The following is a 112,006-nucleotide window of genomic DNA, read 5'->3' as shown; positions in this document are numbered from 1 at the left end:
CTCGGTCTCGGTCTCGGTCTCGGTCTCGGTCTCGGTCTCGGTCTCGGTCTCGGTCTCGGTCTCGGTCTCGGTCTCGGTCTCGGAAAGAGGAACTTCGGTTTCAGCAAAGTCGTCAAGCTCTTCCGTGGCAAGACGCTCCTCGATCTCTTCTGCGCCAACGTCGGGAGTTACGGTGTCCTGATGAACGTCAGCCCGTGACGTTTCTGGATCCGGTTTCACCGTGTCGCCGGATTTCTTGTCTTCAGCCACAGTGGCCTCCCCCCGATTCCCCAAACATGCTCAATACGATACGCACCGACCCTATTCCTTGGGTGCGTCTCTCTCAACCCAAAGCACCGACTGTGCGACATCGCGCAGCAAATCCGCCATTGCTTCAGCCGTAGGTGCTTTACTTACTTTTAGCGCAACACTTTGCAAGCGCGGCATGGCCTGCGCCACAGCGTCACTCATCGCAATCAGTGTTAAATGCGCGGTTTTCGGACATAAGCTTGCAAAATGTGCGGCGTTACGTGGTGAGAAAAGCGGTACGATCAGGGGGATTTGCGCCCCCAGTGCCTGTTCTGCCTCGGCGCTGAGAGGTTGCAGATCCTGACGATAGATCACCTGTCCCCTGCAAGGGAGCCCCCCCTCTACCAAACGGTCCACCACGGCCCCACGGGTGTATTCTCCGTGCAGATGCAACAGCGTTCCTGACGGCCGGGCTGCAAACAAATTCGCGACCAGTGCATCCGCGGTTTCTCCGCTAAAACGCGCATCCCAACCAGCTGATAACGCAGCTTCTGTCGTGCGCTGACCCACACAATAGGCAACTTGACGCTCGGCCATGCGCTCTGACGCCACGCGCACGCCCGCACCGGAGGTGAAAACAACCGCTGTCGTATCGTCAAGTTTCAGCGTCGACGGCAACGCGGTGATTTCCATCAGTGGGGAATGTATAACGCGCAGATCCGACAGCAGATCCGCAGGCAGAAGATCAAGAAACCGCTGAGCCGCGTCGCGCGGTCGCGTCATCAACAGGGCCGGCCCGTTTGTCTTCACCTGCGCGCTCCCGGGATTGTTTGCATCACCTCTTGGTGGTAGCCCCGCAGCACAGAGGATGCAACGGTAGGCCCATGACCCAAACGCTGACGCTACTTGGATTGGAAAGCAGCTGCGATGACACTGCGGCGGCTATTGTGCGCCAAAAGACAGATGCGCGCGCAGAGATCCTGTCATCGGTGGTCTTTGGCCAAACCGCACTGCACAGCGCCTTTGGCGGCGTGGTGCCGGAGATCGCTGCCCGCGCCCATGCGGAAAAGCTCGACAGCTGCGTGCGTGATGCGCTGACAAACGCTCAATTGACGCTGGACGACCTCGACGCAATCGCCGTGACCGCCGGACCGGGCTTGATCGGTGGTGTAATGTCGGGCGTGATGTGCGCCAAGGGGATTGCCGCTTCAAAGGGCCTGCCACTGGTCGGGGTCAATCACCTTGCGGGCCATGCGCTGACGCCGCGCCTGACGGATAATATCGCCTATCCTTATCTGATGCTGCTGGTCTCCGGTGGCCATTGCCAATACCTGATCGTCCGCGGGCCAGAGGCGTTTTCGCGGCTCGGCGGAACCATTGACGATGCCCCGGGTGAAGCCTTTGACAAGACCGCACGTCTGCTCGGCTTGCCGCAACCCGGTGGCCCCTCGGTACAGGCCGAGGCGGAACACGGAGATCCCAAACGGTTCCGCTTTCCCCGCCCGCTGCTGGACCGCCCGGATTGCAACCTATCCTTTTCCGGGCTGAAGACTGCATTGATGCGGATGCGGGATCAGATCGTGGCCGAGAAAGGCGGGCTGACCCGACAGGACCGCGCCGACCTCTGCGCCGGATTTCAGGACGCCATTGTCGACACGCTGGTGAAGAAAACCCGTCGCGCGCTGGATCTCTACCTTGCCGAAAATCCTTCTGCTCCGACTTTGGCCGTGGCCGGAGGCGTTGCTGCCAACACTGCGATCCGAGGGGGACTAATGACGCTTTGTGCCGAGTTAGAGACTGATTTCATGGCGCCCCCCTTGGCGCTCTGCACCGACAATGCCGCGATGATCGCCTATGCGGGGCTGGAGCGCTTTCGCAACGGGGCACGCGATGGCATGGACCTGATGGCCCGTCCCCGCTGGCCGCTGGATCAGACCAGCCCGGCCCTCATCGGCAGTGGCAAGAAAGGGGCAAAGGCATGAGCGTCGCGGTTCTTGGAGCCGGGGCATTTGGCACCGCCCTGGCTATCTCTCTGGCCCGCAAGGCCCCGGCAACGCTCTGGTGCCGAGACGCCGATCACGCGACTGAGATGCAGGCCGCACGCGAAAACAGCCGCCGTTTGCCCGGCGCTCCCCTGCCCGATGGGCTGACCGTGACCTCGGATGACAGCAGCTTTGAGGCGCATGACACGCTGCTCCTTGCCGTACCGATGCAAAAGATGCGCGCGTTTCTGATGCAACATCGCGCAGTGCTGGCCAACAAGACTCTGGTGGCCTGCTGCAAGGGGATCGAACTGGACAGCGGGCTTGGTCCGGTCTCCGTCCTGCGCGAAGCGGTGCCAGAGGCCACGGCAGCATTGCTGACCGGCCCCAGCTTTGCCGCCGACATCGCCCAGGGCCTACCCACCGCGCTGACCGTGGCCTGCGCGCCGGACGGCATGGGTGAAACCCTGCAAACCACGCTGTCGACCAGTAACCTGCGCCTCTACCGCACCACCGATCTGGTGGGGGCAGAGATTGGTGGTGCACTGAAGAACGTCATCGCCATCGCATGCGGTGCCGTCATCGGCGCTCAGCTGGGCGACAGCGCCCGTGCCGCGCTGATGACCCGCGGCTATGCCGAAATGCAGCGATTGGCGCTGGAACGCGGGGCAAAACCCGCAACGCTTGCGGGCCTGTCGGGGTTCGGCGACCTCACGCTCACCTGCAGCTCCGAGCAGTCGCGCAATTTCCGCCTTGGGCTCAGCCTTGGGCGGGGCGAAGAATTTGATCCCGCAATCACCGTTGAAGGTGCAGCCACCGCCCGGGCCACCGCGCAAGCTGCCCAGAAGATGGGGCTGGAGATGCCGATCACGCAAACGGTAACCAATTTGCTGGATCAAAGGTTGACGATTGCCGAGGCTGTGGATCAATTACTTAAAAGACCACTCAAAGAGGAATAAAATGCTCATTGCATTGATTGCCCGCGACAAACCGGATCACCTGCAAACTCGTCTCGACAACCGCACGGCGCATCTCGCCTATATCGAGGAGACCGGCGTGGTGGCGCAAGCGGGCCCTCTACTCGATCAAGCTGGCGAGATGGTCGGCTCCCTCATTATCCTTGACGTAGATGACATGGCCGCAGGTGAGGCCTGGGCCGCGAACGATCCCTACAACAAGGCCGGATTGTTCGAGGCCGTCGAGCTGATCACATGGAAGAAGGTCATCGGCTGATGGCGTATTGGCTGTTCAAATCCGAACCGAACACCTGGGGCTGGGACGATCAGCTTGCCAAGGGGGACGCGGGCGAGGAATGGGACGGCGTACGCAACTATCAGGCCCGGAACTTCATGCGCGAGATGAAACTGGGGGATCGCGGCTTCTTCTATCACTCGCTGAAGGAAAAATCTGTCGTCGGTATCGTCGAGGTCTGCACCGAGATCCACCCCGACAGCTCCACCGAGGACCCGCGCTGGGAATGCGTAGACATCAAGGCGGTGCGGGCCTTCACCCAGCCGGTCACGCTGGAGCAGATCAAGGCTAATTCGGCGCTGGTAGACATGGTATTGGTGAAAAACTCCCGCCTTTCCGTGCAGCCAGTTACAGATGCAGAATGGCAGGAGATCTGTAAGATGGGGAAAACAAAGGCAGATTAACAGGACTGGTTATTCTGTCACTCCCGCCTCTAGCCTAGCCTCACGGGTAGGGTGCAAGATCATGAACCTTCTCTACGCATTCACAGTCGCCTGAGCGGGTTTGGGCTGCGGTCTTTCTTTATCATGGCTTGGATTGCGTCCATCTACATTTGCGGCATACGCTCAAGGATGCCGACACACATTGAAGATGGCTATGCATTTATCGCCGATACGATTATCGGATCTGCACTGACGCACCCAAGCCGCAATGACAAAAGGCCGCTGACTGATGCCGCGGCCTTCTGCACACTCGACGCCCACTCCCACCGCGCACGTCCAAAGATATTCTCGCGCAAGTTGCGCTTACCTTCTTCTTACCTCGGTAGAGCTGTGCACGGCAATTGGCGCGACATTGCAAAGTCATTAAAACCCGACTGAACTGGTAGGCGCTCGTGGCGAATTGCCTGAACAAAGTTAGCCGTAGACAGCCTCTTTGCCGAAATGTTTGGTCAGCATGTAGTAGACGACAGCGCGATATTTATTGCGCTCGGATTTTCCGTAGGTTTCGACCACCTTGTTGATTGCATCCAAGAGCTCTGGGCCATCCGGCAACCCCAGTTTCTTGATCAGGAAGTTCGCCTTGACCGTTTCCAGCTCCTCGGGTTGGCTGGACGCCACAGTGGATGCATCCGCATTGTAAATCGCGGGCCCACACCCAATTGTCACCTTGGAAAGAAGGTCCATATCCGGGTCCATACCGCATTTGGTTTTCAGATCGTCCGCATATTGCGCAATCAGGTCTTCACGCTTTCCCATCGTCACATTCTCCTGTCTTTGGCCTTCTGCATCTTTGGCAGAGTTATAGTGACCTGACGGTAGGAGGGTTTCTGAAGCCAACAAAGGGGTTTTTCTTCGAGTTCGGTGTCAGAAATGCGCAGCGGGATGGTGGGCGGGGCAATGTTCCGCGAGAACGAGCGCCGGACAGCATCACACAAAAAACCCGGCGCGAAACGCCGGGTTTTCCAATTTTCCAAATGTCTCACTACTCAGTAGCGGTAGTGCTCCGGCTTGAACGGACCTTCGGGTTTTACGCCGATATAGGCTGCCTGCTCCGGTGTCAGTTTGGTCAGTTTTGCCCCGACACGCTCCAGATGCAGTGCCGCGACCTTCTCATCGAGATGCTTGGGCAGGATATAGACCTTATTGTCGTAATCATCACCACGAACCCAAAGCTCGATCTGCGCCAGAACCTGGTTGGTGAAGGACGCCGACATCACAAACGACGGGTGACCGGTGGCATTACCGAGGTTAAGCAGGCGACCCTCGGACAGCAGAATGATCCGATTGCCCGAAGGCATCTCGACCATATCCACCTGTTCCTTGATGTTGGTCCACTTGTGATTCTTCAGGTTGGCGACCTGAATTTCATTGTCGAAGTGGCCAATATTGCCAACGATGGCCATGTCCTTCATCTCACGCATATGCTCAATGCGCAGGATGTCCTTGTTGCCGGTGGTGGTGATGAAGATATCCGCATCCAGCGCTTCTTCCAGCAAGACCACCTCATAGCCGTCCATCGCAGCCTGCAGCGCGCAGATCGGATCTGCTTCGGTCACTTTGACACGCGCGCCAGCGCCACTCAAGGACGCAGCAGAGCCTTTGCCCACGTCGCCATAACCACAGACAACGGCAACCTTTCCTGCCATCATTGTATCGGTGGCGCGGCGGATGCCGTCCACGAGGCTCTCTTTACAGCCGTATTTGTTGTCGAACTTCGACTTGGTGACAGAATCGTTCACGTTGATCGCCGGGAAGGGCAGCTGGCCCTGTTTCACCAGCTCATAGAGACGGTGAACACCGGTAGTGGTCTCTTCCGATACGCCTTTGATCTGATCGCGCATCTTGGTGAACCAGCCGGGGGATTGCTCCATCCGCTTCTTGATCTGCGCTTTGATCGCTTCTTCTTCTTCGGAGGTGGGCACCGAAATCACGTCTTCGCCCGCTTCAGCGCGCGCGCCCAACAGAATGTAGAGTGTCGCATCGCCACCATCGTCGAGGATCAGGTTTGGCCCCTCCGGGAACTGGAATGACTTGTCGAGGTAGTCCCAGTGTTCTTCCAGGCTCTGACCCTTGATCGCAAAGACCGGCACGCCCGCCTCGGCGATCACCGCGGCTGCGTGATCCTGCGTCGAGAAGATGTTGCAGGAAGCCCAGCGCACGTCAGCGCCCAGCGCCACCAGGGTTTCGATCAGGACGGCGGTCTGGATCGTCATATGCAGCGAGCCGACGATGCGAGACCCTTTCAGGGGCTTCTCTTCACCGTACTCTTTGCGCAGCGCCATCAGGCCCGGCATTTCGGTCTCAGCGATGTCCAGCTCTTTGCGGCCAAAGCCCGCCAGCGAAATGTCCTTGACGATGTAATCTCCGGCCATTTTCTGCTCCGTATAAATGTTCCACAGGTACTTGGGTCGTGAGGTAACACCCCAATGGTTTACAAGCAACGAAGATGGGTGAGTGTTGGCGCGCCCTACTCTGGAACCAAGACAGAGCAGCGATAAGCCGCCTGAGAATCTCTGAGGTCCCAGAAACGTCAGTGGCGCCAGAAATTGGTCGCACCTCCCTCACCACAGTCACTCCGAACTCTGACGAAACCACGCGCGGATGCAACGAGGCCAATCACCGCAAAGCCAAGGTTCACAGGAGCTGGATTACTCCTCCCTTCCACAGCATTGCACTGTGGGTTTGCAACCGCAGTCCGACCGGGATAGCTAGGACCAGTTGCGACTACGACGGATTTATCATGGCCCCGAAACCTCCACGCGCCTGGCAACGCATGTTGTCCGGACGCCGCCTCGATCTGCTGGACCCGACTCCTGTTGATATCGAAATTGAGGATATCGCCCACGGCCTTGCTTTTGTGGCGCGCTGGAACGGTCAGACACGGGGTGACTTTGCCTATTCCGTCGCCGAACATTCGTTGCTGGTGGAGAATATCCACGGTCGCATGTTCCCCAAGGCCCCCCTCAAATGGAAGCTTGCGGCCCTTCTGCATGACGCACCGGAATACGTGATCGGCGACATGATCTCTCCGGTGAAAGCTGCTGTTGGGTCGGGCTACGGCGATCTCGACGCTCGACTAACGGCTGCAATCCACATTCGCTTTGGCCTGCCCGCCACCCTGCCAAAGACGGTAAAAGCGCAAATCAAACGGGCCGACAAGGTGTCAGCCTGGATGGAAGCGGTTCAAATCGCGGGGTTTTCCGAAAGCGAGGCCACAAAGATCTTCGGCAGACCAAACGCAGATCTGATTGACGATCTTGATATTCACCTCAGACCACCTGTGGACGTCCGGCGGGATTTCGTTGCCCGCCACGAAGAGCTGCTATGCCAGCTCTAAATCTCGTCTAGTAATCAGCTTCGGCTTTTTTCGGCTTCACGGGCCTGTCGACGGGCCTTCCGCGCCGCCCTTCGGGCGCGCCGCTCTGCGCGCTCAGCCTGTTCGCGGGCTTGCCGGAACTCCGGCGACTCTACAAATCGGTTACTCTTGATGCCTTTGTCCGTCAGCACCTGCTCACGCGCCGCGTCATCCAGAACAGGCCAATCACCATCACCTGAGATGAAACCACCCGCCTTCAACTGACGCCCGATCAGGGAGTGGTCCAGCTCCCCAAAGCTCAACCGGCTGGAGCGTTGGTTGTTCTTGGGGACCCATTCGGTGCGCAGCGCTCCGATCACCAAAGGATCGCATTTGCAGAAGTGACGGACGTTGTTCGTCAGCAAGGTATGCGCCGTGGACTTGCGCCGCAGCACCATGGCGACCTTCTGGTCCGGCCGCCCAACCATTGCAAAGAGGTGCAGCGCAGAGCCATCAGCGGCAATAACATATTTTGCCGCCTTGTAGCGGGCCAATTGGGCGCTCAGGCTGTGCTCCTGCGGGTGATAGATTTCATAGCCCTCAGCAGCCAGATAGTCTTCCATCTGCTCCTCACCAAGCAGGCCGCCTTTGCCCAGTCCTAATTTTGAGCGAGAAATATAGAGCTTTTCGGGACCTTCAGGGCGCACATCGCGCGCAAACCGCGCATGTATCGCGTTCCGGTACTTTGGCGTCGCCTCGGTAATCGCGCCCAGACCGAAGCCCTGACCGGGCACCACCAACTCCTCTACCTGCGCCGGATCTGCGGCAACACGGATCCCAAGCCCCTCCTGCATCAGGCCCAGGAATTCCGAGTGAAACCCACGCACCTGATCCCGCACGGCCGGGCGCTTGGGAATGAAGAGCACGCCATCCACCGGTGTGTCCAAGTTCTCCAATGCCCAGAGGCGCGCCGTGCTCTCCACCAGGAAATGCCCGAAATGCGCCCAAAGCACGCCTCCCCAGAGCCAGCGACCTGGAATTTTCTCCGCGACATTCTGCGGCATCTCGGGTTCGGTCGTGATTGCGCGGTGCCGTCGCCATAGCGCCCCCTGTGGGCAATAGCTGCCATCCGCGTGTAAAACGCCTGCGGCCTGCACCATGCTGCTCTCCACTGGCGGCACGACAATGGCGCCGAGCAGGGTTGTCATGGATTCCGACCATCCGCCCTTCGGCGAGGGTAATACCGTCGGATCCAAATCGCCACGCATGGTCATCGGCAACCCTACTTTGGACTACGCTTGGCAAGGATGCGTTGCAGTGTACGTCGATGCATGTTCAGGCGCCGCGCGGTTTCTGACACATTGCGATCACACAGCTCATACACCCGCTGGATATGTTCCCAGCGCACCCGGTCCGCGCTCATCGGGTTGTCCGGTGGTGGCGGCAGCGCATCATCCCCTGCGAGAAGCGCATTGGTGATGTCCGTGGCATCTGCCGGCTTTGACAGGTAGTCAGTCGCACCGATTTTCACCGCGGCCACCGCAGTGGCGATCGCGCCATAGCCCGTCAGTACGACGATGCGGCTGTCGGGACGTTTTTCCCGCAGAACCTCCACCACATCGAGGCCATTTCCATCCTCAAGACGCAAATCCACCACGGCATAGGCCGGCGGTCGTGCAGAGACGATCGCTTGTCCTGAGGCAACTGAATCCGCGGTCTCAACTGCAAAACCACGTTTCTCCATTGCCTTGGCCAACCGGCGCAGAAATGGCTCGTCATCATCGACCAACAGTAGCGAGGGATCAGGTCCAATTGCGGACTGTACTGCTTCGGCCATTCACTTTCCTTCCAGCGTCAAGCGCATTTGTTATTTGAGATACTACGTCGCGGATCCGAAACGTCAAATCTCTGCTGTGCATTAGCTGTTGTCGATGAAACAGGCGACGCGATCCGCCATCTGTTCGGGCGTCACGTCGCGACGGAAAAAATCCACAAAACCATGTTCGGGCAGCACGAGGTAGGACATGGTCGTGTGATCCACGAGATAGTAGTCCTCATCCCCGTCCTGGGCCTTGTAATAGGTCTTATAAGCTTGGCTGGCGGCTTTCACCTGTTCAGGTGACCCGGTGAGACCGATCATTTTCTCGTGCAGGTTAAAGGCAAAATCTCCAACCACTTCTGGTGTGTCACGCTTGGGGTCGATCGAGATGAAGACCGGCGTGGTCGAGTAGCCCTTATCAGACAGCACATCCACCGCTTCAGCATTGCGCGCTGTATCGAGCGGGCAGACGTCCGGACAAAATGTATATCCGAAATAAAGAATCGAAGGTTCGGTGATCACATCCGTGTCGGTCACGGTTTCGCCTTTTGCATTCACCAATTCAAAAGGCCCGCCAATAGCACCGCTGCCACCTGCGACCGCACTCGCCCGGCATTGCGCGAATGCATCGTCCGAACCGCTCCCGCGCAGGGTCATGTACCAAACGCCACCCAGCACAGCGACGATGCCAGCGAACGCCAGAATTGCAATATTTCGAACCATGTCTCGTTTCCTCATAGAGCTGCACGGGGTAGACACGCTGGGAAGACGTGCCGCAGTTGAACCCGGTTGGCGCTAGACCTATCAACAATTACCGGCGATGCAACGGGAGCAAACGTCACATGAGCGAAACCACTTTTGGATTGATGGGTGGCCAGGAACGCAGCCATTGGATTCGCCTGCGCACGTTGATCGTATTACGCTGGGTCGCGATCATCGGCCAAGCTACGGCGATCATCGCGGCGCAAACACAGTACAACCTGCAACTTTCGGTATTGCCTTGCTATTTCGCGATCGGAGTCTCGGCTCTGGCCAATCTGGTTGCGCTCATCGTGTTTCCGGAAAACAAGCGGCTGTCAGAGTTCCAGAACTTTCTGATGGTGCTGTTCGATCTGCTCCAGCTGTGCTTCCTGCTCTATATGACCGGAGGTCTGAACAACCCCTTTGCGCTGCTTGTTCTTGGCCCCGTGACAATCTCGGCCACCGTGATGGGGCTGCGATCAACCCTGATCATCGGGGCAAGTGCGATCTTCTTGGTTTCGCTCCTTGTTCCGCTGCATATCCCTTTGGAAACAGCAGAGGGAACAATCTTGCGCATGCCATCGCTGTTCGTCTTTGGCCACTGGTGTGCGCTGGTCATCGCCATCCTCTTTATCGGGGCGTATTCCTATCGGATCAGTGCAGAAATCCGGTCGATGTCCGATGCGCTGGCAGCAACGCAATTTGCCCTATCGCGCGAACAGAAGCTGACGGACCTCGGCGGTGTGGTTGCAGCAGCGGCTCATGAGCTCGGTACACCGCTTGCCACTATCAAGCTGACAAGTTCGGAGTTGATCGAGGAACTCGATGAGCTGCCCGAACTTCAGGAAGACGCACGGCTGATCCGTGAGCAGGCTGATCGCTGCCGTGACATCCTTCGGAGCATGGGGCGAACGGGCAAGGATGACCTGCATCTGCGTCAGACGCCTTTGTCCGCGTTGATGCATGAGGCTGCCGAACCACATTTTGACCGGGGCAAAGACATTCGCTTCAGTGAACATCCCGCTGACGAGGATGCGCTGCACCAGCCCAGCATTCTACGCAAACCAGAGATCATCCACGGGCTGCGCAACCTTGTGCAGAACGCCGTGGACTTTGCGCAAACGACAGTCTGGATCGAGCTGCATTGGAGCGCTGATCATATCACGGTGCGGATCTGCGATGATGGCAATGGATTCCCCGGCCATCTGCTTGGTCGTCTGGGTGACCCGTTCATGCGGCGGCGGTCAACGCATTCTGATCGCAGCAAACGCCCAGGATACGAAGGCATGGGTCTGGGCCTATTTATCGCAAAAACACTTCTCGAACGCACCGGTGCACGGCTGGAGTTTGCAAATGCGCGCGATGTTCGAATTTCTCATAATCTGGCGCCCTCGCAAAATGGCGCACTTGTCGTTGTCACGTGGCCCCGACGCAAAATCGATGCCATCAGCGGCGACACTCCGGTTCCAGCCGGAAAAAACGTCCCGTTACAATTTTAACAATTCACTTTTGGTAAACCAGTTAAACTTCGCTTAACCATTGTCAGAGAACATAAGGCTCAAGGAGAACAAGCGAGGCTGTGTCCATGCAAGATTTGATGTCCGTTGAGTGGTTTATTCTGGCGAGCCTTTGCATCGCCAGCGCAGCCGTTGCGGTCTGGTTCCTTAATCCAAAGACGGAACGCAAAGGCATGGAGCAGGATCTTCTGCTGGCCGATGGACGCACCGATGCCGTGTTCCTCTTCGACGATCAGACGCTGATTGCCTGGTCATCCGGTGCCCGCAAATTCCTTGGTGAAAATGCCGACGATTTCAGCTGGACCAAACTGCGCGACAAACTATCCCGCAGCTATCCTGGCCTGCCACAATCCCCCGGTTTTCTGCGCGATGTCGGATCTCTGACACTCTCCGGCACCGCAGAGGCAGACAGCCGCGAAGCCCATTGCGAGTGGATCGATGGCGTCACCCGCGTGCAATTGCGCCGCACCTCGACCGAGCTGGGTCAGGCGGGAGATGATCAGGAGCTGACAACCCTTCGCGCCGCCGTACACCAGGCCCCCTATCCGGTCTGGCTGCAGTCCGATGACGCCCGCGTGACCTGGACCAATCTCGCCTATGACCGTTTGAATCAGAAAATCCGTGGCCGCGGCAATGATACCTCGGCGCCTTTGTTTCCCAACCTCGATGCGCCGATGAACAGCGGTCGGCCAGAACGGGTCTCGATCGAGCTGCCGGAAACCGACAAGAAGCTCTGGTACAATGTCTCCACCACCGAGACCGAAGCCGGCTGGCTCTGCCACGCGATGGATGTGAATGCCGTTGTTGATGCGGAGGTGGCCCAGCGGAACTTTGTTCAGACCCTGGCCAAGACCTTTGCCCAGCTTTCGATCGGCCTGGCGATCTTTGACCGCAACCGCCAATTGGTGCTGTTCAACCCTGTATTGATCGACCTGACCGCGCTGCCCGCAAGCTTCCTCAGCTCACGCCCCAACATGATGTCCTTCTTTGACCGCCTGCGCGATCAGCGCATGATGCCGGAACCAAAGAACTATTCCAGCTGGCGTCACCAAATGGCGGATCTGCTCGAAGCCGCAGCTGAAGGACGTTATCAGGAAACTTGGTCGCTTCCCTCGGGATCGGTCTACTCGGTCTCTGGCCGTCCGCACCCCGACGGGGCTATCGCCTTCCTGTTTGAGGATATTACCGCAGAAATCACCCTGACCCGTCAGTTCCGTTCCGAACTGGAGCTTGGCCAGTCGATCCTCGATCACATTGACGATGCCTTTGCAGTCTTCGGCACCGATGGCAGCATGGTCTACTCCAACACCGCATACCATCACATGTGGAAGACCGACCCGGAAGCGAGCTTTGCCAAGGTCTCCATCGCCGATGCTTGCCGCACCTGGCAGGAGCTGTCGGGGCCAACCCCGACTTGGGGTGAGGTGCGCGATTTTGTCGCCGGTGGCACCGAAGATCACAGTGACTGGTGGTCGCGTGTGGAAATGCGCAACGGCGACCATATGATTTGCCGGGTTCAATCGCTGCAGAATGGCTCCACCATGGTGCGTTTCCAGAAGGTTGGCGCGCCACTGGCCCCGCCAGAACAAGAGCGGTTTGCCGCCTCGAAGGAAGCCTGAACCCGCTTGCGGAGCCTCGCGCGCAACGTCATTGTGGCGCCATGATACAGAGCTCCGCGACCTGCAGTTTGCCCAGCAGCGCTGCAACAACAGAACTGGCCCAACGCATCGCCCGGATCCTTCTTCCGGGCGATGTTGTCTTGCTTGAGGGACCGATCGGCGCGGGCAAGACGCATTTTGCCCGCAGCCTGATCCAGTCCTTGCTGGAAGTGCCCGAGGATGTGCCCTCTCCCACCTTCACGCTGGTGCAAACCTACGATGTGTCCTGCGGGGAACTTTGGCACGCGGATCTCTATCGTCTGTCGCATGTGGACGAGGTCGAGGAACTCGGCCTCATCACCGCCTTCGATGATGCGATCTGCCTGGTGGAATGGCCCGACCGGCTGGAAGAGTTGCGCCCGGACACGGCGCTGACTCTGCGCCTGTCGCTCGACGAGACCGCCGATGACGCGCGCCATGCTGAGCTGAGCTGGCAATCTGAGGGCTGGGCGCAACGTCTCGAAGGGATTCTCTCATGAGCACACGTAACGGTGAGATCACCGCGTTTCTGACCGCAAATGGTTATGACAGCTGGACGGCCAAACCGCTGGCAGGGGATGCCTCCAGCCGCCGCTACCAGCGGCTGACGTCGGAGAGGGGCGCCAGCGCCATCCTGATGGACTGGCCGCCCACAGACGGCGGCGACACCCGACCCTTTTCCGACCTGGCAGAGAACCTGCGTCACAAAGGCGTCTCCGCCCCGGAGATCATCGCCCGGGACCACGCGCGCGGGCTTTTGTTGATAGAAGATCTCGGAGACGCGCTCTTTACCGAGGTCATCGCGCAGGATTCCTCCGCCGAAATGCCGCTCTATCGGGCCGCGACCGATCTGCTGGTGCATCTGCAGGGCGCACCCGTGGCCGACCTGCCCCCACTTGGCCCCCGGACCATGGCCGAGATGACCTCGCTGGCCTTCAGCGAATATCGCCAGACCGTCCTTGGCGATCCGGCAGAGGGTGTGAACGCGCGATTTGAGAATCGGTTCGAGGATATCCTGCGCGAACATCTCCAAGGCGACATGGTGTTCGTGCATCGCGATTACCACGCTCAGAACCTGCTGTGGCTGCCCGAACGCGCGGGCATCGCGCGGGTCGGGGTGATTGATTTTCAGGACGCAAAGCTGGGGCATCGCGCCTACGATCTGGTGTCCCTGCTGCAGGACGCCCGTCGCGACGTGCCCGCCGGGGTCGAACTGCAGATGATCGATCATTACATCCACGCCACCAACATAGATGACTCGGCTTTCCGCAGCGCCTATGCGGTCATCGGAGTGCAACGCAATATGCGCATCCTTGGCATTTTTGCCCGCCTGTCGCAGAACGCGGGCAAGCACCACTATATCGACTACGTGCCACGGGTTTGGGCCCATTTCGAGCGCGGTCTGAACCATCCGGCCCTCGCACCCGTAGCGGAGGAGCTGCTAAGCGCCCTGCCCGCGCCCACACCCGACGCTCTGGAAAGGCTACGCGCATGAGCTCGCCCACCGCCGTGATGATCTTTGCCGCAGGGTTCGGAACCCGCATGGGCGCTCTGACAGCTGATCGGCCAAAGCCGATGATCCCCGTTGCAGGACGTCCCCTGATCGACCATGCGCTGGATCTGGCGACCGAGGTGCGTCCAGATCGCATCGTGGTCAATTCCCATTACAAGGCGGACGTCCTGCACGCCCATCTCGCACACCGCGACCTGCTGATCAGCCATGAGGCGGATCAGATCCTCGATACCGGCGGCGGATTGAAACAGGCGCGCCCGCTCCTCAACGCGAAGTCCGCCTATACTTTGAACCCAGATGTAACCTGGTCCGGCCCCAACCCGCTGCGCGTGTTGCAGGACATGTGGCGCCCGGACGATATGGATGCGCTACTTCTCTGCGTGCCGACGGCGCGAGCTGTCGGGCGGCTGGGTTCGGGAGATTTTTCCACCGATGAGGCCGGTCACATCAGCCGGGGCGGTGACCTTGTCTACACTGGTGCGCAAATTCTCAAACTGGATCATATGGACCGGGTGGCGGAGACGGTGTTTTCTCTCAACCGGCTTTGGGATCTGATGATCTCCGACACACGGGCATCCGCTGTGGAGTATCCCGGCCATTGGTGCGACGTCGGGCGCCCAGAAGGCGTCACCCTCGCAGAAGAGATGATGGCAGGCGCAAATGTTTGATCCAGACCACAGCACCCCGCGGCTGTTTGCCGTGCCCTGCGGTGTGGATTTTCCGCGCGCATTGGTCGACGGGCTCAGACAACGGTTCGCCGATCATCCGCCCGAGGCGCTGGCGCGGGTCGAACTGATCCTCAACACCGAACGGATGAGCCGCCGGGTGCGGCAGCTGTTCGACAGCGGGCCGGCGGGTCTCCTGCCACGAATATCGCTCCTCTCGGGTCTCAGCCGACAGGCCAACCTGCGCGGCCTGCCACCTGCCCTGCCGCCCCTGCGCCGCCGGTTGGAACTGTCGCAGCTGATCGCCAGATTGCTGGATGCGCAGCCGGATCTGGCCGCGCGCGCCTCGCTTTATGATCTCTCCGACAGCCTCGCCGAGCTGATCGACGAAATGCAAAGCGAGGGCGTCACCACAGACCAGATCCGTGCGCTGGATGTCTCTGATATGTCGGGGCATTGGAAACGGGCGCAGGATTTCATCGGGATCGCCGATCAGTTTGTGGACATGCATGAAAACGCGCTCGACGTGAACGCGCGCCAGCGGCAGGTGGTGCTGGACCTGATCGCTGAATGGCAGCGCAGGCCGCCGCAACATCCGATCATCCTCGCAGGCTCCACCGGGTCGCGCGGCACCACGCTGCTGCTGATGGAAGCGATCGCCCGCCTGCCGCAGGGCGCCGTGGTGCTGCCCGGGTTCGATTTCGACCAACCGGCAGAGGTCTGGGACACTCTGACCGATGGGCTGGTTGCCGAAGACCACCCGCAGTACCGGTTCTGCAAGCTGATGCGGGATCTGGACCTTGGGCCCCGGGGTATCCACCGCTGGGTCGACATGACGCCGCCCTCACTGCCGCGCAACCGTCTGGTGTCCCTCGCCCTGCGCCCGGCCCCGGTGACCGACGCCTGGATGAGCGAAGGCCCGCATTTGACGCAGCTTGATCAGGCGACCGAGGCACTGACCCTGATCGAGGCCGAAAGCCCACGCAGCGAGGCGCTGGCCATTGCCCTGCGCCTGCGCCAGGCCGCCGAGGACGGTCAAACCGCCGCGCTGATCACACCGGACCGGATGCTGACCCGGCAAGTCTCTGCAGCGCTGGACCGCTGGAACATCCTGCCCGACGATTCCGCCGGCCTGCCCCTTCAGCTCTCGCCGCCGGGGCGTTTTTTGCGCCATGTGGCGGATCTGTTCTGCCGACCACTGCAGGCCGACATGCTGCTGACCCTGCTGAAACACCCGCTGACCCATTCCGGCGAGGCGCGCGGACAGCACCTGTTGCACGCGCGCGATCTGGAACTGCACATGAGGCGCTATGGCCCGCCGTTTCCGGACCAAGACAGCCTGATCGCATTCGGCTCCACCCGAGATCTTCTGCCCGGTTGGGCCGGTTGGCTGGCCCGGAGCTTTGCAGGGCGAGACCTGTCCGGCAGCCGCGCCCTCAGCGATTGGGTCGCCGATCTTCGTCAAACTGCGGAGGTGATCGCTGCCGGATCGCAATCAGAGGGCACCGGCGAGCTGTGGGACAAGAAGGCGGGCATCGCCGCACGCGATGTGATCGACGAATTGCAGGCCGAGGCGCCCCATGGTGGCGACATGACCGCGCGTGATTTTGCCGACCTTCTCGGCGCGGTCTTGTCGCAGGGCGAGGTCCGAGACCGCGATGCCCCTTATGGGTCGATCCTGATCTGGGGCACGCTGGAGGCCCGTGTGCAGGGCGCGGATCTGGTGATCCTTGGCGGCTTGAACGAGGGCAGCTGGCCAGAGGCCGCACGCCCGGATCCCTGGCTCAACCGCAAGCTGCGACACGAAGCCGGGTTGCTGCTGCCGGAACGACGCATCGGCCTGTCGGCGCATGATTTCCAACAGGCGATCGCCGCGCCCGAAGTCTGGCTCACCCGGGCGGTACGGTCCGAAGAGGCCGACACCGTGCCCTCGCGCTGGCTCAACCGGCTGACAAATCTCCTAGGTGGTCTGCCAGATCAAGGCGGTCAAACCGCACTGTCGGCCATGCAGATGCGCGGTCAAGTCTGGCTCGACTGGGCCAGCGTGCTGGATGCGCCCCTGCCCACGCCACTCAGCCCGCGCCCCTCGCCGCGTCCGCCGGTTGCGGCACGGCCACGACGGTTGACCGTGACCGAGATCCCGAAACTGATCCGCGACCCTTACGCAATCTACGCCAAGCACGTGCTGCGCTTGCGGCCCGTCGACCCGCTGTTGCAGGAACCCGACGCATTGTTGCGTGGCACGGTAATCCACAAGGTATTGGAAGAGTTCATAAAATCGGCGCAAGAACGACCGGAAACCCTCTCGGCACAGGATTTCATTGAACAGTCACGCCGTATTCTTGAGGAGGATGTACCGTGGCCGGTCGCCCGCACCCTCTGGCTCACGCGACTGAAAAAGGTGGCCGATGATTTTGTGCGCGGTGAACACGAACGCCAGTCGCGCGCCCGCCCGTCGGGGTTTGAGAAATCCGGCAATGTGCGGCTAGATCCGCTCGATTTCGAAATCGCGGCCAAGGCGGATCGGATCGATGTCGACGACCGTGGGCTCTTGCATCTTTACGACTATAAAACCGGCGAACCGCCCTCGGAAAAACAGCAGAAGTCCTTTGAAAAACAGCTGCTGATCGAGACCGCAATGGCCGAACAGGGTGCATTTTCGGACTACGGTGCGGCCCGAGTGGAACGCGCACTCTATATCGGGCTGAAACCTCCCGTGAAAGAAGTCGCCGCGCCGATCCTTGATGAACCACCGGCCAAGGTCTGGGCGGAATTGCGCAGCCTGATCGAGGCCTATTTCGATGCTACCCAAGGATATAGCAGCCGCCGCATGGTACACCGCGATGACTTTGCCGGCGACTATGACCACCTCGCCCGCTACGGCGAATGGGACCGCAGTTCGGACCCGGTGCCTGAGGATCTGACATGAACCGCAACGCCGCCTCCGAAGCGCAGTTTCGCGCCGCCCGTCCCGATGCCTCCACCTGGCTTGCAGCCAACGCAGGATCCGGCAAGACCAAGGTACTGACAGACCGGGTTGCGCGGCTGTTGCTGCGCGGGGTAGAGCCGCAGCACATCCTGTGCCTGACCTACACCAAGGCCGCGGCCAGCGAGATGCAGAACCGATTGTTCCAGCGGCTCGGCGAATGGGCGATGCTGCCGGATACAAAACTGCGGGCCGCGCTGGTGGATCTGGGCGCAGAGGATGCGGCATTGGGGGACGGACTCGCACAGGCGCGAACGCTCTTTGCCCGTGCGATCGAGACCCCAGGCGGCCTCAAGATACAGACCATTCATTCGTTCTGTTCATCGCTCCTGCGGCGTTTCCCGCTGGAAGCCGGGGTGAGCCCACAGTTTTCGGAAATGGAAGATCGCGCCGCCGCGATGCTGCGGTCGGAGATCACCGAAGACATGGCGCAAGGGCCCGACGCGCATGTGGTTGAGGCCGCGTCCTATTACATCGGAGGGATGGATTTCGAGACGCTGACGGCAGAGATCTGCCGCCGACAAGCAGGTTTTAATCCCGATCTGAACCGCGACATGCTTGGCGAGGTATTTGATCTGCCGAAAGGCTACAATCTGGACGCGCTGACGGCTGAGGTGTTTCTGGGCAATGAGGCGGAGATCCTGTCGCGCACGGTGGAGATGCTGAAGACCGGCGGGGCCACAGACGGCAAGAACGCCGCGAAACTGGCGCGGATCACCGCGATCACGCCAGATGTGCTACCACTGCTGGAGGATGTTTTCCTCACCGGCAAGGGGGCAAAAGAACCGTTCAGCGCCAAGATCGGCAGCTTCCCCACCAAGAAACTGCGCGAGAGCCACGGCGTTCTGATGGACCAGCTGGAGCCTTTCATGGCGCGGGTGGAAACTGCCCGTCCGCGTCGCCTGGCCCTCGATGCGATGGACAAATCGCTGGTGCTGCATGATTTCGCCCGTGTGTTTCTGCCGGAATACGAGCGGCGCAAACAACTGCGCGGTTGGCTCGATTTTGACGATCTGATCGTCAAGGCACGCAACTTGTTGAATGATCCCGCTGTGGCGGCCTGGGTGCTGTACCGGCTGGATGGTGGCATCGACCATATCCTCGTGGACGAAGCACAGGACACCAGCCCGGTGCAATGGGACGTGGTGGAAAAGCTGGCGCAGGAATTCACTGCGGGCCTCGGCGCGCGTCAGGAGGTGGAGCGTACCATCTTTGTGGTCGGCGACAAGAAACAGTCGATCTATTCCTTTCAGGGCGCGGACCCGGACGCCTTTGACCGCATGCAGGCGGAATTTGGCCGCAGGCTGGAAGACACCGGCGACGGGCTGCAAAGCGCGAGCTTGGCGTTTTCCTTCCGCTCCTCGGCGGCGATCCTCGGGCTGGTCGACGTGGTGTTTGATGGGCAGGATCGCGCAGGCTTTGCGCAGGATGCCAAACACCAGGCCTTCAAATCCGACCTGCCGGGACGGGTGGACCTTTGGCCGCTGGTGGAAAAGACCGAGGACGAGGAGGATCGCGACTGGACCGATCCTGTTGATCGCCCCAGCCCGCGCCACCATGCGGTGATCCTGGCCGAACGCATCGCCGGGCAGATCAAGGAGATGATCGACAGCGGCGTGACCATCCCGGAAGACGGGGTCGAGCGCGGCACTTTCCAGCGTCGCCCCGTGCATGCCGGGGATTTCCTTATCCTGGTGCAGCGGCGGTCCGACTTGTTTTCCGAGATCATCCGCGCCTGCAAGGCGGCAAACCTGCCGATCGCTGGGGCGGACCGGCTAAAAGTGGGGGCGGAACTGGCGGTCAAGGACATCGCGGCACTGTTGCGGTTCCTCGCTCTGCCGGAGGATTCCCTCTCGCTGGCCGAAGCGCTGAAATCTCCGATCTTTGGTTGGAGCGAACAGATGTTGTTCGACCTCTCCCATCGACGCACGGACATGCACCTCTGGCCCGCCCTACGTGCGCGCGCCGAGGAGTTTCCTGAAACGATGGAGATCCTGAACGACCTGCGCGGGCAGGCCGATTTCCTGCGCCCCTACGATCTGATCGAACGCATCCTGACACGCCATCTGGGGCGGGCCAAACTGCTGGGCCGCCTTGGCACCGAAGCTGAGGATGGCATCAACGCGCTGCTGTCTCAGGCGCTGGCCTATGAGCGCACCGAAGTGCCCAGCCTCACTGGGTTTCTCGTATGGATGCAGACCGATGATCTGGAGATCAAACGCCAGATGGGCGCCGCCAGTGCGATGATCCGAGTGATGTCGGTGCATGGGTCCAAGGGGCTGGAAGCGCCGATCGTGATCCTGCCGGACACCACCAAACGCCGCCCCTCTCCCCCGTCCGAGGTGATGGAGGTCGCGGGGACGCCGCTTTGGCGGGTGAGCAGTGACCAGATGCCCCCCGCAATGGAGGCGGCCAAGGATTTTGCGCAGGAAAAACAGGCCAACGAACGGTTGCGGCTGCTCTATGTGGCGCTGACGCGGGCGGAAAAGTGGCTGATCGTGGCCGGGGCTGGTGATCTCGATAAGGGCGGTGACAGCTGGTATCAGCGGGTCGAGGCTGCAATGAAGACCATGGGCGCCCTGCCCTGTGATGCCCCAGGCGGCGAGGGGCTAAGGTGGGCGCATGGGGACTGGGACGCCCTGCCCTTCGTGCCCTCCGACCTGACCGAAGAAGACGAAATCACCCTGCCGGAGGTTTTCCGCCGCGCCGCGCCGCCCTATGTCGCGCCCGCGGCCACCCTGCGCCCCTCCGAGGATCTGGGCGGCGCAAAGGCCCTGCCCGGTGACAGCGGCCTCAGCGAAGACGAGGCCAAGGCGCGTGGAACCGCGCTGCATCTGCTGCTGGAACATCTGCCCGAGATGCCCGAAGCCGAATGGAACAGCCGCGCCGAACAGATCACCCGGCATGAGGACTGGCAGGCCCTGTTGATGGAGGCGCGTCAGGTTCTGTCTGCGCCGGGCTGCGCCGAGGTCTTTGCCACGGACGCCCTTGCCGAAGTTGTAATTTCAGCAGATCTGGGTGCTGCGCGACTGCACGGGGTCATCGACCGGCTTGTCGTGACACCGGAGCGTGTGCTGGCGGTGGATTTCAAATCCAATGCGGTGGTGCCGAGCGCCCCCGATGCCTGTCCCGAAGGCTTGTTGCGGCAGATGGGCGCCTATGATGCGGCGCTGCGCCAGATCTACCCGGACCGCAGAATCGAGACCGCAATCCTTTGGACGCGAACCGCCACTTTGATGCCGCTTCCGGTCACCTTGATCACACAGGCGCGTGAACGGGCTGGTTTCCAGCGACTGGAACCTTGACGCCGCCTGCCAGCGTCCATAGGTTCCGGGTCCAGTTGCCAAACTTCTCAGGAGACATCCCAATGTCCACCGTAGCCGTCACCGACGCGACTTTCGACGCCGAAGTCAAGAATTCCGATGTCCCCGTAGTGGTGGACTTCTGGGCCGAATGGTGCGGCCCCTGTAAACAGATCGGCCCCGCTCTGGAAGAGCTGGCCGCCGAATATGATGGCAAGATCAAGATTGCCAAGGTCGACGTCGACAGCAACCCGAACGCTGCCGCCGCCATGGGCGTGCGTGGCATTCCCGCGCTCTTCGTCTTCAAAGACGGCCAGGTGGTCTCCAACCGCGCCGGCGCCGCCCCGAAAGCCGCGCTGAAGAGCTGGATCGACGAGTCCATCTGACTCAACCGATCACCGAAATAGAAAAAGGCGCGTCCCGCGGGAGGCGCCTTTTTTGATGCGTATCGGCTCGCCAGCCCCGCACAAAGGAAAAGCCGCCCTGCGTCAGGACGGCTCTCACTTCACCGGATATGTCATCTGGGTTTAGATCGCTTGGATTTCGGCGCGGGTCAGGCCGATGTCTTCAAGCTGCGCGTCGGTCAGGGAGGACAGAGCCTTGCGGGTGATGCGGGCTTCGTTCCAGTCGGCCAGTTTGGTGCGCAGGTTGAAGAAGAAGTCGACTGCGCGCAGAACTGCGACAGAGCCGGCCGGTGCAATAACGTTGCTTGCGTTTGCCATGATCGTGTTCCTTGATAGATCCAGCCGACCCCTTGTCGGTTGTTGATGCTCATGTACGATCGTGCAGTGAGTCTCACAATTGCCCATTCCTCAGCCCCGGGATGCACTGGGCGCATAGCAATTAAGCAGTTTGTAAACAGTTGCGATATCCGCCGCGCACTGTCCCAGCAGAGCGCCGCCCTTGTGCCGGGGCAGTGATACTTCCATATAGGTCAGCAAAGAAACGGAGGCTTTTATGGCAGAGGATCAATTTCCCGGCTGGCACGGCACCACCATCATCGGCGTCCGCAAGGGCGGCGAGGTAGTTGTGGCCGGGGACGGTCAGGTATCGCTGGGACAGACCGTGATCAAGGGCAGCGCCCGCAAGGTGCGTCGTCTGTCGCCGGGCGGCTATGACGTGGTGGCTGGTTTTGCCGGGTCCACCGCCGATGCCTTTACCTTGCTGGAACGGCTCGAGGCCAAGCTGGAAGCCACGCCGGGTCAACTGCAGCGCGCCAGTGTCGAGCTGGCCAAGGACTGGCGCACCGATAAGTACCTGCAAAAGCTGGAAGCGATGCTGATCGTCACTGACGGCAAGGATCTCTACGTGATCACCGGCGCCGGCGATGTGCTGGAGCCAGAACATGACGTCGCGGCGATCGGCTCTGGTGGCAATTTCGCACTGGCGGCCGCCCGCGGCATGATGGACAGCGACCGCAATGCCGAAACCGTGGCACGGGACGCGATGGCGATCGCCTCGGAAATCTGCGTCTACACCAATGGCAATCTCACGGTAGAGAGCATCTCCAAATGATCTCGCGCGACGATCTCAGGGCGGCTGTCGGCTCCGGGCTGTTATCCGAGGCGCAGGCGGTCTCCCTCACAGCGCTGGCGGACAGCCGTCGTGGCGCGCGCGAGGACCTGTCGCCCGGCGATGAACCGTTTGAACTGTTCAAAGGCTTCAACGAGATCTTCATTGTTGTTGGTCTGGTGATCCTCGCCATGGGCTGGATCGCGGTGAACACCGCCTCCATGCTGACCGAGATCGTCAACTATCGGGCGCAGGCCACCACCGCGGCGCTGATCGGGGCCGTGCTGCTCTGGGGGCTTGCGGAGTATTTCATCCGCCGCCGTCGTATGGTGGCGCCTGCCATCGCACTGTCGGTGATGTTTGCGGGCAATGCCGCCACAGGCTTCATCGCCCAATATGCCCAGCCTTTCATGATCGCGCAGGAGGATTATTCCTCGCTGCCAATGGCCTTGAGCTTGTCGACGCTGGCGCTCTTTGTCTTCTGGTGGCGGTTCCGGGTGCCCTTTTCCATGGCGCTGATCGCGCTTGGCCTTTTTGCTGTGGCGCTGATTGTCGCGGCAGATCAATCTGGCGTGCCCACCGAACTGGGTGACCTGTTCCGCCTCAGCGCCAATGGCCCCTTCGCCTGGGTCACGCTTGTGGTGGGGCTTCTGGTCTTTGCCATTGCCATGGCCTTTGACCTCAGCGATCCGCATCGGGTGACCCGCCGTTCCGCACAAGGCTTCTGGCTGCATGTGGTGGCGGCACCGGCGCTGGTGAACACCATCGCGCTGTCGCTGCTCGAAGGCGACCAGGGCCTGATCCTGGCGCTGGTGCTTGGGATCTTTGCGCTCATCGCGATCGTGATTGATCGCCGGTCGTTCCTGATCACCGCCATCGGCTATATCGTGGCGCTGAGCACAACCGTCTTCGATAGCGAGGGCACCGGGATCAGCATCCTGGCGCTTGGCGTGGTTCTGGTGGTCCTTGGCGCCTTTTGGGCGCGGATTCGGGCCGCGCTGCTTTCGCTCCTTTCCGGCGTGCTGCCCCTTCACCGGCTGCCGCCCTCTCACTGACCTCAAGGGATAGACATGACTGATCTGACCCCCCGCGAAATCGTTTCCGAACTCGACCGGTTCATCATCGGCCAGAAGGACGCCAAGCGCGCCGTGGCCGTGGCCCTCCGCAACCGCTGGCGGCGTAAGCAGCTGCCAGATGACCTGCGCGACGAGGTGCACCCCAAGAACATCCTGATGATCGGCCCCACCGGGGTCGGCAAAACCGAGATCTCGCGCCGTCTGGCCAAACTGGCCCGCGCCCCCTTCATTAAGATCGAGGCGACCAAGTTCACCGAAGTGGGCTACGTTGGTCGCGACGTGGAGCAAATCCTGCGCGATCTGGTGGACACAGCCATCGTCCAGACCCGCGAGCACATGCGTGAAGATGTGAAATCAAAGGCGCACAAGGCCGCCGAGGACCGCGTTCTGCATGCCATCGCCGGTGAAGACGCCCGCGAGAGCACGCTCGACATGTTCCGCAAGAAGCTGAAATCCGGCGAACTCGATGACACGGTGATCGAGCTGGACATCACCGATACCTCAAACCCGATGGGCGGCATGTTCGAAGTGCCCGGACAGCCCGGCGGCAACATGGGGATGATGAATCTCGGCGATCTGTTCGGCAAAGCCATGGGCGGGCGCACCACGAAGAAGAAACTGACCGTCGCCGAAAGCTATGACATCCTGATCGGCGAAGAAGCCGACAAGCTGCTGGATGACGAGACGGTGACCAAGGCCGCATTGGAATCGGTGGAGCAGAACGGCATCGTGTTTCTTGACGAGATCGACAAGGTTTGTGCCCGCACCGATGCACGTGGCGGCGATGTCAGCCGCGAGGGCGTGCAGCGCGACTTGCTGCCACTGATCGAAGGCACCACCGTTAGCACCAAACATGGCCCGGTCAAGACCGACCATATCCTGTTCATTGCCTCCGGTGCCTTCCACATCGCCAAGCCCTCGGATTTGCTGCCGGAACTGCAGGGTCGCCTGCCGATCCGGGTCAACCTGCGCGCACTGAGTGAAGAAGACTTTGTCCGCATCCTGACCGAGACCGACAATGCGCTGACACGTCAATACGAAGCGCTTCTGGGCACCGAGAAGGTCAAGATCACCTTCACCAAGGACGGCATTCATGCGCTGGCGCAGATCGCGGCCGAGGTGAACCACAGCGTCGAGAACATCGGCGCGCGGCGCCTCTACACGGTAATGGAGCGGGTGTTCGAGGAAATATCCTTTGCCGCGCCGGACCGCGGCGGCGAGGAAATCGTCGTAGATGAGGCCTTTGTTCACAAAAATCTCGGCGAACTCACCAAGTCTGCGGATCTCAGCCGCTACGTGCTCTAGATCTTTGCGCCAACTTCGCTACCTTGCCCGAGATATGTTCGGGCAAGGTCGTTATCCGGTGTGAAGGGTCATATAATGAAGAGAACCGTGCTGGCTTTTTGCGCGGCAATTGTGCTGGCGGCCTGCGCTGATCGCGATTTGATGCCGATCGTTCCCAACGCCGTCAGCATCGGTACGCCCTTCACGGTGTTTGCAACCACGACCCGGGAAGAGGAACCAGACGGAACATTGGGGTTTGGCCGATCCGACCAATTGCGGATGATGGAAATGACCGTCACCATCCCTCCCAGCCACTCGCCCGGTGAACTCTCGTATCGCCACAAGAACCCCGATCCCCACAAGAATTTCACCATTGCAGAGAATGTTTCGGTCGCGTCAGTCTCAGACTTGCGTCAGCGGTTCCTTCGCGAGCAGCGTGAGAATAACTGGCCGCTGCGCGAAGTGACGATCTTTGTACATGGCTACAACAGTACCCATCCAGAAACCGCATATCGAGCCGCACAGATGGCCTATGATGTCGATCTGCCCGGGTCTCTGGTGATGTATTCCTGGCCCAGTCGCGGCCGAGCCTTTGGCTACGCCTACGATCTCGACAGCATGCTCTTCGCGCGCGATGGTCTGGAGGAAACGATACGCAGAGTGAAAGCAGCCGGCGCGCAGCGTATCATTCTGGTTGCGCACTCTATGGGCACCGCACTTGCCATGGAGATGCTGCGACAGGCGGACATGCGTCGTCCCGGCTGGGCGGCACGCACGCTGAACGGCGGCGTCATGCTGATATCACCTGATCTGGACGTGGATCTGTTTGAAAGCCAGATGGCCGATCTGAAGGTCGTTCCGCAGCCATTTGCACTCATGGTCTCGGAAAAGGATCGCATTCTGAATATTTCTGGTCGGCTCCGCGGTACCAGTCAGGGAGAGCGGCTTGGCAACATAAAGTCCGCGGATCGTTTGCAAAGCTGGCCAATCGAAGTCATTGACCTCACCGCCTTTAACGCAGACGCGGCTTCGGGTCACTTTGTTGCGGCCACATCACCAAGCCTGTTGGCAGTCCTGAAATCCGCAGGCGACATAAGCCGGGTTTTTGGTCCGGTCGACCCCAGCCTGCTTGAACAGATCCTGCCACAGTCCCAGACGATTATAAGTGAACATGGAAAACTGATGGTCGAACGTCAGCGACGGCGCGAGGCGCGTTGAGGCCTAGCGGATACGCCGCAAATAGACGTAGTACGCTCCTTCACCACCGTGACTGATGTGCGCGGGGGTCACTTGCAGGACCGCTTGCGCCAACGGGGGAAGCGACAGCCATTGTGGAACCTGGTGGCGCAGAATACCGCGCGGGACAGGCATCGGTCCAGGCGCGTCGCGATCCTTGCCTTTACCTGTAATGACCAAAACCAGCCGCTTGTTGGAGGCCTGCGCCGATAGGATAAACCGGTTCAGCGCCCCGTGTGCAGACTCCATCCGCATACCGTGCAGATCGAGCTTTCCTTCCGGTTTCAGCTTGCCCCGTTTCATGCGGCGAAAGGCCTTTTCATCCATACGCACGGGATCTCCTGCCAGCTTGCGCCCGGGAGAGGGTTTGAGGTCATGAGTCGGCATTTTCCCGCGCGCATGGCTGCCCACTTCAAAATGCGGCAAGGCAGCGTTTGGTGTGCGGTGCGGTTTTGGCTTGGGCCGCGGGGCAGGGGGATCCGCATGGTCTCCGCCCATTTTCTCACGATCTGACTGAAGACGCTCTGCGTGCTTCACAACCTTCTGCCAGAGGTCGATTTCTTCATCTGTCAGTTTGCGCCGCGTCATCACAGATCATCCGGCAACATGGCATAGGCGCGCTGTATCGGCATCAGAACCATCAGACGTCCGGGGTCCTTCAACTGGCCAGCCTTGCGCCCGGCCTCATCGCCCGCACCAAAGAAGATATCGGCCCGTTGCGCGCCCTTGATGGCTGATCCGGTATCCTGTGCGATCATCAACCGCCGCATCTTGGACTGACCGTTTTTTTCGATCCAGACCGGCGCACCGAGCGGGGTATAGGCCGGGTCCACCGCGATCGACCGCATGGGGGTGATGGACCTGTTCATCGCGCCCAGAGGCCCCCTGTTTGCAGCAACGCGATTGACCTCACGGAAAAAGACATAGGAGGGATTGTGCATCAACAGCTCCGCGCCAGGCTCGGGGTTGCGCCGCACCCAATTGCGAATGACACCAGCGCTGACCTGATGCAGGCTATAGATGCCACGCCGAACAAGCTCTTGCCCGATCGACCGGTAGGGATGCCCATTTGCACCGCCATACCCCACGCGAATGGTTGAACCATCTTGCAGACGAATGCGTCCAGACCCTTGGATTTGCAGAAAGAACAGCTCAACGGGATCTTCGACCCAGGCGATTTCCAGCCCGCGTCCCTTCAGTACGTCGGTACTGAGGATGTCACGTCGTGAAAGCCAAAGCGATGTCGCGCGTGCTTCTGGCGGCATACGGTAGACGGGATAGCGATAGCGATTTGTACGGTGGCGGGAGCCGTTGAGCTCGGGTTCAAAATAACCGGTAAACAGACCATCCTTGCCATCTTCGATCAGCACCGGACGGAAGAACAGCTCAAAGAACGCGCGCGCGCCGCTGTCATCGGCATTTTGAGCCAAGGCGCAGAGTGTTTGCCAGTCCGCGCCCTCCATATCCATACAGGTTTCCCTGAAAACACGAAGGGCCTCGACATGATTGTCGAGGTCCCAGTCTGAAAGTTCGCTGAATTCCATTATCCGCAGAGACGGACCTGTTTCGGGCTGCGCTCCGGCGCCGGAACAGAGGGTCGCAGCCAGAAATGCCGCGCCCAGTCCCCGCCGAAGCGTCCCCGTCATGCGTCCGTTGCCACCAGCAACCAGTTCGGATCATCCGCGCCCATCTTGCGCGAGAATGTCCAAGTGTCCTTCTGGCGTTTAACGGCCTTTGGATCACCCTCGACAATTTCACCAGCACGGTTCCGCACTGCGGAGGTCAGCTCACCAACAAAGCGAACCGTTACTTCTGCTGTCGTGGTTGCCGCATCAAAGCTGACGTCGGCGATGGTGGTTTCGCGAACCCCGATGAACTCAGCCTCAATGGTCAGCCCCTGATCTTCGCGTGCCGACACGGCATCAACAAAGCTCTGGAAAATCTCATCGGAGATGAAGGGCTGAATCCCGTCGAGTTCGCCGGTTTCGAAGCCCATCAAGATCATCTCATAGGCACCGCGCGCGCCTTGCACAAACTCGGCCACGTGGAACGAGGGGTCCACACGCTTCATTTCGGCGAGAGCCTGCGCCTGCGGGCTGCCTTCATCGACGTAGGCAATAATGTCGTCATCAGGGCTTCCCTCGATAACTTCAAACTTGCGTTGCGGCGATCGCGCTTCACTGCCCGCCAGAGGAGGCTTTTCAAACCCCTCGCGCGTACCCAGAACGCTCTTTAGGCGCAGGATCAGAAAAACCGCGATGCCAGCCAGGACCAAAAGCTCTACCAAGGGCGACTCCATTCATACCTCATCGTCCAATAGGACCTGTCGGTTTGAAACCGACGTGTTCTGCTCTTATGTAGGTGACAGGCGGGACCAAGTCCACCGTTCTGCCCTAAAGAGAGGACGCCTATCATGCCCCTTTTTCTGGCTTTTTTGCTAGTGCCGATTATTGAAATCGCCCTGTTCATACAGGTCGGTGGCCTGATTGGGCTTTGGCCGACCCTCGGCATCGTCATATTGACGGCTGTTCTTGGGACATGGCTCGTGCGCACTCAAGGCCAGTTGGCGCTTGGGCAACTCCGGGGATCATTTGAGAGACTCTCCGATCCGACTGAACCCCTGGCGCATGGCGCGATGATCCTTCTGGCCGGGGCGTTGTTGCTGACGCCCGGTTTTTTCACCGATGCATTTGGTTTTCTGCTTCTGGTTCCCGGATTTCGCACCCGTGCTTTTGCCTACCTGCGATCCAAGGTCACCGTGGCGTCATTTCAAATGGGATCAGACCCACGCCACAGTGCCCGACCGCGTCCTGCCGACTCGCGGGGCGACGTCGTAGATGGCGACTATGAAGAGGTCACACCACGACCGCGCCGGGATGATCCCTCCGGTTGGGTTGAAGGGCCGAAATAAGACTTTGAGGATGGCTCTCCAAGCTGGTAAGCACGCTGCGACACGTTAAATTCAGGAGATTTCCATGGCCGAAAATGGCGCAGCAGAGGGCGCGGAACAACCGCAAGTCCAGATGAACATTATCGGACAGTTCATTCGCGATCTGTCCTTTGAGAACGTGATGGCGCAAAAAGGCGTCGGTGGCGAAGTGCAGCCGGACGTGAACGTTCAGGTGGCGCTCGATGCCAAGAAGCGCAGCACCGAAAACCAGTATGAAGTCATCACCAAGCTGACCATCGAATCCAAGAACAAAACAGGCGGTGAAGTGCTGTTTGTTCTGGAGCTGGAATATGTCGGCATCTTCAACATCGCAGGTGTGCCCGAAGATCAGCTGCACCCGTTCCTGTTGATCGAGTGCCCGCGGATGCTGTTCCCGTTCCTGCGCCGTATCGTTTCCGACATCAGCCGCGACGGTGGCTTCCCGCCGCTGAACCTCGACAACATCGACTTCGTCGCGATCTACCGCAACGAGCTGGCACGTCGTCAGACCGAAGGTGCAAGCGAAACGCCGAACTGATTGGAAAGCTTCACATCTGTGAGCTTTGTCAGGCGCTGCGACCAGAGGTCGCGGCGCCTTTCTTATTCAGAGGTCGAAGCCCAGAGCGCATCTTCGCCCAACTTGGCGACAAATTCCTCATGTGCGGCTTTTTCCTCTGCCGTGAGGCGTGAGGGTAGGGGGGTCGGACGTGGTGACGGGCGCCAATTGAGGTCCACCGCACTTGGACCGCCGGAGGATCCTGACGACAGGCCAAAATCAGGCTGACGTCCACCAATCAATTCCAGATAGACATCCGCAAGGATCTCAGAGTCGAGAAGCGCGCCGTGCAATGTCCGATTGGAGTTGTCGATGCTGAAACGCCGGCAAAGCGCATCGAGCGTGGCCGGCGAGCCGGGATAGCGCTTTCGCGCCATGGCCAGCGTATCGATCGCCTGCTCCATGGGCAGCTGAGGCAGGTTCATCCATCCCAGTTCTGCATTGAGAAACTTCATGTCGAAGCTGGCGTTGTGGATCACCATTTGAGACTCGCCCACGAAATCCAGAAACGCCTGTCCAACCTCGGCAAACAGGGGCTTATCCTTCAGGATCACCTGTCCGGGGCCGGGCGGTTGCGGTGGTTCGAGAAGATCAGGCCCGATACCATGCACACCAAATGCCTCATGCGGCATGGAGCGTTGCGGGTTTATATAGACATGAAACGTCTCACCCGTAGGCATATGGTTGAGCAGTTCCACCGCACCAATTTCGACAATGCGATCACCTGAGAAGGGGTCAAAGCCGGTGGTTTCCGTATCGAGTACGATTTCACGCATGCGCCATTCTCCGTCTGATATCTGCAAGCACCTCTGCCACCTGGCTCCGGGCATGATCGGGGGTATCGGTCTCGATCTGGTAGTCGCTTCGTGCCAGTTTTTCTGCGATCGGGAGCTGCTTTGCAAGGATCTGCCGAAACTGGTCCTCGGTCATTGTTCCGCGGGCAAGAACACGATCACGCTGAACCTCCGGCGCCACATGGACACAGGCCACCGCGTGCATCTCCGCTTCCCCCCCCGTCTCAAACAACAGTGGAATGTCAAAGACCAAGATATCGGCGCGCGCGGTTTGTCTGAATAGCTCTCGATCTGCCTTCACCAATGGATGAACGATCGTCTCCAGCTGAGAAATAACATCTTTATCCTTTGATATCAGATCCTTGAGGACAGATCGATTCACGCTGCCATCCCGCGTGGCCTGCGGAAACAGACGTGATATCGGCTCAACCGCCGCCCCTCCATCGGCATATAGTCGATGAACGGCCGCGTCCGCATCCCAGATCGCACACCCTGCCTCTGCAAAGAGGGTCGCGGTCGTGGATTTTCCCATTCCGATCGAGCCGGTCAATCCTAGCGAAAATGTCATCCGGTTGCGGCGGTGCGCGCAGACATATCAACCTCCGGCCGCTGACCAAACCAGCGCTCGAATCCAGGGGCCGCCTGATGCAACAACATGCCAAGCCCATCAACGACCGTGCATCCCGCGTCTTCGGCAGCGAGCAACAATTTGGTCTTGAGCGGCGCGTAAACAAGGTCGGTAACGACGATCCCGGCGTGCAACCCATCCAACGGAACGCGCAAGGGCCGCTGGCCCACCATCCCGAGCGACGTCGTATTCACGATAAGTGCTGCGTCCTCGATGATGTTGCCTGACTGAACCCAGTCAATGACTGTTATTCTAGCGCCAAACGTTTCTGCCAGATCCTCGGCGCGCGAGCGCGTGCGATTGGTGATACGAATTTCAGGCACGCCAGCTTCGATCAGCGAGGCAATCACGGCACGGCTGGCACCGCCGGCACCAAAAACCGTCGCGGGTCCGGACTTAGGATCCCAATCGGGTGCGCCCTCATGCAGGTTGGTTATAAAGCCGTATCCATCCGTATTGTCAGCGACGATAGAGCCGTCTTCCCGGAAGATCAGGGTATTGGCCGCCCCCATCAACTTTGCCCGGTCCGTGACCTTATCTGCGATCTCCATGATCGCTTCCTTGTGAGGAATAGTCACATTTGCCCCGACAAATCCCATACGCGGCATCATGCGTACAACCGCCTCTAGATCGTCTGGCTCCACATGCATCGGCATATAATGTCCCGCAATCTCGTTGGTCGTGAGCCAATGTCGATGCAGTTGCGGGGATTTGGAGTGGGCGATCGGACAACCGATCACAGCAGCGAGCGGGATCTTGTGCTCTGTCATTGTTCGATAATCCCCTGCAGTCCCAGATAGTTCATGAGTTCCAACATCGGTAGCCCCAGGACATTAAAGTAGCTGCCGTCAATGGTTGTAAACAGTCGCACACCCTCTTCTTCGAGTTTGTACGCGCCCACCGCATGTCTGATACTGTCCCAGTTGCGGTCGACGTACCCCTCTAGATAGGCATCACTCGCCTGTCGCATCACAAGTCGCACCTGACCTACGTGCCGCCAGAGCGGCTCTCCGTCTTTATAAATCACGGCAGCCGACAGAAGCATATGACGTTTGCCGCGCATCGCCCGGAGCTGTTTCAGCGCATCATCGGCGGTTTCTGGCTTCGAGAGCAATCGCCCCTCAAAATCCAACACCTGATCGCACCCCAGGACCATGTCTCCGGGACACTTGCCCGAAACCTTGCGTGCTTTGGCTTCGGCCAGTGTATCGGCGATATCACGCGGTGCAGCCTGCTCGGCCAACAGCGCTGCCTTTATCGCATCTTCGTCAACGCGCGCGACCTCTACGCGGAAGTCCACGCCAGCCTGACGGAGCAACTGAGCGCGGATCTCGGAACGAGACGCCAAGATGATGTGGGTATTCATGTGGACAACCCTATGGGAAAACGTCTGATCATTCAGGGACGTTTTGTATGATTTACCCCCCTCAACGCAAGGGTGGGATAAACCTCGAAATCTCAGGTGATTCCTCCGCGATTCCTCCATCCGGTATTGGGATAACTTTGAACAAGTGGATAAGTCGGTCACTCCCAGTTTTTCCCAACCTTATCCCCACCTTCACCTTCGTAAAGAAACCCTTAACGCCCCCATGTTTTATGGCGGTAACCAAAAATTCATCCTCAAGGCAGGAACAGGGCGCTGAGATTATCCACGCTGTGCAGAACCGGTATGAAAACTCGATAATCCACTGTTTTCGGGGTGCACTACAAAAACATCATCCTTATAAAACTTATATATTTATATAGGGTGGCCCAACTGGACCGCTCAGCATGAGGACACGTCATGGATCTCACTGATCTGATGTTTACGCTCTATCCTTACGCGAAGTCGCTCCACATCATGGCCGTGATCAGCTGGATGGCAGGCTTGTTCTACCTTCCACGCCTGTTCGTCTATCACGTGGAGGAGGCAGAAAAGGTCGAAGAGGTGAAACCAATCTTCCTCACCATGGAGGACAAACTCCTCAGAGTGATCATGGGGCCAGCAAGCGTCGTCACATGGGCTGCAGGGCTGTTCATGGTGTTCACGCCAGGGTTGGTGGATTGGTCCTACGTTTGGCCCTGGACCAAGGGAATCTCAGTGCTTGGGATGACTTGGTTTCATCATTGGCTGATGTTTCGCCACAAGGACTTCAGAGAAGGGCAGAACAGGCTCACAGGGCGCCAGTATCGCCTTATGAACGAGGTTCCCACGCTCTTGATGGTCGTCATCGTGATCTCGGTCATCTTCAAGTTCTAACGCCGCGTTTGACTCGATCACAGAGACCCACTATCAAGCGTGAAAGCGGACCCGTCCGGGATTCCCGCGTTTTCCGTATTTTATACTGTGACGCCCTCTGTTGGCAGAGGGAACAAGGGCCGTGTGCATATGACCGAGCAATCTCTGAACCTTTCTGATCTCAAAATCCAAAGCCCCAAAGCGCTGTTGACCATGGCAGAGGAACTTGAGATCGAAAACGCTTCCACCATGCGCAAGGGTGAGATGATGTTCCAGATCCTGCGTGAGCGCGCGGATGAAGGCTGGAATATTTTCGGGGATGGGGTTCTCGAGGTTCTGCAGGACGGGTTTGGCTTTCTGCGTTCGCCCGAAGCGAACTATCTTCCGGGCCCGGATGACATCTACGTCTCGCCTGACATGATCCGCCAGTTTTCCTTGCGCACCGGAGACACGGTCGATGGGCAGATCAAGGCTCCATTGGAGAACGAGCGCTATTTTGCGCTGACCACGGTGACGAAGATCAACTTCGAAGAGCCCGAGAAAACGCGTCACAAGATTGCTTTCGATAACCTGACACCGCTCTATCCGGATGAGCGTTTGAATATGGAAATCGAAGATCCCACTGTGAAAGACCGCTCGGCACGCGTGATCGATCTGGTTTCTCCGATCGGTAAAGGCCAGCGTTCGCTCATCGTGGCTCCGCCGCGGACGGGCAAAACCGTTCTGTTGCAGAATATTGCGCACTCGATCGAGCAGAACCATCCAGAGTGCTATCTGATTGTTCTGTTGATCGATGAGCGTCCGGAAGAAGTCACTGACATGCAGCGATCGGTGAAAGGGGAGGTCGTGTCCTCGACCTTTGATGAACCCGCTACGCGCCACGTTGCGGTATCCGAAATGGTCATCGAGAAGGCGAAGCGTCTCGTTGAGCACAAACGAGATGTAGTAATTCTTCTCGATTCGATCACAAGACTTGGTAGAGCATTCAACACGGTTGTGCCATCCTCGGGTAAGGTTCTGACCGGCGGTGTGGATGCCAACGCCCTGCAACGTCCAAAACGCTTCTTTGGTGCTGCGCGTAATATCGAAGAAGGTGGCTCGCTCACCATCATTGCTACCGCGCTGATCGATACGGGCAGCCGTATGGATGAGGTTATCTTTGAAGAATTCAAAGGGACGGGTAACTCTGAGATCGTTCTGGACCGTAAAATTGCGGACAAACGTGTCTTCCCGGCGATCGATATTCTCAAATCCGGCACACGGAAAGAAGAGCTGCTGGTGGACAAAGTGGATCTCGCCAAGACATTTGTCCTGCGTCGGATTCTGAATCCGATGGGAACCACAGATGCGATCGAGTTCCTTCTTTCTAAACTCAAGCAAACAAAGACAAATTCAGAGTTCTTTGATTCAATGAATACCTGACCAGCGTCGGTGGAGAGAGAGGCCATCCCATGGATACGATCTTTGCGTTGGCCACCGCCCAGGGAAAGGCCGGTGTCGCCGTCATCCGTGTATCTGGACCAGAGGCACGCCTCGTCGGAGAAAAGCTGTCGCGAAAGTCATTGCCCAGTCGGGGGATGGCTTTTTCGCGTTTAAGAGACAGCCATGGCGATCTTCTTGATGAGGCGCTTGTCTTGTCATTTACAATGCCTGACAGCTTTACTGGTGAAGATACGGTCGAGTTTCAGTGTCATGGCAGCAGCGCGGTAGTATCGTCGATTTTGCAGACGATCGAAGAAACGGGCTTGGCGCGTATCGCCGAGCCGGGAGAATTCACGCGACGCGCGATGGATAATGGCAAACTCGACTTGACCCAGGTCGAAGGTCTCGCAGATCTTATCGATGCAGAGACCGAAGCACAGCGTAAGCAGGCGCAAGTCGTTCTGTCAGGTGGATTGGGCAAGCTCGCTGATCGTTGGAGATCTGACCTCATTCGTGCAGCATCCCTGATTGAAGTCACGATCGACTTCGCGGATGAAGAGGTGCCGGTGGATGTGACGCCAGAGGTGACGGACCTCCTCAATGGCGTTGCTCGGGATCTCAAACGAGAAATTGACGGTGTTTCGATAGCGGAGCGAATTCGGGACGGCTTTGAAGTTGCAATCATCGGGGCTCCGAACGTAGGAAAATCGACACTTCTGAACGCACTCGCCGGTCGAAATGCGGCGATCACCTCCGAATACGCTGGCACAACCCGTGATGTTATCGAGGTCCGTATGGACCTGGCAGGCCTTCCGGTTACACTACTTGATACGGCTGGCCTTCGCGATACGGACGACCACGTAGAAGGAATAGGCATCAAACTTGCACAAGAGCGAGCGGAGGCCGCGGATCTACGTATATTTCTCGCAGAACAGGATGAAATACTCGACGTCGAATTTAAGCCCGGCGATCTCCGGTTATTGCCGAAGGCAGATGTGAGAGTAAGTTCAGAAGGGGCGATCTCCGGAAAGTCAGGGCAGGGGGTTGATGAACTTGTGACTCATGTTTCTATGACGTTAAAGGGTCGGTCAGCTCATACTGGGATTGCGACACGTACGCGCCATCGTGATGCATTGCGACGTTCATCAGAAAGCTTGGCTCGCGCGATGGAACGCCTCCACGATGGACCGGAGTTCTATGATATTGTGGCTGAAGATGTGAGATCTGCGATACGGGCTCTTGAACTGTTGGTAGGTCGTATCAATGTAGAGAATCTTCTGGACGAGATATTCTCGAGTTTTTGCTTAGGAAAGTAGGGAGTGTTTCACGTGAAACATCCGCATTACGATGTCATCGTCATAGGCGGCGGGCATGCCGGAACCGAAGCAGCCCATGCTGCGGCAAGAATGGGCGCCCGAACTGCTATGGTAACGCTCCGCCGTGATGGTATTGGTGTCATGTCCTGCAATCCTGCAATTGGTGGCTTGGGAAAAGGACATCTCGTCAGAGAAATCGATGCGTTGGACGGTGTAATGGGCCGCGTCGCGGACCTCGCAGGTATCCAATTCAGACTTTTGAATCGTCGGAAAGGTCCTGCTGTGCAAGGACCGCGCGCTCAAGCTGATCGTGCTATATACAGATCTGAAATGCTTCGGGCCATCGAAGAACAGAGAAATCTAGACATCATCGAAGATGAAGTCGTTGACTTCATTATGAAAGGGGAGAACGAGGTCACCGGAGTAGTTCTTTCTGAAGACGTTGAACTCACAGCTAAAGCTGTCGTACTTACGTCTGGTACGTTTTTGAACGGGGTCATACATATCGGTGATGTTGCTCGATCCGGTGGTCGCATGGGCGATAAGCCGTCAATTAAGCTTGCTGAGCGATTGAAGTCATTTGATCTACCGTTGGGACGTTTGAAAACGGGAACACCGCCCCGACTAGACGGCCGGACCGTCAACTGGGATATCCTTGATCAACAACCTGGTGACGATGATCCTACTCTATTCTCTTTTTTGAGCAAATCTGTATCGGCTCAGCAAATATCTTGTGGGATTACGCACACAAACGAAAAAACACACGATATTATTCGTACGAATCTTGAGCTGTCTGCAATGTATGGCGGGCACATCGATGGGATTGGACCAAGGTACTGCCCATCGATCGAAGATAAAGTTGTGCGTTTCGCAGATAAGTCATCTCATCAGATATTTCTTGAGCCTGAGTCACTTTCTGATCACGCCGTATATCCCAATGGGATCTCGACGAGTTTGCCCGAGCAGGTTCAAGAAGAGTATGTCCATTCCATTGTCGGATTGGAAAGCGCCGTCATTATGCAACCCGGGTATGCGATCGAATATGATTATGTCGATCCACGCGCGTTGAAAGCGACACTGGAACTTAGAGAAGTATCAGGTCTTTATCTTGCTGGCCAAATTAATGGAACTACGGGCTATGAAGAGGCAGCCGCGCAGGGACTTGTCGCCGGACTGAACGCCGCGGCGAAATGTTTGGAAAGTGAAAAAATCATCTTTAGTCGCGCCTCTAGCTATATTGGTGTGATGATTGATGATTTGACAACCAACGGAGTTACCGAACCTTATCGCATGTTTACGTCTCGTGCTGAGTTCAGACTATCTCTACGAGCCGACAACGCTGATCAGCGTCTCACGTCGCTTGGGATTTCCGTAGGTTGTGTCTCGCCAGAGAGGCGCCGTATCTTCGAAAGCAAGATGGAAAGTCTTAATTCTGTCAAAAGTGTTCTGACTTCCGCAAAGCTCACGCCGAACCAAATTTTGGGGGCAGGAATACAGATCAACCAGGACGGAAACAAACGTGATGGTATGGAAGTTCTTGCCTTCCCAAAAGTTGGGTTTGACGAAATTCTCCCACTCTTCCCTGAATTGGCGACAACAGAAGCAGAGATTCGAAGTCAAATTGTACGTGACTCGCTTTATGTCAACTATATTGAACGTCAGGAGAAAGAAGTCGCGGCGCTGAAGAAGGACGAGGAACATAGTATTCCTGCAGGCTTTAGCTACGAGATTGAAGGGCTTTCGCATGAACTTCGGCAGAAGCTCAGTCGTTCCCGACCTGAAAACCTCTCCCAAGCAGCCCGGATTGATGGCATTACTCCTGCTGCTTTGGCGCTAATTTTGGGGAACTTAAAGCGACAAGCGCGTGTGCGGGCGAAGTCCGCATGAGTGTTGATGTTATTCAATCGAAGTATGATGTTTCACGTGAAACATGCGAGCGTCTACGGATATTCGCAGAAACTCTTGAAAAGTGGAACCCAAAGATAAATCTGGTTTCCAAAAACAGCTTGCGTGATCTGTGGACGCGCCACATTCTTGATAGCGTTCAGGTGTTTGGAGTTCCAACATTGGGCACGAGCTGGCTCGATATTGGAAGTGGCGGAGGCCTTCCTGGGATTATCATCGCTATTCTTGCCGCAGAGAAGGCGCCTGACATGAAAGTCACTTTGATTGAAAGCGATCAGCGCAAATGTGCTTTCTTGCGGAATGTTGCGAGAGAATGTCGCGTGAAGGTATCTGTCAAGTCGCAGCGGATAGAGGCGGTTGAGGGCATTCAGGCTGATGTTCTTTCCGCACGTGCGCTCGCTGATTTGAGTGATCTCTTGTCGTTCTCCGAGCACCATCTTGCCGAGTCTGGAACTGCAGTGTTCCCAAAGGGCGCCAACTGGAAAAAAGAGGTGGATAACGCGCGCAAAAGATGGCGATTTGAGTGCGAAGAGATTACAAGTCTTACTGAGCCTGAGGCTGTCATTCTCAAGATCAAGGGAGTAGCGCGTGTCTGACATGTCCCGTTCGGGAACGCCCCGCATTATTGCCATCGCAAATCAGAAGGGTGGGGTAGGAAAGACAACTACAGCGATTAACCTCGCCGCGGCCATGGTCGAAGAGGGTATGAGAGTGCTCCTCGTTGATCTGGATCCGCAGGGGAACGCGTCTACCGGCCTGGGAATCGAGGCTGAAGATCGAGAACACACGACGTACGATCTGTTGGTGGATGAAGTCGAACTTTCTGCGGTTATTCGACAAACTGACCTCGAAGACCTGTGTATCATACCAGCGACCGTGGATTTGAGTTCTGCTGATATTGAGCTGTTCTCCAACGAAAAGCGTAGCTATCTCCTTCATGACGCGCTTCGTCAGCCCGCGATGACGGATTATGACTGGGACTATATCCTGATTGATTGTCCGCCTTCTCTCAATCTATTGACCGTTAACGCGATGGTGGCGGCGGATTCTGTTTTGATTCCACTGCAAAGTGAATTTTTCGCGCTCGAAGGGCTCTCGCAGCTGATGTTGACTATTCGCGAAGTTCGTCATGCTGCAAATCCAAGTTTGAGGATCGAGGGAGTTGTGTTGACAATGTATGATCGTCGCAACAACCTTTCTCAACAGGTGGAGCAGGACGCGCGTGATAACCTTGGTGATTTGGTGTTTAGAACCAAGATACCGCGTAATGTGCGTGTTAGCGAAGCGCCGTCATATGCTATGCCGGTGTTGAACTACGACTCCGCATCGTTGGGTGCTAAGGCTTATCGTCAATTGGCGGATGAAATTATATCTAAACATCAAAAAATTGCGGCCGAATAAGAATAGAAGGGGCACAGAATGGCAGATAAGAAACCCAAACCGCGCGGCCTGGGGCGTGGCCTCTCTGCATTGATGGCTGACGTGAACGCGGAACCTGTCAGCACAGATGGTGTACGGACGCCACGCAATGCTGAAATTCTTGTCCCGATTGAGAAAGTTCAGGCAAACCCTGATCAGCCGCGTCGCCAGTTTTTGCAGGAAGACCTCGACGATCTTACCGCGTCTATCAAAGAAAAGGGTGTTCTTCAGCCTTTGATTGTGCGCCCGCGCGATGGCGGAATGTACGAGATCGTGGCGGGGGAACGTCGGTGGCGCGCTGCGCAAGCTGCGCAGCTACATGAAGTTCCTGTGCTCATTCGCGACTATTCTGACGTCGAGATGTTTGAAGTTGCGATCATCGAGAACATTCAACGTTCCGATCTTAACGCTCTCGAGGAAGCTCAGAGCTATAAGCAATTGATGGACAAATTCGGACATACGCAAGAAAAGATGGCTGAGGCGCTTGGGAAGAGCCGAAGCCATATCGCGAATTTGGTACGGCTGCTCCATCTACCTGAAGATGTTCAAGATCTTGTCCTTGATCGAAAATTGTCTGCGGGTCATGCGCGAGCATTGATCACGTCAGACAATGCATCTGAGCTCGCTAAAAAAATCGTAAAAGGTGGGCTTTCGGTTCGTGCAACCGAGTCGTTGGTGAAGAAGGACGCGGCTGGTATCTCCGGTAGTCCTGCTACAAAGAAGCCGAAAACTCAGGCGGAGAAAGATGCCGATACACGTGCATTGGAGGCTGATTTGTCTGCGATGATCCGAATGAAGGTATCAATCGATCACAAACCAGGCGGCGAGGCCGGTGCTGTGACGATATCCTACGAAACTTTGGATCAGCTGGATGACTTGTGCAATCGTCTTAGCCGTTAGGCCGGGTCCAAATGAAAATCATCACCGCACAAAGCGTGATCGCCTGTATCGCTATGATATGAAAAGATAGTTCAAGTAATAGCGAAATGCAAAGAACGGCGGCGACTGATAAGGTCGCCGCCTTTTTTGCTCTTGGACGGATGGCGCCATATTCGTGCCAGTCCTGAATCATCGGGCCAAAGGTCCCGTGGCTGGTAAGCCATACATGTAGCCGTTCCGATGATCTTGCGAAGAAGAAGGTAGCGAGAAGCAGGAAAGGCACCGTCGGTAGGAGAGGAAGCGCAACGCCCACCACTGCCAGAAGGAGGCTGAGAAGACCAAGGCAGAGATAGATAGCTTTCATTTATCAATCCGTCAGGAGTTCTCTGAGAACGGCGTTCAGAACCGCGCGACCTTGGGAGGTCGCACACAATCGGTCATTGATGATTTCTATCATACCGAGCTCACGAAGAGCGTCTATTTTGGCGTCGGAAATGGGGGAGGAGGCGAGTTTGCCGTGGCGTTCAAGGTCTAGCCCCTCATGTAGTCGAAGCCCCATCATCATGTGTTCGACGACCTGATCTTCTTGGGAAAGCCGTTCAAACGGGAGTGTTCCGTTTCCTTGGCGAACCGCTTCAAGCCAAGCACCTGGTGCCTTAGGCGCTTCTGTCGCCATCCGCTGGCCGTTCAGAGATAACCTACCATGCGCACCCGGTCCAATCCCGAGGTAGTCTCCGTACCGCCAATAGATGAGATTATGACGGCTCTCGGCGCCCGGTCGGGCATGATTAGAAATCTCATAGCCTGGTAGCCCGTAGGATTCGCAAATCTCTTGGGTGGCGAGGTACATGTCAGCTGCATTGTCGTCTGTGGGCAGGTGGCGCAGTTTGCCTCTTGCGTAGCGATCCCCAAATGCGGTGCCGTCTTCGATTGTCAGCTGATAAAGCGACAGATGATCGATCGCCATGCTGAGCGCCTCTGAGAGTTCCGCTTTCCACGCATCAAGGGTCTGACCTTGGCGGGCGTAGATCAGGTCGAAACTGACACGGTCAAAGCAGTTTCTGGCGACGTCAAAGGCTTTGCGTGCTTCCTCCACTGAGTGAATGCGGCCAAGACGGCGGAGGTCTTCATCGTTCAACGCCTGAATACCCATGGAAATCCGATTGACGCCGGCGTCGCGATAGCCGGCAAATCGACCGGCCTCGACCGATCCTGGATTGGCTTCCAGTGAGATTTCGATGTCATTGGCGAAGGGCCAGATCTCACGTGCAGTGTCGATCACCGCAGCAACCGTGTCCGGATGCATCAGGGATGGGGTGCCGCCGCCAAAGAAGATGCTGTTCAGAAGCCGATCAGGGACCAATTCGCCCATACGGCGCAGCTCGGTCTGGTAGGCGGTGACCCAGGCCGACTGATCGATCTGGCTCACTACATGGCTGTTGAAGTCGCAGTAGGGGCATTTGGCCTGACAGAATGGCCAATGCACGTAGAGACCAAAGCCCCCATTCCGCCAATCATCCACCAAAACAGCCCTGCACGAACTGGGCCAATGCGCGGCCTCGGTGGCTGATGCGGTTCTTTTCCGCCTTATCCATTTGAGCGCAGGTCACGTCATAACCCTCGGGCATAAACATGGGATCGTAGCCAAATCCACCTTCGCCAAGGATGGGCCAGACCAGCGTACCGGGCATTACACCCTCAAACACCTCGTCATGGCCATCGGGCCAGGCCAGAACCAGCGTGCAACGAAACTGGGCGCTGCGGGGGGCGTCTGGCCCTTTTGCGGTAATTTCATCATTGGCGCGGGTCATCGCCAGCATGAAATCACGTCCCTGACCGGTCTCGGCCCAATCGGCGGTGTAGACCCCCGGCGCGCCGTCTAGCGCATCTATGGTGATACCGCTGTCGTCGGACAGCGCGGGCAGGCCGGTGGCCTTCGCCGCTGCATGGGCCTTGATCCTTGCATTGCCTACAAAGCTGTCTTCGGTTTCCTCTGGCTCGGGCAGGTCCATCGCTGCCGCGCCAACCACTTTGACCCCAAAGGGGGCGAGGATCTCGGTGATCTCGCCCAGCTTCCCTGAGTTGTGTGTGGCGACCAACAAGGTGTCGCCTTCGAACTTGCGGGTCATGCGCAGGCTGCCTTTTGCATCTCGGCGAGTTCAGATGTGCCCTTGGTAGCCAGGTCCATGAGCTCATTCATCTGATCCCGGGAAAAGACCGAGCCTTCAGCGCTCATTTGCACTTCGATCAGTTTGCCGGAGCCGGTCATGATGAAGTTACCGTCAACGCCTGCCTCGGAATCCTCGGGGTAGTCCAGGTCCAGGATCGGCTGACCGGCGTAAATGCCGCAGGAAATCGCAGACACCGGATCCACCAGCGGATCCATCTTCACGTCTCCGGCCTTCATCAGCTTGTTGACAGCCAGTCTCAGAGCAACCCACCCACCGGTGATGGAGGCGCAGCGGGTGCCGCCATCGGCCTGCAACACATCGCAATCGACTGTGATCTGGCGCTCGCCCAGGGCGACGCGATCAATGCCAGCCCGCAGGGCGCGGCCGATCAGGCGCTGGATTTCGACGGTACGTCCGCCTTGCTTGCCGGAGGCAGCCTCACGGCGCATACGGGTGTTGGTAGCACGCGGCAGCATGCCGTATTCTGCCGTCACCCAGCCAAGACCGGACCCCTTGATAAATGGCGGCACACGGTCTTCGATGGTGGCGGTGCACAGCACATGGGTGTCGCCCATCTTGATCAAGCAGGAGCCTTCCGCGTGTTTGGTAAAGCCGGTTTCGAAAGTAACGGTGCGCATTTCGTTCAGGGCACGTCCGGAGGGTCGCATGTGGATATCCTTTTGCTGTTGCCCCGTCGATACCGTCCGGGGGGTTGGCGATGCAAGGGTCATTGACCATATCTAGCGAAGCGCTTTAGTGACAAAAGGGGAGGTACGTTCACCGTATCTGTCGGGAACAGTGGGATTGAGATGACGGACGCAAATTCCATACTTCAAGACATGAACGATCGCTCGCGCGAGGTGTTTCGTATTCTTGTGGAAAACTACCTAGATACCGGTGGGCCAGTCGGCAGCCGTACCCTGACGCGTTCGCTGAGCGAGAAGGTCAGTGCTGCCACTGTCCGCAACGTTATGCAGGATCTGGAATATCTAGGGCTGCTGGACAGCCCACATGTGAGCGCAGGCCGTATTCCGACCCAAATGGGACTGCGACTGTTTGTCGATGGGTTGCTGCAAATGGGCGATCCCAGCATGCAGGACCGCGAGACGATCGACCGGACGCTGGGTGACAATTCCAGCGACGTCAGTGGCATGCTGGACCGTGTCGGCGCGGCGCTGTCGGGGGTGACCCATGGTGCCTCTCTGGTGCTGACGCCCAAGCATGAGGCTGAGTTGCGCCATATCGAGTTTGTGTCTCTGGCGCAGGACCGGTCGCTGGTGGTTCTGGTGTTCTCGGACGGGCATGTGGAAAACCGTCTGTTCACACCACCGCCAGGGCAAACCCCCAGTTCGATGCGGGAGGCGGCGAATTTTCTCAATGCGCTGATCGAAGGGCGCACGCTGGGGCAGGTGCGCAAGGACGTGCAGTCCGAAATCGAAAAACGCCGGCAGGAAATCGACACGCTTGCCAGCGACATGATCGAAAGCGGGCTCGCCGCTTGGGAAGATGATGGCAGTGATCAGGCGCGGCTTATCGTGCGGGGACGGGCGAATCTCCTCTCGGAAGAGGGAGCTCCGGATGAGTTGGAGAAGATCCGCAGCCTGTTCGATGACCTGGAGCGCAAACGGGACATCGCAGAATTCCTGGAACTGACCGAAGATGGCGACGGTGTGCGCATTTTTATCGGCTCGGAGAACAAACTTTTCTCACTTTCGGGTTCCTCTTTGGTGGTGTCTCCCTATATGAACGCGGATCGAAAGATCATCGGCGCGGTGGGGGTCATTGGCCCGACGCGCCTGAACTACGGACGGATTGTGCCGATCGTGGACTACACGGCACAGCTGGTCGGGAAAATGGTATCCGACCGGAGCTAGAGGTGGATTATGGCAGAGCCCAAGAACGAAGACTTTTTGGATGATATCGAGGCAGCCGAAGCCGAGGAGCTGTCGGCTCAGACCGAGGAATATGACGACGAGGCGCTGGAGCTGGATAGCCTGCGTGCCGAGCGTGACGAATACAAGGATCGCTTCATGCGCGCCCTTGCCGATGCCGAAAACTCCCGCAAGCGCGGTGACAAGGCACGGCGCGAGGCAGAGCAATATGGCGGCTCCAAACTGGCACGCGACATGCTGCCGGTCTATGACAACATGAAACGCGCTGTCGAAGCCGCAAGTGACGAGCAGAAGGCGGTTGCAGCCGCGCTGATCGAAGGGGTCGAGCTGACCATGCGGGCGCTGCGGGATGTGTTTCAGAAGCACGGCATTCAGGTGATAACGCCCGAGGTCGGAGATCGCTTTGACCCGCAGGTGCATGAGGCGATGTTCGAGGCACCGGTGCCCGGCACCAAGGCTGGCGACATCATTCAGGTGTCCGCAGAGGGCTTCATGTTGCACGACCGTCTTCTGCGTCCAGCGCAGGTCGGCGTATCGTCCACGCCGGCGTCGTGATGTGATCGGGCCCATACGGGCCCGGGCCTCCGGCGGGGATATTTTTGTTGAAAAGATGAAAGAGCGGCGTGCCTCAGGCGCGCCGTTCTTTATTGATCAGGGCCTCTTCCTTGAGACGATAGAGGGTCTCGAGCGCCTCCCGCGGGCTGAGGTCATCGGGATTGATGCCCTCAAGCAGGTCCAGCACCGGTGAAGCGGCCGGGGCCTTTGGTTGGGGCGGCGGAGCGGCGGCAAAAAGCGGCAGGTCGTCGATCTGCACCTTGCCTGCGCCACCACCTTCGCGGCTGCTTTTCTCCAGCATGTCGAGAACACTGCGCGCGCGCTCCACGACGGAGGCTGGCAGGCCAGCGAGCTGGGCTACTTGTACACCGTAGGACCGATCTGCAGCGCCTTTCTTGACCTCATGCAGGAAGATGACTTCGCCTTCCCACTCCTTGACGGTGACAGTGGCATTGTCAACGCCGGGTAGCTTGGCGGCCAGCTGCGTCAGCTCGTGGTAGTGGGTGGCAAACAGCGCGCGCGAGCGGTTGACCTCATGCAGGTGTTCCAGCGTTGCCCAGGCGATCGAGAGGCCATCATAGGTGGCGGTGCCGCGTCCGATCTCATCAAGGATCACCAGCGCGCGGTCGTCGGCCTGATTCAGGATGGCGGCAGTTTCGACCATCTCTACCATGAAGGTGGAGCGACCGCGGGCGAGGTCATCCGATGCCCCGACGCGGCTGAACAGTTGGCTGACCATGCCCACATGCGCGGCCTCTGCCGGGACATAGCTGCCCATCTGGGCGAGCACGGCGATCAGGGCATTCTGGCGCAGGAAGGTCGATTTACCCGCCATGTTGGGACCGGTCAGCAACCAGACTGCGGCACCATCCTCGGTGCTGAGGTCGCAGTCATTGGCCACAAATGTCTCGCCGCCCTGTTGGCGCAGAGCCTGCTCGACCACCGGGTGACGGCCACCATCCACGTGAAACGCGCGGCTTGCGTCGACCTTTGGGCGGGTCCAGTTCTCGCCCCGCGCCAGATCGGCAAGGGCGGTGACCAGATCCAGTTCGGCAAAGCCCCGCGCGGCTTGGTTAAGCCGGGCGGCACAGTCGAGAATAGCGCCAGAAAGCCTTTGATAGAGCCGCTTTTCGATCTCCAGAGCCTGATTTCCGGCGTTCAGGATCTTGGTCTCGATCTCGCTCAGCTCCACCGTGGTAAAGCGCACCTGATTGGCGGTGGTCTGACGGTGGATATAGGTCTCCGACATCGGTGCGGATTGCATCTTGGCGGCATGGGTCGCTGTGGTCTCGATGAAATAACCCAACACGTTGTTGTGCTTGATCTTCAGCGAGGTGACGCCGGTGTGTTCGGCATACTTCTTTTGCAGGCCGGCAATCACGGACCGTCCCTCGTCGCGCAGGGTGCGGGCCTCGTCTAGCTCGGGATCGAATTCCGGCGCGATGAAGCCGCCATCCCGCGCCAACAGAGGCGGCTCTGCAATCAGGGCGGCGTCCAGCAGGGCCAGCAGGTCATCAAAGCCGCGCAAGGCCTGTGCCGCCTCCATCAGCAGAGGCGGCAGGTCCTGACCCTGCAGCTCGCGTTCGATCTCCTCGCCCTGGGTCAGCGCGTTGCGGATACCGGCAAGATCACGTGGGCCACCTCTGTCCAGCGCGAGGCGGGACAGGGCGCGGTCAATATCGGGCGTCTTGCGCAGCATGCCGCGCAGGGCGTCGCAGCGGGTAGGGTCCTCGACCGTTGCGTCCAGCGCTGCGAGGCGTGCGGAGATCACGTCGAGATTGCGCGAGGGGCTTGAAAGGCGTTGCTCCAGCAGACGCCCGCCGCCGGGCGTAACCGTGCGATCCACCACCGACAGCAATGATCCGGCGCGCCCACCGGACAGCGAGCGGGTGATTTCCAGATTGCGCCGGGTGGAAGCGTCGATCTGGACGGTGCGGTCCTCGGCCTCCTGCAGGGGCGGTTGCAGCAGCGGCAGCTTGCCCTTCTGGGTGATCTCCAGATAGTCGACTACCGCGCCCATGGCGGAAATCTCTGCCCGGCTGAAGCTGCCAAACCCGTCCAGTGCACCGACATTGAACAGGGTACAGAGACGTTTTTCCGCGGCGCTGCTGTCAAAGCTCGCCTTGCCCAGCGGCGTCAGCGGGATCTTGTATTCATCGGCGAGGGGCCGTGTGGCGTCAAACACGGGGCCATCGGCAACGATCAGCTCCGAGGGGGCCAGCCGGGCCAGTTCCGGGCTGAGGCGCACGCGGGCGATCGGCATCACATGGAACACGCCGGTGGAGATGTCGGCCCAGGCCAGTGCGGCCTGATCGCGCAACTCTGCATAAGCCACGAGAAAATTGTGGCGGCGGGCCTCCAGAAGCGAATCCTCGGTCAGGGTACCGGGGGTCACCAGACGCACCACATCGCGTTTCACCACGGATTTGGCACCACGTTTCTTGGCTTCTGCCGGGCTTTCCAGCTGTTCGCCGACGGCGACCCGAAATCCCTTGCGGATCAGCGTCAGTAGATAGCCTTCGGCGGCATGCACAGGCACGCCGCACATGGGGATGTCCTGATTCTCATGTTTACCGCGTTTGGTGAGCGCGATATCCAGCGCTTCGGCCGCGTTGACCGCGTCCTCAAAGAACATCTCGTAGAAATCGCCCATGCGATAGAACAACAGGGCATCAGGATATTGCGCCTTGATTTCGAGATACTGCGCCATCATCGGCGTAACGGTCATGCGGGCCCCCATCGGTCACGTCGCATGACGTTTACATGGCTCGAGTCGTGAGGAAAACCCGGCAATCCAAAGGCCGAACCCTACAGTCACGGAGTTCGGCCAAAGGCGTTGTTTCAGGGTCGTCGTCAGTAGAGCGACAAAAGCGAACCCGGGGATGCATTGGCGATCGACAGCGACAGGCCACCTAACTGCTCCTGAGCGCTCAGCGCCTCATAACGGGCGGCAGCATCTTCCATGTCGGTGTCGGTCAACTCGCTGATGCCCATCTTCACGGCATCGCTGAGCTTGTCGAGGAAGACATCCTGCTCGGCCATCTGCTGCGCACCGGCCCCAAGGGCGGCGGCGCCATCGGTGGCGTAGCGCAAGAAGCCCTCGATTTCACCAAGCGCGGTGCGTGCGGAGGCGGCATCGGTTACCGCCGTGCGGTTGTTGATGTCAAAGCTTGTGCTGCCCTCGAAATCGACGCTGTCCACGGTGATGGTGGATTGCGTCGGCGCGTTGTCGCCAGCGCGATCCTGCGAGGCCGCAACTGCCAAGCCGGTGCCGCCATTGCCATCCGCATTGGTGGCCAGAAGGTTGACCCCGTTGAAGGAAGAGGAAGAGATGATGGTGTTGATCTGCTCCGTCTTCTGGGCCAGTTGCTCCTCTATCATGGCATAGTCCGCCACGCCGGAGCCGGCCTGGATTGTCAGCTCCTTCATGTCGGTCAGCAGTGAGGTGACTTGTTCCGCTCCGGCAGAGGCCACCGCAACGGTGGCTTCCCCGATGTTCAGCCCGTTCGAGGTAGCCTCGAACCCGGCCAGATCGGACCCCATGATTTCGGAAATCGCCCATATCGCTGGCGCGTCCTTGGCCTTGTCGACCTCCTTGCCGGTAGAGATGTCGTCTTGGACATCCTCCTTCTCTACCTGATTGTTTGACAGAACCCTAAGCGCGATCTCGGCGCCTGGATTGGTGTTGATACTTGTCATACGTACACCCCTATATAACCAAAAAACTGGCATGCGTGTTTCATTGGTCTGCTGGGACAGGTCCCGAACAGACGGGGGCGCCATTCTGGCATATGCAGCCGACAGGTCTGCCGTTGCGCCACTTGGTCAACAAGTGCGGTTAAGAAACACCAAAGAACTATAGCGAATGCGGGTCTGAAATGGGGCCGAAATTTGACAAACCCTTTCGATTTTAAGGTGCGATTTGAAAGAAATGCAAAACAGTGAATTGTGAAAGCCGTGCATTGAGGGGATCTCGGCACTGGGATATGACGGTTTTTGACTAGGAGAGGACGTAGACCGACATGCCCAAAGCCAAGATCACCAATGAAGAGGCGCTGGCCTTTCACCTGGAGCCCACGCCGGGCAAATGGGAAGTGTCGGCGACAGTGCCGATGACCACGCAACGCGACCTGTCGCTGGCCTACAGCCCCGGCGTTGCGGTTCCCTGTGAGGCGATCGCCGAAAACCCGGAGCTGGCCTATGACTACACCAACAAAGGCAACCTGGTTGCGGTAATCTCCAACGGGACGGCGGTTCTGGGGCTCGGCAACCTTGGCGCGCTCGGCTCCAAGCCGGTGATGGAGGGCAAATCGGTTCTCTTCAAACGTTTTGCCGATGTGAATTCCATCGACATCGAGCTGGACACAGAGGATCCGGATGAATTCATCAAGGCGGTGAAGCTGATGGGGCCGACCTTCGGTGGCATCAACCTTGAGGACATCAAGGCGCCTGAATGTTTCATCATCGAGCAGAAGCTCAAGGAAGAGATGGACATCCCGGTCTTCCATGACGACCAGCACGGGACTGCGGTGATCTGTGCTGCCGGTCTGATCAATGCTCTGCACCTCAGCGGCAAGAAGATCGAGGATGTGCGCATCGTCCTCAACGGTGCAGGCGCTGCGGGCATTGCCTGCATCGAATTGCTGAAATCCATGGGCGCGCAGCACGACAATTGCATCGTCTGCGACACCAAGGGCGTGATCTACCAGGGTCGTACCGAGGGTATGAACCAGTGGAAATCTGCCCATGCGGTAAAGACGGAGCTGCGTTCCCTCGAAGACGCCATGAATGGTGCGGATGTGTTCCTTGGCGTGTCGGTTAAGGGTGCTGTGACCCAGGAGATGGTCAAGTCCATGGCCGACAACCCGGTCATCTTTGCTATGGCCAATCCGGACCCGGAGATCACCCCGGAAGAGGCGCATGAGGTGCGTGTGGATGCCATTGTTGCCACTGGGCGGTCCGACTATCCGAACCAGGTCAACAACGTGCTGGGCTTTCCCTACCTGTTCCGCGGGGCGCTCGACATTCACGCCCGCGCTATCAATGATGAAATGAAGATCGCGTGCGCCCACGCTCTGGCGCGTCTTGCACGAGAGGATGTGCCAGACGAGGTGGCGCTGGCCTATGGCAAATCGCTGTCCTTCGGGCGCGATTACATCATCCCGACGCCCTTTGATCCGCGCCTGATCCACCGCATTCCGCCTGCTGTTGCCAAGGCGGGCATGGACACCGGCGTGGCGCGTCGTCCGATCATCGACATGGATGCCTACGAACACGGTCTGCGTGGTCGCATGGATCCGACGCAATCCATCCTGCGCGGCCTCAATGCCCGTGCCCGCGCCGCCCAATCCCGGATGATCTTTGCCGAGGGCGACGATCCCCGTGTGCTGCGCGCGGCGGTAACTTATCAGCGCTCCGGCTTTGGCAAGGCGCTGGTCGTGGGGCGGCCGGACGACGTCAAAGCGAAGCTTGAAGAGGCCGGACTTGGCGATGCGGTGCGAGAGCTTGATGTGGTCAACGCGGCCAACACCCAGCATTTCGACACCTATCGGGATTTTCTTTATAACCGTCTGAACCGCAAGGGGTTTGACCGGAAAGACATCCACCGTCTGGTGGCGCGTGACCGGCATGTGTTCTCGGCGTTGATGCTGGCACATGGGCATGGAGATGGTCTGGTGACGGGCGCGACGCGCAAGTCCGCGCATGTGTTGGAAAAGATCAACCACGTCTTTGATGCGGATGCCGACCATGGGGCTGCTGGGGTCACAGCGCTTTTGCACAAGGGGCGGATCGTTCTGATCGGCGATACGCTGGTGCATGAATGGCCGAACGAGAATGATCTCGCCACCATTGCGGAACGCGCCGCCGGTGTTGCTCGCCATATGGGGCTGGAGCCGCGCGTGGCCTTCGTCAGCTTCTCCACCTTCGGCTATCCGGTCTCGGAACGCGCCGAAAAGATGCATATCGCGCCGACCGTGCTTGATAAACGCGGGGTGGATTTCGAATACGAAGGCGAAATGACCGTGGATGTCGCGCTGAACGCCAAGGCTCAGGAGCATTACCCGTTCCAGCGTCTGTCCGGCCCCGCCAACATTCTGGTGGTTCCCGCGCGGCACTCGGCTTCGATCTCGGTCAAGTTGATGCAGGAAATGGGGGGCGCGACCGTTGTGGGGCCGATCCTGTCCGGCGTCGACAAGCCGATCCAGATCTGCTCTACCAGTTCGACTGCCAATGACGTGCTGAACATGGCCGTTCTGGCGGCTTGCAATATCGGCTGACGCACGGGGAGACGCATCACCATGGCAATCTGGAACCTCGGGTCGATCAACATCGACATGGTTTATGCTCTGCCACATATGCCGGAGCCCGGTGAAACACTTGCAGCCAGCTCCTTTGATCAGGGGCTGGGCGGCAAGGGAGCCAACATGTCCGTTGCTGCGGCCCGGGCCGGGGCGCATGCTTGCCACATTGGTGGGGTCGGTCCGGAGGGCAAATGGACCGTTGATCGCCTGACTGAATATGGTGTCGATACGCGTTACATAGCGCAGCTGGACACCGCCACCGGTCACGCGATCATTGCAGTTGATCCAAGCGGTGAGAACCAGATCATTCTCTACCCGGGTGCCAACCGTGCCCTGACCGAAGATCAGATCGGTCAGGCACTCACGGCTGCCAATGCCGAGGACATCCTGCTGATGCAGAATGAAACCAACATGCAGGCCGAAGCCGCACGGATCGGTCATCAGCTTGGCCTGCGTGTCGCCTACGCCGCGGCGCCCTTTGATGCCGAGGCGGTGCAGGCCGTGCTGCCGTTCATCGATCTGTTGTTCTTGAACGAGGTCGAAGCGGCGCAGCTACAAGCTGCCACCGGCAAGGCCCCGCAAGATCTCGGTGTTGACGATGTGATCGTCACTCTGGGGGCAAAGGGGGCACGCCATTTCAATGGTCGAGACGGTTCAAAGATAGATGTCCCAGCGCAAAGCGTTACGCCCGTGGATACCACAGGGGCAGGGGATACGTTTACGGGCTATGTGCTGGCGGCGCTGGATCGAGGGTTGCCGATGGCACAGGCGATGACACAGGCGTCGCGGGCAGGTGCCTTGATGGTCACGCGCCACGGCGCTGCGGATGTGATCCCGGATCTGAAGGAAGTCCAAGAGGCGAAATTCTAGGCTCCGTGGATTCCATCACAAGCCGCACCGGTTAAAAAGGATGAAGGGGCCACTGCGGCCCCTTTTCCATATCTGTCAGTAGAGCTTGGCGAAGGGGGCAGCGTCACCCCAGAGGTCGGAAACCCGGGCGTCACGCCCGCATGCCGTGCGGTAGCGTTTGTAAGCTTTGGATTGCCGCAAGGGACCGAAACGCGTGAATACCAACCCGTCGCCCTTGTAGTAGTCCTGATGGTAATCCTCTGCCTCGTAGAACGTCGCAGTATCGAGGATCGGCGTCACAATATCGCGGCTCAACTCTGCCTGAGCTTCACCCTTGACCTGATCTGCTAGGGCCTTTTCCGCTTTGTTAGAGACAAATATGGCTGTGCGGTAGGGTTCGCCCCGATCACAAAATTGACCACCCGCATCGGTTGGATCGATGGAGCGCAGGAATAGGTTCAACAGCGCCTCGCGACTGACGATCGCAGGATCAAAAAGGATTTTGACGGCCTCGTAGTGACCGGTTCCGCCACGTCCGACCTGCTTGTACGTCGGGTTCTTGGTGGTCCCGCCGGTGTATCCGGAGATTGCTTCGCTGACGCCTTTCACCGATTCAAAATCGCTTTCGACGCACCAAAAACAGCCACCGGCGACGATCAAACTTTCTTGTGATTGAGCGCGCAGTTCAGCGCCCTTGGTGAGTGAACCAATAACAATCAGGGCGGCAAGCGCGACATGCTTCAGTGTATCCAGATGTCCCATTCTGTGCTCCTGACTGCTAGGGCCTCCGTTGTCTGACCACCAAACTGCCTGACGCTGCACGACTGGCCAAGGCGTTGTCATCGAATGTCACGCATCGGTGACGGTAGTTTACTGGTTGGAACCACCCTGCGTTTCTTTTAGCGTCTGGCAAAAACCAATAGAGGTCAGGGAGTAGTAGAATGCGGATAGCCATGTGGTCCGGCCCGAGGAACCTGTCGACTGCGATGATGTATGCCTTTGGCGCTCGGAGCGATTGCGCTGTGGTCGATGAGCCTTTCTACGCGTCTTATCTGGCACAGACCGGGCTGCAGCATCCCATGCGGGAAGAGATATTGGAGAGCCAATCGCAGGACCCAAATGCGGTTTCCGAACAGCTTCTGGGTCCCATTCCAGGTGCCCGTCCGCATTTTTACCAAAAGCACATGTCGCAGCACATGATTGAATCTGTGCCCCGCGACTGGATGCGCGAGGTGACCAATGTCTTTCTGATCCGCCATCCGGCAAGGGTGATTGCCTCCTTCGCAGCGAAGTATGACAGGGTTGGCCTAGAGGATATCGGGTTCACCCAGCAGGCGGACCTAATAGCCATGTTGCGTGGTTGGGGACATCAGCCAGTCGTGATCGACAGCTATGACATTCGTCAAAATCCTGCCGCAAAACTGGAACACCTTTGCGAAGCGATCAACCTGCCGTTCTCGCCCGAGATGCTGAGTTGGCCGCGTGGCGGTCACAAGGACGACGGTGTCTGGGCTGCGCATTGGTACGGGGCCGTGTGGAATTCTACCGGATTTGCCGGCCCTGAGGGGGACCTGCCATCCGTTCCAGAGGCCCTGCAGCCTGTTCTGGATGACGCACTGTCGCTCTACGAGGAGATGCGGGCAATCAAGATCTGAGCGTTCACCTGATACTTGTGGCGACGTCAGCCGATCAGCTTTCCCAGCTTCATCGCGACGGCCATGTCGCCGGAAATCTTGATTTTCCCCATCATGACCGCTGTCATCGGGTTCAGTTGACCACGCAACAGTTTCTTGAGGTTGTCGGTGCTCAAGCGCAACGTGCAATCTGTTGATTGGTCGTCGGTTGCAACATGACCATTGTCGAGGATAATCACGCCATCGTCACCACAGTCGAATTTCAGAGATCCGTCAAAGCGTTTCCCGTCCAGGCCTTTGCGAATATCACCTGCGATGTCTTCCAGCATAATGTCCCTCCCACAACGATAACGCCCACAGCCATAGGAGCTGCGGGCGCGATGTGACAAGCGTGACCGAAGGGAAGGGGAGCCACCGGCGCTCAGTCTGTCAGGTTCTGTGTCCAGTCGAGTGCATTGCCGGTATCGACCTCAAAGAAACCACCGGTTTTGTAGCCGCGTGATGTGCAGTTCTCGTCACCGCGAATGGTGTACTCATCGTTGATGTAGCAAAAGGAATAATCGCCCGTCCAATTGCCGGTCTCGCTCTCGGCACGGATGTAGTAGTAGCGATTCTCTAGATCTCCGACGACAGGAATGCTGCAGTCTCCGGGTTGAATGGTCCACCATCCCTCGGACACCCAATCATCACCGTCCTTGTAGCCGATCGACGCAAACGCCTTGCTTGCAGTCTCATTGCAGATCTCAAAATCCGCGAATGCAGGGGCAGCCAGAAACACCATCAGGCCGCTCAGGATAATAGGCTTCATGCTGCCCTCCTATTCTTCTCACTCAAGGTGACGTTACCAAACCTCGCCAGTTCGGCGACAGGCCTTCTACGTGTAAATCTTCCTATCACCGCCAGAATAGGTCAGGCGACCTCTTCAGCTGTATGAGGGCAGGGCGTCGCCGCATAAAACACCTGCAGGATCATAGCGCATTGTTCCGGCGCATTGGGGGCCGCGGCAAACAACGTCATCGATGACCTTAGTTTTTTTGCGTCAACCGGTCCCAGGATCGTTGCGGCATCCGCTCCCTCGTGGGTCAGCATCAAATCGCATACTTCGATCAGGCGCTGGCGCAGGATCGGATGATCCAGATACACGCGGGCTTCGTTCAGGTCTTCCAGCCCGTAGAGTTGCGCCATGTGCGATTTGCCGAGGCTCGCGAGCTGGGGAAAGACGAACCACATCCAGTGGCTCGTCTTTTTTCCAGCTTTCAACTCTGTGACGACATCCGCCCAAACCGCGTCCTGAGCTTCGACAAACATGTCGAGCTCTTCTTCCAGATCGTCTTCCGGGAACTCTTCTTCGAAGTCGTCGTCGATACTCATCACTTCACCCGGCGATCACGTGCTGCCAACAGCTTCAGGCGGAGCGCGTTCAGCTGGATGAAGCCAGCAGCGTCCTTTTGATCGTAGGCGCCTGCATCTTCTTCGAAGGTCACATGCGCCTCGGAATAAAGCGAATGATCCGACCAGCGGCCTACGGTCTTGGCAGAGCCCTTGTAGAGCTTCAGACGCACAGTGCCGGTAACATGCTTTTGGCTCTCATCAATCAGGGCCTGCAGCATTTCGCGTTCGGGGGAGTACCAGAAGCCGTTGTAGATCAGTTCCGCATAGCGCGGCATGATCGAGTCCTTCAGGTGGCCAGCACCGCTGTCGAGGGTGATCTGCTCGATACCCCGATGCGCTTCCAGCAGGATATCACCGCCGGGGGTCTCATAGATGCCGCGGGACTTCATGCCAACGAAACGGTTCTCGACGAAATCCAGACGACCGATGCCGTGCTTGCGGCCATACTCATTCAGCTGGGTCAGGATCGTTGCCGGGCTCAGCGCCTCGCCGTTGATTGCAACCGCGTCGCCCTGCTCAAAGGTGATCTCGATGAATTCCGGCTCATTCGGCGCATCCTCGGGATTGACGGTGCGCTGGTAGACGTAATCTGGCGCCATTTCGGCGGGATCTTCCAGCACCTTGCCCTCGGAGGAGGTGTGCAGGAGGTTCGCATCGACCGAGAACGGTGCCTCGCCGCGCTTGTCCTTGGCGATCGGGATCTGATTGGCTTCGGCGAACTCCAGCAGACGGGTGCGGGAGGTCAGATCCCACTCGCGCCAGGGCGCAATCACCTTGATGTCGGGGTTCAGCGCATAGGCCGAAAGTTCGAACCGCACCTGATCGTTGCCCTTGCCAGTTGCCCCATGAGACACCGCATCGGCGCCGGTGGCTTCGGCGATCTCGACCAGACGTTTGGAGATCAGCGGTCGGGCGATCGAAGTACCCAGCAGATAGAGGCCCTCATAGACCGCATTGGCACGGAACATCGGGAAGACGAAGTCGCGTACGAATTCTTCGCGGATGTCCTCAATGAAGATGTTTTCCGGCTTGATACCGAGCAGTTCGGCTTTTTTTCGCGCCGGCTCCAGTTCCTCGCCCTGACCGAGATCGGCGGTGAAGGTGACAACCTCGCAGCCGTACTCGGTCTGCAGCCATTTCAGGATGATCGAAGTATCAAGGCCACCGGAGTAGGCCAACACAACTTTCTTGGGCGCGGACATGGGTTTTCCTCTTGATCAGAACGTCAAGCGCCGTAGCGCCTTTTGCATCGGGTTGCAAGGTTTACGGGGTTTCGCACTGGTGAACTGATGATATTGTACGCTTCGAGTTTCTAGACCTAGAGGGTATTTAAGTGACTGGTTGGAAAATATTTTCTCATTCTTTGAATATGGTACTGCGCAATTTGGGCTGGGCAGTGCGTATTGCGCTGGTTCCCGTCCTGATTGGGCTTGCCTGCGTCACTGCCCTTATGTGGGGGCAATTCGGTCAATTGGAGCAGATCCAGCGAAGTGCAGGTTACGTGCCAAGCGGCGGATTTGTTGGGGCGCTTCTGTTATCGATCATCATCTTTATCGCAGTGGAGATGTGGGTGTTTGTCAGCTGGCATCGTTTTGTCTTGCTGGAGGAATACCCGACGGGCTGGATCCCGAAGTTTCACGTAGACCGAGTTCTGGCGTATTTTGGAATGGGTTTGTTGCTGGGATTGTTCATGATTCTGTTTTGGATGTTGGCCAGCTTCGTCATCGCAGGGGTCGCAGCGGCCATCGGCTCTCCGATATTCTCGCTCATTTTGCTGGTTCCCGCCGTGATTGGGATCGGAGTGTTGTTGTTCCGGCTTCTGCCGGTGCTGCCTGCAGCTGCGATCGGCGAAAAGCTGACATTTAGCGCGTCTTTTGACGCAACAAAGGGGTCCGCTGGTACGGCGATCATTCTATTCCTGGTTCTTATTGGCGTTCAGCTGCTCCTTCAGGTTATCACCAGCGCTTCGATCTACATCTTCGCACCGCTCGGGTTCGTGTTTGCTATCGCGATGGCCTTGATCATGACCCTTGTAAATGTATCGATCCTGACCACCGTTTATGGGCATTACGTGCAGGGGCGCCCAATCTGATCTCTTCTCTAAGATCGACTGCATACGAACGAATGCTTTGCCGCGCCCTCTTGCCTTGGGCGCGGCTTTCGGTCACCAAATCCCCATGACCAACTTCCGGACCCAGGCCAAGGCGGCCGAGGCGGCGATGCGCGATGTCTTCCCGCCCACGCCGCTGCAACGCAACGAACTCCTGTCCCAGCGCTTTGGCGCGGACATCTACCTCAAGCGTGAGGACCTGAGTCCCGTGCGATCTTACAAGATCCGCGGCGCGCTGAACGCAATGCGCAAGCAGGGGGGCAAGGATCTGTTTGTTTGTGCCTCTGCGGGCAATCACGCGCAGGGCATGGCCTATATGTGCCGCCAGATGGGCAAGAAGGGCGTGATCTTCATGCCCGTGACGACGCCGCAGCAGAAGATCCAAAAGACCCGGATGTTCGGTGGCGACACAGTGGAAATCCACCTGATCGGCGACTACTTCGACGACACGCTGAAGGCCGCTCAGGAGTGGTGCGCTCAGGAGGGTGGTTATTTTCTGTCACCCTTTGACGATGCAGATGTGATCGAAGGCCAGGCTTCGATCGCCGTGGAAATCGAGGCTCAGCTGGGCAAGGCACCGGACCATGTAGTGCTGCCGGTCGGTGGCGGTGGCATGTCTTCTGGCGTGGTGCAATATTTCGGCGAAGAGGTGCACGCGCTGTTTGTCGAACCGCGGGGCGGTGCCTGCCTGAAGGCCGCGCTGGAGGCAGGGCATCCTGTGCCGCTTGGCCATGTGGACACCTTTGTGGACGGCGCTGCCGTGGGTCGCATCGGCGCGCAGCCCTTCGACATACTGCGCAACGTGCCGCTGCCGGATGTGTTGACCCTGCCTGAGGATCGGATCTGCAACACGATCCTCGAGATGCTGAATGTCGAGGGCATTGTGCTGGAACCGGCGGGCGCGCTTGCGGTTGAGGCGCTGGGCGACCTACGTACGTGGATCAAGGGCAAAACAGTGGTGTGCCTGACGTCTGGCGGAAACTTCGACTTCGAACGGCTTCCGGAGGTCAAGGAGCGTGCTCAGCGCTATTCCGGGGTGAAAAAGTACTTCTTGCTGCGTTTGCCGCAGCGCCCCGGTGCGCTGAAAGAGTTCCTCAACATCCTCGGTCCCGAGGATGATATCGCAAGATTTGAGTATATGAAAAAATCGGCGCGAAACTTCGGGTCAGTCTTGATCGGGATCGAAACCAAGCGACCGGAGAATTTTGCGCCGCTGTTTGCGCAGTTGGACGCGGCTGGGTTTACCTACACGGATATCACCAGCGACGAGACACTTGCTCAATTCGTGATCTGACATCGCCAGTGCAATCAGGCTTGGCTGTTCACTTCCGCAAGAAATTCCGACTTGGATTGGTCGTAGCTGGAAAACACCTGGGACAGATTTACGTTGTCGGCCTTCCCGTTGGCGGACAGGCGCTCACCATCAAAACACAGGCTGGAAAAGTGACGAAACCCCAGGTTCAGGGCGCTACCCTTGAGAAAGTGAAGATCCTGCTCGAGCTGGGATCGGTCTCCCGATTTCAGCTTCTCGATGACGCCTTCAACTTCTTCGAGAAAGAGCTCGATCACCTCCTCAAAGCCGTCTTCGCCGACTTCATCTTTCAGTTCGCGTACACGTGGCCAATCAATCATCGTCTTCTTCCAACACTTCCGGGCGAGACGTGTGTAGCCTATGTCAAAGCAAGTAAAAGTATAGTAAAGAAAAAAAAATCGACTAAAATTTTATTTTTCATCAGCTATTAAGCCGATCAAGTGTTTTCTAAGACGGTCATAAGGGGACACGCCGCGTTAATGAGGGATTGTCGGTGCTGCCAGAGCATTCAGTTAAAGGTGAAGACGTGCCTATGAGCGGCTCCATCCGACGCGTGTTGGTGGTGGATGACAGCCGTTTGCAACGTCGCATCCTGGTGGCCTCGCTCAAAAAGTGGGGCTTTGACGTCGTTGAAGCCGAAGGTGGTGAAGAAGCGATGGATATCTGTCGTGCCGATCCCCCCGATCTCATTCTCAGTGACTGGATGATGCCCGGCATGAACGGGATTGAATTCTGCCGGTCGTTTCGGGCAGAAGCAAATGAGGCCTATAGCTACTTCATCCTGCTGACCTCCAAGAGCGAGAAGAACGAGGTCGCCGAGGGTCTCGACGCGGGCGCTGATGACTTCCTCACCAAACCGGTCAGCTCTGATGAGCTACGTGCGCGTATCTCTGCGGGCGAACGGATCCTGCGTATGCAGCGGGAACTCTTTGAAAAGAACCGTATCGTTTCGGAAACGCTGGATGAGCTGCAAACCGTCTATGATGCGATCGACAAGGACCTGATCCAGGCGCGCAAGATCCAGGAATCCCTGGTGCCTGAGTTGACGCGATCCTTCGGTGCGTCCGAGGTCAATCTGTTGCTGGAGCCCTGTGGCCACATCGGAGGTGATTTGGTGGGGATGTTCTCACCGGGTATAAACCGCCTCGGCTTCTATTCGATCGACGTGTCTGGCCATGGTATCACCTCTGCCATGATGACTGCCCGTTTGGGTGGTTATCTTTCGTCGACCTATTTTGACCAAAATGTCGGCATGGAGAATAAATTTAACCGGTTCTATGCATTGAGGCCCCCCGAGGATGTGGCCAGCGTCCTGAACGCTCGTCTGATCGCAGACACTGGTATCGAAGAGTATTTCACCATGGCCTACTGCATCGCAGACCTGCGCACAGGTCTGGTCAAGATGGTACAGGCCGGTCATCCCCACCCGCTGCTTTTGCGCGCTGATGGCTCAATGGAGTTCATTGGCAAGGGCGGCGTTCCGGTCGGACTGGTGCCGGATGTCACCTATGATCAGGAAGAATTTATGATGGAGAAGGGCGATCGCCTACTTCTCTATTCGGATGGGTTTACCGAGGCACATTTGAAAAACGGTGCGATGCTCGACACCGAAGGCTTGGTCGAGCTTGTGAAGCGGTGCGACCCACATCAAAGCGGCAAGGCGTTCCTTGATGAACTCTATTGGCAGCTGACACAGGTCATGGGGGACGATAAGGGGCTGGAAGATGATATCTCTGCCACCCTGTTTGAGTTTCAGGGCCCCTGAGCGACCCAGCTCAAACTTTAGCTGCAATCCGAAAGCAGCTTGCAAAAATGACGATCTCCCGCATTTCCCAATATACGAGACGCTGCCTGTGCAGGCATCCAAAGCGCGCTGTGACCGTCTTCTGTCGGTGCGCCGAGGCATAGAACGGGGCGTGCGAGATAGATATGGCAGATTTTTTCTGCCCAAAGGTCATATTCCGGCATGTAGACAAACCGGCGAAACGCACCGACGCGCCGTGGCGTGGATATTTTCCAACCAGTCTCTTCCATGACTTCACGATGGAGGGCCGGGATTGGCGCCTCATTGGGATCTATACCTCCTCCTGGCAGCTGAAAATCCGGTGCAGGATCGTACTGGCAGGTCAGCAGCAGCTGACCATCACGGGGCAATAACGCATAGACGCCGGGGCGGATACGATAGTGCTGATCCTTGCGCGGCACCTCTCCAAAGCGTTTGATCACTGGCTCCCCCTTTCCTCTGATGCTGAAAAGCCTATATAGCGTCGGTATGCCAATAGCCGGCCGTTAAGGAAACCCCATGACACTTGGTTCGAAAATCGCGTGGGACGATACCGTCCTGCCCTTCCAACTTGATGCATCCGACATGCGCGGCCGCGTGGCGCGGTTGGACGGTGTGCTGGATGGGATACTGAAACAACACAATTACCCACAAGCGGTAGAAGCCCTCGTGGCAGAGATGGCGTTGCTGACCGCGCTGATTGGGCAGACCATGAGTTTGCGCTGGAAACTGTCGCTGCAGGTTCAATCCAAGGGCCCTGTGCGGATGATCGCCACAGATTACTACGCCCCCGAAAAAGAGGGTGAGCCTGCTCGTATCCGTGCGTATGCCAGCTTCGATGAGGAGCGTGTTACCGATGGTGCACCGTTTGAGCAGGTCGGCGAGGGGTACTTTGCCATCCTGATCGATCAGGGCGAGGGGACGCAGCCATATCAGGGCATCACACCGCTTGCGGGAACGTCGCTGTCGCAATGTGCCGAAGCGTATTTTGCGCAATCCGAGCAATTGCCGACACGGTTCTCGCTCAGCTTTGGGAAATCGTCAGAGCCGGGCCGACCGGAGCATTGGCGCGCTGGCGGCGTCATGTTGCAACACATGCCCAAAGCGTCGCCCTTTGCCGCTCAAGGTGAAGGCACCGGCGAGGTCCTGACTGCCGAAGATCTGGTCTCGGGCGATGAGCAAGAGCAGTGGAACCGGGTCAACATGCTGCTGGCGACCGTCGAGGATCTTGAGTTGATCGGCCCCTCGGTTTCGCCGACAGAGTTGCTGTTGCGATTGTTTCACGAGGAACAACCGCGCGTCTATGACACGCAGGCGGTCCGCTTCGGATGCACATGCTCGGAAGATCGTGTTCGGCAGAGCCTGTCGATCTATTCGGCCAAGGATATCGCAACGATGACGACGGATGAGGGCCGTGTGACAGCGGACTGTCAGTTCTGCGGCGCGCATTATGATTTGGATCCGGCCGAAGTGGGCTTTGAGGCCACCAAGGAGTAAAAACGTGTCAGCGCTGGCAGCGAAAATCACCAAGGCGCTGACGCGCAATCCCGAGGCGACCTCTGATTTCGATTTGAATCCGCGCACCGTGCTGCCGGTTGAGCGTGAGCTGCGTTCAGCCGGAGTGTTGATCGGAATCGAGACGTTTGACACGGTACCGCAGGTTATCCTGACCAAGCGATCATCTGCGTTGAAGCATCACCCCGGGCAGATTGCATTTCCCGGGGGCAAGGTAGATGCCGGAGATCGCGATGTGACTGATGCGGCCCTGCGCGAGGCTTGGGAAGAGATTGCCTTGCCGCGCGATTTGCCTCGCATTCTTGGCCAACTGCCTGCACATGAAACCGTGACCGGGTTCCAGGTGACCCCGGTGGTTGCGTTGATCGAGCGCCCATTTGAGGTGCGCGCCGAGGTTGGCGAGGTCGCAGAAGTGTTTCGCGCGCCCTTGGCTCACGTGCTTGATATTGAACGCTATCAAATTCAATCTCGCCGCTGGCGCAAAACGCGTCGGCACTATTTTACGGTTCCCTTTGGTCCCTACTACATTTGGGGTGCTACCGCGCGCATGTTGCGTGGCTTTGCCTCCATGATGGATACGACATGAAAATCGACCAGCCCTGGCTTCACGCATCATCCACCCGCAGGGTCTGCGATGCTCTCAGCGACGCTGGGGCAGAGATCTATTTTGTCGGAGGATGTGTGCGGAATGCGTTGCTGGGCGCGGATGTGTCGGACCTCGACTTGTCGACCAATGTGGTCCCGCAGGCGGTGATCGCCGCCGCCGAAGGCGCTGGTCTCAAGGCGATCCCGACCGGGATTGATCATGGCACGGTCACGGTCGTCGCCGAGGGTGTTCCCCATGAGATCACCACTTTCCGTAAGGATGTGGCGACCGACGGGCGGCGTGCCGTTGTGGCCTTTGCCACGGATATTGCAGAGGACGCGCGGCGCCGGGATTTCACCATGAATGCGCTGTACGCCCGCCCAGATGGCGAAGTCGTTGATCCATTGGGTGGATTGGATGATCTGCGGGCGCGCCGTGTGCGGTTTATCGGCCAAGCCCGTAATCGTATCAAAGAAGACTACCTTCGGATTCTGCGCTACTTTCGTTTTCACAGCTGGTACGGCGACGTAAGTCTTGGGTTTGACCCCGAAGCGCTGGCCGCGATTTCGGAAACGCAGGAGGGACTCGATCAGCTGTCACGCGAGCGGGTCGGCGCTGAGATGGTCAAACTCCTGCGCGCGCCTGACCCCGCACCTTCGATCGCGACCATGCGGCAGATCGGAGTTCTGGGGCATGTTCTTCCCGGCGCCGATGACCGTGCGCTTGCTCCCCTGATCCATCTGGAAGGACAGAGCGATGTAGCGGCGGAAACCCGCCTTGCGGCTCTTGGCGGTGAAGATCTGCAAAACGCCCTGCGGCTGAGCAAGGCCATGTCTGCCCGTGTCAGCCTTCTGCGCGACCTCGCGGAAGGGCTCCAGGGCCCGGCAGAGATCGCGTATCGCCATGATGCTGTCACCGCCTACCAGGCCGCACGACTACGCGCCGCATTGCTGGAAATGCCTACTAAAGCCAATTTAGACACTGATATTGCGCGTGGCGTGGCAGCCCGCTTCCCGCTCAATGCCACAGATCTGATGCCGAAGTTTCAGGGCGCAGAGCTTGGCCGTGCGCTCAAAGCGCTGGAGGCCGAGTGGATATCGTCCGGTTTCTCAGCAAGTCGCGAGACACTTCTGTCCAGTGTTCGGCAATAGGTGTGTGAGGCGGCGTCAGATATTCTTCATGGTTGAAGCGCGTGACAAACGCGTTTCTGCGCGCTACCCCTTAGCTTGTGGAAGCTGAAGGTTCAGGAGGAATGCTGATGTATTACGGGATCTGGAACGACGATTGACGTCCGAGTCCGACCCGTAGGGTGAGTCGGGGGCCTCGGTCGCCACCATTCACCATGCCTATCGCATTCTTTGACTTTCCTTGCTCAAATTGATGGAGCAACCACATGTTTCGCTTCTTTGAAAACCTCATCGACCCCTATTGCGACTATCCGGAAACTGATCGCCCGCCGACCAAGCTCTGGCCGTTCATGCGCGACTATGCGCAGCCCTTCAAAAAGGTGTTTTGGGCAACGGGTCTGATCTCGGTCGTCGTTGCCGCAGTGGAGATCGGTTTGATCTCCTACATGGGCCGTGTCGTCGATATTTTGTCCGGCTCTCCTGAAGAGGTCTGGGCGACGCATGGCACTGAGCTGATCCTGATGGCCGTGTTCATTCTGTTTCTGCGCCCGGTGATCCAGCTGATCGATGTCATGTTGCTCAACAACACGATCCTGCCGAACTTCGGCACCCTGATCCGCTGGCGTGCCCATAAACATGTGTTGCGTCAATCTGTTGGTTGGTTCGAGAACGATTTTGCAGGCCGTATCGCCAATCGCATCATGCAAACACCCCCCGCGGCTGGCGAGGTGGTGTTCCAGGTCTTTGATGCGATTACCTTTGCATTGGCTTATATGCTCGGGGCGGCGTTGCTCCTGTGGGCGGCAGATGCCCGCTTGCTGCTGCCGTTGCTGATCTGGTTCGTTCTATACGCGGCACTGATCAGGTGGACTGTTGTTCGTGTCGGACCTGCCAGTCAGGCCGCGTCTGATGCGCGCTCCACGGTTACTGGGCGCGTGGTCGACAGCTATTCCAACATTCACTCGGTCAAGATGTTCGCGCATCATGATCGCGAGTTGGACTATGCCAAGTCCGCGATCGAGGAGACGCGCACGACGTTTCAGGCTGAAATGCGGATATTCACCATCATGGATGGTGCCCTCGTTATGCTCAACGGGTTGCTGATCGTGGGCGTGGTCGGGTGGGGCATTGCGCTCTGGATGCAGGGATTGGCCAGTGTCGGCGTGGTTGCTGCGGCGACAACGCTGACATTGCGGCTGAACTCCATGACGGGTTGGATCATGTGGGCCTTGACCAGCTTCTTCCGTCAGCTCGGTGTTGTTTCAGAAGGGATGCAAACCATCGCTCAGCCGATCGACTTGGTGGATGATAAGACCTGCAAGCCGCTGCATCTGACCAAAGGCAAGATCACATTCGATAATCTGTCCCATCATTACGGGCGCGGATCAGGAGGGCTTGATCAGCTGAATCTGACTATACACCCCGGAGAGAAAGTCGGACTGATCGGGCGATCTGGCGCCGGCAAATCGACGTTGGTTAAGCTGCTTCTTCGGTTCTATGACACCGAAAACGGGCGCATTCTGATCGACGGTCAGGATATCTCAACCGTGACACAGGACAGTTTGCGTCAGAACATCGGCATGGTGCAGCAGGACAGTTCGCTCTTGCATCGCTCCGTGCGGGACAACCTGCTTTATGGCCGTCCGGATGCGGAGGAGCAGGAGATGATTGCTGCCGCACGCAAGGCACATGCCCATGATTTCATTCTCGATCTTGAGGACCCGCAGGGGCGCACCGGCTATGATGCGCATGTCGGCGAGCGTGGTGTGAAACTGTCAGGTGGCCAGCGACAGCGTGTGACTTTGGCGCGCGTTATCCTGAAAAACGCACCGATCCTGCTGCTGGACGAAGCGACATCCGCGCTTGATTCCGAGGTCGAGGCCGCCATTCAGGAAACGCTTTACGGCATGATGGAGGGGAAGACTGTAATTGCGATCGCGCACCGCCTGTCCACCATCGCGCAGATGGACCGGATCCTTGTGCTCGATCAGGGAAAAATCGTCGAAGAAGGCACGCATGAGGCGCTTTTGGCCCAGAGCGGCCTATATGCACAATTCTGGGCGCGCCAGTCGGGCGGGTTCCTGAATGTAGAGGCAGCAGAATGAAGCTTGGAAATCTGATCGACGCGTTTCAACCCGCGGAGGGGCCGCCGCCACAGACATTAGGCGCGTTCATCCGCTGGTGTCTGTCGGGGGCCGGGCCGATGTTGGTGGTCGCGGCGGTGTGTTCCGCACTTGCGGGCGGTATGGAGGCGGGAACGGCCTTCATCCTCGGTGTGGTGATTGATACGGCCATCGCAAGTGGCCCGGAGGGGTTCTTCGGTGCCAATCTTGGGACTATCGTCGCGGCTCTGGCGTTTTTCCTGCTGGTGCGGCCGGTGCTGTTTGGCCTTTCGGCGGCGACCAACGCCATAATTGTGCAGCCAAACGTAAGTCCGCTGGTCCTGTCACGGATCAATCGTTGGACCCTTGGACAGTCGGTGCGATTCTTTGACGATGATTTTGCCGGCCGGATCGCACAAAAGCAGATGCAGACCGCCAATGCAGTGACCTCAGTTGTGGTTGAGGTCATCAATGTTGTGGCCTTTGCCTTGGCCTCTCTGGTTGGCGCATTGATCCTGCTGGGGGCCGTTGATCTGCGCATCACGCTGCTGTTCCTGATCTGGTTGCTGGGGTATTTTGCCACCATTCGCTGGTTCTTGCCGCGTATTCGCAAGCGGTCTGCCAGTCGCGCCGGCGCCCGTGCCAATGTGACCGGACAGGTTGTGGACACCATTACCAACATCAAGACGGTGCAACTCTTCGCCCATGCCGATCATGAGGAACGTGGCGCGCAGGACGCGATGGTGACCTTCCGTGAGAAGGCGCTTGAGTTTGGATACCTGTCGGCGTCGTTCCGGTTCTGCCTGATGACGCTGGCAGGGCTGCTGCCGGTTCTGTTGATCGGTGCAACCCTGTGGCTGTGGCAGGGCGGCATCGCCAGCGAAGGAGACATTGTTGCCGCTGGCGCAGTTTCTATCCGGATTGCACAGATGACGGGTTGGGTCAGTTTCACCCTCATGGCGATCTATTCCAACGTGGGCGAAATCGAGAATGGAATGAAGACGCTGGCGCGGCCGGACCGGATCGAGGACGATCCTGATGCGCAGGAGCTTCAGGTGCGCAAGGGCGAGATTGTACTGGATGACCTGAGTTTCAGTTATGGGCGCGATATTGGCGGCATATCAGATCTGTCACTGACCATTCCACCGGGCGAAAAGCTCGGGATCGTTGGTGCTTCCGGGGCCGGGAAGTCGACACTTGTGTCACTGCTACTGCGTCTCTACGAGCCTGAGCAGGGCCGCATTCTGATCGATGGGGCCGACGTTTCGAGCGTCAATCAGAACAGTTTGCGCAGCCAGATCGGCATGGTCACGCAGGAGACTGCGATGTTCAATCGATCAGCAATGGATAACATTCTCTACGGCCGTCCCGACGCCAGCAGAGAAGAGGTGATCGCGGCGGCGTCCGCAGCCGAGGCGCATGAGTTCATCACCGACCTGCAAGACGGGCAGGGACGGGAAGGGTATGACGCCTATCTGGGGGAACGTGGCGTTAAGCTCTCAGGCGGGCAACGTCAGCGGATTGCGTTGGCACGGGCTATCCTGAAGGATGCGCCGATCCTCGTGTTGGATGAGGCCACCTCAGCACTCGATTCTGAAGTCGAGGCGTCAATCCAGTCTGCCCTGACGCGGGTGATGGAGGGCAAGACGGTCTTGGCCATTGCGCACCGACTGTCGACATTGGCGGAGATGGATCGAATCATTGTCTTGGATCGAGGGCGTATCGTCGAGCAGGGCAGTCACGATGAACTACTCGCGCAGGGCGGTCTCTACGCTCAATTCTGGACCCGTCAGTCAGGTGGCTTCATCCGCACGGAAGAGGAGGCCACAGAAGCTGCCGAGTAGGGGGCGCAATGCGTTTCCTCCTTTTGCCGCCGGACGTCCCGCGCTATGGCAGGAGCATGACAAACGCAGCCAGAACCAGAGCCACGATTGAACGCTTGGGACACCAGGGTGACGGGATCGCCCCGGGACCACTCTTTGCACCCAGAACATTGCCGGGAGAGATCATCTCCGGTGTGATCTCAGGGCAGACCTTGACGGATATCCGCATCGAAGAACCGTCCGAGACCCGCGTGCAGGCACCATGTCGCCACTACAAGTCCTGCGGGGGCTGCCAGTTGCAGCACGCGAGCGATGACTTCGTGGCAGATTGGAAGGTCGATGTGGTTCGCCACGCACTGCGAACCCGTGGATTAGAGACTGATTTCCGGCCTATTCAAACCTCACCGTCACGCTCCCGACGCCGGGCAACGCTGTCCGCAAAGCGTACGAAGAAGGGGGCCATGGTCGGCTTTCATGGCCGGGCCTCCGACATTGTAACAGAGATCACGGATTGTCACCTTCTTGCGCCAGAGTTGATGGCGGCAATCCCGATGGTTGAGGCTCTCGCCATTGTTGGGGCCAGTCGCAAGGCACCCTTGTCGGTGACTTTGACGACGTCCGATGCTGGTCTGGATGTGCTGGTGCGGAATGGCAAACCTCTTGATGGGCCGTTGCGTATTCAATTGGCGCAATCCATCGAGCGGTATGAAATCGCTCGTTTGACCTGGGAAGACGAGCCGATCGGAATGGAACAGCCGCCAACACAGCGCTTTGGCGCGGCAAGGGTCTGCCCTCCACCGGGATCCTTCCTGCAAGCGACACATGAAGGTGAGGCGGCACTGGTTGCTGCGGTGCAGGAAGGCGTCGGAGAGGCGCGCCGGATCGCGGATCTCTTTGCCGGGTGTGGGACCTTCTCACTTCCGCTCGCACAGAAGGCCGAGGTCCATGCTGTCGAAGGGGAGCGCGATATGCTGCAGGCGCTCGAGCAAGGATGGCGCATGGCGCGCGGTCTCAAAAAAATCACCACCGAAACGCGAGACCTGTTCCGCAACCCGATGCTGCCCGAAGACCTGAAGTCGTTTGACGCTGCGTATGATGCGGTAGTGATTGATCCGCCGCGTGCTGGCGCAGAAGCCCAGGTGGCAGAAATCGTGCGCGCGAAGGTTCCGACCATTGCTTATGTGTCGTGCAATCCAGTTACTTTTGCTCGGGACGCTGAAACTCTTGTTGCTGCAGGTTATTCGCTCAACTGGGTGCAGGTCGTTGACCAGTTCCGCTGGTCATCGCATACCGAGCTGGCAGCCAGCCTGACCCTGTCCTGAGCCGAACCATAGGAGTGTCTCCCCGATGATCGACCGTATGAAATCCGTTCTGGACAGCGATGTCTTTGGTCGGTTCATCACAGCTGTTATTCTTGTGAATGCGGTGACATTGGGGATGGAGACCTCGGATGCGGTGATGGCACGTATCGGAGAGCTGGTTCTACTGATTGATAAGCTCTGCTTGGTCATCTTCATTCTTGAGATCGGGGCGAAGCTGATTGTTTGGCGGTTTCGCTTCTTTCGCAATGGTTGGAACGTGTTCGATTTTCTGATCGTTGGTATTGCGTTGGCGCCGGCCGCACAGGGGTTCTCGGTCCTGCGGGCACTTCGTATCCTGCGGGTATTGCGTGTTATTTCCGTTGCACCGAGATTACGCCGCGTGGTCGAAGGGTTCATCACCGCACTGCCCGGAATGGGGTCGGTTTTCTTGCTGATGGCGATCATCTTCTACATCGGATCGGTCATGGCGACGAAGCTGTTCGGTAGCAGTTTTCCGGAGTGGTTCGGCACGCTTGGCCTGTCGGCCTATTCCCTGTTCCAAATCATGACGTTGGAAAGCTGGTCGATGGGGATCGTGCGTCCGGTGATGGAACTCTATTCATATGCTTGGGCGTTCTTCGTGCCTTTCATCATGGTCACGACCTTTGCTGTCGTGAACCTTCTTGTCGGCTTGATCGTGAACTCCATGCAGGATGCGCATTCCGAAGAAGAGGGAGAGCGCACCGACGCCTATCGGGATCAGGTCATTTCTCGTCTCGAAGCGATCGAAGCGCGTATTGCCCGGCTGCAGGACGAGACGACAGAAAAGTGATTATCTTTTCTTAACCAAGTTTGCTGTAATGCTAACAAAGAGCATAAAGCCATCAAGAGCGGACAGATCAAGACAATGCACAGGCGTACATTCGGGGCAGGTATTCTGGCCACCCTCGGAGCAGCTGGTTGTTCCAGCGGCCCCAATATTCGACGGTACAATGGACCTCCGGTAACATCGATCGTGGTGAACAAGGGCACGCGGAAGATGTACCTTTTGAACGAGGCGAAGGTCTTGCGTGAGTACGACGTCGGTTTGGGCTTTGCCCCCGTCGGACATAAACAAATCGAGGGCGACGGCCGCACACCAGAAGGCACATATCGCATCGACCGTCGTAACCCCCGCAGCCAATTTTACTTGTCGCTGGGGATTTCATACCCGAATACTTCGGATCGGGCCCATGCGCGGACATTGGGCGCCAGCCCGGGTGGGGATATCTTCATCCACGGCGAACCGAATGAACGCAAGGATCGTCGCCGGGCTGCACGGATTCAGGACTGGACGGCTGGTTGTATTGCCGTGAGCAATGACGAAATCGAGGAAATCTGGGCTATGGTCAACGACGGCACAATCATCACGCTTCGCCCGTGACAGTGCCAGATATGCCGATACAGACGAAAAAGGCCGCTCCATATGGATGCGGCCTTTCCTATTGCGGGGGACTGAAAGCGGTGACTACTCCGCCATTAACAACGTCCACCAGATCTTGCCGTTGGCTTCCTGGAACCAGGAAAAGCCCATGTTGCGGGCCTTGGGGTCCATGACAACAGAGCGCGTGCCACTGTTTTCCATCCAGGCTGTCAGCGTTTGCACTTCGTTTTCGTAGGACTCCGAAATGTTTTCCCCAACGAGCTGGCCCGTATAGCCAACCCGGTTGACACGATCGAGAGGGGAAGAGCCGTCGGAGCCGAAGTGCCAGGGCCGGTTTTGCACTGACATATCACGGGAATGAGTGGCTGCCGCTGCGTTGAGCTTGCCGTCCAACTGCACTGTGGGGCTGCCAGCAGCCTCACGCAGGGCGTTGACGGAGTCCAGCATGCGGAACTGGACACGTTCTTCGTTCCGAATTTTGTAAACACCGGACCCGGTCGCGGTGCCATCGTTGCCAGTGGTACATGCCGCCAGCACAAAACTCGTCAGTGTAGCCAGAATCAGGAAAACACGTGTCATTCTAAACCCTAAAAAGTGTTCGGTCAGAGCGTCCCTTAGCTCTCCTGTGACTTATAGGCAAACCCGGTTGGGTCACAATGACGAGATATGGGGGGATTGAATTGCGACTGAGGCATTCCAGCCATAGACTGCCCGATAATGGATCCCTTCAGTACAGAGTATCTTCTGATGACACCTAAGAACCCTTTGAAGCCGTCGCGCCGGCAATTTCTTGCGGGATCTGTCTCGCTTCTCGCCACCCCAGCGCTTGCGCAGGGCGTAGCTGAGACGGAAGAGCCATCCTTTGATCCCCTGCGCCCACCACCGGAACCGGAGCCGAATGTTGCCCGCAATATTTCCGCATTTCGGGCCAAGGACTGGCGCCCTTACTTCGACACCCTGCGCCGCGGGGCGATTCTCGTCGATATTAACAGCCGCGCGTTACATTTCTGGTCCGAAGATCAGTCGGTCTACAAGCTGTTCCCTTCGTCGGTGCCGCTGAGTGATGATCTGACACGCCGCGGTCGCACCAAGATTACTCGCAAGGTTGAAGGTCCGGGATGGGCACCGACGCCGAACATGCGAAAACGCAATCCGGAGTGGCCCGCCTACATTCCGCCCGGACCTGATAACCCACTGGGGACACATGCGCTTTATCTCAGTTGGAAGTACTACCGCATTCATGGAACGCACGATACGCGCAAGATCGGGCGCAAATCCTCCAATGGCTGCATCGGCCTCTACAATGAGCACATCGCCGAACTCTACAAACTGACACGAACCGGGACACAGGTGTTGCTAATTTGACGACAACCACCCAAAGCTCGACGCGAGAGATTTAACAACCAATTGCAATCCGGTGTGTTTCCCGCTTAAAAAAAACCACGAGGTAAGTCTTGAGTGCGCACATCATATGTGTGCTGTGCGCGTATTCTGGAGGTTAACATGAAGAAACTCATTATCGCTGCCGCTCTGGTCGCTGCTGCATCCGCAGCATCCGCTGGCAACCTGGCAGAACCGATCGTTGAAGCACCGGTTATCATCGAAGAAGCAACCGGTTCTTCTTCCGGCATCCTGCTGCCGCTGCTGCTGCTCGTTATCGTAGCTGCTGCTGCCGCAAGCAACTAATCGTTGCCAAAAGAATGAGAAAGGCGGCTGGATCACCAGCCGCCTTTTTTCGTGTCTTTAAAGATATTTAGAGCGCGACATACCTGCCTAGCGACGATCATGCGCAGTCAGTCCAGCCACCCTTTAAGATTGTTTTGGATCATCTTTGACAGGGCTGAAATGTGACCTGCGCTTTCATTCAGGCAGGGGATGTAGGTGAAGTCTTCCCCGCCCGCGTGTTCAAAGCTCTCGAAAATCTCTTCATTGATCTCTTCCAGAGTCTCGATGCAATCGGCGGAAAATGCCGGGGCGATCACCGCAATCCGCTTTTTGCCCTGCTTCGCCAGCTCCGCGACATGTTCCACCGTGTAGGGACGCAGCCACTCTTCAGGGCCAAAGACCGACTGAAATGTGGTGGTGATCTGTGATTCGTCCCATCCCAGCCGTTCGCGCAGCAGCCGAGTCGTTTTCTGGCACTGGCAGTGGTAGGGATCCCCCTGCATCAGGTAGCGTTTTGGCATGCCATGATAGGAGCAGACCAGAATATCGGGTTTCTTCTCCGCCTTCGCATAGGCTTCCTCCACCGACTTCGCCAGAGCATCAATATACTCAGGCTGATCGAAGTAGGGTTCGATTGTCCGAGCGGCAGGTTGCCAGGTCTGTTCCATCAGGGCACGGAAAAATTCGTCATTCGCGGTGCCAGAGGTGGCGCCAGCATACTGCGGATACAACGGTACAAAGAGGATCTTGCGACAACCGGCAGCCACCATTTCGTCAACCTTGGATTTGGTCGACGGATTGCCGTAGCGCATGCAGAAATCCACCATGACCTGATCGCCGTAGATCGCTTCCATCGCCTGCGCCATCTCGTGGGTCTGGTCCTTGGTGATCGTCATAAGCGGGCTTTCGCCCTTGTCGTGGTTCCAGATGGATTTGTAGGCAGCGCCCGATGCGAACGGTCTCTTGGTGAGAATGATAAGCTGCAGCAGCGGTTGCCACTTCCACGCGGGGTAGTCGATGACGCGCTTGTCGGACAGGAATTCGCCTAGGTAACGACGCATGGGCCAATAGCTGTAGTGATCCGGCGTACCGAGATTCGCCAGCAGGATACCGACCTTCTCAGGCTTGACCGCCGGATGGTCCGCGGGGGCATGAGCAGGGCAGGTCGCAGTCGGGCTAGCATCCAGCATGGGTAGGGGTCCTGTGTGATATCGCAGTGAGAGATTTTAACAATTGATACGGTGTTACGGGGCTGATGGCCAATTGGATCACCTGACTGCGACCATTGGCTCAGGTTATCGGTCTCGATCTGGGAGCTTGGTCTCCGGGACCTTCAACGCATCTGCCAGGCGCATCTTTGCTGAGCCGGGACGCAGGGGTTGTGGTTGGGTGTCGGCGGGCGACCAACCGGTGAGGCACACAAGCTCGAATGTTGCGTTCAGCTTGCCGTCTTCGGTGGCAAAATTCTGACCGTAGATGTGATTCGCCAAGTCGAACACTGCCCGGCGCGTCGGTTTGCGGAGCCGGTTGGTCATCGCGTTGGTTTCCCCCATGGCGCGCAGATCTTGCATCAGATGCGGCAGGTCGCGGTATTGCACCGAAAGTGGCACCACGTCTGCGACTGGTAAAGCAAAGCCCGCTCGTTGCAAAAGAGCGCCGAGGTCGCGAATTTCACCCATCGGTGCAACGCGCGGCGACAGGCCGCCGCTGATATAGGTTTCGGCCTCTGCAAGCGAGGTGCGCAGCTCATGCAGCGTCTGACCACCAAGTGTCACCAAGAGAAGTAGACCGTCCTCCTGCAAGGCGCGTCGGCACTGAATCAACTGCCCGACTGGATCATTGGCCCAGTGCAGCGCCATGACATGAATGATCACGTCATATGCTTGTGGTTCCAGCGCCAAAACGTCGTTGTCGAGAACGATTTTCTGCCCAGGGAGTACGTTTTCCCAAGGTTCCGCAAAAGGCGCAACAATCGCTGGCTTGGTAAAGGTTCTCTTAACCATGCTCAGCCGATCCTCGACCTCGTCTCTCGCCATGTCGTGCAGGAACATCGCATCCGATTTACGTCGGGTGCGGCGTTGCCGAAGTGCGTCGTGATCGAAGATCTGGGGATGAGCCATTGGTTCTTGAGTCATGAGGTGTACCTATGACGTTGCGCACACGGTTTCAAACGGCAGTTTCATTGATTTACCCGGCGCGCTGTCTGAATTGTGGCGGGTTGGTCGAAAGCGATTTTGGACTTTGTAGCGCGTGCTGGCGCGATACATCCTTCATCTCGGGTCTTGTATGTCACAGCTGCGGGGTGCCGGTGCCTGGTGAGGACGACGGGCAAATCGTGCGTTGCGATGACTGTTTGAAAACCCCGCGAAACTGGCAGCAGGGGCGTGCGGCGATCATCTACAGCGGGCAAGGGCGTCGCCTGGTACTGGCGTTGAAACACGGGGATCGAACCGATCTTGTGCGTCCGGCATCGGCCTGGATGGGCCGCGCCGCCGCCGACCTCTTGACCAACGATCCGTTGATTGTGCCCGTGCCGCTGCATTGGACACGATTGGTGCGCCGCCGATATAATCAGTCTGCCTTATTGGCGCAGTCGCTGGCTGCACGTGAGGGGCAGGACTGCTGCCCAGACGCATTGATACGGTCCCTACAAACACCGATGCTGGAAGGGCGCAGCCGGGACGAGCGCATGACGATCCTGAGGGACGCGATCCGGCCGCATCCACGAATGGGATGTCGGATGCAGGGCAGAGAGGTTCTGCTTGTGGATGACGTGATGACCAGCGGGGCGACGCTTTCCGCATGTGCGAATGCATGCACCGTTGCGGGGGCGGCTTCTGTCAATGTTGTCGTGCTCGCTCGGGTCACGGCGGCGTGAAAAGGCTGGCAAAGCTTGATAAAAAGTACCACATGGCTCAGCATCCATGAACCAAGCCTACGGAGACCAACATGAAACCGGTCGAAATCTATACCTCACCTCTTTGCGGTTTTTGCCACGCAGCCAAGCGTTTGCTGAACCAGAAGGGCGTCAGCTTTTCCGAAATCGATGTACTGGCTGACCCGGATCGCAAGGCAGAGATGATCCAACGCGCCAATGGCGGTCGTACGGTGCCACAGATCTTTGTTGGTGAGACGCATGTCGGCGGATGTGATGAGCTTTATACGCTGGATCGCGCTGGAAAGCTCGATCCGCTGCTTGCGGCCTGAGCTCCATGGTACGTGCCGCACTTCTACAGATGACCTCTTCCGATGTGCCGGATGAAAACCTCATAGCGGTCAGGCAAATGATGGCGGATGCGGTTTCGCAGGGGGCGGAGTTCATTCTAACCCCGGAAGTTACAAACTGCCTGTCGACAAGCCGGACCCATCAGCGTGAGGTGCTCTGTCACGAAGAGGATGATCCGACGCTGTCCGGCCTGCGTGACGCTGCCGCGAAACATGGTGTGTGGGTGTCCATCGGTTCTTTGGGACTCAAGACGAAGGACGGCGATGGACGCTTTGCCAACCGGCAATTTGTAATCACACCAAGTGGTGAGATCGCGGCGCGGTATGACAAGATCCATATGTTTGACGTTGAAGTGACCCCAGAGGAGACCTACCGGGAATCTGATGGCTATCGTCCGGGAACGCAGGCTGTTGTTGCACAAACTGATTTTGCAAAGATTGGCCTCACCATTTGCTACGATGTGCGCTTTCCAACGCTGCATCGGCGATTGGCTCAGGGCGGGGCAACGATCTTGACCGCTCCAGCAGCGTTTTCGCATGTGACGGGGGCGGCCCATTGGCATAGTCTGCTTCGGGCTCGGGCGATCGAGACAGGTTGTTTTGTCTTGGCTGCGGCCCAGACGGGTGTGCATCCGGCAAGCCGCGGCGCGCAGCGTCAGACCTTCGGTCATTCGGTCGCGATTGCCCCCTGGGGAGAGGTTCTGGCCGATGCGGGTACTGAGGTCGGAATTACTTGCGTTGACCTCGACCTCGAAGAGGTGAACAAGGCACGCAAACGCGTACCTTCGCTGACCCATGACCGGGAGTTTGACGGACCCTGATGGATGAGAACCATTCCCTTGCCATTTCGCTTTTCAGCGAAATACTGATGGCTGACCAGCTTGCGCGGGCACGATTGGGCAAGGCTCTGCCCAAGGGAATGGAGCTGTCACATTTTTCGGTTCTGAACCACCTTGCACGGGCGGGGCTGGAACGATCCCCGGCGCAATTGGCCAAGGCCTTTCATGTGACGCGCGGTGCCATGACGAACACGATCAACAAGCTAGAAGTCGCTGGTTATGTGCACGTCCGGCCGGATTGGGATGATGCGCGCCGCAAGATGGTCGCCATCAGTCCGGCAGGACGCAAGGCGCGCGATGCGGCATTGGCCTCGATCATTCCGATGATTTCCGAAGTGGTGAGCGAGTTGGGAGGAGACCGTGTCCGTGCGGCGCTCCCGATCCTGCGAGAGTTTCGCGGCAAGTTGGAAACCGAAGACTGAGATACCAACGATTGGCTGAATGAAAGAGAGCGCCGGGTAATTCCGGCGCTCTCTTTAAAATTAGGGCCGTGAGTGGTGTGAGTGTGTCCCCAATTGCACAAATTCTGTTCCGTCGGGCATCGAGTGCCTGCCATAGCAGCATGTTCCCTGTGCAAGACGGGACATCTAGGAGCTACAGCAGATCTTCGCAACGACGCGTTTGGATGAGTGCATATACTAAAGTATAGGCAGAAAGCTAAAGCAAGCGGTCGCACCGAAAATTGACTGTGAATTCGCGCTGGCGCGGCATCGCATCAGGGCTTTGTGCTTGCCGTGACGTAATTTACACCGAGGTCGCGGTCAGAGATCGACCAACTCCACAACAGCGGGTTGAAGACAAACCCCTTGCGGTCCACAGGCGTCAATCCAGCTTGGCTCAGCAGATCGAATAGTTCATCCGGGGTGATGAACTTGGACCACTCATGAGTACCACGCGGCAGCCAGCGCATCACGACTTCGGCGCCTACGATTGCCATGGCATAGCTCTTCGGATTGCGATTGATTGTGGAGCAGATTTGCAACCCGCCGGGCTTCAGCAGCTGTTGTGTCGCAGTGAGATAGCTCAGCGGGTCAGCGACATGTTCGACCACTTCCATGTTCAAGATCACATCAAAGGCCTCACCAGCCTCTGCGAGTGCCTCTGCCGTGGTGTGGCGGTAGTCGATTTCCAGACCTGATTGCTCTGCGTGAATTCGGGCAACGGGCAGGTTGCCTTCGGCGGCGTCGGCCCCAACCACATCTGCGCCGAGGCGGGCCATGGGTTCACTCAGGAGCCCACCCCCGCAACCGATATCGAGAATACGCAGGCCCGCAAACGGAGCGTCAGATGTAAGGTCGCGCTCAAACTCCCCGGCAATCTGGCGGGTGATGTAGTCCAGGCGACACGGGTTGAGCATGTGCAGGGGCTTGAATTTCCCATTGGGATCCCACCATTCCGCAGCCATTGCCTCGAACTTGGCAATCTCGGAGGGGTCAACCGTGGACTGTTGCGCTTGCATTCCTGTCTCCGTGTGTTTTCTTGTGGGTTCAGTCGTTAGTTAGGTCAGTAATGGACAAATACCCGGATCAAAAGCGCGCAGTGCAGTTTCTCTATCCGCCGATCGAGCCATTTGATCAGCGGATGCTGGACGTGGGCCAAGGGCACCGGATCTATTTGGAGCAGTCCGGAAATCCCGATGGCGTGCCGGTTATCGTGTGCCATGGCGGCCCCGGCGGTGGCACCAGCCCTGCGATGCGGCGGTATTTTGATCCGAGTGTCTACCGGATTATCCTGTTTGATCAGCGGGGCTGTGGCCGCTCTCGTCCGCACGCCTCCTGCGAGGACAATACCACTTGGCATCTGGTGGCGGATATGGAACTCATCCGCGAGCTCTTGGAGATCGACAGCTGGATGGTGTTTGGTGGCAGCTGGGGGGCGACCCTGGCGCTGGTCTATGGTCAGACACATCCTGACCGGGTTACCCACCTCATTCTGCGCGGTGTTTTCCTGATGACGCAGTCTGAACTTGCATGGTTCTACGGGGGCGGTGCGGGCAAATTCTGGCCGGAGACTTGGGAGAAGTTCACAGCGCTTGTTCCCGAGGACGAGCATGATGATTTGATCGCAGCCTATCATCGGCGCCTGTTTTCGGGAGATCGCGAAGAAGAAGTGCGCTTTGGACGCGCGTGGTCAGCGTGGGAAAACGCGCTGGCGTCCGTTTACTCGAACGGCGTGTCGGGAGAGAGCCCCGGTGACTACGCGCGGGCCTTCGCCCGGTTGGAAAATCACTATTTCTCGAACGGTGGCTTTCTGCATATGGATGGTCAAATCCTTGCAAACATGGGGCGCATTGCGCATATTCCCGGCGTCATCGTGCAGGGGAGGTATGACATGATCTGCCCACCGCAATCCGCATACGATATTCACAAGCAATGGCCGAACTCCGACCTGATCATGGTGCGAAATGCAGGCCATGCGCTGTCGGAACCAGGAATCAGCGCAGAGCTTGTCAAGACGATGGACCAGCTGGCCGAGGAACTGACGACATGAAGCGCCTGGACCGTCGTGCTCTCTTTGCCAGCGGTGCGGCTGCCGCGCTATTGGCGGCGACAGGCACCAGTCTGGCGCAGCAGCCGCGCCGGGGCGGCACGCTGCGCCTTGCGGTGCCGCGCGACGGGGGCCTCCTTGAGCGGGTGGCCCGTGGCGCGGTCTATGATCAATTGACGGAAGTGGCGCCTGACGGTCTGTTGCGGGGGGAACTGGCAACCGGCTGGCACAGTGACGATTCCGCTCGGCGGTGGATTGTGAAGCTGCGGCAGGACGTGTCCTTTCACGATGGTTTGCCTTTGAGGGCAAGCGATGTGATTGCCTCGCTTGAGGCACATGCATCGCGAGGTGATCTGCGTCTGGCAGGGTTACGTGCGCTGACGCTGAAGGATGATGACGCGGTTGAATTTGTGCTCGATGAAGGCAACCCCCATTTGCCCTATCGGCTGGCCGACACGGGTCTGGTGATCGCCGCTGACGGCGATGTGCAGGCCGGCTTGGCGACGATGACGGGAACAGGTCTTTACGCGGTTGAGCGCGCGCAAGATGGACGTCACTTCCGGGCCCGTCGCAGAGAGCAACACTACAAGGATGGCAGCGCGGGCTGGTTTGACGCGTTGGATCTGATCGTGATTTCAGACGCGGCCGTTCGGGCCGAGGCCTTGCGCGATGGCTTTGTGGATGTTGCCTCCCTGCCAACGCCAGAGGGTCTGAGAGGGCGCGGCAGTTTCAATTATCATCCTTCCGAGGGGGATATGGCACTGGCAGCCGGTCAGCATGTCGTCATGCCCCGGCGGATTTCCAACCGCGGCTCCTTGGATGATCATCGCATCACTGAGCGGTGGTGGATGGCGTGATCTGACGTCTGCGTCGAGCCAAAAAGATGCGTCGACTGACAGCATCCATCTTGAACGCACTCAAGACGATCAGACTGGGTGATTTGACACCCGCTCCTGCCTGATTGGGAGATGCGTAAGCGCCCCTCGGGCAGAGTTAAGCTTTGCCGCGGGAGGAAAGGGTTGCAAAACTGCGCGTGTGGGCGTATATCCACGCTCAACAGCGGCGCGTCGGGCTCTGGGCCTGAGGTACCAACGATTAATTTCGACGGGCCGCGGCCCGTTTTTTTGTGTTTGGAGGTCTGATGACCAACGATCTTATTGCCAAAGCTGCGATCGACCGCCGCCTGGCCGAGATCATCACCCCGGTGATCGAGGATCTCGGCTATGAGCTGGTGCGTATCCGGTTGATGTCCGGAAAGATGACCACGATGCAGATCATGGCAGACCGTCCCGATGGCGGTATCGAAGTTGATGACTGTGCCGCGATCTCGAACGCGATCAGCGCGACACTCGACGTCGAGGATCCAATTCTTGATGCCTATACGCTTGAGGTTTCGAGCCCCGGCATTGATCGGCCCCTGACGCGTCTGAAAGACTTCGACATGTTCGAAGGGTATGAAGCGAAACTTGAAACGGCTGAGCTGATCGATGGCCGCCGCCGCTTCAAGGGCGAGCTGGCCGGAGTTGAAGGGGACGAGGTCCTGATCAACATCGAAGAGCACGGCGAAACCGTGACGATCGGTTTGAAATTCGACTGGTTGAGCGATGCCAAGCTGGTGCTGACGGACGATCTGATCAAGGAAATGCTGCGTCAGCGCAAGGCCGCTGGCGTATTGAACGACGACGCCTTTGACGACATCGAGACCGAAGGGTCCGCAGAAGGGACCAAAGGGTCCGAAGAGGAGAACGAGTAATGGCTATCACCTCTGCAAACCAGCTGGAGCTGTTGCAAACCGCCGAGGCCGTGGCGCGCGAGAAGATGATCGACCCGGGTCTGGTCGTCGACGCGATGGAAGAATCCCTCGCCCGTGCGGCCAAGAGCCGCTACGGCAGCGAGATGGACATTCGTGTCTCCATCGACCGCAAGACCGGCAAGGCGACCTTCACCCGCGTCCGGACCGTGGTCGAGGATGCGGAGCTGGAAAACTATCAGGCTGAGCTGACAGTCGCGCAGGCAAAGCAATACATGGAGAACCCGACGATCGGTGATACCATCGTCGATGAAGTTCCCCCGGTTGAAATGGGCCGCATCGCCGCGCAATCCGCCAAGCAGGTGATTCTGCAAAAAGTGCGTGAAGCCGAGCGGGACCGTCAGTACGAAGAATTCAAGGACCGCAACGGCACCATCATCAATGGTCTCGTCAAGCGTGAAGAATACGGCAATGTCATCGTCGACGTTGGCTCTGGCGAGGGTATCCTGCGCCGCAACGAGAAGATCGGCCGCGAAAGCTACCGCCCGAACGACCGTATTCGCTGCTTTATCAAGGATGTCCGCCGTGAACCGCGCGGCCCGCAGATCTTCCTGAGCCGGACCGCGCCGGAATTCATGGCCGAGCTGTTCAAGATGGAAGTGCCGGAGATCTATGACGGCATCATCGAGATCAAGGCCGTGGCGCGTGATCCCGGCTCGCGCGCTAAGATCGCCGTGGTGTCCTATGACAGCTCCATCGATCCGGTTGGCGCCTGTGTTGGTATGCGCGGCTCCCGCGTGCAGGCCGTGGTCAACGAGCTGCAGGGCGAGAAAATCGACATCATCCCGTGGAACGAGGATCAGCCGACCTTCCTGGTGAACGCACTCCAGCCTGCCGAGGTTTCCAAGGTGGTTCTGGACGAAGAAGCCGGCAAGATCGAAGTGGTGGTTCCGGACGAACAGCTGTCCCTGGCCATTGGCCGTCGCGGTCAGAACGTGCGTCTGGCCTCGCAGCTGACCAGCCTCGACATTGATATCATGACGGAAGAGGAAGAATCAGCTCGCCGTCAGAAGGAATTCGAAGCGCGGACCGGATTGTTCATGGAGACCCTCGATCTGGACGAGTTCTTTGCCCAGTTGCTGGTATCCGAAGGCTTCACCAACCTCGAAGAGGTTGCATATGTTGAGCTGGACGAGCTTCTGGTCATTGATGGTGTGGACGACGGCACCGCCCAAGAGCTGCAAGCCCGGGCGCGAGACTACCTCGAAGCGCAGGCCAAGGCGGCGCTTGACAATGCCCGCAGCCTGGGTGCCGAGGACAGTCTTATTGACTTTGAGGGCCTGACACCCCAGATGGTGGAGGCGCTGGCCAAGGACGACGTCAAGACTGTTGACGACTTTGCCACTTGCGCTGACTGGGAACTTGCGGGTGGCTGGACCACTGCCAATGGTGAGCGGGTGAAGGATGAAGGCATCCTTGAGCCATTCGGCATGAGCCTGGAAGAGGCGCAAAAGCTGGTGATGACTGCCCGCATCATGTTGGGCTGGGTAGACCCGGCCGAGCTTGAAGCGGATGCAGAAGACCCCGAAGAAGAAGTGGAAGGGGATGTGGAAGCCTGATCGGCTTCCCGACTCCCAGGAGACGTAAATGACCCGTGGTGGTGCAGAAAAATCCCGTTCAGACGGGCCGGAACGGAAATGTGTCGCCACTGGCGAGACAGAGCCCAAAGCCGGGCTCATCCGTTTCGTGCTGGGGCCTGACAATCAGGTCTTTGCCGATGTGATGGGGAAATTGCCCGGTCGCGGCGTCTATGTCTCTGCGACGCGCGATGCGCTGACGCAGGCGGTAAAGAAAAAACTTTTCGCCCGCGGCTTCAAGGCGCAGGTCACGGTTCAGGATGGTCTGGTTGACGATGTGGAGCGACAAGTTTTGCGCCGCACTGTTGACCTGATCAGCCTTGCTCGCAAGTCGGGCGACGCCGTTGGGGGGTATGAGAAGGTCAAGGATTGGCTGGATAAAGAGGAGGCACGGGTTCTGATCCAAGCCTCTGACGGATCCGGGCGAGGTAAGTCAAAACTAAGCACGCCGCATCGCGGCAAATACATCGGATGCATGACAGCGGACGAGCTTGGGATGGCTTTTGGGCGTGAAACTGTCATACATGCCGCGCTCGCCTCTGGTGGACTCAGCCAACGTGTTGTAGAGGAAGCCCAGCGATTGCAGGGTTTGCGCGAAAAGGGCGGCAACGGCCGCACGGAAGGATAAAGAGCTTTATGAGCGATAGTGACGGCAAAAAGACATTGGGTCTTCGTGGTAGCGGGTCTCGTCCCGGGAACGTTAAACAGAGCTTCAGCCACGGTCGGACCAAGAATGTTGTGGTGGAAACCAAGCGTAAGCGCGTGGTTGTCCCCAAGCCGGGCGCAGGCAAAGGCGGCGCCGGCGGCGTTGCGGCCGGCGATGCTTCGCGGCGCCCTGCTGGAATTTCTGATGCGGAAATGGAACGTCGCCTGAAGGCGCTCCAGGCCGCCAAGGCCCGCGAATCCGAAGAGGCTGCCCAGCGTGAAGCCGAGGAGAAGGCCCGCGCCGAAGAGCGTGAGCGCCGCCGTGCCGAACAAGAGGTGAAGGAACGCGAACAGCGCGAAGCTGAAGAGCGGGCCCGCCAAAAGGCAGAAGATGAAGAGCGCAAGCGCAAAGAAGACGCAGAGGCCGCCAAGCGTGCCGCTGCCGAGAAAGCTGCGCCGAAAGCCGACAAGACCGCCGGTGCCCCTGCCGAAGCGCGCGGCCCTGCAGGTGCAGCCAAGCCCGCGGCACAAGCTCCGCGCAAAGCGGAACGCGAGCGTGAAGAACGTGGTCGTGGCACCAAGGTTCGCAATGATGGCGGCCGTCGCTCCGGCAAGCTGACGCTGAGCCAGGCAACTGGTGGCGAAGGTGGTCGTCAACGCTCCGTCGCGTCGATGAAGCGCAAGCAAGAGCGTGCGCGTCAGAAAGCCATGGGGCAGATCGAGCGCGAAAAGGTCATTCGTGAAGTGCAGCTTCCGGAGGCCATTGTGGTATCCGAGCTGGCGAATCGTATGGCTGAGCGCGTGGCTGATGTGGTCAAGGCTCTGATGAAAATGGGCATGATGGTCACACAAAACCAGACCATCGACGCCGATACCGCCGAGCTGATCATCGAGGAATTCGGCCACAAGGTGGTCCGTGTTTCCGACGCTGACGTCGAGGATGTCATCAAGGAAATCATCGACGCCGATGACGATCTGGAATCGCGTCCGCCGGTCATCACGATCATGGGTCACGTTGACCATGGTAAGACGTCGCTGCTTGATGCGATCCGTGATGCAAAGGTTGTGTCCGGCGAAGCTGGCGGAATCACCCAGCACATCGGTGCGTATCAGGTGACCACCGATAGCGGTGCCGTGCTGTCCTTCCTCGACACACCGGGCCACGCGGCCTTTACGTCCATGCGTTCGCGTGGTGCTCAGGTCACGGATATCGTGGTTCTGGTGGTTGCTGCCGATGACTCGGTCATGCCGCAGACCATCGAGGCGATCGCCCATGCGAAGGCGGCCGGTGTGCCGATGATTGTGGCGATCAACAAGATCGACAAACCCGCCGCCGATGCGACACGGGTCCGGACAGAGCTGCTGCAGCATGAAGTGATTGTGGAAGCGATGTCTGGTGAGGTTCAGGACGTCGAAGTCTCTGCCCATACCGGTCAGGGTCTTGATGAACTGCTCGAAGCCATCGCTCTGCAGTCTGAACTTCTCGAACTGAAAGCCAACCCCGATCGGGCGGCTCAAGGTGCTGTGATCGAAGCTCAGCTTGACGTTGGTCGCGGTCCGGTTGCTACGGTTCTGGTTCAAAAAGGGACCCTGCGTCAGGGCGACATCTTCGTTGTGGGTGAGCAGTACGGTAAGGTCCGCGCGCTCATCAACGATAAGGGTGAACGCGTCCAGGAGGCCGGACCTTCGGTGCCGGTTGAGGTTCTGGGTCTGAACGGAACACCCGAAGCGGGCGACGTGCTGAACGTGACCGAGACCGAGGCTCAGGCCCGCGAAATCGCGGAATACCGTGAGCATGCGGCCAAGGACAAACGTGCCGCCGCCGGTGCTGCGACGACGCTGGAACAGCTGATGCAGAAGGCCAAGGATGACGAAACCGTCTCCGAGCTGCCGATTCTGGTCAAAGCGGATGTGCAGGGTTCCGCGGAAGCGATCGTTCAGGCGATGGAGAAGATCGGCAACGACGAGGTCCGCGTGCGCGTGCTGCACTCCGGTGTTGGCGCGATCACCGAGACCGATATCGGTCTCGCCGAGGCCTCGGGTGCGCCGGTCATGGGCTTCAACGTTCGTGCCAATGCGTCTGCGCGCAACACTGCCAACCAGAAGGGTGTGGAGATCCGTTACTATTCGGTGATCTATGATCTGGTGGATGATGTGAAGGCGGCAGCCTCTGGCCTGCTCTCTGCGGAGATCAAAGAGAACTTCATCGGTTATGCCGAGATCAAGGACGTCTTCAAGGTTTCCAACGTTGGCAAGGTTGCTGGCTGTCTGGTCACCGAAGGTGTCGCACGCCGCTCCGCAGGTGTTCGCCTGCTGCGTGACAACGTGGTGATCCACGAAGGTACTCTGAAAACCCTCAAGCGCTTCAAGGACGAAGTGGCAGAGGTTCAGTCCGGTCAAGAATGCGGTATGGCCTTCGAGAACTACGAAGATATCCGTCCGAAGGATGTGATCGAGATTTTCGAGCGTGTGGAAGTGACCCGTACCCTCGACTGACCTGAAGTCACCTGAGAATTTTAAAGCCCCGGCCTGCAAAGGTCGGGGCTTTTTCGTGCGAGGGTGAAGGAACCTGGCAGTGTATTCACTATGCGTGCAGAGACGCTCAGGCAGTTGTTCGTACTCCACCTTGTTACAGCCGCTTCTTGACTGAACCTAACGCACTGGCACCCTGAGACGGTCGCACTGCGGATACAACAACACCCAGCTATGCGGATCGCAGGGCTGGGTGCATGTCGTGATCGTGGAGCAATCTTTGAACGCTGGTGTCTTCAGTCAGAGCCAATCGCGCAGGATAGGGATCAGCGGAATGTCCGCCGGAGGCATCGGATAGTCGCGCAGCTCCTGCGCTCGTGCCCATTTCAGCACCTGACCTTCGCGCGCCTGCGGAATGCCTTCCCACTTTCGGCAGGCAAAGAGTGGCATGAGCAGATGGAAGGTTTCGTAGCTGTGGCTGGCAAACGTCAGCGGCGCGAGGCAGCTTGACCAGGTGTTGATGCCGAGCTCTTCCTGCAATTCGCGGATCAGGGCCTCTTCAGGTGTTTCGCCGGGCTCCACCTTGCCGCCGGGAAACTCCCACAGGCCGGCCATAGACTTGCCCTCAGGCCGTTGCGCCAAGAGGATACGGCCCTCCACATCGATCAGGGCGACTGCTGAAACGAGCACCACCTTTTTGCCTTGGGTCATGGTCATGAGCGGTAATCTGCATTGATGGTGATGTACTGGTGGGTCAAGTCACAGGTCCAGACGGTCGACGTTCCATCCCCGAGGCCGAGATCAACTTTGATCGCGATCTCTGCCTTTCGCATTTCTGCAGCTCCCTGTTCTTCCTCGTAGGTGGGGGCGACCCAACCGTTTTCGGCCACCAGAACATCGCCGAAAGAGATCGACAGGAGATCGCGGTCCGCTTTGGCACCGGATTTTCCGATGGCCATGACAACACGGCCCCAATTGGGATCCTCGCCAGCGATGGCCGTCTTCACCAGCGGCGAATTTGCGATCGCCAAACCGTGGATCTTGGCGTCGGCATCGGTTTCTGCACCGGTCACCTGAATTTCAACAAATTTTGTCGCGCCTTCGCCGTCACGCACAACTTGGTGTGCAAGGTCCAGCATGACAGTTCTCAGCCCCTTGGCAAAGTCTGCGTTGCCGGTCGCATCCACATCCGACGCACCCGTTGCGCAAAGCATCAGACTGTCCGAGGTCGAGGTGTCGCTGTCGACCGTGATGCAGTTAAAGGAGGTTTCATTCTGGGCAGAGAGTAGCGCCTGCAGGCTCGCTTGTTCGTAGGCAGCATCTGTAAAGATATAGACCAGCATCGTTGCCATGTCGGGCGCGACCATGCCGGATCCCTTGGCGATACCGGCGATCTGCACAGGTTTGCCATCAATCTCGACCGTGGTGGAGGCGCCTTTGGCGAAGGTATCCGTTGTCATGATCGCTTCGGCGGCCGCCTTTATCTCGGTATCAGACAGACCTGCGTTCAGCTCGTCGAGCTTCGCAACAATCCGATCATGAGGCAGGGGTTCACCAATGACACCTGTCGATGCGGTAAAAATACGGGTTTGTGGCAGGTCGGTCAGCGCGGCAACCGCCGCGGTGATTTCCGCGACGGAGGATTGGCCGTAGTGCCCAGTAAAAGCGTTGGAATTACCGGAGTTCACCAAGATGGCAGCCCCCTGATCCGTTCCCCCGCCAAGCTTTTCCTGGCAGTCCAGAACCGGTGCTGAGCGCGTCGCAGAGCGGGTAAACACGCCCGCAACCGACGTGCCGGGGTCCATGACCGCAAGCATAACGTCGGTACGACCCTGATACTTCACCCCCGCAGCGGCGGCGGCGAAACGCACGCCACCAATCGCGGGCAAGGCGGGAAATTCGGCTGGGGCGAGCGGAGAACGGGGCAGAGATTTTGCCATCTTGGATTTCCAGTTTCAGAAAGGCGGAAGGAGATCAGTTGTTGATCAGGCTCATATCGCGCAGGATGGACGGATCCAGATCCTCGATCACGGGGCGTTCAATGGTCGCGTTCGCCGTCAGTTGGCTGACGCGATCCTCCACGGCCTGAACCGAGAGTTCCTGCGCGATCTCATCCCGCACCTCGTCAAACTCCGGGGCCTCCAGCTTGCGGCGCTCGTTGAGCTTGATCACATGCCACCCGAACTGGGTTTTCACAGGTTCGGACACACCGCCGGCACGCAAATCCATGACGGCCTCTTCAAACTCCGGCACCATCTGACCGTTGGTGAACCAACCCAGTGCACCACCATTTGGGCCGGATGGGCCGGTCGATGATTCCTTTGCCAAGGCGGCGAAATCTGCACCCTCGTCCAGCTGACTTTTGATTTCGTTGGCTTCTTCTTCCGTCTCAACCAAAATATGCGCGGCGTCAAATTCATCTCCGCCATCCCCGGTAGAATAGCGTGCATCATAGGCATCACGGATCGCATCCTCGGACTGGGAGCTTTCCATGATCGCTTCGATCACCTCAGAGGCCAGCAGAGAGCGTTGCTCGTTTTCCACAGACAGACGGACGCGTTCGGGAACTTCACCGTGCAGCTGCTGTTTCAGCGTGGTTTGCTGGACCAGCTGATCCAGCAGCGCCTTGAACAGAACATCATCCGGCAGGCTTTGGTATTGCGCCGGCAATTTGGAGCGCGCGACGATCATGTGACCTACCGTGATCTCTTCGCCGTTCACCTTTGCGACGACGGTCTGTGCGTTTTGATCGGCATATGCGGGGATCGCGAGGCCAAAAACTGTGGCGGCCACGACGCTTTGCAAAAAAGTGAGACCTTTGCGCATGGAAACTATCCTATCTTGGTGCCGCGACGGGTCGCGGCGTTGACACTTATTTTCCTGCCCCTTACATCGCCATAAGGCCTGCGGCAGGACCGTCTTTCCACCATTGTTTATGGGTTGAGAACACGGCGGGCAAGCCTGCCGCTAAACAAGGCCGTGAACAGGACTTTTGGAGCGCACATGCTGGGTATCGGAACTCTCGCCAAAAAGGTCTTCGGCACGCCGAATGACCGCAAAATCAAGGCGACGCGGCCGCTGATTGCAAAAATCAACGCGCTGGAGCCTGAGTTCGAGGCGATGAGTGACCAGGAGGTAAGGGATAAGACCGAGGATCTGCGTCAGCGGGCTCTCGCTGGTGAAAGTCTGGACGACCTTCTGCCCGAAGCCTTTGCCAACGCACGTGAGGCTGCCCGCCGGGCGCTTGGTCTGCGTGCCTTCGACACCCAGTTGATGGGTGGCATCTTCCTGCATCAAGGTAACATTTCCGAGATGAAGACCGGGGAAGGCAAAACGCTTGTTGCGACCCTTCCGGCCTATCTCAACGCGCTCACCGGCAAGGGTGTGCATGTGGTCACGGTGAACGAATATCTTGCCAAACGCGACAGCGAGTGGATGAGCAAGGTGTTCGACGCGCTGGGTATGACCACCGGGGTGATTTATTCCAATCAGCCCGAGGCGGAAAAGATGGCCGCCTATCAATGCGATGTGACCTACGCCACCAACAATGAGCTGGGTTTCGACTACCTGCGGGACAATATGAAGCCCTCGCTGGATCAGGTGTTTCAGAAGCACCACAACTTTGCGATCGTCGATGAGGTGGACTCGATCCTGATCGACGAGGCGCGCACACCGCTGATCATTTCTGGCCCGGCTGAAGATCGCTCTGAGCTGTATGAAACCATCGACAAGCTGATCCCGACGCTGGATGATGAACACTTTGAGATCGACGAAAAAACACGCGGCGTGACCTTTACCGACGACGGCAACGAGTTCCTTGAACAGTCGTTGCTGCAGGCCGGTCTGCTGGAAGAGGGCGCAAGCCTTTACGATCCAGAGAGCACCACCGTGGTGCATCACGTCAATCAGGCGCTGCGGGCGCACAAACTGTTCCAGCGCGACAAAGACTACATCGTGCGTGACGGCAATGTGGTTCTGATCGATGAGTTCACCGGCCGTATGATGCCTGGTCGACGCCTTTCGGATGGCCTGCATCAGGCGATCGAGGCAAAAGAAGGCACACAGATCCAGCCTGAAAATACCACGCTGGCATCGGTCACTTTCCAGAACTACTTCCGTCTCTATAGCAAGCTGTCGGGCATGACCGGCACTGCAATGACCGAAGCAGAGGAATTTGCCGAAATCTATGGTCTTGGCGCCGTCGCCGTGCCGACCAACCGGCCTATTGCCCGTGTGGATGAGGACGATCAGGTCTATCGCACCGCCACCGAGAAATACGCAGCGATGATCGCGGATGCCAAGGTTGCGCATGAAAAGGGTCAGCCGGTCCTTCTGGGCACGACCTCTATCGAGAAATCCGATCTGCTGAGCAATCTGCTGCAGGAGGAAGGCATCGCGCACAACGTGCTGAACGCCCGTCACCACGAGCAGGAAGCCAAGATCGTTGCCGAAGCCGGGCGCTACGCTGCGGTCACCATCGCCACCAATATGGCCGGTCGCGGCACCGATATTCAGCTCGGCGGGAACGTCGATCTGAAGGTGATGGAGGCGCTGGAGGCTAACCCGGATGCAGATCCGGCGGCCTTGCGAGCAGACGAAGAAGCCAAGCACGCGGAAGAGAAACAGAAGGTGTTGGACGCCGGTGGTCTGTTCGTGATGGCCTCCGAACGTCACGAAAGCCGCCGCATCGACAACCAGCTGCGCGGTCGATCCGGCCGTCAGGGGGACCCGGGCCGCACCCGTTTCTACCTCAGCCTCGAAGATGACCTGATGCGGATCTTTGGCTCCGAGCGCTTGGACAAGCTTTTGTCCGGCCTCGGCATGCAGGAAGGCGAGGCGATCGTGCACCCTTGGGTGAACAAGTCGCTGGAACGTGCCCAGGCCAAGGTCGAGGGCCGCAACTTCGACATGCGCAAGAACGTGCTGAAGTTTGATGACGTGATGAACGACCAGCGCAAGGTGGTCTTTGCTCAGCGGCGCGAGATCATGGCCTCTGACGATACCCATGAAATCGTCACCGACATGCGTCACGAGGTTATCGACGATCTGATCGACACGTATATGCCGCCCAAGACCTATGCCGACCAATGGGATACCGAAGGTCTGCACGAAGACGTAAAGGACAAGCTCAGCATTGACGTCCCGGTTGTCGAATGGGCAGCCGAAGAGGGTGTCGATGATGAACAAATCCGTGAGCGTCTGGTCGAAGCATCCGACAAGCTGATGGCCGAAAAAGTCGAGGCCTTTGGCGAAGAAGGCATGAGCAACATCGAGAAACAGGTTCTGTTGCAAGCGATCGACGCCAAATGGCGCGAACACTTGCTGACGCTCGAACATTTGCGTTCCGTCGTGGGTTTCCGGGGCTATGCGCAGCGCGATCCGCTGAACGAGTACAAGAACGAAAGCTTCCAGCTGTTCGAGACGATGCTCGATTCGCTACGGGAAGCTGTCACGCAGCAATTGTCCCGCGTGCGCCCGCTGAGCGAAGACGAACAGCGTGAAATGATGATGCAAATGGCCGCACGTCAGTCTGCGGCGCAGCAGGCCGCTGCACCAGCGGAAGAGCCGCTTGCAGAAGAGCCACGTGCGGGATTCGTCGAATCTGATCCAAGCACCTGGGGGAACCCGTCGCGGAACGACAAATGCCCCTGTGGATCCGGCAAGAAGTTTAAGCACTGTCATGGAAAGTTGGGTTAAACCCACCGAATTGGCAAAAACGATTAAAGACTGTGGCAATGGCCGTGTTCTGTCCCGGTGCTTGCCACAGTCTGGCCGCCTTCGCTCGATACCATTCCTTAACCTTTTGAGGTGAGGAGAGTTTGTATGGGTACACGAGTGACAGTCCTGATCGTCGCGGCCACCGCTGTTTGCGCATTGGGAACCGGTTTGTACATGCAGCAAACCGCGGACTTGCAGCGCGCAGCTGCGGAGGCGCAGTCCTCAGAACCAGCCGCCTTGCCGGCAGAACCGGAAACGGGAAAGCTCGTCTTTCAAGATGTCGCTTTCACCTCGGCGAGACCGCTTGAACGGTCGCCTCAATCCAGTGCGGATGACGTTCGTGCAGAAATGTCGAGCTGTGATGGGGACATGCTGCTGTCAGCGCGTCCTGATGCGCTGCTTCAGGTTGACCTCAGCGCGCCCTGTCGCGCGGGCGAGCGATTTACGCTGCACCATGGCGGGGTAATGATAACCCATGCTTTGGATGCAGAGGGAAAGTTCTCTGGCGTTGTTCCGGCCCTCGCATCGCACGCGGTGGTGATCGCGGATTTTGCGTCCGGGCGGGATCTCGACGCGGTTGTTACCGTCGATGATCTCGACACTGTGGAGCGTGTCGTTCTGCAATGGCAGGGCGAGAGCGGTCTTGAGGTCCATGCGCTGGAGTTTGGCGCCACCTATGGCGAGCCGGGCCACGTGTGGAAAGGATCTGAGGTAAGTTCTGCTGCGGGGCAGGTTCTGTCTTTAGGGGACTCAGATCAGATTGCGGCACAGCGTGTCGAAGTTTACACGCTGCCAAAGGATGCTGGGACTGGAGCAGTTTCCGTATCGATCGAAGCGGAGATCACTGCTCTCAACTGCGACCGCTCGGTCGATGCGCAATTGATGGAATATCGCGGGGACCGCTTGCAGACGCGGGATCTGACCCTGAACATTCCGGAATGTTCTGCTGTTGGTGATTTTCTGGTGTTGAATAATCTCGTCGAAAGTCTGAAAATCGCCGCCAACTGACGGGGACGACACCGGGATTTCTCATGAGCTATTTTCGTGCGGCGGTTTGCGCCGCACTCTGTTTTTTCGGCGCAAGCTTTCCGGTTCTGGGACAAGACGTGACGCTGTCCTCGCCCGATGGTGCTATCGAGGTGACCGGTAACCTGTTGGGCTTCGATGGCGAGTTCTATCGCGTCGACACTCAGTTCGGCGAGCTGACCGTGGATGGATCGGGGGTGCGGTGTGATGGACCGGGTTGTCCTAGCCTGTCGGATTATGTCGCGGAACTCACGTTTTCCGGGTCATCAACCATGGCGGACGTGCTTCTCCCGGCATTGATCGAGGGCTTTGCCCTGCGAAACGGGTTCCAGACCGCGCGTGAGCAATATGATGCGCGGCAGTTTGAATATACGCTGTTGCGGGATGGGCGCGTGGCGGCCAGGTTCAATTTCCATATCAGCAGTACTGACGAAGGTTTTGCTGACCTCCTTGCGAACCAGGCGGATATTGTCATGGCTCTGCGGGAGATTCGGGAGGCAGAACACATCCTCGCTACAGAGGCCGGGATGGGCGACATGTCAGTGTCGAACCGCGGACGAGTTTTGGCCCTGGATGCGATGGTTCCGATCGTGGCGCCGACCAATTCGGTCCGGCGCATTTCCCTGCCTGAATTGGCACAGATCTACACCGGACAAATCACCAACTGGCAAGAGTTGGATGGCCCGGACGCACCGATCACGGTCCATTTGCCGGTGGCGGGATCGGGTTTGGCACAGGCAGTGGAGGACAAGTTGTTGACCCCCGCTGCCCTATCACTCTCTGCAGAGATCCGGCGACATGATCGTAGCGATACTCTGGTGCGAACTGTGGCCACGGATCCGTTTGCAATTGGCATTGCCAGTTATTCTGAAACCGGCACGGCGAGAATACTTACGCTGACCGGAAGTTGCGGTTTCTCTCTCAGTGCGGGGCGTCGAACGATCAAGACCGAGGATTACCCGCTGACCGCACCGATGTTTCTTTATTTGCCAGCGCATCGGTTGCCACGGGTCGCGCGGGACTTTCTGACCTATGTCCGCGGCCCGGCGGCACAAATCGTTATTCGCCGCGCCGGTTTCGTCGATCAGGCTGCCGAGCGTATCCCACTTGCGGCTCAGGGCGAGCGTCTCAGCAACGCGATTAAGGCCGCGGGCGAAGACACTCCCTTAGAAGAGTTGCAACGCATGATTTCCGGTCTGGATGGCCTGCAGCGTCTGACGACCTCTTTTCGGTTCGAAACCGGCTCTTCCCGGCCTGACGCGCAATCTCGCAACAACGTGGACCTGCTCGCCAGAGAAATTGAGGCGGGTGTTTATGATGGCAAGCGTATGGTCTTTGTCGGTTTCTCCGATGGTGAAGGTCCCGCCGATACCAATCGGGCCATCTCACTCAAACGCGCCGACGTTGTGCGGCAAGCTGTGGAGCGCGCAGCGGAAACTGCAAACCTGGATCGTATCTCTCTCGAAAGCGAAGCCTATGGTGAGACTCTACCGATCGCTTGCAATAACAGCGCATGGGGTCGGCAGGCGAATAGGCGCGTTGAAGTCTGGGTGAAATAGATAGGCCCCGCGCGCTTGGCCGGGGCAATACACTTCGGTAGTCATCGGCAAGAAAAGCGTCCAAGCAATCATATAGCTCCGACGTTAAAAAGCGAGCTACCTAATAACAGCAATGGCGGATGGCGCCCGCATGGAATTGAAAACCGCTGCGTGTGTTCCGCAATGCCCCGCCAAAGCGGTGGCACCATCAAATATATCTCAGAACATTGGGACAGGCTGTCCTGATTTAACAGATCGACTGGTCGAGTTGGCTCACAGTACCGTCGAACGCACCATTCGGCCGGTTTGCATGACAGTCTTTTCTTAGGTCAAGAAGCCTCGGCGTAGGACTGGGACTTCATAGCCTCGGTCATAGAAACCTGCAGACTTAACGGGTTCAGTTCGCACGGTTATCTGAACTGGATGCTCATCGACATTGTGAGTTTTCATCGAAAAGACCGATCAGTGAACTCCAGCCCTGGCAATACGCCCAGCCATATGGTCAGAACAGTGTCGGCTCAGCATCATTGCGTTAACCTGAAAAGCGCCCCGGAGTCCCGAGGCGCTTTCCTATGTTACGGCAGCGCATCAACTTCGTAGCATCATCAATGCAGCGCTGCCCGAGCTGTAGCCGCTGTTTATATCGTTCATTTGCGAGCGCGTGAGGTAGCGATTGACCAGATCGTCCATTTTGTCACCAGCGATGAACTCAGAAGGTTTGTCGGTGCCAAGGACTTCCTGGGCTTTGCGCTTGTAGACATCGACCGCCTTGTCAATGTCCATCTGGGTTACCTCTTTCGGCAACCCAAGTGCCACCTGCATGAAGTCGGTCATGGCTTGCTGGCCCATGATGGTAAACCATTGCGAGCTCGCACTGGGCCCCTTGTCCTCGTCGTTCATCGTGCGCAGTTCTTCAAGCGCGTCCTCAAACTCTTGGTCTGCATCACTTTCATCGCTCTGGAACAGCCCGTTCAACTCACGTTCGGCGATTTGCGAATAGTAGGTGATGAAAAATTCGCTTTCGCCTGCCGCTTCTGCATTGGTGCGATATGCATCACTGAGCGTGCTCATCTGATAAGGGCCCGTCAGCTCGCTCAGGTCATCAGTTTCGAAAAGCTCAACCGCCTTGTCTTTGTAGATGGCAAGCTGCTCCTCAATAGTCAGTTCATCAAAGGTCTGATCTGGTGCGAGGGCCGTATTCACATCCAAAGCGGTTTGCAGGAACCTCGGCACACCGGTCTGCCCCATGATACTGTACCAGCCTGCATCGATTTTTGCGGTTTCAGACGCCGCTAAGCTATCGTCGTCGACGACGTCGTTCTCACTGAAAGAGAATTTCAGGATCGTTTCAGCGGTTCGCAAGTTTGCCGAGATTTCGCCATTTCGCATGCCAGATTCGGCTGCTTTTTCGCGGTAGATATCAAGTATATTGTCGAGGTTCCCGGCATCGGCAAAGACATTGGGGTCATCAGTCCCAAACACTTCGATAGCCTTTTCCCGGTATACGCGCATCGCGTCACTGGTCTTTAGGGACTCGATATTGTCGGGCAGTTCCAGCGTGATTTTCATGAAATCTACCAGCGGTTCCTGACGAGAAATATAGTCCCACTCTTCATTGAGGGCGGCGTCTCGGGCCACCATCTGTCCCAGTATCTGATCCGCGAGTTGGGCGGTTTTCGCTATGTCTTCCGGCAGATCGCCATCGACGGTCGCGCGTGTCTTGTAGGCGGCGACAAGCACGTCCTTGTTTTCGGCGGAGAAGAAGACAGTGGGGTCGTCAGTTCCGAACACGATCTTTGCACGGTCCTGATATGCTTGGATAAGCTCATCGTCTTCAAGGCCCGATGCGGCGGCCGGCATGCGCAAGGTCGTGTTGAAAAAATCTGTCAACGTATCGCGCTGAATAATGTCTTCCCACTGATCCTGGACCGAGGTAACGCCCGGAACATCGTCTATCGCTCCGTTGATCTCTTTCATTGAAAGATCAAATTCGCGCAGGGCTCTTTCCTTGACGCTGAGTTGTGAAAAATCGTTTTCATCAGGCTCGCCAAAAACCTCGAGCATTGCGCGTTTGGCAAATAGAGCTGTGCGCATGGTCTCATCAACTTCGCCCACCGCTTCCTCGAAAGAGGCCGATTGGAATTTGTTGACCACCGCTTCCATGGCCTTGCTGTCGCTGGTCATGGGAGATTGGCCAGGACCAAACCCAAACGCATTCGAAAATTCGACATAGCGCTCGTCGTTCATCGTATTCGCAAGCGCGTCTTTGGCAGAGGTGCCCTCGTTCAGCGCACGCTGTAGAAGCGCACGGTAGTTGATCTCCTCTTCGAGACCAAACGCCTTAACCGCCACCTGAAGCAGGCGGCGGTCATTGAGAAGGTCATCACTAGAAGTGACTTTGCCGATCTCCTCGGCAAAGTACTCGCTCTCGCTCTTTAACTGACCGGACTGAACAAAGGCGTCATATTGCCGGTCGTAGGTCGATTGCAGAAAATTCCAGCCCGCAACCCCAGATGATGGAATGAGCGGAGTGAAAGTCATTGTGATCTTACGGCCATGAGCCGTTCCTCTCGCGGCAGCAAGGCACGTAAGGCCTTGAGGCAGCGATAATGGTTGTTGCTGATCACTGCTTCAGTTGCCTCTGACAAGGCCGCGCGGCTGTCCGGGTCGGTGAAGACCTGACTCAGCTCCTCGATGCGACGCAACATTGGCAGGCGATCTTCCTCTGGGTCGATATCGCCAGACAAAACCAGCTGTGCAGAATAGCATACACGACGTACCGGTGTATTCGCTTGCTCGGGATGGATCGCATCCCTGAGGCGCAGGATATGCGCGTCGGGTGTGACGATCGAAAGGCGACTGCGGCGATCTCCGTTCTCGATCACTGCTCCGTTGACCAAGACACGCTCTTTTGGTGCGAGTTTAAGGACCAATCCACTCATTTTCAGGACGCTCCGCTTCTGAGGCCACGCATGATGGCCGTGTTGATTTCTACTAGCGGCTGGACCGAAGCCTTGCGAGCCAGGACCTTGCTGCTGTGTTCACGCGTGAAGCGGGCCAGATGAAACAGGCGTTGTTTCAACTCGACTGGCAGTTTGTTGCCATCCTTGGCCAAATCCGAAGTGAAGAGCGCCCAGAGTTTACGATTGTCGGAAACTGCTGCCACGAGCTCTTTGAAGCCGTCCGATCCCTTGCTGTTCGCCGCTATCATCCGATGCGTGATACGTGCAAGGATCTCATATTCGGTGTTTCGTGCGGTGCGGGTAGGGGCTTTTGCCGCCGCGTAGGCGCTCTTCGCCTTTAGAAGGGCATTCACGTGTTATCCTAACGTATTAGTTATTCACTGATTCTCAGAGAAGTAAGGTGGTCAGGGCGCGATCATGCGCCCTGACCGGTAGCCTGTTAGCGGAAGAGTTGGAGCAGCGCGCCCGGCGCTTCGTTCGCGATGGTCAGCGATTGAACCGCGAGTTCCTGCTGGGTCTGCAGAGCGCTCAGTCGTGCGGAGGCTTCTTCCATGTTGGTGTCGGTCATGGTCGAAACGCCCATAGTCATCGAGTCGACCAGATTGCCGACGAATTCGGACTGATCGTCGAGGCGTGCTGAGTCAGCACCCAGCGCAGCGGCACCGGTGATAGCGGTCTGTAGGAAGGTTTCGATTTCTGCAAGCGCAGACGATGCGGTGGCGGTATCTGTGATTGCAGTCAGCGACGAAGAGAGATCGAGGTTGGACTCGAAGTTGACGGAGGCGATGGTGATCTCTACCGCAGTCACCGTGCCGCCTGCGCCGACGCGGTCAAGGGATGCAAGAACGCCAACATTGGTCGAGCCATTGCCATCCACATCGAAGGCCAGCAGATTTGCACCGTTGAATTGAGCCGCCGAGATGATCGCTGTAACCTGATCGACCTTAGAGCTGATGTCGTCCTGAATTTTGCCGTGGTCAACGTTTTCAGATTGAGCGGAAACGACCAGCTCCTTAATTTCGGTGAGCTTCTCAACGATCTGCTCTGCCCCTGCGGATGCAACGGCAACAGTTGCCTCGCCGATGGACAGACCTTCTTCGATGGCCTCAAAGCCAGCGATATCGGATTCCATGGTCTTGGAAATCGCCCAGACGGCTGCGTTGTCTTTTGCGACGCCGATTTCCTTACCGGTGGAGATGGATTTTTGAGTTTCGTTCAGGTCGTCATTCACAGACTTGAGAGTCTGAAGTGCAACCATTGCGCCATTGTTCGTCAGAATGCTGGACATAGCATAAGTTCCTTTGAGTTAGGGCACTTTAGCCCCTGATATGGTAATCCCAGCTCCGTTACCGGAGCTTTCTCTGTGGTCATTCTGACTGTGCTTCACCTAGCGGTTTCCGCGCCACCTCGCCTGAGATGCAAGGTGACATTGGCGTATGAGGTCCTAAGAGAGTGCTAAAGCTGCAATTTGCATTTTTAAAATTGTCCAGACCTCCAAGCGATTTAAGCGCGCTTCTCCAGCTTCATGCTGCCACTGGTCGTATAGGACGTGCGCTGGCCGGAGCGGTTGTATACTTCCAAACCCCTGCGCACCTTGCGCAGTTCGGCCATCCGGGTTGCCACGGCTTTGATCCCCTGCATCGCACTTCCCAGTAGTGCCTGGTTGCGCGTTACCTTGCTATGGACTGTGTCCAGAGCGCCCTGTTCAAGGTCGGTGATCCGGTTGAGCTTGTCGAATAGCTCTTCCTTCCGAGCAAGAATGCCTTCCAGTTTATCCAGTTCGCCTTGTGTCAGGGCACTGCGTTCTTCTTCGAGCAGCTCGTCGAGGGCATTGATGAGGGTTTGCGGGGTCTGGTCTGTAAGTGCGCTCATTCTTGCGCCTCCTTCAGTGAGTTGTAGATGGATTCTGCCAAGCCGATTCCACCGGATTCGGCCATCGCACGCGCTTGCTCATTGACGAGGAGACTGGCGAATTGATCTTCGCCTGACCCACCACCAAAGGCTTCGGGAGACTTCCCCAGGCCGGCTGACTTCAGCATTTCAGATAAAAATGAGGCTTCGAGATCGATCGCAGCCTGACGCAGCATGGTGTCCCGAGGGTCGGCGACCTGCTGCAAAGGAGCCGCCGCAGAGGGCAGCGAAACGTTTGATACGGGCATTTTGCCTCAGTCCTTTGTGTGTCGAATTCTTCGATTTTGTCAGTTTGAACAAAAACCGGTTAAAATTGCCGTAACCGGTTTGAGTTATTTAGGAGGGACACGAGATAGAACATCCGGTGGAACATGATTACGAAACTCCTTTCGACTCAATCAGTTGGCAGCACGCCTGCTGAGTCGACTCAGCGCTCCGACCCAAAGCGACTTAGGGGGGACACCTTCGAGTCCGTTCTTGCCGGTGGCGCGAATGAAAAAGCCCAGACCTCTGCAGGCGATGCCATGCAAGCGGAGCTGCAAGAGGGCGAAACGCCCGTTCAACCAAAGGAATCGATCACTCATGACGCCAAGGGTGACGGCGAGCCCAAGACTGAGGTGCCCGACACCGAGGTGAGTGGAGACCCTTCAAAGGAAATCTCTGAAGCGTCACCCGATGAAGAGGGGGATGCATCGTCGCTCGAGCGGGAGACAGATCTGCCTGACGAGCCTGTCGAGGCGAGCTCCGATGGGCCAAAAGAACAGCCTCCGACGGATATCCCGCTCCAGAGCACCCGAACTGACCCCGATTCTACGCAAGGTGAGATGCTGCAGGCGGCCGAGGTATCTGCCCAGGTACAAGAAGCTGCCGTCAAAACGGGTTCTGGTGGTGCTGTTTTGCCCACGGCGCCGGATGGCAGCGCGACGGCGGCGAAATCCGATGTCACTCTTGATGGAAAAGCTGCTGCGCGTGCACCAGACGGCCTCGCGTCAAAGGGTGGAGCTGATACGGCTCCTCAGAGCGGCGCGCTTCCAATTTCGGCGAAGGAAATGGGGGGCGAGACTTCACTGCGTGCGGATATTGCGACCGATCAGAAACTTCGAAACAGCACTTCGATTCTGCTGGACGGGCATCGGGAGGTGGCACGACAGCAACCTGCCGCCGTCCGGCCTCAGGCTGAGGTTCCGCACGCTGCGCTCACAAAGCCTGAGGGACAAACTCCGGGCAAACCAGTGACTACCGAACTGCAGGACACTCCCGTTCGACTGCGCGAAATGCCGCAGGCGGTACAGGCTGTGGCGATGTCACCCACCGTGCGAGCTCAGGCAAATATATCTGACGTGCGGGTGGCAAATACTGCTGGCGGCGTGCAAACGAGCGGGCAATCACAGAGCCTGGTAGCCAATACGGTACTTCAGTCGACTTCGGCGGTGGTGACAGGTATCGCGGGCAGCGGACATACGCCTCGCCCCGGTGAAGAGATCCTGACACAGCGCGGGGCCGAGAGTTTTGCATTGCCGCAGATGCTTGCCGAAGCGTCGGTACGCTCAGGCGCATCGAGTTTTCGTGCAGAAACACCGCGTCACGTAGCGCAGCAGTTGGCTGAAGCAGTCGCCACTGCTGGCAAACGCAACGTCGATGTATCGCTGAACCCGCGCGAACTTGGCCATGTCAACATGCGGGTCACGACAACGGATGTCGGGGTCACCGTCGTTATCAATGCCGAACGGCCCGAGACCGAAGACTTGATGCGGCGACACATTCAGGACCTCGCTCGCGAATTCAAGGATATGGGGTTTTCTGATATTTCCTTCCAGTTCGGATCTGATGCCGAGACCGGGCAATCCGGTGAAGGAGGGACCTCTGGCGATGCTGGCGGTGCCGGTCTGAAGGGTGAGGGAGATGCCGTTGAAGAAGGGCAGCCCGATTTGCCCCTGTCGCAACACTTAAACATTGCAGCCGATGGGCTGGATATGAGGATCTGAGAGCATGACTACAGCAATTACTGGTGCAGGCGCTCCGCCATCAACAAATAGCGCTGGAGGAGCCGCTGGGAGCCAATCCGCGACGTCGGCGTTGACGTCCGATTTCGAGACTTTCCTGCGGCTGATGACGACACAGGCGAAGTATCAGGATCCGTTGGAGCCGATGGATTCGTCAGACTATACCGCTCAGCTGGCGCAGTTCTCCTCGGTTGAACAGCAGGTCATGACCAATGAGACACTGACCAGCATGCTGAGCGCGCTGTCGTTGTCGAACATGTCTCAATTGACCGGCTGGGTTGGTAAAGAGGTTCGTGCGCAGGCCGCCGCCCACTTTGACGGATCGACCCCGGTTGCCATCGCACCAAATCCGGCTGCTGTTGCCGATGAGGTGAAGATGGTCATTTATGATGCAGAAGAGAATGAAGTCGGGCGTATCGATCTTCCGGTCTCTGCCGAACCCTACCAGTGGCAGGGGGACAATGGCGATGGTGAGACATTGCCAGAGGGTTCCTATACATTTGTTGTCGAAAGTTATTCCGATGATGAAGTGATCCTGTCCGAGGTTGCGGAAGTCTACGGTCGCGTCGAGGAAACCCAGAGCGTCAACGGTGAAGTTGCCTTGATCCTGGAGAGCGGAAGCGCCATCCTTGCATCCTCGGTCACCGCGCTTCGGGATCCGGATGCCGACACCGGCTCCTCCTGACCTGCGGCATTGACCAGGCCCCTCTGATCGCCGGGGCGTGGCGGCGATGCGAACGGCGGAGCAGAAATGCTGACACCGGAGCAGACACAGACAGACCCGGCCCTGTTTCGCCATCTTGCGCGGCAGGGCTGGTCTCTTTTGGAGCCGACCCAGCTGCTGGGGGGGCGTAGCAATCATGTCTGGAAATCCGGCGATCTTGTGGTGAAACTCTACCCCGCCCGTCGCAGCAACCCACTGTTTGCAAACGACCCAATCCGGGAGCGCGAGGTCCTCAAGGCGCTGGGCGGCACCGGCATGGCACCACGCTACATCGCGCATGGGTCGTGGGAGAATCAGGACTGGTTGATCTACAGCCATCTGGCTGGCGCACCTTGGCAGGAGGACACAACGCATGTGGCACGATTGCTGGGGATCTTGCACGATCAGGCAGGTTTCGATGACCTTCCAAAGGGGGGCAATGGGTCGCGCGCGCTGGAAGCACAAACTGTGACGATCCTGCAGGAGTGCCCGGGCGGAAAAGCGTTGATGGACTGCAAACCTATCGGCCTGGTGCCTGCCGTCGCGCAGACGTGCCTTATTCATGGTGATCCGGTTCCGGGCAATCTGCTGGCGCATGACGGGACGTTGGCGCTGATTGATTGGCAATGTCCTCAGAACGGTGATCCGGCAGAGGATCTGGCGATGTTTCTGTCCCCGGCGATGCAGTCGCTTTATCGTGGGAATGTTCTGACGCGTGATGAAGAAGCGCAATTCGCTGCCGCGTATCCGGATCATCGCGTTGTCGCACGGTACTACGCGCTGAAGCCCTGGTTCCACTGGCGCATGGCGGCCTACTGCTGCTGGCGTGGAGATCTTGATGCGATGGGGCTGGAGATGGCCGCGCTTCAGTCCAGCAAACCCAGAGCCGCATAGGCAGGCGGCATCAAAGCACGGCGCGCACGGCCCAGCGGAAACTTCGGCAACCGCTGCATGATCCTGGAGTAGGGGAGCGTTGGTGCCTTGCCTTGCACGAGGTCCCCCAACAATGCGCCCGCATAGCTGCCCATCGCAACGCCATTGCCGTGATAGCACAGCCCGGCAAACAGGCCTGGATGCTCGGGCACGGCCCCCACAAACGGAACGAGGTTGCGCGACAGGCAGACCATGCCAGACCAGCTATGGGTGGTTTCAACCTGACGCCAGGCGGGGAACAGTTGCTCGAAATGGCGGCGCAGCAGGGCGCGGATCTTAGCCTCTGAGCGGGGAGACGATGTCAGACCGCCGCGCATGCCAAACAGAAAACGACCGTCGGGCATCAGGCGAAAATAATGCAGCATATGACGGGTGTCATAGGCCATTTGCGCCGTGGTCCATCCTTGCACGGCCTGTTCTTCTGGCGTGATCGGTCTTGTTACCATCACCGTCGACTGCGCGGGCATGTAACGTCCGCCAAGCCAGTCAGGCAGGTTTTCACTGGAGTAACCATTGGTGGCGATGACCAGGCGCGATGCGCTCAACCGGCCCTTGGGGCTGGAGATATGCCACAGCCCACTATTGTTCTGCACGTCGAGAGCTGCACTGTTTTGATATAGTTCCGCCCCTGCGGACTGCGCAGCGCTCGCAAGCCCAAATAGATATTTGCGCGGGTTGAGAGCGAAACCCGTTGGCGTGGTCAGCGCACCATGGAATTCGCCCCCAAGCCCGTTTTTGACGAGATCGGGGCCATCGATGAATTCGGCCCCTGAGGCATGCGCTTCTTTCATCAGCGCGTCCCGTGTCTTGGGGCGGTGCGCCATGACCGTTTCACCTTGCGAGTGGGTGTCAGCGTTGATGCCATGGCGGGCGATCAGATGTTCAACAAGGTGGACAGCGCTCTCCTCGCCCGCCTGATAGACCTGCGTCTCGCGCTCCCCGTGCAGGCGCGCCATTGCGTGTGAGCCGAGTTTGGCCCCGCCGAGGCAACAAAAACCGCCATTGCGCCCGGACGCGCCCCAGCCGGGTGTCTCGGCCTCCAGCACCGAGACCTCGAGACCTGCTTCGGCCAAATGCAGCGCTGTGGAGAGGCCGGTGAAACCGCCCCCTACAATAGCCACATCCACCTGCCGGGTAGCTTCGAGGCGCGGCCAGGTCGGGGCGGCGCAGGTCTCGTCCCACCAGCAATTACTGCGCGGGCCGAGACCATAGGCATAGTCGGGGAAGATCCGGCGCATCATGTTGCGCGTACCGCTTCCTGTTCCTCCCGTCGCTGTTTCACCAGCGCCCGTTTGCTGACCAGTGAGGCGCTGATCACGCCAACTGTTACGATGCCGATCATGATGGTCGACAGCGCGTTGATCTCAGGGCTGACCCCAAGACGCACCGCCGAGAAGATTTTGATCGGCAGGGTGGTTGCGGCAGGGCCTGTGGTGAACGAGGCGATCACCAGATCGTCCAGCGACAGAGTGAAGGCCAGAAGCCAGCCGGAGACCACCGCAGGCGCGATGATCGGCAGGGTCACCAGCCGGAAGGCCTGCGCCTGCGAACAGCCCAGATCCCGCGCCGCCTCTTCCAGCGACATGTCAAAGGTCGCCAGCCGCGAGGAGACCACCACCGAGACATAGCACATGGAAAAGGTGGTGTGCGCCAGCACAATGGTCAGCACGCCGCGGTCCAGCCCAATGCCGATGAACAGCAGCAGCAGCGACAGGCCGGTGATCACCTCGGGCATCACCAGTGGCGCATAGATCATACCGGAAAACAGGGTCCGGCCCAGAAAGCGTCCACTGCGCACCATGACGTAGGCGGCCATGGTGCCCAGCACGGTGGCAATGCTGGAAGAGATTACCGCAACCTTGATCGTGACCCAGGCAGCTTGCAGCATCGCCTCGTTCTGCATCAGCTCGCCGTACCATTTCGTCGAGAACCCCGACCAGACCGTCACCAGCTTGCTTTCGTTGAAGGAAAACAGGATCAGGATCAGCATCGGGATATAGAGAAAGGCAAAGCCCAGCGTCAGCGAGACCACATTGAATGCGCTCAGACGTTTCATGCGTCGCCCTCCTGTTCTTTCTGCTGGTTACGCTGGAACAGCACGATCGGCACTACCAGGATCAGCAAGAGGATCACCGCGACCGCGCTTGCCACCGGCCAGTCCCGGTTGGAGAAGAACTCCTCCCACAGCACCTTGCCGATCATCAGCGTATCCGACCCGCCCAGTAGTGAGGGGATCACGAATTCGCCCATCGCCGGAATGAAGACGAGGAAACAGCCTGCGATGATGCCGCCCTTGGACAGCGGTATGGTCACCAGCCAGAAGGCCGACATGCGCGAACAGCCGAGATCCTCGGCAGCTTCGATCAGGCTGTCGTCCATCCGCTCAAGAGCCGCATAGATCGGCAAGATCATGAATGGCAGATAGGTATAGACGATGCCGATATAGACGGCGGTGGTGGTGTTCAGGATCTGCAGCGGTTCTGACACCAGACCCGTCCACATCAGGAACTGGTTCAGGAAGCCCTCGTTCGACAGGATGCCCTTCCACGCATAGACGCGGATCAGGAAGGAGGTCCAGAACGGCAGAATCACCAGCATCATCAGCGTCGGGCGCCATTCCTGCGGCGCGCGGGCCATGCCATAGGCGATCGGGTAGCCCACGATCAGCGTCAGCAAGGTCGAGGTGAGCGCGATCTGCAGGCTGCTGAGATAGGCCTTCCAGTAGAGGTCATCCTCTATGAGCCAGGTGAAATTCTCAAAATCCAGCTGTGACAGGAAGGCCCAGATGCCTTCAACCCAGTCGAATTGCGGAACATAGGGCGGGCGCGCAATGGCCGCATCCGACAACGAGATTTTGAGAACGATGACAAAGGGCACCAGGAACAGCGCCAGGAGCCAGACATAAGGGACGGCGATCAGGACAAAGCGGCGCATCAGTCGGCCAACAAGACGCCGCCGGTGGCTGTCCAGGACAGCCAGACGGTGTCTTCCCAAGTGTAGGCACGGCGCGAAATGCGGCGGGTGTTCGCCGTCTGCGCCTTGATCACATCCCCGGTGGGCAGCTCCACGTGATAGGTGGAGAGATTGCCGAGATAGGCGATGTCCAGCACCTTGCCCTGTACCACATTGTCAGCCTCTTCGGGCTTGTCGGCGCTGATAGTGACCTTTTCGGGGCGGATCGCCAGATGCGCGGTTTGCCCGTCGGAGATCGCATTGGGCGACTTGATGGTCAGCGGCGCCGCGCCCTCGCGCCAATGCAGGGCATAAGTATCCTCGCCGGTGGCGGTAGCCTGACCTTGGATGAGGTTCACGTCTCCAATGAAATCAGCCACATAGGACGAATTCGGCGCTTCGTAGATGTCGGCGGGGGTGGCCACCTGGATCACCTTGCCGTTGTCCATCACCGCGACCCGGCTGGCCACGGTCATCGCCTCTTCCTGATCGTGGGTCACGATCACGAAGGTGGTGCCGGTTTTTTCCTGGATGTCCATCAGCTCGAACTGGGTCTCCTCGCGCAGCTTGCGGTCCAGTGCGCCGAGCGGTTCATCCAGAAGCAGCAGTTTCGGGGCCTTGGCGAGGCTGCGGGCCAAGGCCACCCGCTGGCGTTGGCCGCCGGAGATTTGATGCGGCTTGCGGCGGGCGAATTTCTCCAGTCGCGTCAACCGCAGCATTTCTTCAACGCGGGCGGCGATTTCGGTGCGGGGCATGCCCTCGCGCTTGAGACCGAAGGCGATGTTTTCCCAGATGCTCAGATGCGGGAACAGCGCATAGGACTGGAACATCATGTTGACCGCGCGCTGGTTCGGCGGAACAGGTGCAATATCCTGACCAGCCAGGAAAATCTTGCCCTCAGTGGGGGCTTCGAACCCGGCGAGCATCCGCATCATCGTGGTCTTGCCGCAACCCGACGGCCCCAGTAGCGCAAAGAACTCGCGCTCGAAGATATCGATTGTCAGGTCGTCGATCGCGGTGAAATCGCCAAAGCGCTTGGTCACGTTCTGGAACTGGATCAGCGGCTTCGCCTGCGGATCGATCCAGGGTTCAAAAACCGGTACTGCCAAATCTGCCCCCATGCGGGCGGCGTGTGGCCGGCCCGTTCTTGTCTGTCAGTGAGGGCAGGGCGCAAAAGCACGCCCTGCCGTAAGGATCGGCCTGATATCGGATCAGGTGCCGGACTTCACTCGGGTCCACAGGCGCGTCACCACGCGCTGCACTTTTTGCGGGTACGGGGCCTTGATGTAGGTGTTGTCCATCGCCGCGGGGGTCGGGTAGATCGCCGGATCGCCGATCACGTCCTCGGCCAGGAACTCTTGCGAGGCCTTGTTGCCGTTGGCGTAGTAGACGTAGTTGGAGGCGGCGGCCATGTTCTCGGCATCAAGGATGAAGTCGAGGAACTTATGCGCGGCTTCCGGGTTGGGTGCATCCACCGGGATCGCCATCTGGTCGAACCACATCAGCGCCCCTTCGGAGGGTGCGTTAAAGGCGATTTCGACACCGTTGTCGGCCTCGGCGGCGCGATCACGGGCCTGCAGGATATCCCCGGACCAGCCGAAGGCCACACAGATATCACCATTGGCCAGCGCGTTGATATACTCGGAGGAGTGGAACTTCTGCACATGGGGGCGCACCGCTTCCAGAACGCCTGCGGCCTGCTCGAGGTCATCCTTGTCGTGGCTGTTCGGGTCGAGGCCGAGATACGTGAGCGCCGCCGGGATCAATTCGTCCGGGGCGTCGAGGAAATGCACGCCGCAGTTGGAGAGTTTTTCCATGTTGGCAGGGTCAAACACCAGTGCCAGGCTGTCCACGGGAGCATCCTCACCCAGCGCTTCGGTGACTTTACCGAGATTGGCGCCGATGCCGGTGGTGCCCCACATGTAGTTGATGGAATAGGCATTGTCCGGATCAAACCGTGCGGTGCGGTCCTGGATCACATCCCAGATGTTGCCGTAGTTCTCCAGCTTCGATTGGTCGATCTTCTGGAACACACCAGCCTGAACCTGACGCTGCAGGAAGGAGCCGGTGGGCACCACGACGTCATAGCCGGAGCCGCCAGCAAGCATCTTGGTCTCCAGAAGCTCGTTGGAGTCGAAGACGTCGTAGATCAGGTCGATGCCGGTTTCCTGCTCAAATTTCTCTAGCAGTGATTCGTCGATATAGTCGGACCAGTTGTAGACGCGCACTTCGTCCGCCGAGGCGGCAGTGGCACCGAGCGCGATGGCGGACACGATGGTGGCCGTTTTGAGTGTCATGAGAATCTCCCCTGTGTATGCCGGAGTCTTTTCGTCCGGCTGTGGGCTATTTTGATCAAGTTTTGCCGCATCCGGCAAGACACTTTATGTTTTCATCTGCATTTCGTTGGTGCAAGCTGCCCGAAATTGAGAAGGATCCGAGCTTCGTGAATGTGCCAAATTCGCCATCTGTTTCCCCCACTGAAGGGGCCGCCAAGCTGCCCGCCCACGAGCAGGTCTACCAGCGTCTGAGGGCGCAGATCCTGTTCGGGGAACTGGCGCCGGGACAAGCGGTCACCATTCAGGGTCTTGTGGAGGCGCTGGACTCCGGCATGACGCCTGTGCGTGAGGCGATCCGCAGGTTGATCTCTGATGGGGCGCTGGTGTTTCAGGGCAACCGTCGCGTTTCGGTGCCCGAGTTGCGAGCCGAGGACGTGGATGAGCTGATTTTTGCAAGAAAAACAATAGAGTGTGAACTTGCCCGTCGCGCATCGACACGCATGCCAGAGACTGATGTAGACGCTCTGGAGGCGCTTGACCTGACGTTGGACACGGCCATAGCAACTGGCGACGTTCCCGGGTATCTCGCGCTCAACTACCAATTCCATACTGAGTTGAATGCCCATGCCAATGCGCCCATTCTCGCGGATCTGGCTGATCGGCTCTGGCTGCGCTTCGGCCCGTCGCTCCGGGTCGTCTGCGGACGCTTCGGCACCCAGAGCTTTCCGGACCGCCACAAGGACATCCTTGAGGGGCTGCGCAAAAAAGATGCGGATTTGGTGGCACTGGCGATGGAACGGGACGTGTTGCAGGGCATGGAGCAGGTCCGAGCGGGGCTGACGCCGATCAACTGATTCGATTGACAGTCCCATTTTTGATCATATTCTGAGCAAAAGGTCTCGCTCAGGAGTGTCATCAATGACGGTCATTACCAACCATCTACCTACCGAAGAACTGCAAGCGCTGGATGCAGCGCATCACATGCACCCTTTTACGGCCAACGGCGGCCTCGCGCAGAAGGGGGTTCGCGTCATCACGCGCGCCAGCGGTGTCACCCTGACCGACAGCGAGGGCCACGAAATCCTCGACGCGATGGCGGGTCTGTGGTGCGTTAACATCGGATATGGTCGCGATGAGCTGGCCGAGGTTGCCGCGCGCCAGATGCGCGAGCTGCCCTATTACAACACCTTCTTCCAGACCACCCATGTGCCCGCCATCGCGCTGGCGGCGAAGATCGCCGAGCTGGCACCGGGCGAATTGAACAATGTCTTCTTCGCGGGCTCCGGCTCTGAGGCAAATGACACGAACATCCGTATGGTGCGTCACTACTGGGCAATGAAGGGCAAGCCGACAAAGTCGATCCTCATTTCGCGCAAGAACGCGTATCATGGCTCTTCCGTGGGTTCCGGATCACTCGGGGGCATGTCGGGAATGCATGCGCAGGGTGGGCTGCCCATCCCCGACATTCATCACATCAACCAGCCTAACTGGTGGGCCGAAGGGGGTGACCACGATCCTGAGGAGTTCGGCCTCGCTCGGGCGCAGGAGCTTGAACAGGCGATCCTTGAGCTGGGTGAAGACCGCGTCGCCGCGTTTATCGCGGAGCCGGTGCAGGGGGCTGGGGGCGTGATTGTGCCACCTGCGAGCTATTGGCCGGAAATCCAGCGCATCTGCGATAAATATGAGATCCTGTTGATCGCGGACGAGGTTATTTGCGGGTTTGGCCGTACTGGAAACTGGTTCGGATCCGAGACCATGGGCATCCGTCCCGATATCATGACGATCGCCAAGGGCCTGTCGTCAGGCTATGCGCCGATCGGCGGGTCGATCGTATCGGATGAGATTGCAGGCGTGATTGCGCAGGACGAGTTTAACCACGGCTACACCTATTCCGGTCACCCGGTGGCGGCCGCCGTCGCACTTGAGAACTTGCGAATCATCGAGGAAGAAAAGGTCGTGGAGCACGTTCGTGATGTGGCCGGACCCTACCTGAAAGAGAAGTGGGAGGCCTTGAGCGACCATCCTCTGGTGGGGGAGGCCAAGATCGTCGGTATGATGGGCTCCATCGCGCTGACGCCGAACAAGGAAACGCGCGCCGCATTTGCAGCTGAGGCAGGGACAGTCGGCTTCATCTGTCGTGAGCGTTGCTTTGCCAACAACCTGGTGATGCGCCATGTCGGCGACCGCATGATCATCTCTCCACCGCTGGTCATCACCTGTGAGGAAATCGACACGCTGATCGCGCGCGCTGCCAAATCGCTCGACGAATGCTACGCAGAGCTGAAGGACCAAGGACTGCTGAAGGCAGCTGATTGATCTAGAGGCCGTGATTCGAACATCTGGAAAGGGGCCGTCATCGGCCCCTTTTTTGTGCATTGCGAAAAAAATAGTAGCGTCACCTGTTGTACTCACGGGTGAAATTATCCCAATATGACGCAAATGGACATTATTGGGTCGCTATATCTGGCGTTGGTGACCCGATCGTCCCGGAGTGTCGAGGCAGTGGTCAAGACGCCGATATGGACAGCAATGATCCGGTTGCACAGTGGAACGGCGCTGTGCTTACACTAAGAGACAAAGAGCGGGACAAAACCGCCGCTAAAAAGAAAACAAACGGGGAGCCTGATTTGGCCGATGCGTCGAATACTGATGCGTTCGTTGAATTCGAACGCGTGCAAAAGAGTTATGACGGTGAGACACTCGTCGTCAAAGACCTGAACCTCACTCTGCCCAAGGGCGAATTCCTGACAATGCTTGGGCCGTCAGGGTCGGGGAAAACCACCTGCCTTATGATGCTGGCTGGTTTTGAGACTGCCACTCATGGCGACATCCGCCTCGATGGGGTCTCGATCAACAACATCCCGCCGCACAAACGCGGTATTGGTATGGTGTTCCAGAATTATGCCTTGTTCCCGCATATGACCATTGCCGAAAACCTCAGCTTCCCGCTTGAGGTGCGTGGCATGGGTAAGTCCGAGCGTGAAGCCAAAGTGACCCGCGCCCTGGATATGGTCGAGATGGGCAGCTTCGGCGGCCGTCGTCCCTCTCAGCTTTCGGGCGGTCAGCAGCAGCGTGTCGCGCTCGCACGCGCTCTCGTTTTCGAACCGGAACTGGTTCTGATGGACGAACCGCTTGGCGCCCTCGACAAGCAGCTGCGCGAAAAGATGCAGTTCGAGATTACGCATCTTGCGCACCAGCTGGGGATTACAACCGTTTACGTGACCCACGACCAGACCGAGGCGCTGACCATGTCGGACCGCGTCGCAGTATTTGACGATGGCCGCATTCAGCAGCTGGCACCGCCAGATCAGCTCTATGAAGAGCCTGCGAACAGCTTTGTGGCGCAGTTCATCGGTGAGAATAACACGCTTGAGGGTGTGATTAAGGAAATCAGTGACGGTCGTGCGCTGGTCGAGTTGGACGGCGGCGAAGTCATCGATGCCATGCCGATCAACGTTTCCGAAGTCGGTCAGCGCACCCGCGTTTCGATCCGCCCGGAGCGTGTCGAATACAACAAGGAACGCCTGCAGGAGGGTGTTCACACGCTCAAGGCCGAGGTGCTGGAATTCATCTACATGGGTGATATTTTCCGCACGCGTCTGAAGGTGGCGGGCAATGATGAGTTCATCATCAAGACCCGGAACGCTCCTGACCAGGTTCGTCTTCAGCCCGGACAGCAGATCGAAATCGGCTGGCTGCCCGAAGACTGTCGCGCGTTGGACGCCTGAACGGCGTTCGACTGCGTATCGGAACCCCCGGCAAGACCAAAGGATCGGGGGACGAAACATCTGAAAATTAGTGTCTCAACAAGGAGAATACGAATATGAAACTGCGTAAACTGACGGCACTTGTCGCCACGACCGCACTCTGCGCGCCGATGGCCTTTGCCGCGGATATGGCGGATGAGATGACCATCGTGTCCTGGGGCGGAGCCTACTCCAACTCCCAGATCAAAGCCTACAACGAGCCCTATGCCGAAAAGACCGGCGTTAAGATCATCAACGACGAAAGCTCTGCCGAGGCTGTTGCCAAGCTGCGTGCGATGGACGAAGCGGGCAATGTGACCTGGGACGTAGTTGACGTCGTTGCGGCGGATGCGATGCGTCTGTGCGATGAAGGCCTGGCGATGGAAATCGACCCGGACGAGCATCTCGCCCCAGCACCTGATGGCACCTCTGCCGAGGAAGACTTTGGCGACCTGCTGGTGTCCGACTGCTTCATCCCGCAGATCGTTTATTCCACCACTTTCGGCTATCGTACGGACCTCGTGGGTGATACCGCGCCGACCAGCGTTTGTGATGTTTTTGATCTCGAAGCTTACCCGGGCAAGCGCGCCCTGGAAAAGCGTCCGATCAACAACATGGAATGGGCGCTGCTCTGTGATGGCGTTGCCAAGGAAGAAGTCTACGACGTTCTCGAAACCGAGGAAGGTCAGGAACGCGCACTGGCAAAGCTCGACACAATCAAAGACAACGTGATCTGGTGGTCCGCTGGTGCAGATACGCCGCAGCTGCTGGCAGATGGCGAAGTCGTTATGGGCTCCACCTACAACGGTCGTCTGTTCTCGGTAATCGAGGAGCAGGACCAGCCGGTTGCGATGCTTTGGGACGCGCAGGTGTTCGACCTCGACGGCTGGATCATCCCGGCAGGTCTCTCGGACGAGCGTAAGGCCCGTGCTCTGGACTACATCTACTTTGCCACCGATACCCAGCGTCTTGCGGATCAGGCCAAGTACATCTCCTACGGTCCGGCCCGTGCGTCTTCCGCACCGCTGGTTGGTCAGCATGCCGAACTGGGTATCGACATGGCGCCGCACATGCCGACCGATCCGGA

The 112,006-nt window shown here is 58.2% G+C and carries 109 protein-coding genes and 2 pseudogenes (1 of these 111 only partly in view); 65 read left to right on the top strand and 46 right to left on the bottom strand.

Annotated features, from left to right (window positions below):
• Both R0J92_RS12185 and R0J92_RS12180 read right to left on the bottom strand, forming a co-directional pair.
• Positions 1–249: pseudogene (locus R0J92_RS12185) on the bottom strand (hypothetical protein); the annotation flags it as partial.
• 51 nt (positions 250–300) lie between these two features.
• The gene (locus tag R0J92_RS12180; protein ID WP_411051855.1) at positions 301–1,011 is read right to left on the bottom strand and encodes a uroporphyrinogen-III synthase; all 711 of its coding nucleotides are present in this window, start codon (positions 1,009–1,011) and stop codon (positions 301–303) included.
• Between the two features lie 101 nt (positions 1,012–1,112).
• Here R0J92_RS12180 and tsaD point away from each other — a divergent pair, with 101 nt between their 5' ends.
• The 4 genes from tsaD to R0J92_RS12160 are packed head-to-tail and all read left to right on the top strand — an operon-like array spanning position 1,113 to position 3,865.
• Positions 1,113–2,210 carry a tRNA (adenosine(37)-N6)-threonylcarbamoyltransferase complex transferase subunit TsaD gene (tsaD, locus tag R0J92_RS12175; RefSeq protein WP_411051854.1) on the top strand — a complete coding sequence of 366 codons (1,098 nt, stop codon included), beginning with the start codon at positions 1,113–1,115 and terminating at the stop codon, positions 2,208–2,210.
• Positions 2,207–3,169, top strand: a complete 963-nt coding sequence (locus R0J92_RS12170; protein WP_411051853.1) for an NAD(P)H-dependent glycerol-3-phosphate dehydrogenase — start codon at positions 2,207–2,209, stop codon at positions 3,167–3,169. The genes tsaD and R0J92_RS12170 overlap by 4 nt, the downstream gene beginning before the upstream one ends.
• A 1-nt stretch (position 3,170) precedes the next feature.
• Positions 3,171–3,443 carry a YciI family protein gene (locus R0J92_RS12165; RefSeq protein WP_411051852.1) on the top strand — a complete coding sequence of 91 codons (273 nt, stop codon included), beginning with the start codon at positions 3,171–3,173 and terminating at the stop codon, positions 3,441–3,443.
• Positions 3,443–3,865: an EVE domain-containing protein gene (locus R0J92_RS12160; protein WP_106162493.1), complete on the top strand. Its 423-nt coding sequence runs from the start codon at positions 3,443–3,445 to the stop codon at positions 3,863–3,865. Before R0J92_RS12165 ends, R0J92_RS12160 begins: the two co-directional genes overlap by 1 nt.
• 453 nt (positions 3,866–4,318) lie before the next feature.
• On the opposite strand, the gene R0J92_RS12155 is transcribed toward R0J92_RS12160, so the two are convergent.
• The gene (locus R0J92_RS12155) at positions 4,319–4,660 is read right to left on the bottom strand and encodes a DUF2853 family protein (protein ID WP_411051851.1); all 342 of its coding nucleotides are present in this window, start codon (positions 4,658–4,660) and stop codon (positions 4,319–4,321) included.
• 230 nt (positions 4,661–4,890) lie between these two features.
• Positions 4,891–6,276: an adenosylhomocysteinase gene (gene ahcY, locus R0J92_RS12150; protein WP_106162491.1), complete on the bottom strand. Its 1,386-nt coding sequence runs from the start codon at positions 6,274–6,276 to the stop codon at positions 4,891–4,893.
• A gap of 368 nt (positions 6,277–6,644) precedes the next feature.
• Here ahcY and R0J92_RS12145 point away from each other — a divergent pair, with 368 nt between their 5' ends.
• Positions 6,645–7,241, top strand: a complete 597-nt coding sequence (locus R0J92_RS12145) for an HD family hydrolase (protein WP_317384831.1) — start codon at positions 6,645–6,647, stop codon at positions 7,239–7,241.
• 14 nt (positions 7,242–7,255) lie between these two features.
• Here the strand turns inward: R0J92_RS12145 and R0J92_RS12140 are convergent, their stop codons facing one another.
• The 3 genes from R0J92_RS12140 to R0J92_RS12130 form a co-directional block, all read right to left on the bottom strand.
• Positions 7,256–8,407, bottom strand: coding sequence for a glycosyltransferase family 61 protein (locus R0J92_RS12140; RefSeq protein ID WP_411051850.1), 1,152 nt, complete (start codon positions 8,405–8,407; stop codon positions 7,256–7,258).
• Between the two features lie 74 nt (positions 8,408–8,481).
• Positions 8,482–9,036 carry an ActR/PrrA/RegA family redox response regulator transcription factor gene (locus R0J92_RS12135; protein ID WP_411051849.1) on the bottom strand — a complete coding sequence of 185 codons (555 nt, stop codon included), beginning with the start codon at positions 9,034–9,036 and terminating at the stop codon, positions 8,482–8,484.
• Positions 9,037–9,117: 81 nt separating this feature from the next.
• Positions 9,118–9,741, bottom strand: a complete 624-nt coding sequence (locus R0J92_RS12130) for an SCO family protein (protein WP_317384833.1) — start codon at positions 9,739–9,741, stop codon at positions 9,118–9,120.
• A 119-nt stretch (positions 9,742–9,860) separates the two neighbouring features.
• Here R0J92_RS12130 and regB point away from each other — a divergent pair, with 119 nt between their 5' ends.
• From regB to trxA, 8 genes are all read left to right on the top strand, one after another.
• Complete coding sequence (regB, locus tag R0J92_RS12125; protein WP_106162486.1) at positions 9,861–11,258, top strand: sensor histidine kinase RegB; 1,398 nt, start codon at positions 9,861–9,863, stop codon at positions 11,256–11,258.
• A gap of 86 nt (positions 11,259–11,344) precedes the next feature.
• Positions 11,345–12,895: a PAS-domain containing protein gene (locus R0J92_RS12120; protein WP_106162485.1), complete on the top strand. Its 1,551-nt coding sequence runs from the start codon at positions 11,345–11,347 to the stop codon at positions 12,893–12,895.
• Positions 12,896–12,936: 41 nt separating this feature from the next.
• On the top strand, positions 12,937–13,413 hold the full coding sequence (gene tsaE, locus R0J92_RS12115) for a tRNA (adenosine(37)-N6)-threonylcarbamoyltransferase complex ATPase subunit type 1 TsaE (RefSeq protein WP_411051848.1): 477 nt from the start codon (positions 12,937–12,939) through the stop codon (positions 13,411–13,413).
• Positions 13,410–14,408, top strand: coding sequence for an aminoglycoside phosphotransferase family protein (locus R0J92_RS12110; RefSeq protein ID WP_411051847.1), 999 nt, complete (start codon positions 13,410–13,412; stop codon positions 14,406–14,408). The genes tsaE and R0J92_RS12110 overlap by 4 nt, the downstream gene beginning before the upstream one ends.
• Positions 14,405–15,094, top strand: coding sequence for a nucleotidyltransferase family protein (locus tag R0J92_RS12105; protein WP_411051846.1), 690 nt, complete (start codon positions 14,405–14,407; stop codon positions 15,092–15,094). The genes R0J92_RS12110 and R0J92_RS12105 overlap by 4 nt, the downstream gene beginning before the upstream one ends.
• The gene (gene addB / locus R0J92_RS12100; RefSeq protein WP_411051845.1) at positions 15,087–18,020 is read left to right on the top strand and encodes a double-strand break repair protein AddB; all 2,934 of its coding nucleotides are present in this window, start codon (positions 15,087–15,089) and stop codon (positions 18,018–18,020) included. Before R0J92_RS12105 ends, addB begins: the two co-directional genes overlap by 8 nt.
• Complete coding sequence (addA, locus tag R0J92_RS12095; protein ID WP_411051844.1) at positions 18,017–21,382, top strand: double-strand break repair helicase AddA; 3,366 nt, start codon at positions 18,017–18,019, stop codon at positions 21,380–21,382. Before addB ends, addA begins: the two co-directional genes overlap by 4 nt.
• 62 nt (positions 21,383–21,444) lie before the next feature.
• Positions 21,445–21,765, top strand: coding sequence for a thioredoxin (gene trxA / locus R0J92_RS12090; RefSeq protein ID WP_106162480.1), 321 nt, complete (start codon positions 21,445–21,447; stop codon positions 21,763–21,765).
• 141 nt (positions 21,766–21,906) lie between these two features.
• Here the strand turns inward: trxA and R0J92_RS12085 are convergent, their stop codons facing one another.
• Positions 21,907–22,101 carry a DUF1127 domain-containing protein gene (locus R0J92_RS12085; RefSeq protein ID WP_106162479.1) on the bottom strand — a complete coding sequence of 65 codons (195 nt, stop codon included), beginning with the start codon at positions 22,099–22,101 and terminating at the stop codon, positions 21,907–21,909.
• 235 nt (positions 22,102–22,336) lie between these two features.
• On the opposite strand from R0J92_RS12085, the gene hslV reads away from it, so the two are divergent.
• From hslV to R0J92_RS12065, 4 genes are all read left to right on the top strand, one after another.
• Complete coding sequence (gene hslV / locus R0J92_RS12080) at positions 22,337–22,894, top strand: ATP-dependent protease subunit HslV (protein WP_106162478.1); 558 nt, start codon at positions 22,337–22,339, stop codon at positions 22,892–22,894.
• A complete protein-coding gene (locus R0J92_RS12075) occupies positions 22,891–23,946 on the top strand; it encodes a hypothetical protein (protein ID WP_411051843.1) in 1,056 nt (351 codons plus the stop codon). Before hslV ends, R0J92_RS12075 begins: the two co-directional genes overlap by 4 nt.
• 15 nt (positions 23,947–23,961) lie before the next feature.
• Positions 23,962–25,272 carry an ATP-dependent protease ATPase subunit HslU gene (hslU, locus tag R0J92_RS12070; protein ID WP_411051842.1) on the top strand — a complete coding sequence of 437 codons (1,311 nt, stop codon included), beginning with the start codon at positions 23,962–23,964 and terminating at the stop codon, positions 25,270–25,272.
• 75 nt (positions 25,273–25,347) lie between these two features.
• Positions 25,348–26,469, top strand: coding sequence for an alpha/beta hydrolase (locus tag R0J92_RS12065; protein ID WP_411051841.1), 1,122 nt, complete (start codon positions 25,348–25,350; stop codon positions 26,467–26,469).
• Positions 26,470–26,472: 3 nt separating this feature from the next.
• Here R0J92_RS12065 and R0J92_RS12060 read toward each other — a convergent pair whose 3' ends face one another.
• Genes R0J92_RS12060 through R0J92_RS12050 form a run of 3 tightly spaced genes read right to left on the bottom strand, consistent with a single transcriptional unit; the run spans position 26,473 to position 28,786 of the window.
• Positions 26,473–27,075: a Smr/MutS family protein gene (locus tag R0J92_RS12060; RefSeq protein WP_317384842.1), complete on the bottom strand. Its 603-nt coding sequence runs from the start codon at positions 27,073–27,075 to the stop codon at positions 26,473–26,475.
• Entirely contained in the window at positions 27,075–28,133 is a 1,059-nt protein-coding gene (locus R0J92_RS12055; protein WP_411051840.1) for a murein transglycosylase A, read from the bottom strand. The genes R0J92_RS12060 and R0J92_RS12055 overlap by 1 nt, the downstream gene beginning before the upstream one ends.
• Positions 28,130–28,786, bottom strand: coding sequence for a Tim44/TimA family putative adaptor protein (locus tag R0J92_RS12050; protein WP_317384844.1), 657 nt, complete (start codon positions 28,784–28,786; stop codon positions 28,130–28,132). Before R0J92_RS12050 ends, R0J92_RS12055 begins: the two co-directional genes overlap by 4 nt.
• Before the next feature lie 114 nt (positions 28,787–28,900).
• On the opposite strand from R0J92_RS12050, the gene R0J92_RS12045 reads away from it, so the two are divergent.
• Together R0J92_RS12045 and secB are read left to right on the top strand one after the other, a co-directional pair.
• On the top strand, positions 28,901–29,398 hold the full coding sequence (locus R0J92_RS12045) for an FxsA family protein (protein WP_411051839.1): 498 nt from the start codon (positions 28,901–28,903) through the stop codon (positions 29,396–29,398).
• Positions 29,399–29,462: 64 nt separating this feature from the next.
• Entirely contained in the window at positions 29,463–29,954 is a 492-nt protein-coding gene (secB, locus tag R0J92_RS12040) for a protein-export chaperone SecB (RefSeq protein WP_106162470.1), read from the top strand.
• A gap of 62 nt (positions 29,955–30,016) precedes the next feature.
• On the opposite strand, the gene dnaQ is transcribed toward secB, so the two are convergent.
• From dnaQ to R0J92_RS12020, 4 genes are read right to left on the bottom strand one after another with little or no spacing between them, the layout of a single operon-like run.
• Complete coding sequence (gene dnaQ / locus R0J92_RS12035; protein WP_411051838.1) at positions 30,017–30,748, bottom strand: DNA polymerase III subunit epsilon; 732 nt, start codon at positions 30,746–30,748, stop codon at positions 30,017–30,019.
• On the bottom strand, positions 30,741–31,334 hold the full coding sequence (coaE, locus tag R0J92_RS12030) for a dephospho-CoA kinase (protein ID WP_411051837.1): 594 nt from the start codon (positions 31,332–31,334) through the stop codon (positions 30,741–30,743). Before coaE ends, dnaQ begins: the two co-directional genes overlap by 8 nt.
• Positions 31,331–32,164 (bottom strand): shikimate dehydrogenase, encoded by an 834-nt coding sequence (locus R0J92_RS12025; protein WP_411051836.1) that lies wholly within the window; start codon positions 32,162–32,164, stop codon positions 31,331–31,333. Before R0J92_RS12025 ends, coaE begins: the two co-directional genes overlap by 4 nt.
• Positions 32,161–32,760, bottom strand: a complete 600-nt coding sequence (locus R0J92_RS12020) for a Maf family protein (protein WP_411051835.1) — start codon at positions 32,758–32,760, stop codon at positions 32,161–32,163. The genes R0J92_RS12025 and R0J92_RS12020 overlap by 4 nt, the downstream gene beginning before the upstream one ends.
• Positions 32,761–33,177: 417 nt before the next feature.
• Here R0J92_RS12020 and R0J92_RS12015 point away from each other — a divergent pair, with 417 nt between their 5' ends.
• The 7 genes from R0J92_RS12015 (at position 33,178) to R0J92_RS11985 (ending at position 40,574) form a co-directional block, all read left to right on the top strand.
• Positions 33,178–33,633 (top strand): CopD family protein, encoded by a 456-nt coding sequence (locus R0J92_RS12015; RefSeq protein WP_411051834.1) that lies wholly within the window; start codon positions 33,178–33,180, stop codon positions 33,631–33,633.
• 129 nt (positions 33,634–33,762) lie between these two features.
• On the top strand, positions 33,763–35,034 hold the full coding sequence (gene rho, locus R0J92_RS12010) for a transcription termination factor Rho (RefSeq protein WP_106162464.1): 1,272 nt from the start codon (positions 33,763–33,765) through the stop codon (positions 35,032–35,034).
• A 29-nt stretch (positions 35,035–35,063) separates the two neighbouring features.
• Entirely contained in the window at positions 35,064–36,350 is a 1,287-nt protein-coding gene (gene mnmE, locus R0J92_RS12005; RefSeq protein WP_411051833.1) for a tRNA uridine-5-carboxymethylaminomethyl(34) synthesis GTPase MnmE, read from the top strand.
• A 3-nt stretch (positions 36,351–36,353) separates the two neighbouring features.
• Positions 36,354–38,237 (top strand): tRNA uridine-5-carboxymethylaminomethyl(34) synthesis enzyme MnmG, encoded by a 1,884-nt coding sequence (gene mnmG / locus R0J92_RS12000; protein ID WP_411051832.1) that lies wholly within the window; start codon positions 36,354–36,356, stop codon positions 38,235–38,237.
• Complete coding sequence (gene rsmG, locus R0J92_RS11995; RefSeq protein ID WP_411051831.1) at positions 38,234–38,851, top strand: 16S rRNA (guanine(527)-N(7))-methyltransferase RsmG; 618 nt, start codon at positions 38,234–38,236, stop codon at positions 38,849–38,851. The genes mnmG and rsmG overlap by 4 nt, the downstream gene beginning before the upstream one ends.
• Entirely contained in the window at positions 38,844–39,656 is an 813-nt protein-coding gene (locus tag R0J92_RS11990; RefSeq protein WP_106162461.1) for a ParA family protein, read from the top strand. The genes rsmG and R0J92_RS11990 overlap by 8 nt, the downstream gene beginning before the upstream one ends.
• A gap of 18 nt (positions 39,657–39,674) precedes the next feature.
• Complete coding sequence (locus R0J92_RS11985; protein WP_411051830.1) at positions 39,675–40,574, top strand: ParB/RepB/Spo0J family partition protein; 900 nt, start codon at positions 39,675–39,677, stop codon at positions 40,572–40,574.
• On the opposite strand, the gene R0J92_RS11980 is transcribed toward R0J92_RS11985, so the two are convergent.
• The 4 genes from R0J92_RS11980 to rph are packed head-to-tail and all read right to left on the bottom strand — an operon-like array spanning position 40,564 to position 43,392.
• On the bottom strand, positions 40,564–40,917 hold the full coding sequence (locus R0J92_RS11980; RefSeq protein ID WP_411051829.1) for a YbaN family protein: 354 nt from the start codon (positions 40,915–40,917) through the stop codon (positions 40,564–40,566). The two genes, R0J92_RS11985 and R0J92_RS11980, sit on opposite strands and share 11 nt — an antisense overlap.
• Positions 40,918–40,920: 3 nt before the next feature.
• Positions 40,921–42,075 (bottom strand): radical SAM family heme chaperone HemW, encoded by a 1,155-nt coding sequence (gene hemW, locus R0J92_RS11975; protein WP_411051828.1) that lies wholly within the window; start codon positions 42,073–42,075, stop codon positions 40,921–40,923.
• Complete coding sequence (gene rdgB, locus R0J92_RS11970) at positions 42,068–42,682, bottom strand: RdgB/HAM1 family non-canonical purine NTP pyrophosphatase (protein ID WP_411051827.1); 615 nt, start codon at positions 42,680–42,682, stop codon at positions 42,068–42,070. The genes hemW and rdgB overlap by 8 nt, the downstream gene beginning before the upstream one ends.
• Positions 42,679–43,392 (bottom strand): ribonuclease PH, encoded by a 714-nt coding sequence (rph, locus tag R0J92_RS11965; RefSeq protein WP_411051826.1) that lies wholly within the window; start codon positions 43,390–43,392, stop codon positions 42,679–42,681. The genes rdgB and rph overlap by 4 nt, the downstream gene beginning before the upstream one ends.
• Positions 43,393–43,533: 141 nt before the next feature.
• Between rph and hrcA the strand changes: the two genes are divergently transcribed.
• Together hrcA and R0J92_RS11955 are read left to right on the top strand one after the other, a co-directional pair.
• Positions 43,534–44,598 carry a heat-inducible transcriptional repressor HrcA gene (gene hrcA, locus R0J92_RS11960; RefSeq protein WP_106162456.1) on the top strand — a complete coding sequence of 355 codons (1,065 nt, stop codon included), beginning with the start codon at positions 43,534–43,536 and terminating at the stop codon, positions 44,596–44,598.
• A gap of 9 nt (positions 44,599–44,607) precedes the next feature.
• Complete coding sequence (locus tag R0J92_RS11955) at positions 44,608–45,171, top strand: nucleotide exchange factor GrpE (protein ID WP_106162455.1); 564 nt, start codon at positions 44,608–44,610, stop codon at positions 45,169–45,171.
• Between the two features lie 73 nt (positions 45,172–45,244).
• Here the strand turns inward: R0J92_RS11955 and mutS are convergent, their stop codons facing one another.
• Together mutS and R0J92_RS11945 are read right to left on the bottom strand one after the other, a co-directional pair.
• Entirely contained in the window at positions 45,245–47,899 is a 2,655-nt protein-coding gene (gene mutS, locus R0J92_RS11950) for a DNA mismatch repair protein MutS (protein WP_411051825.1), read from the bottom strand.
• 125 nt (positions 47,900–48,024) lie between these two features.
• The gene (locus R0J92_RS11945; RefSeq protein ID WP_106162454.1) at positions 48,025–48,870 is read right to left on the bottom strand and encodes a flagellin; all 846 of its coding nucleotides are present in this window, start codon (positions 48,868–48,870) and stop codon (positions 48,025–48,027) included.
• Positions 48,871–49,193: 323 nt separating this feature from the next.
• On the opposite strand from R0J92_RS11945, the gene R0J92_RS11940 reads away from it, so the two are divergent.
• Positions 49,194–51,449 carry an NADP-dependent malic enzyme gene (locus R0J92_RS11940; RefSeq protein WP_106162453.1) on the top strand — a complete coding sequence of 752 codons (2,256 nt, stop codon included), beginning with the start codon at positions 49,194–49,196 and terminating at the stop codon, positions 51,447–51,449.
• Between the two features lie 21 nt (positions 51,450–51,470).
• Entirely contained in the window at positions 51,471–52,343 is an 873-nt protein-coding gene (locus R0J92_RS11935; RefSeq protein WP_411051824.1) for a ribokinase, read from the top strand.
• Between the two features lie 75 nt (positions 52,344–52,418).
• Here the strand turns inward: R0J92_RS11935 and msrA are convergent, their stop codons facing one another.
• Positions 52,419–53,084, bottom strand: a complete 666-nt coding sequence (gene msrA, locus R0J92_RS11930) for a peptide-methionine (S)-S-oxide reductase MsrA (RefSeq protein ID WP_411051823.1) — start codon at positions 53,082–53,084, stop codon at positions 52,419–52,421.
• Positions 53,085–53,263: 179 nt separating this feature from the next.
• Here msrA and R0J92_RS11925 point away from each other — a divergent pair, with 179 nt between their 5' ends.
• Positions 53,264–53,977, top strand: coding sequence for an HAD family hydrolase (locus tag R0J92_RS11925; RefSeq protein WP_411051822.1), 714 nt, complete (start codon positions 53,264–53,266; stop codon positions 53,975–53,977).
• A 26-nt stretch (positions 53,978–54,003) separates the two neighbouring features.
• On the opposite strand, the gene R0J92_RS11920 is transcribed toward R0J92_RS11925, so the two are convergent.
• The 4 genes from R0J92_RS11920 to R0J92_RS11905 form a co-directional block, all read right to left on the bottom strand.
• Positions 54,004–54,285 (bottom strand): SCP2 sterol-binding domain-containing protein, encoded by a 282-nt coding sequence (locus tag R0J92_RS11920; RefSeq protein ID WP_106162449.1) that lies wholly within the window; start codon positions 54,283–54,285, stop codon positions 54,004–54,006.
• A 92-nt stretch (positions 54,286–54,377) separates the two neighbouring features.
• A complete protein-coding gene (locus tag R0J92_RS11915) occupies positions 54,378–54,764 on the bottom strand; it encodes a DUF1036 domain-containing protein (protein ID WP_411051821.1) in 387 nt (128 codons plus the stop codon).
• A gap of 101 nt (positions 54,765–54,865) precedes the next feature.
• Entirely contained in the window at positions 54,866–55,327 is a 462-nt protein-coding gene (locus R0J92_RS11910; RefSeq protein WP_106162447.1) for a DUF1810 domain-containing protein, read from the bottom strand.
• Positions 55,327–56,550, bottom strand: a complete 1,224-nt coding sequence (locus R0J92_RS11905; RefSeq protein ID WP_106162446.1) for an argininosuccinate synthase — start codon at positions 56,548–56,550, stop codon at positions 55,327–55,329. Before R0J92_RS11905 ends, R0J92_RS11910 begins: the two co-directional genes overlap by 1 nt.
• Positions 56,551–56,681: 131 nt before the next feature.
• Here R0J92_RS11905 and R0J92_RS11900 point away from each other — a divergent pair, with 131 nt between their 5' ends.
• Both R0J92_RS11900 and ilvA read left to right on the top strand, forming a co-directional pair.
• Complete coding sequence (locus R0J92_RS11900) at positions 56,682–57,440, top strand: hypothetical protein (RefSeq protein ID WP_106162445.1); 759 nt, start codon at positions 56,682–56,684, stop codon at positions 57,438–57,440.
• An 85-nt stretch (positions 57,441–57,525) separates the two neighbouring features.
• On the top strand, positions 57,526–58,752 hold the full coding sequence (ilvA, locus tag R0J92_RS11895) for a threonine ammonia-lyase IlvA (RefSeq protein ID WP_411051820.1): 1,227 nt from the start codon (positions 57,526–57,528) through the stop codon (positions 58,750–58,752).
• 14 nt (positions 58,753–58,766) lie between these two features.
• On the opposite strand, the gene R0J92_RS11890 is transcribed toward ilvA, so the two are convergent.
• Positions 58,767–59,090: an Hpt domain-containing protein gene (locus R0J92_RS11890; protein WP_106162443.1), complete on the bottom strand. Its 324-nt coding sequence runs from the start codon at positions 59,088–59,090 to the stop codon at positions 58,767–58,769.
• A gap of 212 nt (positions 59,091–59,302) precedes the next feature.
• On the opposite strand from R0J92_RS11890, the gene R0J92_RS11885 reads away from it, so the two are divergent.
• Entirely contained in the window at positions 59,303–60,535 is a 1,233-nt protein-coding gene (locus R0J92_RS11885) for a fused response regulator/phosphatase (RefSeq protein ID WP_317384865.1), read from the top strand.
• 17 nt (positions 60,536–60,552) lie between these two features.
• On the opposite strand, the gene R0J92_RS11880 is transcribed toward R0J92_RS11885, so the two are convergent.
• Complete coding sequence (locus R0J92_RS11880; RefSeq protein WP_106162441.1) at positions 60,553–60,996, bottom strand: NUDIX hydrolase; 444 nt, start codon at positions 60,994–60,996, stop codon at positions 60,553–60,555.
• Between the two features lie 76 nt (positions 60,997–61,072).
• Between R0J92_RS11880 and R0J92_RS11875 the strand changes: the two genes are divergently transcribed.
• From R0J92_RS11875 to R0J92_RS11835, 9 genes and pseudogenes are all read left to right on the top strand, one after another.
• Complete coding sequence (locus tag R0J92_RS11875; RefSeq protein ID WP_106162440.1) at positions 61,073–62,050, top strand: Hsp33 family molecular chaperone HslO; 978 nt, start codon at positions 61,073–61,075, stop codon at positions 62,048–62,050.
• A 4-nt stretch (positions 62,051–62,054) separates the two neighbouring features.
• Complete coding sequence (locus tag R0J92_RS11870) at positions 62,055–62,654, top strand: CoA pyrophosphatase (RefSeq protein WP_411051819.1); 600 nt, start codon at positions 62,055–62,057, stop codon at positions 62,652–62,654.
• Positions 62,651–63,805 carry a CCA tRNA nucleotidyltransferase gene (locus tag R0J92_RS11865; RefSeq protein WP_411051818.1) on the top strand — a complete coding sequence of 385 codons (1,155 nt, stop codon included), beginning with the start codon at positions 62,651–62,653 and terminating at the stop codon, positions 63,803–63,805. Before R0J92_RS11870 ends, R0J92_RS11865 begins: the two co-directional genes overlap by 4 nt.
• A 242-nt stretch (positions 63,806–64,047) precedes the next feature.
• A complete protein-coding gene (locus R0J92_RS11860) occupies positions 64,048–65,886 on the top strand; it encodes an ABC transporter ATP-binding protein (RefSeq protein WP_411051817.1) in 1,839 nt (612 codons plus the stop codon).
• Positions 65,883–66,728, top strand: a pseudogene (locus R0J92_RS11855) (ABC transporter transmembrane domain-containing protein); the annotation flags it as partial. The gene R0J92_RS11860 and the pseudogene R0J92_RS11855, both read left to right, overlap by 4 nt.
• A gap of 84 nt (positions 66,729–66,812) precedes the next feature.
• Positions 66,813–67,727: an ABC transporter ATP-binding protein gene (locus R0J92_RS11850; RefSeq protein ID WP_411051856.1), complete on the top strand. Its 915-nt coding sequence runs from the start codon at positions 66,813–66,815 to the stop codon at positions 67,725–67,727.
• A gap of 56 nt (positions 67,728–67,783) precedes the next feature.
• Positions 67,784–69,028: a class I SAM-dependent RNA methyltransferase gene (locus R0J92_RS11845; protein WP_411051816.1), complete on the top strand. Its 1,245-nt coding sequence runs from the start codon at positions 67,784–67,786 to the stop codon at positions 69,026–69,028.
• A 25-nt stretch (positions 69,029–69,053) separates the two neighbouring features.
• Positions 69,054–69,839 carry an ion transporter gene (locus tag R0J92_RS11840; RefSeq protein ID WP_411051815.1) on the top strand — a complete coding sequence of 262 codons (786 nt, stop codon included), beginning with the start codon at positions 69,054–69,056 and terminating at the stop codon, positions 69,837–69,839.
• Positions 69,840–69,914: 75 nt separating this feature from the next.
• Positions 69,915–70,430, top strand: coding sequence for a murein L,D-transpeptidase family protein (locus R0J92_RS11835; protein ID WP_317384872.1), 516 nt, complete (start codon positions 69,915–69,917; stop codon positions 70,428–70,430).
• A gap of 84 nt (positions 70,431–70,514) precedes the next feature.
• On the opposite strand, the gene R0J92_RS11830 is transcribed toward R0J92_RS11835, so the two are convergent.
• Positions 70,515–71,009 (bottom strand): CAP domain-containing protein, encoded by a 495-nt coding sequence (locus R0J92_RS11830; protein ID WP_106162433.1) that lies wholly within the window; start codon positions 71,007–71,009, stop codon positions 70,515–70,517.
• Positions 71,010–71,177: 168 nt separating this feature from the next.
• Between R0J92_RS11830 and R0J92_RS11825 the strand changes: the two genes are divergently transcribed.
• Both R0J92_RS11825 and R0J92_RS11820 read left to right on the top strand, forming a co-directional pair.
• Positions 71,178–71,795, top strand: coding sequence for a L,D-transpeptidase (locus R0J92_RS11825; protein WP_411051814.1), 618 nt, complete (start codon positions 71,178–71,180; stop codon positions 71,793–71,795).
• Positions 71,796–71,933: 138 nt separating this feature from the next.
• Entirely contained in the window at positions 71,934–72,116 is a 183-nt protein-coding gene (locus tag R0J92_RS11820; RefSeq protein ID WP_106162432.1) for a hypothetical protein, read from the top strand.
• A gap of 107 nt (positions 72,117–72,223) precedes the next feature.
• On the opposite strand, the gene hemH is transcribed toward R0J92_RS11820, so the two are convergent.
• Together hemH and R0J92_RS11810 are read right to left on the bottom strand one after the other, a co-directional pair.
• On the bottom strand, positions 72,224–73,285 hold the full coding sequence (gene hemH / locus R0J92_RS11815) for a ferrochelatase (RefSeq protein ID WP_106162431.1): 1,062 nt from the start codon (positions 73,283–73,285) through the stop codon (positions 72,224–72,226).
• Positions 73,286–73,390: 105 nt separating this feature from the next.
• The gene (locus tag R0J92_RS11810) at positions 73,391–74,230 is read right to left on the bottom strand and encodes an SAM-dependent methyltransferase (RefSeq protein ID WP_411051813.1); all 840 of its coding nucleotides are present in this window, start codon (positions 74,228–74,230) and stop codon (positions 73,391–73,393) included.
• Between the two features lie 11 nt (positions 74,231–74,241).
• Between R0J92_RS11810 and R0J92_RS11805 the strand changes: the two genes are divergently transcribed.
• The 4 genes from R0J92_RS11805 (at position 74,242) to R0J92_RS11790 (ending at position 76,581) form a co-directional block, all read left to right on the top strand.
• Positions 74,242–74,973, top strand: coding sequence for a double zinc ribbon domain-containing protein (locus tag R0J92_RS11805; protein ID WP_411051812.1), 732 nt, complete (start codon positions 74,242–74,244; stop codon positions 74,971–74,973).
• A 71-nt stretch (positions 74,974–75,044) separates the two neighbouring features.
• Positions 75,045–75,302: a glutaredoxin 3 gene (gene grxC / locus R0J92_RS11800; RefSeq protein ID WP_106162428.1), complete on the top strand. Its 258-nt coding sequence runs from the start codon at positions 75,045–75,047 to the stop codon at positions 75,300–75,302.
• 5 nt (positions 75,303–75,307) lie between these two features.
• On the top strand, positions 75,308–76,141 hold the full coding sequence (locus R0J92_RS11795; RefSeq protein WP_411051811.1) for a carbon-nitrogen hydrolase family protein: 834 nt from the start codon (positions 75,308–75,310) through the stop codon (positions 76,139–76,141).
• Positions 76,141–76,581 (top strand): MarR family winged helix-turn-helix transcriptional regulator, encoded by a 441-nt coding sequence (locus R0J92_RS11790; RefSeq protein ID WP_106162426.1) that lies wholly within the window; start codon positions 76,141–76,143, stop codon positions 76,579–76,581. Before R0J92_RS11795 ends, R0J92_RS11790 begins: the two co-directional genes overlap by 1 nt.
• Positions 76,582–76,874: 293 nt before the next feature.
• Here the strand turns inward: R0J92_RS11790 and ubiG are convergent, their stop codons facing one another.
• Positions 76,875–77,618, bottom strand: a complete 744-nt coding sequence (gene ubiG / locus R0J92_RS11785; protein WP_411051810.1) for a bifunctional 2-polyprenyl-6-hydroxyphenol methylase/3-demethylubiquinol 3-O-methyltransferase UbiG — start codon at positions 77,616–77,618, stop codon at positions 76,875–76,877.
• 50 nt (positions 77,619–77,668) lie between these two features.
• Between ubiG and pip the strand changes: the two genes are divergently transcribed.
• From pip to infB, 6 genes are all read left to right on the top strand, one after another.
• Positions 77,669–78,649: a prolyl aminopeptidase gene (gene pip, locus R0J92_RS11780; protein WP_411051809.1), complete on the top strand. Its 981-nt coding sequence runs from the start codon at positions 77,669–77,671 to the stop codon at positions 78,647–78,649.
• Positions 78,646–79,503, top strand: coding sequence for an ABC transporter substrate-binding protein (locus tag R0J92_RS11775; RefSeq protein ID WP_411051808.1), 858 nt, complete (start codon positions 78,646–78,648; stop codon positions 79,501–79,503). The genes pip and R0J92_RS11775 overlap by 4 nt, the downstream gene beginning before the upstream one ends.
• A gap of 284 nt (positions 79,504–79,787) precedes the next feature.
• On the top strand, positions 79,788–80,399 hold the full coding sequence (rimP, locus tag R0J92_RS11770) for a ribosome maturation factor RimP (protein WP_106162422.1): 612 nt from the start codon (positions 79,788–79,790) through the stop codon (positions 80,397–80,399).
• Positions 80,399–82,015, top strand: a complete 1,617-nt coding sequence (gene nusA / locus R0J92_RS11765) for a transcription termination factor NusA (RefSeq protein WP_106162421.1) — start codon at positions 80,399–80,401, stop codon at positions 82,013–82,015. Before rimP ends, nusA begins: the two co-directional genes overlap by 1 nt.
• 28 nt (positions 82,016–82,043) lie before the next feature.
• A complete protein-coding gene (locus R0J92_RS11760) occupies positions 82,044–82,661 on the top strand; it encodes an RNA-binding protein (RefSeq protein WP_106162420.1) in 618 nt (205 codons plus the stop codon).
• Between the two features lie 8 nt (positions 82,662–82,669).
• Positions 82,670–85,174 (top strand): translation initiation factor IF-2, encoded by a 2,505-nt coding sequence (gene infB, locus R0J92_RS11755; RefSeq protein WP_106162419.1) that lies wholly within the window; start codon positions 82,670–82,672, stop codon positions 85,172–85,174.
• Between the two features lie 276 nt (positions 85,175–85,450).
• On the opposite strand, the gene mutT is transcribed toward infB, so the two are convergent.
• From mutT to R0J92_RS11740, 3 genes are read right to left on the bottom strand one after another with little or no spacing between them, the layout of a single operon-like run.
• Positions 85,451–85,861 (bottom strand): 8-oxo-dGTP diphosphatase MutT, encoded by a 411-nt coding sequence (gene mutT, locus R0J92_RS11750; RefSeq protein ID WP_411051807.1) that lies wholly within the window; start codon positions 85,859–85,861, stop codon positions 85,451–85,453.
• 2 nt (positions 85,862–85,863) lie between these two features.
• Positions 85,864–87,090 carry a bifunctional glutamate N-acetyltransferase/amino-acid acetyltransferase ArgJ gene (gene argJ, locus R0J92_RS11745; RefSeq protein WP_411051806.1) on the bottom strand — a complete coding sequence of 409 codons (1,227 nt, stop codon included), beginning with the start codon at positions 87,088–87,090 and terminating at the stop codon, positions 85,864–85,866.
• A 34-nt stretch (positions 87,091–87,124) separates the two neighbouring features.
• Positions 87,125–87,976: a peptidylprolyl isomerase gene (locus R0J92_RS11740; RefSeq protein WP_317384882.1), complete on the bottom strand. Its 852-nt coding sequence runs from the start codon at positions 87,974–87,976 to the stop codon at positions 87,125–87,127.
• A 177-nt stretch (positions 87,977–88,153) separates the two neighbouring features.
• On the opposite strand from R0J92_RS11740, the gene secA reads away from it, so the two are divergent.
• The 3 genes from secA (at position 88,154) to R0J92_RS11725 (ending at position 93,453) form a co-directional block, all read left to right on the top strand.
• Positions 88,154–90,847 carry a preprotein translocase subunit SecA gene (gene secA / locus R0J92_RS11735; RefSeq protein WP_411051805.1) on the top strand — a complete coding sequence of 898 codons (2,694 nt, stop codon included), beginning with the start codon at positions 88,154–88,156 and terminating at the stop codon, positions 90,845–90,847.
• Positions 90,848–90,973: 126 nt separating this feature from the next.
• Positions 90,974–91,876 (top strand): hypothetical protein, encoded by a 903-nt coding sequence (locus R0J92_RS11730; protein WP_411051804.1) that lies wholly within the window; start codon positions 90,974–90,976, stop codon positions 91,874–91,876.
• A gap of 23 nt (positions 91,877–91,899) precedes the next feature.
• Complete coding sequence (locus tag R0J92_RS11725; RefSeq protein ID WP_411051803.1) at positions 91,900–93,453, top strand: phosphate ABC transporter substrate-binding/OmpA family protein; 1,554 nt, start codon at positions 91,900–91,902, stop codon at positions 93,451–93,453.
• A 567-nt stretch (positions 93,454–94,020) separates the two neighbouring features.
• Here the strand turns inward: R0J92_RS11725 and R0J92_RS11720 are convergent.
• The 6 genes from R0J92_RS11720 to R0J92_RS11695 all read right to left on the bottom strand — a co-directional run bounded on the left by R0J92_RS11720 (position 94,021) and on the right by R0J92_RS11695 (position 98,554).
• A complete protein-coding gene (locus R0J92_RS11720) occupies positions 94,021–95,973 on the bottom strand; it encodes a DUF1217 domain-containing protein (protein WP_411051802.1) in 1,953 nt (650 codons plus the stop codon).
• A complete protein-coding gene (gene flbT / locus R0J92_RS11715) occupies positions 95,970–96,374 on the bottom strand; it encodes a flagellar biosynthesis repressor FlbT (protein ID WP_106162412.1) in 405 nt (134 codons plus the stop codon). The genes R0J92_RS11720 and flbT overlap by 4 nt, the downstream gene beginning before the upstream one ends.
• A gap of 2 nt (positions 96,375–96,376) precedes the next feature.
• Complete coding sequence (flaF, locus tag R0J92_RS11710; protein WP_106162411.1) at positions 96,377–96,748, bottom strand: flagellar biosynthesis regulator FlaF; 372 nt, start codon at positions 96,746–96,748, stop codon at positions 96,377–96,379.
• Between the two features lie 86 nt (positions 96,749–96,834).
• A complete protein-coding gene (locus R0J92_RS11705) occupies positions 96,835–97,683 on the bottom strand; it encodes a flagellin (RefSeq protein ID WP_411051801.1) in 849 nt (282 codons plus the stop codon).
• 215 nt (positions 97,684–97,898) lie between these two features.
• Positions 97,899–98,267, bottom strand: a complete 369-nt coding sequence (flgN, locus tag R0J92_RS11700; RefSeq protein ID WP_106162409.1) for a flagellar export chaperone FlgN — start codon at positions 98,265–98,267, stop codon at positions 97,899–97,901.
• Positions 98,264–98,554 (bottom strand): rod-binding protein, encoded by a 291-nt coding sequence (locus tag R0J92_RS11695; protein ID WP_106162408.1) that lies wholly within the window; start codon positions 98,552–98,554, stop codon positions 98,264–98,266. Before R0J92_RS11695 ends, flgN begins: the two co-directional genes overlap by 4 nt.
• A 276-nt stretch (positions 98,555–98,830) precedes the next feature.
• Here R0J92_RS11695 and R0J92_RS11690 point away from each other — a divergent pair, with 276 nt between their 5' ends.
• From R0J92_RS11690 to R0J92_RS11680, 3 genes are all read left to right on the top strand, one after another.
• Positions 98,831–100,291 (top strand): flagellar hook-length control protein FliK, encoded by a 1,461-nt coding sequence (locus tag R0J92_RS11690; RefSeq protein ID WP_411051800.1) that lies wholly within the window; start codon positions 98,831–98,833, stop codon positions 100,289–100,291.
• 4 nt (positions 100,292–100,295) lie between these two features.
• Positions 100,296–100,994, top strand: a complete 699-nt coding sequence (locus R0J92_RS11685) for a flagellar hook capping FlgD N-terminal domain-containing protein (RefSeq protein WP_411051799.1) — start codon at positions 100,296–100,298, stop codon at positions 100,992–100,994.
• 66 nt (positions 100,995–101,060) lie between these two features.
• Positions 101,061–101,906, top strand: coding sequence for a phosphotransferase family protein (locus R0J92_RS11680; RefSeq protein ID WP_411051798.1), 846 nt, complete (start codon positions 101,061–101,063; stop codon positions 101,904–101,906).
• Here the strand turns inward: R0J92_RS11680 and R0J92_RS11675 are convergent.
• The 5 genes from R0J92_RS11675 to R0J92_RS11655 form a co-directional block, all read right to left on the bottom strand.
• Positions 101,879–103,186 (bottom strand): NAD(P)/FAD-dependent oxidoreductase, encoded by a 1,308-nt coding sequence (locus R0J92_RS11675; RefSeq protein ID WP_411051797.1) that lies wholly within the window; start codon positions 103,184–103,186, stop codon positions 101,879–101,881. The two genes, R0J92_RS11680 and R0J92_RS11675, sit on opposite strands and share 28 nt — an antisense overlap.
• Positions 103,183–104,001 carry an ABC transporter permease gene (locus R0J92_RS11670; protein ID WP_106162403.1) on the bottom strand — a complete coding sequence of 273 codons (819 nt, stop codon included), beginning with the start codon at positions 103,999–104,001 and terminating at the stop codon, positions 103,183–103,185. Before R0J92_RS11670 ends, R0J92_RS11675 begins: the two co-directional genes overlap by 4 nt.
• Complete coding sequence (locus tag R0J92_RS11665; protein ID WP_243394928.1) at positions 103,998–104,879, bottom strand: ABC transporter permease subunit; 882 nt, start codon at positions 104,877–104,879, stop codon at positions 103,998–104,000. The genes R0J92_RS11670 and R0J92_RS11665 overlap by 4 nt, the downstream gene beginning before the upstream one ends.
• Positions 104,879–106,018: an ABC transporter ATP-binding protein gene (locus R0J92_RS11660; protein WP_411051796.1), complete on the bottom strand. Its 1,140-nt coding sequence runs from the start codon at positions 106,016–106,018 to the stop codon at positions 104,879–104,881. The genes R0J92_RS11665 and R0J92_RS11660 overlap by 1 nt, the downstream gene beginning before the upstream one ends.
• A gap of 90 nt (positions 106,019–106,108) precedes the next feature.
• Positions 106,109–107,194: a polyamine ABC transporter substrate-binding protein gene (locus R0J92_RS11655; protein ID WP_106162401.1), complete on the bottom strand. Its 1,086-nt coding sequence runs from the start codon at positions 107,192–107,194 to the stop codon at positions 106,109–106,111.
• Positions 107,195–107,280: 86 nt separating this feature from the next.
• Here R0J92_RS11655 and R0J92_RS11650 point away from each other — a divergent pair, with 86 nt between their 5' ends.
• The 4 genes from R0J92_RS11650 to R0J92_RS11635 all read left to right on the top strand — a co-directional run.
• A complete protein-coding gene (locus R0J92_RS11650) occupies positions 107,281–108,027 on the top strand; it encodes a GntR family transcriptional regulator (RefSeq protein ID WP_317384894.1) in 747 nt (248 codons plus the stop codon).
• 64 nt (positions 108,028–108,091) lie between these two features.
• On the top strand, positions 108,092–109,489 hold the full coding sequence (locus tag R0J92_RS11645) for an aspartate aminotransferase family protein (protein WP_411051795.1): 1,398 nt from the start codon (positions 108,092–108,094) through the stop codon (positions 109,487–109,489).
• Positions 109,490–109,800: 311 nt separating this feature from the next.
• Positions 109,801–110,901 carry an ABC transporter ATP-binding protein gene (locus tag R0J92_RS11640; protein WP_106162710.1) on the top strand — a complete coding sequence of 367 codons (1,101 nt, stop codon included), beginning with the start codon at positions 109,801–109,803 and terminating at the stop codon, positions 110,899–110,901.
• Between the two features lie 95 nt (positions 110,902–110,996).
• A protein-coding gene (locus R0J92_RS11635; protein WP_106162399.1) for an extracellular solute-binding protein crosses the window boundary here: on the top strand, positions 110,997–112,006 show its 5' portion. It continues 94 nt past the right edge of the window; only the first 1,010 of its 1,104 coding nucleotides appear in the window; the start codon lies at positions 110,997–110,999; the stop codon falls past the right edge of the window.

Origin of the sequence: Tritonibacter sp. SIMBA_163, assembly GCF_046535935.1 — a bacterium.
Classification (GTDB): domain Bacteria; phylum Pseudomonadota; class Alphaproteobacteria; order Rhodobacterales; family Rhodobacteraceae; genus Epibacterium; species Epibacterium scottomollicae.
Note: the sequence above shows the minus strand (reverse complement) of the source record. Positions and strands in the feature narration are given on the sequence as shown.

What these genes read in the sequence shown, in the direction of transcription:
- R0J92_RS11810 (WP_411051813.1), bottom strand. Translation starts at nt 74,230, where the DNA reads ATGACTCAAGAACCAATGGCTCATCCCCAGATCTTCGATCACGACGCA.
- R0J92_RS12060 (WP_317384842.1), bottom strand. Translation starts at nt 27,075, where the DNA reads ATGACGCGGCGCAAACTGACAGATGAAGAAATCGACCTCTGGCAGAAG.
- R0J92_RS11720 (WP_411051802.1), bottom strand. Translation starts at nt 95,973, where the DNA reads ATGACTTTCACTCCGCTCATTCCATCATCTGGGGTTGCGGGCTGGAAT.
- R0J92_RS11775 (WP_411051808.1), top strand. Translation starts at nt 78,646, where the DNA reads ATGAAGCGCCTGGACCGTCGTGCTCTCTTTGCCAGCGGTGCGGCTGCC.
- R0J92_RS12105 (WP_411051846.1), top strand. Translation starts at nt 14,405, where the DNA reads ATGAGCTCGCCCACCGCCGTGATGATCTTTGCCGCAGGGTTCGGAACC.
- R0J92_RS11790 (WP_106162426.1), top strand. Translation starts at nt 76,141, where the DNA reads ATGGATGAGAACCATTCCCTTGCCATTTCGCTTTTCAGCGAAATACTG.
- flgN (WP_106162409.1), bottom strand. Translation starts at nt 98,267, where the DNA reads ATGAGCGCACTTACAGACCAGACCCCGCAAACCCTCATCAATGCCCTC.
- R0J92_RS12155 (WP_411051851.1), bottom strand. Translation starts at nt 4,660, where the DNA reads ATGGGAAAGCGTGAAGACCTGATTGCGCAATATGCGGACGATCTGAAA.
- R0J92_RS11680 (WP_411051798.1), top strand. Translation starts at nt 101,061, where the DNA reads ATGCTGACACCGGAGCAGACACAGACAGACCCGGCCCTGTTTCGCCAT.
- R0J92_RS11940 (WP_106162453.1), top strand. Translation starts at nt 49,194, where the DNA reads ATGCCCAAAGCCAAGATCACCAATGAAGAGGCGCTGGCCTTTCACCTG.
- R0J92_RS11925 (WP_411051822.1), top strand. Translation starts at nt 53,264, where the DNA reads ATGCGGATAGCCATGTGGTCCGGCCCGAGGAACCTGTCGACTGCGATG.
- addB (WP_411051845.1), top strand. Translation starts at nt 15,087, where the DNA reads ATGTTTGATCCAGACCACAGCACCCCGCGGCTGTTTGCCGTGCCCTGC.
- R0J92_RS11850 (WP_411051856.1), top strand. Translation starts at nt 66,813, where the DNA reads ATGACGGGTTGGGTCAGTTTCACCCTCATGGCGATCTATTCCAACGTG.
- R0J92_RS11665 (WP_243394928.1), bottom strand. Translation starts at nt 104,879, where the DNA reads ATGCGCCGCTTTGTCCTGATCGCCGTCCCTTATGTCTGGCTCCTGGCG.
- rho (WP_106162464.1), top strand. Translation starts at nt 33,763, where the DNA reads ATGACCGAGCAATCTCTGAACCTTTCTGATCTCAAAATCCAAAGCCCC.
- R0J92_RS11945 (WP_106162454.1), bottom strand. Translation starts at nt 48,870, where the DNA reads ATGACAAGTATCAACACCAATCCAGGCGCCGAGATCGCGCTTAGGGTT.
- R0J92_RS12165 (WP_411051852.1), top strand. Translation starts at nt 3,171, where the DNA reads ATGCTCATTGCATTGATTGCCCGCGACAAACCGGATCACCTGCAAACT.
- R0J92_RS12110 (WP_411051847.1), top strand. Translation starts at nt 13,410, where the DNA reads ATGAGCACACGTAACGGTGAGATCACCGCGTTTCTGACCGCAAATGGT.
- R0J92_RS11985 (WP_411051830.1), top strand. Translation starts at nt 39,675, where the DNA reads ATGGCAGATAAGAAACCCAAACCGCGCGGCCTGGGGCGTGGCCTCTCT.
- R0J92_RS12045 (WP_411051839.1), top strand. Translation starts at nt 28,901, where the DNA reads ATGCCCCTTTTTCTGGCTTTTTTGCTAGTGCCGATTATTGAAATCGCC.
- R0J92_RS11955 (WP_106162455.1), top strand. Translation starts at nt 44,608, where the DNA reads ATGGCAGAGCCCAAGAACGAAGACTTTTTGGATGATATCGAGGCAGCC.
- R0J92_RS11840 (WP_411051815.1), top strand. Translation starts at nt 69,054, where the DNA reads ATGATCGACCGTATGAAATCCGTTCTGGACAGCGATGTCTTTGGTCGG.
- R0J92_RS11890 (WP_106162443.1), bottom strand. Translation starts at nt 59,090, where the DNA reads ATGATTGATTGGCCACGTGTACGCGAACTGAAAGATGAAGTCGGCGAA.
- R0J92_RS11935 (WP_411051824.1), top strand. Translation starts at nt 51,471, where the DNA reads ATGGCAATCTGGAACCTCGGGTCGATCAACATCGACATGGTTTATGCT.
- R0J92_RS11980 (WP_411051829.1), bottom strand. Translation starts at nt 40,917, where the DNA reads ATGAAAGCTATCTATCTCTGCCTTGGTCTTCTCAGCCTCCTTCTGGCA.
- R0J92_RS12025 (WP_411051836.1), bottom strand. Translation starts at nt 32,164, where the DNA reads ATGACAGAGCACAAGATCCCGCTCGCTGCTGTGATCGGTTGTCCGATC.
- R0J92_RS12140 (WP_411051850.1), bottom strand. Translation starts at nt 8,407, where the DNA reads ATGACAACCCTGCTCGGCGCCATTGTCGTGCCGCCAGTGGAGAGCAGC.
- R0J92_RS12170 (WP_411051853.1), top strand. Translation starts at nt 2,207, where the DNA reads ATGAGCGTCGCGGTTCTTGGAGCCGGGGCATTTGGCACCGCCCTGGCT.
- addA (WP_411051844.1), top strand. Translation starts at nt 18,017, where the DNA reads ATGAACCGCAACGCCGCCTCCGAAGCGCAGTTTCGCGCCGCCCGTCCC.
- R0J92_RS12135 (WP_411051849.1), bottom strand. Translation starts at nt 9,036, where the DNA reads ATGGCCGAAGCAGTACAGTCCGCAATTGGACCTGATCCCTCGCTACTG.
- secA (WP_411051805.1), top strand. Translation starts at nt 88,154, where the DNA reads ATGCTGGGTATCGGAACTCTCGCCAAAAAGGTCTTCGGCACGCCGAAT.
- R0J92_RS12120 (WP_106162485.1), top strand. Translation starts at nt 11,345, where the DNA reads ATGCAAGATTTGATGTCCGTTGAGTGGTTTATTCTGGCGAGCCTTTGC.
- R0J92_RS11730 (WP_411051804.1), top strand. Translation starts at nt 90,974, where the DNA reads ATGGGTACACGAGTGACAGTCCTGATCGTCGCGGCCACCGCTGTTTGC.
- R0J92_RS11820 (WP_106162432.1), top strand. Translation starts at nt 71,934, where the DNA reads ATGAAGAAACTCATTATCGCTGCCGCTCTGGTCGCTGCTGCATCCGCA.
- ilvA (WP_411051820.1), top strand. Translation starts at nt 57,526, where the DNA reads ATGACCAACTTCCGGACCCAGGCCAAGGCGGCCGAGGCGGCGATGCGC.
- R0J92_RS12055 (WP_411051840.1), bottom strand. Translation starts at nt 28,133, where the DNA reads ATGACGGGGACGCTTCGGCGGGGACTGGGCGCGGCATTTCTGGCTGCG.
- pip (WP_411051809.1), top strand. Translation starts at nt 77,669, where the DNA reads ATGGACAAATACCCGGATCAAAAGCGCGCAGTGCAGTTTCTCTATCCG.
- hrcA (WP_106162456.1), top strand. Translation starts at nt 43,534, where the DNA reads ATGACGGACGCAAATTCCATACTTCAAGACATGAACGATCGCTCGCGC.
- hslV (WP_106162478.1), top strand. Translation starts at nt 22,337, where the DNA reads ATGGCAGAGGATCAATTTCCCGGCTGGCACGGCACCACCATCATCGGC.
- R0J92_RS12160 (WP_106162493.1), top strand. Translation starts at nt 3,443, where the DNA reads ATGGCGTATTGGCTGTTCAAATCCGAACCGAACACCTGGGGCTGGGAC.
- flbT (WP_106162412.1), bottom strand. Translation starts at nt 96,374, where the DNA reads ATGAGTGGATTGGTCCTTAAACTCGCACCAAAAGAGCGTGTCTTGGTC.
- R0J92_RS12145 (WP_317384831.1), top strand. Translation starts at nt 6,645, where the DNA reads ATGGCCCCGAAACCTCCACGCGCCTGGCAACGCATGTTGTCCGGACGC.
- mutT (WP_411051807.1), bottom strand. Translation starts at nt 85,861, where the DNA reads ATGACCCAAGGCAAAAAGGTGGTGCTCGTTTCAGCAGTCGCCCTGATC.
- nusA (WP_106162421.1), top strand. Translation starts at nt 80,399, where the DNA reads ATGGCTATCACCTCTGCAAACCAGCTGGAGCTGTTGCAAACCGCCGAG.
- regB (WP_106162486.1), top strand. Translation starts at nt 9,861, where the DNA reads ATGAGCGAAACCACTTTTGGATTGATGGGTGGCCAGGAACGCAGCCAT.
- R0J92_RS11860 (WP_411051817.1), top strand. Translation starts at nt 64,048, where the DNA reads ATGTTTCGCTTCTTTGAAAACCTCATCGACCCCTATTGCGACTATCCG.
- argJ (WP_411051806.1), bottom strand. Translation starts at nt 87,090, where the DNA reads ATGGCAAAATCTCTGCCCCGTTCTCCGCTCGCCCCAGCCGAATTTCCC.
- infB (WP_106162419.1), top strand. Translation starts at nt 82,670, where the DNA reads ATGAGCGATAGTGACGGCAAAAAGACATTGGGTCTTCGTGGTAGCGGG.
- rsmG (WP_411051831.1), top strand. Translation starts at nt 38,234, where the DNA reads ATGAGTGTTGATGTTATTCAATCGAAGTATGATGTTTCACGTGAAACA.
- R0J92_RS11760 (WP_106162420.1), top strand. Translation starts at nt 82,044, where the DNA reads ATGACCCGTGGTGGTGCAGAAAAATCCCGTTCAGACGGGCCGGAACGG.
- tsaE (WP_411051848.1), top strand. Translation starts at nt 12,937, where the DNA reads ATGATACAGAGCTCCGCGACCTGCAGTTTGCCCAGCAGCGCTGCAACA.
- R0J92_RS11905 (WP_106162446.1), bottom strand. Translation starts at nt 56,550, where the DNA reads ATGTCCGCGCCCAAGAAAGTTGTGTTGGCCTACTCCGGTGGCCTTGAT.
- R0J92_RS11675 (WP_411051797.1), bottom strand. Translation starts at nt 103,186, where the DNA reads ATGATGCGCCGGATCTTCCCCGACTATGCCTATGGTCTCGGCCCGCGC.
- R0J92_RS11835 (WP_317384872.1), top strand. Translation starts at nt 69,915, where the DNA reads ATGCACAGGCGTACATTCGGGGCAGGTATTCTGGCCACCCTCGGAGCA.
- grxC (WP_106162428.1), top strand. Translation starts at nt 75,045, where the DNA reads ATGAAACCGGTCGAAATCTATACCTCACCTCTTTGCGGTTTTTGCCAC.
- rimP (WP_106162422.1), top strand. Translation starts at nt 79,788, where the DNA reads ATGACCAACGATCTTATTGCCAAAGCTGCGATCGACCGCCGCCTGGCC.
- mutS (WP_411051825.1), bottom strand. Translation starts at nt 47,899, where the DNA reads ATGACCGTTACGCCGATGATGGCGCAGTATCTCGAAATCAAGGCGCAA.
- R0J92_RS11655 (WP_106162401.1), bottom strand. Translation starts at nt 107,194, where the DNA reads ATGACACTCAAAACGGCCACCATCGTGTCCGCCATCGCGCTCGGTGCC.
- R0J92_RS11685 (WP_411051799.1), top strand. Translation starts at nt 100,296, where the DNA reads ATGACTACAGCAATTACTGGTGCAGGCGCTCCGCCATCAACAAATAGC.
- R0J92_RS11740 (WP_317384882.1), bottom strand. Translation starts at nt 87,976, where the DNA reads ATGCGCAAAGGTCTCACTTTTTTGCAAAGCGTCGTGGCCGCCACAGTT.
- R0J92_RS12130 (WP_317384833.1), bottom strand. Translation starts at nt 9,741, where the DNA reads ATGGTTCGAAATATTGCAATTCTGGCGTTCGCTGGCATCGTCGCTGTG.
- R0J92_RS11660 (WP_411051796.1), bottom strand. Translation starts at nt 106,018, where the DNA reads ATGGGGGCAGATTTGGCAGTACCGGTTTTTGAACCCTGGATCGATCCG.
- rdgB (WP_411051827.1), bottom strand. Translation starts at nt 42,682, where the DNA reads ATGACCCGCAAGTTCGAAGGCGACACCTTGTTGGTCGCCACACACAAC.
- R0J92_RS12020 (WP_411051835.1), bottom strand. Translation starts at nt 32,760, where the DNA reads ATGAATACCCACATCATCTTGGCGTCTCGTTCCGAGATCCGCGCTCAG.
- hemH (WP_106162431.1), bottom strand. Translation starts at nt 73,285, where the DNA reads ATGCTGGATGCTAGCCCGACTGCGACCTGCCCTGCTCATGCCCCCGCG.
- R0J92_RS12075 (WP_411051843.1), top strand. Translation starts at nt 22,891, where the DNA reads ATGATCTCGCGCGACGATCTCAGGGCGGCTGTCGGCTCCGGGCTGTTA.
- R0J92_RS11690 (WP_411051800.1), top strand. Translation starts at nt 98,831, where the DNA reads ATGCAAGCGGAGCTGCAAGAGGGCGAAACGCCCGTTCAACCAAAGGAA.
- tsaD (WP_411051854.1), top strand. Translation starts at nt 1,113, where the DNA reads ATGACCCAAACGCTGACGCTACTTGGATTGGAAAGCAGCTGCGATGAC.
- R0J92_RS11795 (WP_411051811.1), top strand. Translation starts at nt 75,308, where the DNA reads ATGGTACGTGCCGCACTTCTACAGATGACCTCTTCCGATGTGCCGGAT.
- R0J92_RS11725 (WP_411051803.1), top strand. Translation starts at nt 91,900, where the DNA reads ATGAGCTATTTTCGTGCGGCGGTTTGCGCCGCACTCTGTTTTTTCGGC.
- ahcY (WP_106162491.1), bottom strand. Translation starts at nt 6,276, where the DNA reads ATGGCCGGAGATTACATCGTCAAGGACATTTCGCTGGCGGGCTTTGGC.
- R0J92_RS11920 (WP_106162449.1), bottom strand. Translation starts at nt 54,285, where the DNA reads ATGCTGGAAGACATCGCAGGTGATATTCGCAAAGGCCTGGACGGGAAA.
- R0J92_RS11695 (WP_106162408.1), bottom strand. Translation starts at nt 98,554, where the DNA reads ATGCCCGTATCAAACGTTTCGCTGCCCTCTGCGGCGGCTCCTTTGCAG.
- R0J92_RS11910 (WP_106162447.1), bottom strand. Translation starts at nt 55,327, where the DNA reads ATGAGTATCGACGACGACTTCGAAGAAGAGTTCCCGGAAGACGATCTG.
- trxA (WP_106162480.1), top strand. Translation starts at nt 21,445, where the DNA reads ATGTCCACCGTAGCCGTCACCGACGCGACTTTCGACGCCGAAGTCAAG.
- ubiG (WP_411051810.1), bottom strand. Translation starts at nt 77,618, where the DNA reads ATGCAAGCGCAACAGTCCACGGTTGACCCCTCCGAGATTGCCAAGTTC.
- R0J92_RS11805 (WP_411051812.1), top strand. Translation starts at nt 74,242, where the DNA reads ATGACGTTGCGCACACGGTTTCAAACGGCAGTTTCATTGATTTACCCG.
- dnaQ (WP_411051838.1), bottom strand. Translation starts at nt 30,748, where the DNA reads ATGCGTGAAATCGTACTCGATACGGAAACCACCGGCTTTGACCCCTTC.
- msrA (WP_411051823.1), bottom strand. Translation starts at nt 53,084, where the DNA reads ATGGGACATCTGGATACACTGAAGCATGTCGCGCTTGCCGCCCTGATT.
- R0J92_RS11650 (WP_317384894.1), top strand. Translation starts at nt 107,281, where the DNA reads ATGTTTTCATCTGCATTTCGTTGGTGCAAGCTGCCCGAAATTGAGAAG.
- mnmE (WP_411051833.1), top strand. Translation starts at nt 35,064, where the DNA reads ATGGATACGATCTTTGCGTTGGCCACCGCCCAGGGAAAGGCCGGTGTC.
- R0J92_RS12015 (WP_411051834.1), top strand. Translation starts at nt 33,178, where the DNA reads ATGGATCTCACTGATCTGATGTTTACGCTCTATCCTTACGCGAAGTCG.
- hslU (WP_411051842.1), top strand. Translation starts at nt 23,962, where the DNA reads ATGACTGATCTGACCCCCCGCGAAATCGTTTCCGAACTCGACCGGTTC.
- R0J92_RS12065 (WP_411051841.1), top strand. Translation starts at nt 25,348, where the DNA reads ATGAAGAGAACCGTGCTGGCTTTTTGCGCGGCAATTGTGCTGGCGGCC.
- R0J92_RS12050 (WP_317384844.1), bottom strand. Translation starts at nt 28,786, where the DNA reads ATGGAGTCGCCCTTGGTAGAGCTTTTGGTCCTGGCTGGCATCGCGGTT.
- R0J92_RS11915 (WP_411051821.1), bottom strand. Translation starts at nt 54,764, where the DNA reads ATGAAGCCTATTATCCTGAGCGGCCTGATGGTGTTTCTGGCTGCCCCT.
- R0J92_RS11825 (WP_411051814.1), top strand. Translation starts at nt 71,178, where the DNA reads ATGACACCTAAGAACCCTTTGAAGCCGTCGCGCCGGCAATTTCTTGCG.
- R0J92_RS11705 (WP_411051801.1), bottom strand. Translation starts at nt 97,683, where the DNA reads ATGTCCAGCATTCTGACGAACAATGGCGCAATGGTTGCACTTCAGACT.
- R0J92_RS12085 (WP_106162479.1), bottom strand. Translation starts at nt 22,101, where the DNA reads ATGGCAAACGCAAGCAACGTTATTGCACCGGCCGGCTCTGTCGCAGTT.
- R0J92_RS11845 (WP_411051816.1), top strand. Translation starts at nt 67,784, where the DNA reads ATGACAAACGCAGCCAGAACCAGAGCCACGATTGAACGCTTGGGACAC.
- R0J92_RS11670 (WP_106162403.1), bottom strand. Translation starts at nt 104,001, where the DNA reads ATGAAACGTCTGAGCGCATTCAATGTGGTCTCGCTGACGCTGGGCTTT.
- coaE (WP_411051837.1), bottom strand. Translation starts at nt 31,334, where the DNA reads ATGACATTTTCGCTAGGATTGACCGGCTCGATCGGAATGGGAAAATCC.
- R0J92_RS11885 (WP_317384865.1), top strand. Translation starts at nt 59,303, where the DNA reads ATGAGCGGCTCCATCCGACGCGTGTTGGTGGTGGATGACAGCCGTTTG.
- R0J92_RS12180 (WP_411051855.1), bottom strand. Translation starts at nt 1,011, where the DNA reads ATGACGCGACCGCGCGACGCGGCTCAGCGGTTTCTTGATCTTCTGCCT.
- rph (WP_411051826.1), bottom strand. Translation starts at nt 43,392, where the DNA reads ATGCGACCCTCCGGACGTGCCCTGAACGAAATGCGCACCGTTACTTTC.
- R0J92_RS11830 (WP_106162433.1), bottom strand. Translation starts at nt 71,009, where the DNA reads ATGACACGTGTTTTCCTGATTCTGGCTACACTGACGAGTTTTGTGCTG.
- R0J92_RS11865 (WP_411051818.1), top strand. Translation starts at nt 62,651, where the DNA reads ATGAAAATCGACCAGCCCTGGCTTCACGCATCATCCACCCGCAGGGTC.
- R0J92_RS11875 (WP_106162440.1), top strand. Translation starts at nt 61,073, where the DNA reads ATGACACTTGGTTCGAAAATCGCGTGGGACGATACCGTCCTGCCCTTC.
- secB (WP_106162470.1), top strand. Translation starts at nt 29,463, where the DNA reads ATGGCCGAAAATGGCGCAGCAGAGGGCGCGGAACAACCGCAAGTCCAG.
- R0J92_RS11645 (WP_411051795.1), top strand. Translation starts at nt 108,092, where the DNA reads ATGACGGTCATTACCAACCATCTACCTACCGAAGAACTGCAAGCGCTG.